The following is a 115,343-nucleotide window of genomic DNA, read 5'->3' as shown; positions in this document are numbered from 1 at the left end:
ACGCGGTTTCATTATGGACGGAAGAAGATTTACAACAAGTTACGGTCTCCTATTGGGGAGTCTCTTATTCGCGTTACGAATGGTTGGTCGAAACGCTCGCTCATTTTTATCATCATCGAGGACAATTGCACGCTATGCTCGTTCATGCACTCGGCAAAGACCCCGGCATTTTATTATTCGAGTGAGTGAACGTTTTGAATACAAAAGTTAAGGCTTCATTTCGCGCCGCAAAATCGACAACATTACATATTGGACAACACGAAACGGTGCCCTTTTTTTCATAGCAATCATCCATGACGCTTTGCGAGGTAATACATAACGAAAACGCCCTCGTCCTTTTTTGCCAAGTGCTAGATCGACAGCAAGTTGAGCAACGTCTTGCGGATTGCCACCGTTTTTCGCACTTTGCCGTGACATATCCAACATTCGATCCAGCATCTTTTCGTTTGGGGATCGAGGAGTGCGGTAAATATTGGCGAAGCCTTTCTCCCAGATTTCAGTCCGGTATGAAGCAGGCTCCACTAAATAGGTACGAATGCCGTAAGCCGCCGTCTCTAATGCCAACGATTCACTGAATCCTTCGACTGCAAATTTTGACGAGACATACGGTCCATAACCGGGTAGTCCCATAACGCCGCTCACACTGCTCATTTGAATAATGCAGCCACTACGGGCTTCACGCATATACGGAACGACGGCACTCGTCATGGAAATCAGCCCGAATACGTTCACTGCAAATTGCTTCTGCCAAGCCTCGATTGGTACTTCATCTACGAAGCCACCTATCGCCATCCCTGCATTGTTGACCAAAATATCGATATGTCCGAAACGCTCGGCGATTTCTTGTACGACTTCTCGTACACGGATATCGTCGCGCACATCAAGTTTAACTGGATAAATATGCTTGGAAATCTGTCCGATGCCTAACGGTTCCCATTCTTCCATGAACTTGGCTGAATCGGCAGCTTCGCTTTGTCCTGATTGGCGATCGGCGTTTATGACTTGTTGGATCAATTGATCCGCATTTTCCGGTTGCCTCATAGCTGCAATGACTTGCACGCCGGCTTGAGCCAACCCTATACAAATATGTAGACCGAAGCCGCTGGAGGTTCCGGTTACGATCGCAACTTTGGATGACATGCTACCCCTCCCTTTATCCCTTATTAAAATGTATTCAATAACAAACAGCCTTCCGGCAAATAGATTCACCGAAAGGCTGCTTCATCATTATGTATACACGCGCATGTTCTAACTTTGATCGTCGGAATATGCTTCAGTATACGCATCTATGGTCGATTCATTATAGGCAGTTGGGATACAATTAGAACCACAGCTCGCTTTGTTCAGCAGCTTTGACTCGGCGCAGTCGATTACGGAAAATAGCACTGCCCCCGGTGCGTCCTGCTCCGCTACGAACTCGTCTTTTGTTAAACATTTCGGTTCCTCCTTTCGTATTTTTCATTTCCGGCGCTTTTGCGTCTCAGTAATGAAAGCTAACGAATTTTTACCCGACTCTGTTTGTTTTTAAACAAATCGGGTTTTGGAAGGAATCTCTGTAGGCTCGAAATGAAAGGTTTAACGGATTTCCGAAGGGCTTTTTCCCGTGTATTGCTTGAATTGACGACTGAAGAAAAAGATGTCCCGATACCCAAGCGCTTCCGCAACTTCGGTCACGTTCATTCCTGCATGACCGAGCAGATGTTGAGCGCGCTCGATCCGCATTCGGATAATGTAAGACTGCACGGAAGCTCCGATTAATTCTTTGAATTTAGCGGAAAAATATCTCGGCGACAATCCGGCACGCGCAGCCAAATCTTCGACGCGATGCGCCAAACTCGGATGCTGACGTACATAGTTCGCCGCTTCTTGGACAACTTCATACAGATGGTTGCTGCCGCGCCGTTCAGTCGGTTCTTCGCGGTCGCTGCGTAGCAATTGAATCATCATCTGCTTGAGCAAAAGCTTCGCTTCTTCTTGCGCCCCGTAAGTTTCACTCAAAAACAACCGCACATAACGAGACAACGAATATTCGAAATCGACCGTTTCTTCAAGAACCCGGTACGCTTGCGGAATCTCGTGCGTATCGCCTTCGATATTAAAATGAACATACGTCAAGACCAGCGGCTTTTGCGGATTATGCGTAGCGCTCGTATGATCGCCCGGGCGGAACAAAAAGCAGCTTCCTTTTTTGATCTCATGCGGTTCATCATTAAGCATCAGACGCCCTTCGCCGCTCCATACATAAAACAAATCGTAATTCTGAAGCGGCTGCTCCCGTTTTTGCCATTTCCAGCTCGGTTCACATGCAATTTTCGCAACATAAGGGGTCAAAACAAAAGAAGATGGCGGTACATTCAACACGGACAACCGCTCCTTTCTATAATTCAAATCAGTCAAAACTAAAAGAGTTAATCTTCATAAGTCCATAACGAAACTTGACGCGGATCATCGGTCTTCGTTTCTTCCACAGGACCGGAATCCAAATCAGAAGAAATCGGCTCATCCTCAGACCGGGATTTCTTGGCTTGTATCGGCTCTGATCCTTGCAGCTGAACCAAGCGATTATAATAATCATGAATATAAGGACGACGACCGCCTTTTTGCACGAAGCGCCAATCTTTTTCTACATTAAGCCGTACCCGATGCAGCATATCAAGCAATTGAGCGATTTCTTCCGGTGATAAGCCGCGTAATGAGGATTCATCGGTATACTCGCCTTCTTGTTGGATAAATAGATACGCCGACTTCCCGTTTTCCGTTGGATAAACTCGTTTGTCTTTACGCAAATTCGAAGCTTCGCGCAACATAATCAATCCTTCGTCTTCCAACTTTTGCAGCGCGCGCGATGCGGCGGCACGTTTTACTTTGAGACGATCCGGCACTGTTCCCGCAGGTTCACCGGGATTTTCGCAGATAAACGTCAAATAGATATGCAGACCCCGAGACAATTTTAAATGTTTAAATTCGATACTGCTGATGTCTTGCGAACAACGCGCAATATTTTCGATCTCACGCAGCACTTCTTTCACCCAGCAGACCTCCTTTATGAACAATCTGCCTTTTTTCGATCAGGCAAACATTCATTCCCATTATAGCAGTTCTACCGGAAAAGAATATGGGAATTTGATGAACGGCGAACAAGCGGTTACAATGCTTTTAATCGATGAAGCTGATCTGGATGTAGGTAAAGGAGGCTTTTTATGCTGGACAAAATGAATGCCGACTCTGTCGTCGTAGGTGTCGATATGGGCGGAACGAATATACGGATCTTGATTGCCGATCTGACGGGAGAAGTTCGCGCTTATATCAAAAAAGAAACCGATGAATTGCCCCGCCAACGTCAGGATATGACGCTGTTAGCCGATCTAATGACTCAGGCGTTGATCGATGCCGAATGTCATGCGGACGATGTGACTTTTCTGTCTGTTGGAATCGCGGGCTTCGATCAAGATTCGGATCGCGCTTGGTCAGAGCGGTTGGCGCAAAGTTTCGGCTTGCATTGTCCTCACTTGGTCGTCAACGACGCGCTGATCGCGCATCGCGGCGCACTGTCAGGAAGCCCCGGTATTTTGATCGCTTCCGGTACGGGGTCGATGTTATTGGCACATACCGAACGGGGCAAATGGCTGCGCAATTACGATTTCGGACACCATGCGGATAGCGGCGCTCGATTCCTCGCCTACCAAGCGGTATACGACGTACTTGCCGGCCGCGAAAGCCCTGGCGATAGCGTACTTGTGCGCGATATGCTGCGCTTTTTCCGTACGCCTGATTTACGTGAATTGACGGAAGCCGCGAGTCGAAGCTTTAGTCTGGATACCGAACGTCGAGATCGGTTATTCGGGCTATTCGCTCCGGTTGTCACTAGAGAAGCGACGGCTGGATCGCCGATCGCGGTGCGCGTGTGCGACGAAGCGATTCGTCAGATCGGCGTCGGAGCCGATCTTTTATCTTCCTTTTTCGCAGGACCGGATATTCGAATCTCGCAGACCGGTAGCGTCGCAAGCAGCGAGTACTTTCTGGATGCCCTGCAAGATTTGATCTGTTCGCAGCCCGGTAGGCGTTTCGTATGGACCGAACCCCAACTAACGCCTGCTGCTGGCGCCGTATTGATCGCTTACGAATCGCTTGGACTTTCGTTTGGCGACAGTATGGCGGAAGCGCTGGCAAGTCATCCTCATGCGCGTATTTGATAGGCATCAAAAAACGCACCTTGACCGCTCTATCGCGACGAGGTACGTTTTTTGGTTTTTCATAGTCCACGCATATAGTCTGTGTACGATTTATTTGTCTAATCCGTTCATAAAATATTGCATCGCTTCAGATAAATCTGTCGGAAGCACCTGATCTTCGGCAATATCCAATTCAAGACGCAAATCGTGCTCGACCGCTTGAGAATCCGAGCCGTGACGAAGGACTTGACGCGCTAATAGTTCATAACGACGTACATCTTCGTAAAACTCTTCGCGAGATACAGGGCGTCCGTGCGATTCAACCAGCACATTCGCACCGTAAGCAAACACGGTATCCAGTAGAGCCAAAAATTTGCCTGTTGTATATTTCATCGGCCCGCCGTACACAGATGGAGCCAGTGCGTCGCCAAGGAATAAGGTGCCTTCTTCTTTTACATACACGACGCACGAATCTTCGGCATGATCGCCGCCTACATAACGAATTTCACAGGTCAGACCGCCCAGATGCACATCGATAAACCGTTCAAACACAATATTCGGTTCTTCAACCCGAATTCGGCTTAGATCGTTATCGTATTCGGTGCGTATATCTTTGCGGGTTCTTTCGCTTAATACACCTTCAGCGATCAGACGCTCGACCGTTTCTTCGCTCCATTCCAGTTGAGCAAAGCCACGCAAAATATCAGCCGTTTGCTTTTGGGCAATTGTCGGCAAACTCCATTCCGCAAGCCCGAAAGAATGATCCCAGTGATGGTGGGTCAATACCATGACGTCGGGAGGTCTTACGCCTTCTTGTTCTAAATACGCACGGAATTCCGCTGCATGCGCAGACGAGTTCCCGCTATCGATTAGCAGCGTCCGGCTATTGCCTACCACAGCGGCTAGAAGCGGACGATCGCTTTTATCTTCGGCGTGCATCACATAAATACGTTCACTTATTTTTTCAAACTCAGACATTACATTCGACCTCCAACCTACTTTTTAAACCAAAATCAGATGACACAAAAAACGCCCCGGACTTATTCCGGGAATACGTGCTGCTTTATTTTACCATTATTCCGGATGAACGACCAACGATACGGGTAAAAACAAGTATATCCCGATCCGTCATGTATGCCGAAATTTTTTACACCGGATCCAAAGGAGGAAACCTTTTGTTTAATCTTTTGCCGACGATACGTAAAAAGAAATTGTGGATGACACCGCTACTGATTTTATCGCTTACCGCTTGTTCAGGTCAAACGGGTGCACCTACTGGCTCGGTTCCCAATGCACAATCTCCTGTACAGACGCCAACTACCGACAGCGAAATCGTAGACGATACGAACGATAACGAAATGACTGAAAACGAAAACTCCGATAGCGCCGGATCTATAGAGGAAACCACGTTCACTTCGTCATTAACAGGAGAAGTCGAGACGGTAACCGACCAATTAAATACACCGTGGGATATTCAGTTTGCAGACGATACCATCTATATGACATTACGCGGCGGTTCTATCGTCAAATTCGAAAATGGTGAACAAACACAGCAGACGCTAACTTTAAGCCCCGAAGTGTTAGAAGAAGGCGAAGGCGGGCTGCTTGGCTTTGCATTAGCTCCTGATTTTGCCGATTCACGCACGGCTTATGTGTATCACACCTATGGAGAAGGCAATCAGATCCACAACCGAGTGATCCAGATCAAAGAAGCAGCAGACGGTGCAAACTGGAACGAAACTGCTGTGTTGCTCGACGATATCCCGGGCGCACGTGTACATGACGGCGGACGGATTGCTTTTGGACCGGATAACATGCTCTATGTCACGACAGGCGATGCGCAAGATGAAAGCTCGGCGCAAGATCCGGCAAGCGTAGCCGGTAAAATATTGCGAATGACGCCGGAAGGTGATATCCCAAGCGATAATCCGATAGCCGGTTCGCTCGTCTATTCTTATGGGCATCGCAATTCGCAAGGAATCGATTGGCTGGAAGACGGTACAATGTACGCTTCCGAACACGGCCCAAGCGGAAATCCCGGCGGGCACGATGAAATGAATAAAATTACGCCTGGCGCGAACTATGGTTGGCCGGATGTGATAGGCGATGCGGAGGGCGAAGGGCTGACTGCGCCTTTGTACCATACAGGCGAAACTGCGATCGCTCCTTCTGGGATTGCGGCAACACCGGACGGCAAACTTTTAGTCGCGAATTTAAGAGGAGAAAGCCTGACTTTATTCGACCCGCAAAATAATAAAATGACTGAACTGTTAACCGGAGTCGGACGAATTCGTGACGTTGCGATTCATGACGGGCAGATTTATATCCTTACAAATAATACAGACGGGCGTGGTTCACCTTCGGAAAAGGATGATCAGTTGTTGATCGTGCGGTAGAAGACCACTCGAATATACATGTTAAAAAAGGACGTCGGCATTTAAGCGGACGTCCTTTTTTAACATGTAAAGCTTTTACCAAAATTAAAATTAACGATTCGCTTGGGCTTGGAAATTGCCTCTACCAGATTCTGTCACGGATAGATTGTGGCGAAAATCAAGATTCTTCTCAAAAAATTCCGTTAACTTGGTTACCGCTTGTGCTACGTATTCCGGTACGTCATACATGGCGATATGTGTTGCTTCATCAACCCAAAATAATTCTTTGGGTTCGTTCGACAAGGCATAAACTTGTTCGCTGAAACCGCGTGTGCTGGCTTCGGTTCCCGCAATCATGACAATAGGTTGAGTGAGATAAGTACTTAATTGGTTTAGTGCCGAAAATGTCATGATTCTGTCAACGCTTCTAAATAGGAGTCGATTAGGAGAATTCGGATGCTGTGCTCTAGAAGTTCTATAGTATTCATAGCCTTCACGCATGAGCACAGGTGTATTTTCATCAAATTCTTCAGGAGAATCAGGCACATAAGTCAGGAACATGGCCTCTGCTCCATTCGCTTCTGCTGTACGTTGCTTCGAAACCGCTTCAAGTGTCTGTAATTGCGTTGAAACGGTACCTCCTGTATCTTCTCCACGGAACATAGCCCCTATATCGATTGCACTGACGCCTCCCACTGCTTTGATGCGACGTTCGGCTTGCGCTGCGGTTATTGCATAGCCGCCACCGGCGCAAATACCTAGGGCTCCAATCTTTTCTTCATCGACAAACGGAAGAGTAGACAGATAATCTACTGCGCAACGTACGTCTTCCACTCGAGCAAATGGATCTTCGAGTAAACGCGGCTCACCTTCGCTCTCTCCTTGATGCGAGGCATCAAAAGATAATGTCACAAATCCTTGAATGGAAAGCTTCTGCGCATATAACCCTGCAGTCTGTTCCTTTACTCCTCCGCCGGGATGGACGATGACAATCGCAGAATAATTTTTATGCTCATCAAATCCCTCTGGCAGATATAGATCGCCTGCCATTGTTAGATTCCCGTTTTTAAACGTAACTGATTTTTTCATGGTTTTTCTCCTTTTTGTTTGGATTGTAAGTGCACACATGTGCGATATCGCTCACTTCGTGTATAATGTAAAATCAAATTCGGATGTCTGCAATAATCAGATGAACACGGTTTGTGCCCTACTGCACAAGTGATTTAAAATTGTGCCATTATTCTTAAGAAAGTTAGGTGACTTTCTCGCTATGTCTATCGTAGATCGAAGAATATTCAAATCATTAGAAGCAATAAAAAAGGCTTTTATTGAATTAATGTCCGAAAAGAATTTCGATCAAATTACCATACAAGAAATCTCCGACAGAGCAAATGTTGGTCGAAGAACTTTTTACCATCATTACTTGGATAAATACGATCTGCTCGATAAACTCACCGAAAAACATTTTGATGAATTACGCGAGCTCTGCGAATCCGCATTTGATTTAGATTTTGTAGAAGCGACTTTAATTTGGACTCGATACTTTGAAAACAATTATTCGTTCTTTTCGTCGATGTTGACAAGTAAAGGAGCGTCCTATTTTCGTGATCGATTTCTTGATTTCCTGATGAAAGAGTTGAAGAAAGAAGCAGACATAACCAGTGGAAAAAATCTGGGGTTAAATCAAGAGGTCATTGTACAGTTTGTTGCATCAGCTCAAGTGGGAGTCGTGGAATGGTGGTTTACGAATGAAAGACCAATCCCGCATCAAGTCTTGGCAGAGCAACTCGGAATACTGTTAGAAAGAAACTTATAATCGGTACCCAACGATTTAGCAGCTTGCCAACCACTCTGTTGCGGAAAGAATTAGAAACCGGATAGCAATCTTATTCCTTCGTATATTTTTGAGTCTATATTGAAAATTATTACATTCCTTTGCAAAAAACGATTGATCTCAAATCAGATGGGTAAAAAAGGAAAAAAGAGAAGGAGAGAGCCTATGCCTATACTGAATTCGAAAGGAAAAGCGTTGGCGGTGGCGTTACTGGTTGCTGTGCCGGTATCCGTCTATGTGTCTGATCAACGGAGTCAAGAGCAAGAAGGATCTTCTTGGGAAAGCGCTAAATTGTTTTCGTCAGGAACGGCAATTGCATCGGCATCTGGCAGCAGTTCAGTTTCTTCGAAATCTTCATCGGCTTCGGTCACTAACTCTCTACAAGGCGGATACGAAATTGCCGCAACACAGTTAAAAGCACCATGGTCCATGCAGTTTTCCGGAGATACGGTCTATATCACGCAACGCGGCGGCGGGATCATCGAAGTGAACGACGGCAACTCAAAACTGCAAGAACTTCGTACCAAAAAGAAGCTGCGTGTCGTGGGTGAAGCGGGTCTGACGGGATTCGTGCTCGATCCGCAGTTTGCGAAAAACAAATATGCGTATGTCTATCATGCCTATGAAGAAAAAAACCAAGCGCTGAACCGAATCGTCAAAGTCAAATTGATCAACGGCGTATGGCGCGAGCAAAAAGAATTGTTAGCCGGCATTCCCGGCGGACGGATTCACGAAGGCGGACGATTGGCAATCGGTCCTGACGGAATGCTGTATAGCACTTCCGGAGACGCAAATCAGCGAGAGTTTTCACAAGATTTGTCTAGCTACGGAGGCAAAATATTGCGGATGACGACAAGCGGAGCCATTCCCAAAGACAATCCGTTCAAAAATTCTTATGTCTACGCGTATGGGCTACGAAATTCGCAAGGGCTGGCATGGACAGCAAGCGGTACTCTCTACGCATCCGATCATGGTCCAAGCGGCGCACCGATCCCTGGGGGCGGCACAGACACGACAGGTTTGGACGAGATTAACGTGATTAGACCTGGCGGTAATTACGGCTGGCCGATCATTCAAGGTACGCAAAGTAAGCCGGGGCTTATTTCTCCTTACTACGTCGCTGGATCGACCGCTATTGCACCTTCTGGAATCGCGGCTACGCCAGATCGCAAAATTTTAGTCGCGACTCTTGCCGGGCAAAGCTTAAAATTATTTGATCCTTTGACGAAAAAAACGACCGATATCTTAACAGGAGAAGGACGAATACGAGATGTCGCCGTCCATAACGGAAAAATTTATGTCATCACCAATAATACGTCAGGCGGTTCGCCCGGACCTGAAGACGATCGGTTGTTGATTTTGCAATAATACGAATTTCATACCACAAAGCGTATGCCCCAATACATTTGAGGCTTGCGCTTTTTTTACACGAATCTATTCATTTATTCTCCGATTTAAGCACATCCTCTTGGTTTTTACCGCCTACGGTCGTACAATAGAACTTGCATGCAATGTTAGCTTTAATCTAAAGGGGAGTTCCACACTCATGTCTTCTATAGCAAAACGTATCGTTTTAACGGGGGGCGGTTCAGCCGGGCATGTCTCGGTCAATCTGGCTTTGATCCCACAGCTTCGCGAGCAAGGTTGGGCAATCGATTATATCGGCTCAGAAACCGGCATCGAAAAAGAACTTGTCGAAGGGTTGCCCGGTGTTTCTTATCATGCGATCGCCACAGGAAAGCTGCGGCGTTATTTTTCTTTGCAAAATTTTTCCGATCCTTTTCGTATTTTAAAAGGAGTCGGGCAATCGAGTAAGCTTATTCGCCGTTTGAAACCTGCTGTCGTGTTCTCCAAAGGCGGCTTTGTCTCTGTTCCCGTTGTACTCGGCGCATGGATGAACCGTGTTCCGGCATTGATTCATGAATCGGATTATTCGCCGGGTCTTGCGAACAAACTAGCATTGCCTTTCGCTTCGGCTTTGTGTACAACATTCCCAGAGACGGCAACCGCGATCAAAACAGATAAAGCGGTGCAGATCGGATCGGTCGTTCGTCCTGAGTTAAAAGAAGGCGATGCAGCTAGAGGGCTTATGCAATTGGGCTTTGATGGAGAAAAACCGATCTTGCTCGCCGCAGGCGGCAGCCTCGGTTCGCGTGCACTCAATGCTCATTTGCGCCGCAACTTAGATGCACTGACAGAAAGATTCGATATCGTACATTTATGCGGCAAAAACGGGCTGGACGACTCACTCCATGATCGCAGCGGCTATCGGCAGTTCGAATATGTGAACGAAGGAATGGCAGACATTTTAGCCGCTACTGACCTCGTATTCAGCCGCGCTGGATCGAATGCGATTTTCGAATATTTGGCATTAGGCAAGCCAATGCTATTATGCCCGCTTGGCAGAAAACAAAGTCGCGGCGACCAGATTTTGAACGCAGAATCATTCGTTCGTGCAGGCTACGCAGAAATGATCGACGAAGATTATTGGGACAATGAACGATTCGTCGCCAAGCTTGAAGAACTGTACAGCAAACGCAATCGATATATTGCACGGATGCGCGCTGCGGAAGAAAGCGATCCTTTGGCATTGTTGCTTCAACAAATCGCAAAAGTCGCGGGTTAATCCAAGTCATCATCGTGAAGAAACTCGATAAATACGCAAAAAGGGCACAAACGATATATCGTTTGTACCCTTTTTATCTTATTCATTTTCTCAGATCAACGCCTATGAAGCACTGGATGATTTGAGTGTTTTTTCAAATTGAGCCGTTAATTCCCGAAGTTCGTCTACCTTTACAATTTGCGACAACCATTCTGTTGGGATCGACGATTCTCCATACAAAATCCCGGTCAATCCTCCAGTTACCGCTGCCGTCGTATCCGTATCTTCGCCTAAATTCACAGCTTTCAATACCGATTCAGCGTAAGTCGAAGTCGTAAGCATACACCATAACGAAGCTTCCAGCGTATCGACCACGTAACCGCTCGAACGAATCTCGTCACGCTTCAGCGAAGCCAATCCACCGTCCCAAATGCGGGTAAAAGCTCCCCACTCCGCATGATCGCGATGACGCGCGCCAATCTTCTCTATACCTAACCGGTAAGCTTGATCGGCAGAATCTCCACGTAGCAGACGAAGCGCGATTTCCACATAAATCTGACACGCCAATATCGACCTCGGATGACGATGGGTAATCGACGAGACTTCGCTCACGATTCGGTCACGTTCTGCCGGTTCTCGATCTTGTACATAAAAAGCAACCGGAAGGATACGCATCAACGAACCGTTTCCGTTAGAAAATTCACTCGTTAGCCCTGCGAATTTCGCCCATACCGCTTCTGTCCGATATCGCTCCAGTGCTTCTCGCGTCGCATTGCCAATATCGAACAGCTCATTATGCGGCGTCATATAGCCTTTGGTCAGCCAACGTACAAAACGACCTGCCATATCTTCGGTATCGCATTGGTGTTGCAGCGCTAGGCTTTCCACCGTACACCATGTCATCGTACTGTCGTCCGACCAAGTGCCGGGCGGTTGATTATACGTCCCGTAACCGAACATTTCCGTAACCGGATTTTGATCCAACACACTTCGTGTGCGAAACTCGACCGGAACGCCTAACGCATCCGCCACGGTCAGACCAAGTAGCCCACCGCGTAGACGCTCCCTATTTTTTTCTTCGTTCAAATGATCCATAAGCCCTCCTGTTGAGATTTATTGATTAAGAAACGTAAAGTAACATCCCTTCGCCTTTTACCGCCGCTTGTTGATAATAAGTCTTCAAAGGTTCGTAGTACGCTAGCAAATAATCCAACTCACCGTCTTCGTTCCAATCCGAAGAAGGATAAACTCCCGCTTCATTCATTTGATCGGGCTCAAAAGCTTGCTTGAGTTCAGCTTGTCCGATCTGCGTCAATGCGTTCGATACTTCGGCTACTTCTTCTACAGTCAAATAACGTACGATAATATCTTCGGTTTCGTGTTCGTTAATCGGTCTACCGCCCATCAAAGCATTAAATAGAGGAAGTTCGCCTTGAAACGCATCGCCGCAAAGCAAATAATGTAGACCATGCCAAGCTTTGTCCAGATCGAGTTCTTCGCCTTTTTCCTGATCAAAAAGGTATTCATGAATATCCCGTTCACCTTGAATCAACGCATTCAAAAGTTCTGGAGAGACTTGTTGCAAATAGCCGATCATGCCCATATGTTAAGCTCCTCTCGATTCGAATATCTACGCGCATCCAATATTTTTTATCACAACGACATCTTCTATAGTCATTCTACACGTTTTGGTATAGCGGAAGCGATCTTGCGTTCAGACAAAAAAGCGCCATATCCGACGGAATTCGTTAAAAAATACAAGCTTGCCCCGTGACGCCATGTAAGGAGAATGCTATAATTGACGCAATTCTGTTTGGAAGGATGAAGTCGCATAATGAATCCAATGGCTGAACAATGGAACGATAAGATCAAAGCAGGAAATGAGCATGTCTACGATATGCTATCGGGACTTGGACGGGAGATTTATTTTCCGAAAGAAGGCATCTTGAGTCAGTCCGCGGAAGCGACGGCACACGCCAAGACATATAACGCAACGATCGGGATCGCAACCGAAAACGGCGGACCGATGCACTTGAACGTGATCCAAGATAAACTTTCAGCGTATAACCCAAAAGATTTGTACGGCTATGCGCCGCCTGCGGGCAAACCGGAACTTCGCGCGGCTTGGCGCGAAAAAATGATTCGTGAGAATCCTTCACTTGAAAACAAAGCATTTGGCAATCCGATCGCGACCAATGCACTTACGCACGGTCTGAGCATCGTAGCCGATCTGTTCGCAGACGCTGGTGATGCGGTGGTGTATCCAGATAAAAACTGGGAAAACTACGAATTGACTTTCGGTATCCGCCGCGGTGCGACTATCGTCAATTACGAACTGTTCACCGCAGACATGAAGTTTAACGCCGATGCTTTCCGTAATGCGCTATTCGCGCAAAAAGAAGCAGGCAAAGCGATTGTACCGCTGAACTTCCCTAATAACCCAACCGGTTATACGCCAAGCGTCGAAGAAGGCAATCAAATTATTAGCGTTTTGTTGGAAGCCGCCGAAGCCGGAATTAATCTGGTTGTCGTGACCGACGATGCTTATTTTGGACTGTTTTTCGAAGATTCGCTGCATGAGTCGTTGTTTGGCAAACTTGCGGATTTGCATCCGCGTATTTTGCCGATCAAAATCGACGGCGCAACCAAAGAAGAATTTGTATGGGGCTTCCGCGTAGGCTTTATCACTTTCGCTTCGGATAACGCAGATATTTTGAGCGGTCTGGAACAAAAAACGATGGGCATCATTCGTGCCACCATCTCTAGCGGTCCTCATCCGTCTCAGACGTTCGTACTCGAAGCGCTCAAAGCTTCCGAGTTCGAAGCACAAAAACATGAAAAGTTCGTCATCATGAAAGGTCGCGCTAACAAAGTCAAAGACTTGCTGAACAGCGGCAAATACGAAGGCGTATGGACATACTATCCGTTTAACTCCGGGTACTTTATGTGCTTGAAGCTGAACGAAGGCATCCCTGCCGAACAGCTGCGTCAGCATTTGCTGCGCGAATACGGAGTCGGTACGATTGCTCTTGGAGAAACGGATCTGCGTATCGCTTTCTCTTGCATCGCAGAAGAAAACTTGGAAGATCTATTCGATCTGGTGTACAAAGGCGCGAAAGAAGTACAAGGATCGTAAAAGAATTTAGCTTTTTAGGCATAAAGAAAAAAGACAAACCTGCTATTCCGGCGGGTTTGTCTTTTTGTTATCCATGTACATAAATCTCACGATCAATCGTCTTCGCCTTCTAGCTTTCTCCATTTCCGACTCGCGGAATTGCGCAGCAGCCATGACAAGACCAAAGCTCCGGCAAGCGCGCCGATTGCAAGCAGCGGATCGGACGGCAACGTGAGCAGGAACGGCAACCACATAAATACCGAAGAAATCAATAGTACGCGAAGCATCAGATGAAGCCCTGCACGTACGCGTGAATCTTCGGGAATCGGATAAAGTGCCAGCCAGAGCGAATCGGCGTGAGTTCGGCGCAATCCGTTAAGCTGCATGCCGATCATGAAGGTAAACAAGAGAAGCAACGCGATACCCAGCCACGATTCTCTCGCCAGCAGCAGCAATACAAATCCCACTACGGCAAGCCTTGCGACCATCCCTAGCAGATCACCGCGAATAAACGAACGCGTGAGCAAAAAGCGATACGCATCTTCGGGTTTCCACGGAATCGATCGACCGACACCGGATAAATACCGACGGCGATATACACGCGGGTCTTGCGTCGGCACATCGACGAACCAGCCGAGCATCCGCATTGCCCGTCCAGCTTGTGCCCGTTCAACGGCAATCAATCGTTCCCACGGCACACGATGTTTAGCAGGGAATTGAACGGCACCTAAGTATATCGCAACCACGACAACCAAAATGATGCCCGCCCATAACAGCGGCAATCCAAACCATGCGAATAGGACAACCGCCGATCCGATCCAGCGAATCCATACCAATAGATCGGAATAACGAGCCGACACCGTGCGATACTCTTGCCAAGCGCCATAAGCAAAGACTAATTTGAGTACCAATAACAAAACCAAGCTTAACCATAGATTTTGATGCTGATCCGGAAGTACTCGAATATAGATTGGCCATCCTACAAGCAAGACCAACCACGTCACCAATTGCTTGCCGACAACGCCTGCTCGCCAAGCCGGCGCAAAATAAGCGTTCATTTGCGTTTCGAGCGGCAATAAAAACACGGTATCTGCCGCTTGCAGATACGTACGGAAACTACTCCAAGCCGCTAGCGGGAATAACAGCAGCGGAAGCACCCATTGAATCGGCAGATCGGCTGGCGTATTTTGCAAGATCGACGTATACCATGCCGAGAACAAAATCAGCAGCAATAATACCGATACCGCAAGCCCGCTTTGGATAATGTAAGGCATATACGGCAAGATCCGACCCAGAAAGATCGAACGCCGCTTATTCCGCATCGCCACCATGCCTTCGGCAGTCATCGGAGCCACAACTCCCGGCGTCCACGGCAAGCCCGAATTTTGGCGCTCTTGCTGCGCTTCGCGGCTCATTGAATGCCTCCTGCACCTTCGGCTCGAACCAATCGGTCGAACATATCTTCCAGCGAAGCACCTGGCATATTAGCGAAAAGGCGAATATCTTCCAAAGTTCCCTGTACGATAATGCGGCCTTTATGCAAAATCACAAAGCGATTGCAGTAGTTTTCGATCGTAGACAAAATATGCGAGCTGAGCAAGATCGAAGCCCCTTCGCGGTTCACTTCCACCATGAATTCCAGCAAATCGCGAATCCCAAGCGGATCAAGACCAAGAAACGGCTCGTCGATCACATATAGCGGCGGTCTGGCGATAAAAGCACTCATGATCATGACCTTTTGCTTCATCCCTTTGGATAAATGCGAAGAAAGGCTATGCTCTTTGTCTTTCATGTAAAAGAGTTTAAGCAGACGCTCTGCTCGCTCATCGAAGACCGCATGATCGACGCCGTAAGCGCGCGCTGTAAATTCCAGATGCTCGCGTACCGTCAGTTCTTCGTATAATACCGGGGCTTCCGGGACAAAAGCGAGCGACGAACGATAGCTGCTTGCATCATCTTTAAGCAGCGCACCATTGATACGCACTTCGCCTTCGCGAGGAGACATCAGCCCTAGAATATGCTTCATCGTTGTACTTTTGCCTGCACCGTTAAGACCGATCAGACCGACCATCTCGCCCGGAGCCACTTCAAAATCGACATTATGCAAAACGGGCTTGTTCACGCTATAGCCGCCCGTTAAGTTTCCTATCTTCAACATTGCTTGTTCACTCATACTGCTTCACCTCTCCTACCCGTTCCTACTGAACATCTGATGATGAATTTATGAAGGGTCTTGCGAAGACCGCTTATCTTTGAGCCATTTCGGTGCGCCTTTATCTTTGTTCGGCTGTTTTTTGCCTTTTTTCGGACCGCGACCCACAGGTGCCGCAGGTTTAGCCGATTGAGCGCGCTTTGGATCAGCTGAACGCGAAGTCGTTCCACTGTCTCCTTCACTCGGTGCAGCAAAACCTGAAGAAACCGAGCGAGTCGCGCTTTTGGAATCGCTGCGTCCTTTTGCCGAATCGGAACTTGGCTTTTTCGGAGTGCGGCGAGATGCGCCTGCGCGGCGCTCGTCTGCTTCTTCCGGCGACAGTACAGCCCCTTCGTACAAGGCGCGTTCTACGATTTCGGTATCCAATTCACGCGAGAATTTGCGCATGATAAAAGCTTGACGATCTGTAACGATCGAGACGGATAAGCCTTTGCGTCCCATACGACCGGTACGCCCTGCACGGTGTACGTAATGCTCCGAATCCGCCGCTGGATCAAGGTGTACCACAAGTTCAAGCCCCGGAATATCGAGACCACGCGCCGCAACGTCTGTTGCGACTAACAAACGGAATTTCCCCGAACGAAATTGCGACAATACCGTCGCGCGCGTTACTTTGTCCGAATCGCCGTACAACGTGCGCGCTTCAAGCCCCAAATGATTTAATTTCGCTTCGACTTCGGCAATCGTATCGGTCTGATTCACGAATACGATCACTCGCTGCGGATTGTAATGGCGTACCACGCGGCGCAGCGTATCGATCCGATCACGCTGTTGGCATACGAAATACAGATGTTGCGTTAATTTCGCCAACTTTTGCTCCGGTTCGATCCCGACATCGACCGCGTCCCTCATTTCGCGTTCAGCCAGACTTCGTACATCGCGTCCAAGCGTCGCGGACAAGAAGATCAACTGACGATCGCGAAGCGCGCCTTTGAGCAAAGAACGTACATCGTCCGCTCCGCCCATTTGGAAAATTTGATCCGCTTCGTCCAGTACGATGGTGCGGACTTCATGGAGTTTCAATTTGCGAGTAGACAGAAGTTCGCGCAGTCGTCCCGGCGTTCCGACAACCAGATGCGGACGCTGACGCAATTTTTCGACTTGGCGAGATGCCGAAGCGCCGCCGATCAAGCCAATCGTACCGATACCGAGCGGAGCCCCGTATTTTTCGCCTTCGCGTACGATCTGCATCGCCAATTCTTGCGTTGGTGCGATAACGAGCACTTGGCTTTCTTTTTTATCCGCGTCGATCTTTTGAAGTAACGGCAGTAGATAGCATAGTGTCTTTCCTGTACCCGTCTGGGATTGCGCCAAAACGTCGCGTCCTTCCAAAATAGGCGGAATCGCTTCGGCTTGAATCGGGCTTGGTTTTTCGATTCCATATTGAAGCAACTCAGCGGTCAGCGCTCCGCCGATCCCTAGCTGTGAAAATTGTTCGATCTCTTTTGTCATTTCGTTATATCCACCTTTAAATGTAATTGCGTATGAATGCAGCTGATCACTCGTTCTTTTTCCTTTTCCTATTATAAAGGGTCTTAAATACAAATTGAAATACAAACCGTACACCATTTCTAAGCATACCAGACCAAAACGCCAAAAAGCACCCTTTCCTTCAATTGAAGGCCAGGATGCTCCGTTTATCATAGATTTAATTGATGTTTAGCGAATACTCATGACCGGGCAAGTTGCGTGTTGAATGACTTTGTGGCTTACGCTGCCAAGTAACAGTTCAGCAGCAAGGCTTTGCCCTTTTGTCCCTACTATGATCAAATCGACCGATTGCGCCTTAGCAAATTCACAAATCTCACGTGCCGGATCGCCTTTTCGAATCACCGTCTTATAATTCAAACCCGAATGTTCCAGCGACTTTTTGACTGAATCCAACAATGCCACTCCTTCCGCTTCGATCTCGGCTTCTGGATCAAAACCAAGCGCGGGTTCATTCATCGGCATGTTGCGGTCAATATGCAGCGCCGTAAGCATAGCAGGCTCGCGAAGCGCATTGCCAAGCTGAATTCCTTCTTCCAAAGCACGCTGTGAACTTTCCGAACCGTCTACTGCAACTAAAATATGCTTCATGATATACCGCTCCTTTTTTAGCGTTTAGTGACTGATTGCTTCATCGATATGGGATAGATGGCGACGTCTAACGAGCAGCGCGATTACGCCAATCACGACCATCGCAGCACCGAAATAAAATGGCATTTCTGCATTAAACCATTCAGCGAGTTTACCTGCCAAGAAAGGCGATACTGCACCACCCATAAAGCGTACAAAGCTGTAAGCTGCCGAAGCTGTAGAACGCTCGACCGGAGCGGACTCCATGACTGCTGTGGTAATCAACGTATTGTTAATCCCCAAGAAAGCACCGGCTACGATTACGCAGATAATGACTGTAGTTGGGCTTCCCATCACTGTACCGATTGCCATAGCAAGTAAATCGACAGCGAACAAAGTCAACATGACTGCCATCGAACGCACTGTACCGAAACGATTTTGGATACGTGGCGCTACAAATACGGAGGTGATCGCAAGCAACAGACCCCAACCGAAGAATACATAACCGAGTCCATGTTCATCAAGTTCCATTACATAAGGCGAATACGCCATCAACGTGAAGAATCCGAAGTTATACAAGAATGCGACAATCCCGAGCGTCATCAGCGATGGATAACTTAACGCTTTGAACGGATCGGACAATTTGCTTGTTGTTTTCGGTTTTGGAATTTTCGGAAGCAATACGGTAACCGCCACAAAAGCCAAAGCCATCAGTACGCTAACCCCGAAGAAAGGCCCTCTCCATGAGATCGAACCTAATTCACCGCCGAGCAGTGGGCCGACCGCAATCCCAAGTCCAAGTGCCGCTTCATACAAAATGATCGCTTTTGCTGTGCCCGACGTCGATAATCCAACGATTGCGGACAATGCCGTTGCGATAAAGAGCGCGTTACCAAGCCCCCAGCCGCCGCGGAATCCGACGATCTGAGCGATCGTATCGGACGAACCGGCAAGCGCCGCGAATACGACCGTGAGGAAGATACCGCTGAGCAATGTTTTTTTGACGCCGATCCGGCTTGATACAAATCCGGTAATCAACATCGCGACCCCGGTTACAAAGTTATAACTGGTGAACAATAGCGAGACTTGGCTTGGCGAAGCATCCAGTTGCGTCGCAATCGCGGGCAAGATCGGATCGACCAAGCCTATCCCCATAAATGAAATAATACAAGCGAACATGACTGCCCATACGGCTTTCGGTTGCGATAAAAATCCACCTTGTTTAATCGTCTTGCCTTCAGGCGGTAATTGGGTTTGTTTGATCGATACATCGCTTTTCATGACTCTTTTTCCTCCGTTTCCAATCTGGTAATCCCTGTTGTCACGCGTTCACGAAACTGCTCTAATTCTTGCTTCATTGCTAAAATTTTCGAAGCTTTTTCATCCAATGTACGAAGCTGAGCTTCTAACGCTTGATCCATTTCACGTAGCTTCGTTAGCTGCTGCTTCGGATCACGAAGTTGCGGATACAATTCGCGATGCCCCGTTAATTCTTGCGCATACAGCATATAGTCTTGAATCTCTTGCAGCGAAAAGCCCAGCACGTCTCTTGCGGAGATGACTCGCTGCAAATGATGAATATGCTCTTGCGTATATAGCCGTGTTCCGCCATCGCTTCGCTCCGGCGTAGGCATCAGCCCGATTTCTTCGTAATAACGAATCGTTCGCTTCGTAAGCCCCGTTTCTTTGGCAACTTCATCGATTTTGAACATCGCTAGCACGCCTCCTGTTAATATAACAACTTTTACATATGTATATTACATCATATTAACGTTGACGTCAACGTTAGATTTAAAGTTCGATTGAATGATAGATATCGAAAAAAGCCGCATCCACGCGTCTTGACGTGGATACGACTTCATAAAGGTATAAAACCTGTAGATTTAAAGTTATACGGATTGGTTAGGCATCGATTTGTATTGTTGGATAAATGGTGTGGGATCTGTATTCACGGTATACGGAAACACGCCGGTATGCGTATGTAGATACAACATTCCGATCTCCCCTCCGATTCGCCGATACGAAATATCGAACACCTGATGCAAAGCAAATTCGCGGCGATGCGTCGTGATTTTGTCTTTGTACAAATGAATATACCGATCAGATCGTTGACATTGCTGCTTGCCTTCACTGACTTCACGTTGTACTCGATAATAGGCTTGCGAAGCGACCCAGCTCATCGTCTCCCCTCCTGACTATAATGCTGCTTCCCAAACATTAACACAAAAAGGATCTGCGAAAACGTCTTTTCAACTAGAAGACAAAAAAGATAGAAGACAAAAAAGATCGACCTCAACGAGGTCGATCTTTCTGCCTTCTAGCCTACTTCAAATTCAAAAACCGCCCCGCAAGCTTATCCAGCGTACGCGGCATCAGCCCATACAACCGAACCACAAACCCCAGATAACGCGGAAGATCGAGTTCTTCTTTACGCTTCTCCATCACCCGTACAATTTCGCGGGCAACTTTTTCCGGCGGTAAAATAAAGCGATCTACACTTTTTACATAAGTGCCGTCTGGATCAGCCGTTTCGAAGAACGGCGTATCGATCGGTCCCGGATTGACCGAAGACACCGTAATCCCGCTGCCGCGAAGTTCTTGCCGCATCGAATTCATAAAACCTAATACGGCATGCTTGGAAGCGGCATAACCCGCGGATTTTGCCGTAGCAAACTTGCCCGCCATCGAAGCAACGGTCAGAATTTGCCCGCTACCTGCTGCGCGCATATGCGGCAACGCCGCTTTCGTGCAACGAACGACGCCGAAATAATTGACATTCATAATGCCTTCGTAGTCGCTCAGCTCCATGTCTTCTACACGTTCGAACAATCCGTATCCCGCATTATTCACCAGCACATCAATGCGGCCGTATTCGTCGACGATTCGCCGCGCTACCGTTTGTACCGATTGTTCGTCCGTGACATCCAGTACCATTATGCCATGCTTCCCGGGCAAGGCAGCCGAGACTTCGCGCAATTTGTTTTCCGATCTTGCGGTTAAGATCGGAATCGCTCCTTGTTCAGCGGCAAAACGAGCAATAAGCGCTCCGATTCCGCTCGAAGCGCCTGTGATCCATATCACTTTATTGGTTAACGTCAAGGCGAATGCTCCTTTGTTAGATCTTAATCGAATAAGTTCGCCTTTTATTTTACGAGATTAAAACTTGAATATCCAGTTCGCCGATTCCATCCATCAGCAGTGGAATAGTGAGTGCTTTTTCTGGCATCACGCCTGTAAAAGCTTGACCATGCAGTACGTTCGGCGGTGTAATGTCTACCGTAACGCCTTGATTGGACAATAAAATCCCCGCATTGCCGCTAATCATATTGCCAAGTTCCGAAATTGCGCTACGACCCATCTCGTCAAGTTCTGTGATCGTGAAGCCGCCCATCATTGCAGATACGATTCGCATCGCGACTTGTTCATGCAATCCGAAAATAATATTGCCGGACAATTGACCTGTCATGCCGATTTGAATCCAAATATGATCATCGATCGGTTTTACGCTTTTGATCGCTAATGCTCCTGTTGATGGAGAAATCTGAATGACTTGCTGAAGAACCAGCTTTGCCGATTCCAAAAACGGGTTAATTACTTCCGCTTTCATAATATACATTCGCCCCTTACTACTTAGGTTTTTGGAATCACGTCTATGGGATGATTGGGACTTCCAACTCAATAACCTTTAGTCCCACTTTCTTGTTACCCCAATTATACGTCAGTGAAAAAAATAAAGCATCCCATTTTTCCAGAATGAGTGCTAACCCGAAACTTTCGACAATTAAGCCTGTATATCAACCTTTTTTACATGGAATGGACACGTAAAAGACTGAACTCTGTACATTTTTTGCACAATGATTCAGCCTTTACGCATAACGTCTTCTAAAAATTCAGCTTCTTCTTTTATCGCCCGCTGGAGATGGTTTTTTTACAGCTAAATACCAATCATTAGAAAAGTTGAGTCTTAGGGAGGGGTTTTTTATATCCTTTTATTAATCAATTAAAAAATGAAGGCTTGGATACACAAATTTGTTTGCATACCCAAACCGTCAAGCCAAACTCACATATTCAAATTAAATCAGACCCGATTCACGCAATAAACGTTCTACAAGGGTTGCGACTTCAGCTCGTGTGACCCATTTTTGTGGCGCCAGTTGTTTACCGCTTTGACCGTTGAACAATCCAGCTGCAATTGTATCGGCTGCTGCGCTGCGCGCCCAGACAGGAAGATTATTTGCATCAACAAAGGATTTTAGTACGGTCTCGCTATCATTATTTTGCGGCTGTAATCTAGTTAATTGCATCGCTCGCGATAACATTACCATCGCTTCAGCGCGTGTGATCTGCTGCTGCGGACGGAATGTTCCATCTGCAAATCCAGTAATTAATTCATACTCGGTTGCTGTTGATAACGCTTCGCTATACCAAGCAGATGACGCTACATCGGCAAACGAGGAACCCGCAGCATTTGGCTTCAATCCAAGTGCTTTGGTCAAAATCGAAGCAAATTCGGCACGCGTGATCGATCGCGCTGGTTCAAATTGACCGTTGCCTGTGCCTTCAATAACCCATCGAGCCGCCATATTGGCTATCGACGATGCTGCCCAGCTACCATTGATATCTTGTAGCTTTGCTTCAGATTTAACCAACGCATACGTGCTGTTGGTCAAATTAGAGATGACCGCATATTTCTGATTGTTTTGTTCCATCACACGTGTCGGTACCGGTACAAGCTCATTTCCGCTTAGCACGACACCTGTAATCGTTGCATTAGTATTAATGCTTGGCAGTAAAGGAATCATACGTTCCACGTATTGATTAAAGCGATTGATAATTGTGCGGTTGCTATTTACTGTTTTTTCGATCTCGAAGCTGACAGACGGTTGCAGCACCGTTAATCGATTCTTTGCAGCAAGATCGTTGATCTTGGTTGAATCTGTAGCTAATGCTTTGGCAATCGAGATATCAATTTGAGCATTCGCAAAATCTGCTCCCGATCCGCTCGCTCCCGCTAGCTGCGAAGCTGGCAATCTGTACTTTCCAAGCGGCGTATCCAGTACAAGGATAACTTTTTGCTTGATCATTTCCCCGATCAGTTCGCTGTTCCATTGACTGACCAGCTTATCGGTATCTCCGATATTCGTAAAAGGCACCGTGACCGTGGCACCTTTACCAGCGGCTGCAAGTACACTGCGCACAAGTTGTGGGTTCACAAGAATCGTCTGTACTTTACGACCTTCTTGAACGCTTTCAGTTAATGTTCCTGCCTTTTGGATCTGTCCATTCACCAGTACATCTACGCTTACCGGCTGTGCATCTGGAGTAGGCGTTACCACTGGCGTTGTACTAGGTTCATTAGTGACAGGAACCGAAGCGTTCTCTCTTACAGTCACGGAAACGGTATTGGAACGAGGGCTCGCTACATCATTCACATATTGAACAACATAATAATTACCTTGAGAAGAAATTCCATTAAACCGATACTTGCCTTCTCCCAAGTTCGTTGGTTCGATCGCACGTGGCTGCGCAGTTCCGCTGCGGAACAACTTCAATGTCGCGCCCGGATACACATTGTCGACATCAAGAAATTCTTGTCCGCCCTTCGCAGTAGGTGTGCGCAGAATCGGATTCACAAACAACGAATTCACGCTTTCGATTCCATTGACGGATTGGGTCACATAATAAGAACCTTGAAGGGGAGCAATATTTTCGAAACGGTATGTGCCGTCATCAAGCATCGTATACGTCTGCGAAACAACGGTATCGCGATCCGCATCGTACAACTTCAACTGACTGCTGGAAGATACATGGCTCACATTAATCGACTCGACACCTGCAATCGCAATCGGTATGCGCAAAGTCGAATTAACAAATAACGAGTTCTCGCTTTCGTCTCCATTTACGACTTGCGTGACATAATAATACTGTTGATCCGGTAATACATTTTCCATCGTATAGACCGAGCCGGTCACGTTCGGGAATGTCTGAATCTCCGTGCCATTAGCCAAATATAGCTTCAAAGTTGCCCCGGAAGTATAACCGCTCACTTGGATCGATTCGTCCATCCCTGCTACAACGGGTGCAAGAGGTAAGACTTTTGCGATCTGTACAATATTAGAAGGCTGACTAGGCACATTATTGATAGACTGCACCACGTAATAAGGCGTTTCTACATCCAGATCGTTAAACCTATAAATGCCGTTACCGAGTGATTGAGGGGTAGAAGATAAAGGTGTAGCACCACTGTATAAGACAATTGTGGCGCCTGCATACGTACTGCTCACTTCCACATAATCAACACCGGCAATAATTACAGGCGTAGGTAACATCGAATTTACAAAAGGCGTATTCGAACTCTCGCGACCTCCAAGAGATTGAGTTACATAATAGTATTTTTCAAGCGGGACTACATTTTCAAAACGATAGACTCCGTTCCCTTGATCTACCGTAGTGCTAGATACGAGCTGACCGTTACCGGCATTGTATAACTTTAAATTAGCTCCATTGGTTACGTTATTTACATCAATATAGCCGACGCCTGCTGTTGCGGTAGGAACATGCAGGGTTGGATTGGCAAAATTCGAATTAACGCTTGTTTTCCCGTTTACAGTTTGTTTCACATAATAACCGATTGTATTCGGCACTAGATTTTCAATCGTAAATGTAGACGAGGATACATTAACGTACTCATCAATAAATGTACCTTGTGTGTTATAGAGTGTTAGCGTAGCGCCGGGAATGATCGAACTTACCTCTATAGACTCATACCCTGCTGTAATCACAGGTGGATTGGGAAGATCGGGAGCCACATTCACCTGATTAGAGCTTTCTTGTACGCCATTCACCGACTGCGTCACGTAATAACCGGAAGCTACCGGGACATTAGAAAAACGATACGTACCGTTTCCTTGATTAATCGATGAATTAGAGGCTAGTGTACCATCGCTGTTATACAATCGAAGCGAAGCACCGATATCCGTATCGACATTCGTTACATCTACATATTCGGCTCCACCAGTTGCGATAGGCGTATTGAGCCTGGACGTCAGAAATGGCGTATTGTTACTTGTTTGGTCGCTGTGTGTCTGCACAATATAATACAAACTACTATCTGGAATTACATTCTGGAAACGGTAGACCCCGCCGCCTTGATTAGACACGGTGGTGGATACTAGCGAACCGTTGGAGACACGATGAAGTTCTAGCGTGGTATTACCCGACACATTCGTGACGTCGATAAATCGAATGCCGGGAGTCGCTAACGGGGTACGTAAGCTTGTATTGAAAAAAGGGGTATTGGTACTTTGCTCGACGCCTACGGTCTGTGTTACATAGTAGGACTTCGAATACGGCAACAAATCTAATGTTTTTGTAGCTGTCGTTACATTAGCTTCTTGCCATACGACTTCATTCGTATCAGCTTTGTATACTTTTAGAGTCGCACCCGATACATAATTACTGATCGTGATGATTTCGGCACCCGTTATCACTGAAGGTGCTGAAGGCGGTGCGGCAAGTACGGGGCGAACAGCTTGAAGACTAAGAAGCAGAATCAACACCATCATCATGCCTGACCTCAAAAGCTTGCTGGTTGATCGTTCTTTTCTCATTATTTTCCTCCTATATTTCAATGTACCGGAGTAAATCTATGAATAGGTTTGAAGTCATATATAATGCCCAATCTAGTCTTGTCAAGTTTACTACAGAGTAAGAAAAAGTAGAATCTTTATTTATAGTAGTAGGTATAGGGAACGATCTCGGTTTCTTTCTGAATTATTATAGACTTCTACATTGCTTTTCTTTTCATGTTGCACCTATAATTTAAGGAATCAATACGCGGTGGGAGGAAAAATTTCATGAATATGAGTCAGTTAGAAACGCTCGTCACCATTTCCAAAACGATGAGCTTCCGCAAAGCCGGGGAACTGCTCAATCTTACACAACCCGCCGTTTCCGCGCAGATCAAAAGCCTTGAAGACGAATTCAAAGCCGTTCTTGTCGATCGCAGTCAACCTGTGACCTTAACCGATCGCGGATTGGTCTTTTTGGAGCATGCTGAACGTATTCTTGCTGTTGTTGAAGAATTGAAGCAGAAGATTACCGATCTCGAAGAAACGCCGCAGGGGCATATTATGTTAGGGACAACGACCTCGATCGCGATTCAGATTTTGCCGCGTGTGTTGTCTTATTTCCAAAATCAGTTTCCGTTGATTCAGACCAGTATTCAATCGATGCCTTCGTCACAAATCTATAGTTTGGTTGAAAATGGTTCGGTCGATATCGGCATCGGCTACTTGATCGAACGCAATCCAGACTTGGAGACTTCCGTGCTGTACTATGATACATTCGAGCTTGTCGTGTCTCCTCATAACGAACTCGCCAAAAAAACGAATGTGAAATTGGAAGATCTGAAAGAAATTCCGATCATTATGTTGTCACCCGATACCGTAGGTCGCCGGTTTGTAGAACAGGTGTTCAAGCAACACGGAATTACCCCTTCGATCGCAATGGAATTATCCAGCAGCGAAGAAGTGAAACGTATGGTCGAACTCAACCTCGGCGCAGCCGTAATCTCCAAACTTTCAACGTCCAGAGAAGTCCGTCAAGGCTCGCTGATCAGACTTCCCGTCAAAGAATTCGAGACCACGCATCCTGTCGGCGTTATTTATCGCTCCGGCAAGTATATCAACTCCGCTATGCGTCAATTTCTTGCCGATCTCAAAGGGATGCCGGAAACGCAATTTATCGGATCTGAATAACCGAAAACTTACTCAAGCAGGAGGTTCTGCACATGAAGTTTGATCTTCATACGCATCATTACCGTTGTGGTCATGCGGACGGCGATATACGCGATTATATCGAGTCCGCGATCACGAACGGTTTGTCCGTCATCGGCATCTCCGATCATATGCCACACTTGTTCAGCCCTTTGGATCATCCGATGCCCAAGATCGCGATGTCGCGCTTGGAGCTGGATAACTATGTCGAAGAAGTACTGCGACTCAAAAAAGAATACGCAGGCAAAATCGATGTATTGCTGGGAATTGAATCGGATTATTTTATCGATCATGAACGCCCTTATCGTGAAGCGATCGAGCGTTATCCTTTCGATTATGTGATCGGTTCGGTACATATTAGCAGCGGCAAAAGTATTTTTGACCGCAATCGGTGGGATAATTTGTCATCCTCCGTCATGATTGAAGCGAAAAAAGAATATTACCGCTTGATCGAAGCTTCCGCGCGCAGCGGCATGTTCCAGATTCTTGGACATATCGATGCGATGAAAGGTTATTATCCGGCTTTCGCCGATATTCCGGCGGAAGATGCGGTGAATTCCGCGCTGCAAACGATCGGTGAATTGGGTCTTGCGATCGAAGTGAATACATCCGGCGGAACGAAGCTATGCGGCGGCTGGTATCCTTCTGACGCGATCTTGGAGCGTGCGCTGCATTACGGCGTCCAGATCTCGTTCGGCTCCGATGCCCATAAGCCAAGCCGCGTAGGCGAAGACTTTGAAGCGGTAGCTCAAAAGTTAAAAGACATAGGCTTTAAACATTGGATTTATGTCAAAGAGCGCAAGCCAGTGTTAGTCTCTCTTTAAAAATACGCAAAAAAGTGACCCGGACTCTTGTCCGGGTCTAAATGTATTCTATTTCAAAAGGGGGTCATGTCTTATTTATACCCCAACTATATTAGCAAACAATGTCGCTTATATTTCATTTGTGTAACAAAATCAAAAATCACGCTTCAACGGCTTTCAGTTGGTCCGGGGTTAACGTAAATACAACGACACCTAATTCATCGTCCCGACGCTTCACGCCAAAACCGAATTCCGGGCGATGTTGGCGCTCCATGCCGATCTTCGCTAACACGCGCAGCGAAGCTGCGTTTTTCACGAAGCAACGCGCTTGAATCCGCTCTAACTCCAAATGCTCAAAGCCAAACTCGGCAAGTGCTGCTGCCGCTTCGGTCGCATATCCTTTTCCCCAATGAACCTGCGCCAACGCAAATCCAAGCTCTGCTTTTCCGCCTCTAGCATCCCAACGTTGGAATGAACATAATCCGATAATCTGGTCGTTTTTTTGCAAAAAGACACCTAAATGCAGCGCACTCAGACTGCGGTATGCTTCTTCGATCTGCCGGTAGACTCGGTCGGGATTCCCCATACCGAAGGTACGACCTGCCGAAGCCAGATAACGGGTCACTTCTTCGTCTTCAGCGCTTTGGCTCCAATTGCGTACATCTTCATGCGTTAAGATTCGAAGCTCTAACCGCTCGGTTACAATCGGAAGCCAATTCGGTAAATTGCCCGAAATTCTTTCTTTGTCCGCCATCTTTTTGTTCTCCCCTCATTATCGCTTCGCGAACTTACCGGTATAGTTCCAACCAACGTACCGCATAATCGACCAAAACACGTTGCGGAATCAAGCGACAATCGGCACGTCCGATTTTTCCGCGTTTGATCTGCCCGTTTTGCTCACTTTCGAAATCGGCTCCCATTCGCTCGAAATCAGCAGAGTCAAAATTGATATCGTCGAACTTGACCCATTCCGCTCCTTGCTCACCCATTACTTTGGCGGACGGACGCAGGTTTTTTTTGCCTCGATAATCGGAGCGATATTCGCTTAGATGAAAAGAGGTATTCGTTCCGTATCCGGTACCAAGCATCAACACCCAAGCATCACGATCATAAAGCTTTGCTAGTGGGGATTGTTCGCCCAGACCGTAACTTAATGAATGATTTTCGATGATCGACTGCGCTTCCGGGCCTCTAGCGGCAAAAGACAAATGAGGATGGCGGCTACGGAGCGTTTCGCGCTGCTTGCGGAACGTCTCAGGGATAGCGCCCATTCCTGTCGTTGAAGTCATATCAGGGTCGTACAGCGGCATCTCCGCCCGCACCAGATCCCACCAACTCGGATCGAGCGGCGGATTCATCCAGATCGCCGGATCGGTCAACTCCGAAGATTGCGTCGGCATGACCAAAGTACCTTGATCGCCGAGTGCATCTTCGAGTCCCAGCACCACAGCTTCCGCTCCGCCTGCAATCCACCCTCCGATCGCTTTAAGTGAAGAATGAACCAGTAGCGTAGTACCCGGTTGAACGCCAAGAGACAAAGCTTCTTGCATGATCGAACTTCTCGTATATGGTTTTTCTGTAATCGGGGGTTTCGTAGTCATTGCTTATAAACTCCTTCGTTAGGCATATCTTATGCGTAAAATGAATATCAATCTTTTTTCCAGTTTAGCACGAAATACACCAAATACCTTGTATAGATTAGATTTCACAGTTATAAAATAAACAAAAGAGCCTGCAAAAGCAGGCTCTTTTTCAAATGCTTTAACTCTAATGATTATTGAGCGAACCAACGTTTGAACATACGTTTCGTTGTTTGTTTGTTCAGTTCTGCGATCGAAGTTGTCAGCGGAATGCCTTTCGGACACGCACGTACGCAGTTTTGCGAGTTACCGCAACCTTCGATTCCGTCCGAACCTTCCATCAGCATATCCAGACGATCGTCTGCGTTCATTTCACCTGTAGGGTGAGCGTTGAACAAACGAACTTGCGACAAGGCTGCCGGACCGATAAAGTCGGTTTTGTCGTTAACGTTCGGGCAAGCTTGCAGACATACGCCGCAAGTCATGCACTTGGACAACTCGTACGCCCATTGACGTTTTTTCTCTGGCATACGTGGACCTGCACCCAGATCGTACGTGCCATCGATTGGAATCCATGCTTTGACTTTTTTCAACGCGTTAAACATCCGGCTTCGGTCAATAACCAAGTCGCGAACGACCGGGAATGTCGACATCGGTGCAATACGTACCGGCTGTTCCAACTGATCAACCAGCGCCGAGCAGGCTTGGCGCGGTTTGCCGTTGATTACCATCGAACAAGCACCGCATACTTCTTCCAGACAGTTGGATTCCCAACATACCGGTGCAGTAGAACCGCCTTCGGCATTGACTGGATTACGTTGAATCTCCATCAAGGCGCTGATGACGTTCATCCCTGGACGATAAGGAAGATCGAATTCTTCCGTATAAGGTTTCGTTTCCGGCGTATCTTGACGAGTAATCACGAATTTAACTCTTCGCGACGTATTTTGACCTGCATTTGGTGCAGCTGTAGTTTCCGCCATGATCTGTTCTCCCCCATTCGTTTTACGGAAAGGTCTTACTTGTACCTAAGACCTTTCCGTTCAATTTCAAAAACGTTAGTCTTTCGAATAGTCGCGAACGCGAGGTGGGATCAACGAGACGTCGACCGGATCATAAGAAATGCTCGGGCCGTCAGGTGTCCATGTCGCTTTCGTTGTTTTCAAGAATTCTTCATCGTTACGTGTCGGGAAGTCCGGCTTATAGTGAGCGCCTCGGCTTTCGTTACGAAGCAGAGCGCCTTTTGTCATCGCTTCGGACAATTCCAGCATGTTCCACAATTGACGCGTAAACGCGACGCTGGAGTTGTTCCATTTTGCAGTATCGATCATATTGATCTTTTGGTAACGTTGCTTGAGTTCTTTGATCTTGCCGATCGTTTGCTCCAGCTTGTCGTTGTAACGAACAACCGTCATATTGTCGGTCATCCATTCGCCGAGTTCGCGGTGCAAGACGTAAGCATTTTCGGTTCCGTCCATGTTCATCAACTCGTTATAGCGGGCGCTGTGCCTAGCTGTTTCGCGCTCGAATACCGTACTGGACATATCGGCTGCCGATTTTTTGAGACCACGGATATATTCAACCGCTTTAGGCCCCGCTACCATACCGCCGTAAATCGCGGAAACGAGCGAGTTTGCACCCAGACGGTTCGCACCGTGGTACTGATACTCGCATTCGCCGGCTGCGAACAGACCTGGAATATTCGTCATTTGATTATAATCGACCCACATTCCGCCCATCGAATAATGGACAGCCGGGAAGATTTTCATCGGGATCTTACGCGGATCGTCGCCCATGAACTTCTCGTAGATCTCGATAATCCCGCCAAGTTTGACGTCGAGTTCTTTCGGGTCTTTGTGCGAGAGATCCAAGTAGACCATGTTCTCGCCGTTGATGCCGAGTTTTTGATCCACGCAGACGTTGAAGATTTCGCGCGTTGCAATATCGCGCGGAACCAAGTTTCCGTAAGACGGATACTTTTCTTCAAGGAAGTACCACGGCTTGCCGTCTTTGTAAGTCCAAATCCGTCCGCCTTCGCCGCGTGCCGATTCCGACATCAAACGAAGTTTGTCGTCGCCCGGAATCGCGGTCGGGTGAATTTGGATAAATTCGCCGTTCGCGTAATGCACGCCTTGTTGGTATACGGCACTTGCCGCTGTACCGGTATTGATAACAGAGTTCGTTGTTTTACCGAAGATGATACCCGGACCGCCTGTTGCCAAGATCACTGCATCGGCAACAAAAGTCTGGATCTCCATCGTCCGCAAGTTTTGCGAACTCACGCCGCGGCATACGCCTTCGTCATCCAATACCGCGCCGAGAAATTCCCAGTTCTCGTATTTCGTTACGAGACCCGCAGCTTCATAGCGACGTACTTGCTCATCCAGTGCGTACAGCAACTGTTGACCTGTCGTCGCGCCGGCAAAAGCCGTACGGTGGAATTTCGTTCCGCCGAAACGACGGAAATCGAGCAAACCTTCCGGTGTACGGTTGAACATAACGCCCATCCGGTCCATCAAGTGGATGATGCCAGGAGCAGCATCACACATTGCTTTTACCGGAGGTTGGTTCGCAAGGAAGTCACCGCCGTAAACGGTATCATCAAAGTGAAGCCACGGCGAATCGCCTTCGCCTTTTGTATTAACGGCTCCGTTAATTCCGCCTTGTGCACACACAGAGTGCGAACGCTTAACGGGAACGAGAGAAAAGAGTTGTACAGGAACGCCAGCTTCAGCTGCTTTGACGGTCGCCATAAGGCCCGCGAGTCCGCCGCCGACGATAATCAGTCCGGATTTTGCCATGTCTGCTTGAGTCCCCCTTAACCAATCATTGTATGAAGTGTCGTAGTGATCACGCTAGCCGTATCCGCGAATTCTGCACTGCGGAAAGCGAACAGCGACATCAAGAACATTGCAGTTACGACTACGAATAAGCCCAGGCAGATATACGAAGAAATACGTTGTGCACGCGGTCCAACCGTAATGCCCCAGCTTACGAAGAATGCCCACACGCCGTTAGCGAAGTGGAACGTCGTTGCAATAACACCAACGAGGAAGAAAACGAAGAACCCGGGTTGAGTGACGATATTGTGCATCCAACCGCCTAGCTCGTCGTGAGTAGTGTTGCCAAGTGTAATCTGGAAGCGCGTCGTGTAGACGTGCCAAATGATGAAGATAAAAGCAATAACGCCAGTGATCCGTTGCATCACGAAACGCCAGTTGCGCTCCGTTTTGAAATGCCCCAGATTAGGTTGTGCCTGGTAAGCGATATAAAGGCCATACACGCCATGGAAGAGCAGCGGAAGCCAAATCGCGAACAGTTCAAGGAAGAAAACAAGTGGTAGATCATTAAGCAGTCGCACCGCGTCGCGGAACCCTTCTGGACCACCTTCATAAGCTGCGAAGTTTGTAATCGCGTGCTCAATAAGGAATAAACTGATCGGAATAAGCCCTAACAACGAGTGCACCTTTCTGGCGTAGTAACCTTTCATCTGCCGAACCGTCCCCTTTCATGATTCGACATTCCGCTGCTCTTCGGAATCAATCCTTCATGCCGCAAAATGTCCGTTTTAGAACGTTTTCATAAATCCCACAAAGGAATTTCCCGCTTTGTCGGCCCGCTTGCCGAAGCTTGCGAAAAGCCGAGGGTGATCACCCTTTACAATTTTGTGAACAAAGCAGCTTCCCTTTTATGTTACTCCAAAATTTCATAGAATGGAACCGATATGGCGACTTTTTGAAAACAAAAAATTCCTACATAGTATATGTAAGCGTAGAGAAAGGTTAACGAAGCAACAACCGATTGAAGGCGCTTGCTGTCTACGAATACAGTAATAGAGCGCACTAAGACCCTTTTTCTTCCTGTTGCCAAAAGGAAACGCTTCCAAACTAACTTGTTCACCAAATCGCCATTTTTTCGAAAAGCAATGAAGATTCCTTGCAGTAGAACCGAATTTCTGCCGCAAAAAAGACGCTCCGCATCGCCGGAACGTCTTCTAAGTTGCCTTTATTCTTCGATGTTGACGACTTCGCGTTCGAACTGTTCAATCCGATCATTCTTGCCGGCAATCACCATAATATCGCCTTCGCGCATTTGATCATTGGCTTTCGGTGCAATCGTAACGCCCGCTTCCGTACGCAGAGCCACGATCGTACAATCAAAGCGCGAGCGTGAATCCAAATCGGCAACCGTACGCGTATTCAAGCAACTCGGCACTCTCATTTCAACAATCGAATAATCGTCTGTTAATTTGATGTAATCCATCAAGTTCGGCGTCACAAGCTGATGGGCAACCCGAATACCGATATCTCGCTCCGGGAAAATGACTTGATCTACACCGATCTTCTCCAATGCGCGTCCATGCAAAATTGTGATCGCTTTAGCAACGACTTTTTTCACACCTAATTCTTTCAACAAGATCGACGCCAAAATACTGGTCTGCATATTTTCGCCGATCGCGACGATGCCGCAATCGAAATTTCGAATTCCAAGCGAACGCAGCATTTCTTCATCTGTCGCATCCGCGACAACGGAATGCGTGAAACGATCGCCTAACTCTTCAACAACTTCTTCGTTTCGATCGACGCCCATCACTTCGTATCCGAGTTCGACAAGCTCCATCCCCAGGCTCATTCCGAACCGTCCTAGTCCGATTACGACAAATTGCTGTGTACTCAAGCCACATGCACCACCTTAACCAATAATAATTTTACCTTCAGGATATCGAAACTTTTCGAACTTTTCTTTTGGTTTGAGTGCGTAAACCAAGGTCAACAGACCGACTCTTCCGGCAAACATCGTCAAAGCGATCAAGACCTTGCCGGCGGTAGATAATTCCGGCGTTAGTCCAAGTGACAGCCCCACCGTACCAAATGCGGATGTGGTCTCGAACAAAATCACCATAAAATCTTTTTTCTCGGTAATCGACATTAACATGGCGATTACGATCACAAAAGCCAATGAGAGCAAAATGATCGTCAACGCTCGAAGGATTTGTTCGCGCGCCAATCTTTTTCGGAAAAACACGACATCGTTACGTCCGCGTAACATCGCAATCATTGCACCGATCGTTACGGCGAATGTGGTCGTTTTGATCCCGCCTCCAGCCGAACCCGGCGAAGCACCGATAAACATCAAGATCAACACTAGAAATTGCGTTGCCTGATGCAGGTCGACCAAGTTAACCGAACTGATCCCGGCTGTACGCGGCGCTACGGATTGAAGCAGCGCTCCCCACATTTTGCCACCGACGCTAAGCTTTCCGATGGTGCCCGCGTTGCTCCACTCGAAAATCAAAAAGATAATAAAACCAACTACAATCAATAAACCTGTCGTTGACAGTACCAATTTCGAATGAAGGGACATTTTATTTTGTTTGCGCCAATCCGCGAAGTCTACCAAATCCGACAATACGATAAAACCGATCCCACCGAGCACAATCAACGCAACCGAAGTCAAATTCATAATCGGATCTTGAACATACGCCGCTAGACTTAAAAAATCTCCAAACAGATCGAACCCTGCATTGTTGAAAAAAGATACCGCATGAAATAACCCGTAATACAAAGCGCGATCAAACGGCATATCCATCGATAGTCGCAGAGCAAACACCAAAGCGCCGACGGCTTCAATCGCAAGCGAATAATACAAAACACGCCGAATCAAGCGCACAATTCCTTGTACCGATCCTTGATTCATCGCTTCTTGGAGCAGTAGACGTTCACGTAACGAAATACGCCGTTGAAAGACTAACGCAAACAAAGTTGCCATGGTCATAAAGCCTAAGCCGCCGACTTGAATCAAAATCAAAATAACCGTCTGACCGAAACCGTTAAAAAAAGTACCGGTGTCTACGATGACAAGCCCGGTAACACATACCGCAGATACCGCTGTAAAAAAGGCATCGATCATCGGCAACGCTTCTCCGGTCTGATTCGCTGCCGGGAGCATTAACAACAACGTACCGATCAGTACCATGACTCCATATCCGATCGCCAAAATCTGCGGCGGCGCAAATCTAAGTTTGAATTTGGGAACCGCTATTGCCATCTCTTCTGCGTCTCCCCTTTCTGCTTCTTATTCACCCTATTGTTTCTCATGATTCTTCCTATTATATCCGCACCTTATCGACCACGACAATAACGATTTGATTCATCAATCGGTCGCTATTCTGGTATCTGACTTGCGGAATATGGTATTTTAGAAGAAGAAATTCCATATTCGGCAAGGAGGACAATCATGAATGACCCGCAACAACCTATTTTACACGTCAATTATAAGAAACTTGGAATAGCCGCCGCAATCGGGCTTGTCATTTATTTCTTATTCAACTTCACCACATTGTTCCAAAGCGATATGACTCAGCAAGAAGCATATTCACTCATTACCAAAGAACAAGCACAGACGACCGCTGCGGAATTTGCGACATCGAAGCTCGGGATCGAGGAACCGCTCGGTGACGCTTCAATTAGTTATCGCAGCGACTCTGACTTATACGGCTATTTATCGCGTGAAAGTCTAGTCTCCAAATATGATACCGAATATGGGGAGGATTTCCCTTACGAAGTGTTCCGTGTCATTTATCATTATGATCAAAACGGAGAGAAACGCACGTTATCGGTTGATGTCGGCGGCAAAACAGGCAAAGTCTTCGCGTTCAACAACTTGCCGACTTCTTACGCCGATCAGCTAAGTGATCTAACATCTGTTCCGCCTTCACTCGAAGACCAGTCTTTACTGCAAGAAGACAAAGAAAAAATCGCACAGCCGCTTTTAAGCGATTTTGGCTTGGATCAAGCTGAGTTGCAACGAACATCGACGCAGCTTGATGACGGATTACGTTATACTTCTTCTACTGACAAGATTGGTGACAGTACGCTGGAAGTCAACGTTTCGTTCGAAGGCAATCAAGTATCTTCGATCCGCTCAAGCTTTAGCGTTCCAGACAGCTACACCAGCTATATTGCCAATCAAACGAAATGGGCAGAACGTATGACTTACGGCGGTTATCTGCTATTGACGCTCGTGCTGGGCATATTGGCAGTTATTTATGCGATTTCGCTCAGAAAGTACACATCGTTCAAACGCGGGATCTTCTTGTCTATTTTCTACTTCGTCGTTTCTATTTTCTCGGTCTGGAATCTTCGTCCTTACTTTTTAGGGAGCAGCTATTCCGAATTGACTTTCTTTATTACGTTTATTATCCAAATCGTCATGAGCTTGTTTATGGCGGCGGCTTTGTACTTCTCCTTTGTTGCCGGCGACGGGCTTTGGCGCAGTCAAGGCAAAAATATGTGGGCAAGACGCGGCGAACCCCATTACGGACGCCATGTATGGGAATCTCTGAAAACCGGCTACTTATGGGCGATCATTTTACTTGCCGTGCAAGCCGTTATCTTCTTCATATTGGAAGGTTCTCTCGACGTATTCTCGACGACCGACGATTCGCAGTCTACGTACAACATGATGTACGCGTGGTTATTCCCGGTCATGGCTTGGATGGCGGGTATTTCGGAAGAAGCGACCTACCGTCTTTTCGGAATTCCGATGCTCAAAAAAGTATTACACAGCACAATAGCCGCGAGTGTTATCACCTCACTGATCTGGGCGTTTGGTCATACGCTGTATCCGATCTATCCCGTGATCACAAGACCGATTGAGTTGTTATTCCTGGGTCTGCTATTCAGCTTTATCTTCTTGCGTTATGGCTACATTACCGCAATGTTCGCACACGTTGTGTTCGACAGTATCTTGATGGGTCTGAGCCTTATCTTTATGGGGACGCCTACGTATATCGCGGTTGGTATCGTCTCCATTGCGCTTCCTGCTATCGTGGCTCTGGTGATTTATCTAGTCACTCGAAAAGACAAGCCAAAGCCGCAAAACGATCCGCCGAATCTACGTAAAAACGAAGACGCTTCTTACACAAATACAGATACGAATTCTGCTACTTTACCGGATCATACCGAAAGACCTCGCTCGATCTAAAGATAAAAAAGGATGAAGCTGCTCAAGTATCAAGCGGCTTCATCCTTTTTTGCGTTAGGTTAAGGTCGTTTAGGAGGTTCCGGCTCATGCACCGTATCAGGTGCAGACTTTCCTCCGTCTTCCAGCACTTTTTTAAAATCGTCTCGTACACTGCCTTTCCACAACTTGACACCTGAACGGTAAGCCGCTCGTCCGTTCAAGTGCCCCGCTACAGGCGAAGTCAAAAATACGAATACAATCGCAAGCAATAACTTCGCATTGACGATTCCGTCGACGACCCAGAAATAGATGAAAGCGCCGATTAATACAAACAATACGCCCAGCGCAGCGCTTTTCGTTGCGGCGTGCGAGCGCAGATACACGTCAGGCAACCGAATCAGCCCAAAAGCACTGATTGCGCAAAATATCGCCCCGGCAAGCGCTAAGACGACGGCTATCCATTCAACGATCGTCGCCATCTTCGATCACACTCCCTCTTTCGATATAACGTGCCATGACGGTCGTTCCGAGAAACGTCAGAATACCGATAACCAAAATAATCTCCATCAAAGCTTGCGTATCCAGCAACATACAGAACACAGCAATCATCGCCAGTAGATTAATCCCGATCGTATCCAGTGCTGCGATACGATCCGATCGGCTAGGACCCGCAATCAACCGATACGCGCACCCGAGTACCGCAATCGCCAAAATGACGAGCGCAATACTTAAAAATACGGTTGTCATGAGCGGGTCACCTCCATAATCGCTTTTTCGAATGTGCTGCGGATTTTGCTCGACATTTCTTCTACATTATCAATATCCAAGGCGTGAATATACAAGGTTTGATTGTCGTCAGAAACTTCAAGCGTTAACGTACCGGGCGTGAGGCAAATCATGCACGACAATACAGTCACTTCCCAATCGGACGACAATTGAGTACGGTACTCGAAGATCCCCGGACGTATATTTAACTTAGGACGCAAAATATGACCGATGACTTCGAAACTCGATACCAACAATTCGCGAATCAACAACCCGGCAAGTTTCAGTACAGAAAACACTTTAGCCAGATAAAAAGGTTCAGGGCGGAATTTGCGTACGACATACAAAACGCCGATCCCTAATACGTAGCCTACAATAAAGCCGGACATCGTCCAATTTCCGTTAAGCAGCATCCAAATCAAGGCGATCATCAAGTTCAGCAAAATTTGAAAAGGCATATACATCTACTCCTTCAGTACAGCTTCGATATAGAGTTGAGGATTATCCAAAGCGGCTCCAGCCTGTGAAACGAAGCCGTATACGCCGTTTGCCGATAGACCGATCCCTATGACGAATATCATCAAAAATACAGCCGAGACGCTCGCTAAGCGATTTTTTCTTTCTGGATATGCTTTCTCAGAAATTTCGGAAGCGTGCTTGGTATCCGAATACATTTCGTTCTCGTCGTCAGGCTCCGGCTGAGTCCCCCAAAACGCTTCGCGGAAAATTTTGATCAGCGAATACAAGGTAAGCAAGCTGGAAGCCAACGCAAGTAGCGATAATGTCAGCATCCCTTCTTCCAGCCCTCCGCGTACGATCAACACTTTGCCCACAAATCCACTGAGCGGAGGTATGCCCGTCAACGCCAGCGCCAAAATAAAGAACATCCACCCGAGACCCGGACGAACTTTCATCAAGCCGCCCATCCGGTCCAATTGATCGCTTCGCGCTGCTGCAATCAACATCCCGCCGAGAATAAACATAAGCCCTTTGGATAAAATATCATGCACCATATAGAATACGACCCCGTCCATGCCGTCTTTGATCCCTGTGGCAAGACCAAAAGCGACGAATCCGACTCCGATCAAAATATTGTAGTTCAAAATACGCGGAATATCGCGATAAGCGACAGCTCCGATACCGCCCAGTACCATCGTTACCGCTGCCATGCCTGCAATCCAACTGCTCGTAAACGAAGGGTCGCCGGGGAAAATCAGCGTGAACGTCCGAACGATCGCGTATAGACCGACTTTGGTCAATAGACCGCCAAATAACGCACGTACCGCAAATGGCGGTGACGCATATGAACTTGGAAGCCAGAAGAACAGAAACAGCCCGGCTTTAAGCGAAAATACGATCAAAAACAACACGGCGATCACGTTCAAAATCCCGCCCTGCCCGACTTCCGCGATGCGTAGCGACAGATGCGCCATATTCAGCGTTCCGACCGAAGCATATAGATACGCAACCGCCGCGACAAACAACGTGGACGATAAAATATTAATAAGCAAATATTTCGGTGCTTCGCGCATCTGCTTTTTCGATCCGCCTAATGTAATCAGCGCATAAGACGAAATCAGCATGACTTCGAAAAAGACGAATAAATTGAAGATGTCGCCCGTCATAAACGAACCGTAGACCCCAACGAGCAAGAAGTGGAAAAACGTATAATAATAATGATTTTCCCGCTCCGAATCGATACTCGCAAATGAATAAAGCAATACCGCAAACGAGGTAATCGAAGCGGCAAGTACCAGTAACGCCGCGAACATATCGGCAACGAATACAATACCGTAAGGCGGTGCCCAGCCCCCGAATTGCAACGTCAATATCCCTTCGTTTTTCACTCTCAGTACGATTGAGATCGCAATCCCAATATTGGCAATTCCTCCGATTACGCCGATTGTACGCTGAAGTGCAATATTTTTACGGAAAAACATCAAAAACACGGCGATCACCATCGGTAAAAGCACAGGCAATACAAGCAAGTTATTCAAGAGTTCGCCTCCTTATCTTCCACGTCGTAACCGTCGATTTCATCGGTGCCGCGCGTTTGGTACGCTCGATAAGCGAGAACGAAATATAAGGCGGTAATCCCGAAACTAATCACGATCGAAGTCAAAATCAACGCTTGCGGCAACGGATCGGCATAAGACTCTACGCCGTCGCTTAACACAGGAGCCGCTCCACGCTTAAGCCCCGCCATCGTCATCAACAACAAATGCACGCCGTGTGTCAGCAGGGAAGTTCCGAGAATGATCCGCAACAGACCTTTGGATAGAATCAGATAGACGCCGATCATAAAAAGCGCGCCTACGGCAATCGCCATAATCCATTCCATATCAGTCTTCCCCCTTTATCGAAAAGATAATATTCATCACAACGCCAACGACCGCCAAATATACGCCTAGATCAAATAATACAGCCGTCGCAAGCTCCGTATCGCCTAGAATCGGCAGATCGAAATGATCGAAAGCTTGACTAAGGAACGGCGCTCCGAATACAAACGACCCTGCCGCGGTCAAAATCGCGATACTTAAGCCGATCGCCGTCATGATCCGATAATTCACCGGAATCACCCGGCGAATCGTATCCGTCCCGAACGAAACGGCTACCAAAATCAATGCCGCTGCCGTCATCAATGCGGCGATAAAGCCGCCGCCCGGATTGTTATGACCGGCGAAGAACAGATACAGCGAGAACGAAATAATGATTAACACGATCACCCGGGACATCGTACGCAAAATGACGTCGTTGGATACCAACGGGAAACTTTTGCGATGCAAAGACTGACTGCCTTCTTTGTTTGCCGGAGTCGTCTGCACGCCCAGTTTGATCAGACCGAAAATACCGAGCGAAGCTACGCCAAGCACCATAATTTCGAACAGCGTATCAAATCCCCGGAAATCGACCAGAATTACGTTGACGACGTTTTTGCCGCCTGCCGATTTGTAACTTTCATTCAAGAAGTAGGTGGAGATCGGTTCAAACGGGCTGCTGCCCATCGACGCCAACGCGATCAAAGTGACCGTCACCCCTACGCCTCCGGCAACGAGCAGATTAGTCCATTTGAAAACCGGACGTTCTTTGGTCGATTTGAGCTTGGGTAAAAATTTGAAGCAAAGCAAGAACAAAACAACCGACACCGTCTCGACAATCATTTGGGTTAACGCCAAATCCGGTGCCCGGAAAATCAAGAACAAAGCCGTGACCATATATCCGACTGCCCCGGTGAACAAGATCGCATTCACTCTTGAACGAGCAAAAGGTACGGCGGCAGCGGTAGCCAGCATCACGACCACAAGTGCCACTTCATAAAAAGTGATCGGTGCGTAATTGTCCATGCCTAATCGAATATCAGGCGAGAACACAAGCGTTCCGCATAATGCCGCGATAAAGAAGATCAAAATATAGATCAGATAATGACGTACCGAACCGGTCATATACAGATCGGTCAAACGGCGACCGCCGTTTTCCAATAACGAAAGCAGCCCGTTATACAATCGATTCAGCGTATCCCGGTTGCTCCATTCGCGATCCAGCAACTTGAAGCGCGTATACGTTCGATAGAGCAGCGTACCGAGCAAGACTACCCCGATGGTCATCCATAATTCAGGTGTCCAGCCATGCCAGAAATGAATCGAAACGTGCACCGACTCAAAGTCTACGCCGCCTCCGCGTATTGCCGCTACCGCTGGATCGATCAGATTGTACGCCAGCAGATTCGGCATAAACGCAAATACAATAGCTAAAGACACAAGCAAGATCGGTGAAGCGAGCAGCCCTGCCGATGCTTCATGCGGCTTTTTGTCCAATGTGTTTTCTTTGAGTTTGCCGCCGAACGTTTTGAATACCAAGATCATGCTGTACACAAACGTAAATACGCTCGCGATCCAAGCCAGAATCGGTAACAGCAACATCCACGAACCTGCATTCAAGACATCGAATTCAAGGATATGGACCATAGCAGTGAAAAACATCTCTTTACTTAAAAAACCGCTGAAAGGAGGAAGCCCCGCCATCGAAAACGAACCGATCAAAGCGATTGCAGAGGTAATCGGCATTAGCTTCATCAAGCCGCCAAGTCTGCGTAAATCGCGAGTTCCGGTCTCGTGATCGACAATACCCACGACCATAAACAGCGACCCTTTAAATACAGCGTGGTTGATCAAATGAAAGACGGCGGCTGTTGTAGCCAGCCCAAACCAAGCGACTTGATCGGCATCGGTATAAAAAGCAGCCGCGGAACCGACTCCGAGCAAACTCATAATCAGACCCAATTGGCTAATCGTTGAGTATGCCAGCAATGCTTTGAGATCCGTCTGACGGATCGCTTTGAACGATCCGTACGTGAGCGTCACCAGACCCGTTAGCGATACAATCCAAAACCATTCGGTGGCTCCCGCAAAAATCGGGCTCATTCGAGCGACTAAATACAATCCTGCTTTTACCATCGTTGCCGAGTGGAGATAAGCACTGACCGGGGTCGGCGCTTCCATCGCATCAGGCAACCAAATATGAAACGGGAATTGAGCGGATTTCGTGAACGCACCGAGCAACACCAAGATCATTGCAGGCAAAAATAACGGTTGATCGACTAGCTCGGAAGCTTGCGCCGCGATTTCGCGAATACTGTAAGTTCCGGTCATCGCATAGAGCAAGTTAAATCCGGCAAACATCGCCAGACCGCCAAATACGGTAATCAACATCGATTTCAAAGCGCCGTAACGCGAACGTTCACGGCGATACCAGAACGCGATAAGCAAGAATGAAGCGATACTTGTCAGTTCCCAGAATCCGTAAAGCACCATCAAATTGTCTGAGAATACGACGCCGAGCATAGCGCCCATAAAGAGCAATAGATACACGTAAAAATTACGGATCGAATCTGTTCTTTTGCCCATGTAGAACATGGAATACCAGACAACCAGAGCACCGATTCCGCTAATTAACAGACCGAACAGCAAGCTCCAACCGTCTAATACAAACGACAGATTAATACCGAGATCCGGCATCCAGGGAATTTCGACTACGATATTTTCGCCCGATCCGATTTGAGACATTTGACTAATCAAATAAGCAAATATTGCGACCGGCACGGGCAAGACTGCCCAACCGGCATGAATGCGGGAAAACCAACGCATCAAAGGAATAAGCGCAGCCCACAGAAATGGAATAAGAATAGCGATATGTAGCACGTGTAAGCGTTCCTCCTTTCACGGAAATCTAGGTCATGACTTGACCCATTCCCCTTGGATGATTTTTAAATATTCAGCTTGTCCGTTTTTGACGACTTTGAACAACCCGCTATCGAAGTCGGTATCCAACTCGCGGAAAAAAGTACCTTCAATGATATCTTCGCCTACGGGAGAATCGCCGACGCCGGTTTCCAGTACATAATGCGATTTGGTACGAATCAATCGAGCCGGCATCCCTTTTTCGTGTGTTTCCTCCAGAAGTTCCGGATAACGCTGTACCGCTACGATATGTAGATCGATCGCGCCGATTCGCTCTAACAAATCGTCTACGAAATCGCCATGCGTTAGCTCGTGCCAGATCGATTGACTCGAACGACCAATAATAATCTGAGTCACACCTAGCTCCAGTGCCGCTTCCGCGATCACATCGGCAGGCTTATGCCCGCTGCTGCATTTTCGCACCATAAATTCTCCGCCGGCTTCTTCGGTCTGCTTTTGCCAACCCGATACATAACGTTCTTTTTCCAAGTTGTATTCTTCTTTTCTGGACGGTGCAACCGTCAATACTCGAAGTGGCGCTTTCAGAAGCTGTGCCAGTCGAGTTCCCCTTTGAATCAAACGTTGTCCGTGAGGGCCGTAGTGTACGCAAACCAGTATGCTTTCGTTGTGTGTATCCATCGTCAAAGTTCAACCTCTCCTTTTGTCCGAAAAATGATTGCTTATTTCTATTTACCTAAAAAAACACAGAAAGAGCCCGCTTTTGGCAGGCTCCTCCGGATGAATCTTATACAATTAAAACTCATTATATCGAGAGAATTTGAGAAAGTAAAGAAGGCTTCATTCTGTTAGGCTTCTTCTTTGAGTGCGTCCAGAATTTGACGCGCCAATTTATCGCCGATCGACAAAGGACGGAAATCTTCGACCGAAGCTTCGCGGATCTTTTTAAGGGAACCAAAATGCTTGAGCAACATTTGGCGGCGTTTGTCACCGATACCCGGAATTGAATCAAGCTTCGACGTCACCATCGATTTCGCGCGTTGTTCGCGGTGGAACGAGATGGCAAAGCGGTGTACTTCGTCTTGAATGCGCTGTAGCAGATAAAACTCTTCGCTGTCTCTGGCAAGCGGAACCACTTCCGGCGGATCGCCGCTCATGAGCTGAGCGGTGCGGTGCTTGGAGTCTTTCACTAGACCCGCTACAGGAACGCTAAGCCCCAGTTCGTTTTCGAGCACGTCGATCGCGACCGAAATTTGACCTTTACCGCCGTCGACCAAAACGAGATCGGGCAGCGGCAAGTTTTCTTTGAGCACGCGCTCGTAGCGGCGGCGAATGACTTCGCGCATCGTCGCGTAATCGTCCGCGCCTTTGACGGTGCGGACTTTGTATTTGCGATACTCTGACTTGGCAGGCTTGCCGTCAAGGAACACGACCATCGCGGATACGGGATTCGTCCCTTGAATATTCGAGTTATCGAAAGCTTCGACGCGGTGCAGACTGTCGAAGCCCAGCGCGACGCCAAGCCGGTCGGCAGCGCCGCTGGTACGTTCTTCGTTCCGCTCGATCAGGCGGAACTTTTCTTCCAGCGAGACGCGGGCGTTCTCGCACGCCATCTCGACCATTTTGCGCTTCGAGCCGCGCTTAGGCACCAACGCCTTCACGTTCAGCCATTGCTGAAGCGCGGCGGCGCCGTTCAAGTCGCCCGAACCGAACGATTCGGGCTTAGAAGCGTCTTCGGCAGCTTCGCTTGCCGTATACGACTCTTGGGACTCCGCGACCAGCGGCAAGTCATTGCCGCCCACTTCCGCTTCGCCGGAAGCTTCGTCGCCTTCGTCGTCGCCGTCCGCATCGGCGGCTTCGTTCGCCGCCATGATCTCGGCGCGCGAAGCCGCTTGCGCCGAAGGAGCTTCGCTTGCTTCAGAAGCGGCTGCGCCGCCTTCTTCGCTCGCCGGCAGCAAAATCTCTTGCGGCAAAGCCGGGTTGTCGCTGTAATACTGCGTCACATAAGACAAAAAGTCCGCATACGCTTCCCCGTAGAACGGGAAGCTCGACGCATGGCGTTCGATCATTTTACCTTGGCGGATATACAAGATCTGCACGCACATCCAGCCTTTATCGACCGAATAGCCGAAGACGTCCCGGTCTTTTTTATCGGTAGCGTTGATTTTTTGTTTTTCCATCACTGCTTCGATGTTCAAGATCTGGTCGCGCAATTCTTTGGCGCGCTCAAAATACAGGTCTTCCGCCGCTTCTTCCATTTTGCGGCGCAATTCTTTTTTAATTTCTTCATGGCTGCCGCCGAGGAACCGCGCGATTTCATCGCGAATGCCGTCGTAATCTTCTTTGCCGATATCTTTGACGCAAGGCGCTAGGCATTGCCCCATATGATAATACAAGCAGACTTCTTTGGGCATCACGCCGCATTTGCGCAGCGGATACATACGATCAAGCAGCTTTTTTGTTTGCTGCGCAGCGTAAGCATTCGGATACGGACCGAAATAACGTGCTTTATCTTTGAGCACCCGCCGCGTCACTTCAAGCTTCGGATGCTTTTCGTTCGTAATTTTGATATACGGGAATGTTTTATCGTCTTTGAGCAAGACATTATAACGCGGCTGATGCAGCTTGATCAGATTACATTCCAAGATCAACGCTTCCATATTGCTTGAAGTCACAATATATTCGAAGTCGCGAATATCGATAACCAACCGCTGCGTCTTGCCTTCATGACTACCTGTAAAATACGACCGTACACGATTTTTCAAAATTTTCGCTTTGCCGACGTATATAATCGTACCTTCTCTATTTTTCATCAGGTAACAACCCGGAAGTTCCGGTAGCAACGCTAATTTGTCGCGAATATGCGTCAGCGCTTTTTCCTGTTCCTGAATCGTTTCCATATGCGTATCCACGATCTGCTTGACCTCCCTGTCTGTGAAACGACGTCTTTCTTGTTGCATTACCCTTTTTTATTATACGCTAAAAGAAGAAGGACTTACACCAAAACCCGAACATGCGCTCCCTACTTCGGATTTGGATCGAATTGTATGAATGACGATATAAAGACGACATAAAAACCCCCGGCAAATTGCCGAGGGCTTGAATGAAAGGTAAATCTTATTCGTGTTTCGAAAGAACGCCTTTCAGCGCTTCTTTGGAGTTTACGCCGATCAATTTGTCAACCGGTTGACCGTCTTTGAAGAAAATCATGGTTGGGATACTCATAACGCCGAAACGGGAAGCCGTTTCTGGGTTTTCATCCACATTGACTTTAGCGATTTTGACATTTGCGCCAACTTCGCCGTCCAATTCGTCAAGAATCGGAGCCAACATTTTACAAGGTCCGCACCATGGTGCCCAAAAATCAACAAGAACGGTTCCTTCGCCTGCTTCTACTTCAGTTCCGAAAGTTTGGTCGGATACATTTACAATAGCCACGAAAATTCCTCCTTAATATATGCTGCAAGATTTATCTATGGCACTCAATAACCATCTACTCAGTGCCGCGAATCGCAGAGTTAAAGATAACTTGCGCTTATCTACTTGTCAATTATAACACGCATTTTGGTTTTACGAAACAATTAATTGTATTCATTTGTAAACTTATTACCTTTTGTAAGTGAAGATTTGATGAAGTCGGAATCATCCTCGCTTGTTTTTGCCCAATACCCGAACGACATCCACAAAAGGCGAAATACGGTTCATCAACCGTTGTCCTTTGTACGCTTCTTCGCCGTCTTTGTTGGTAAAGCTTAGATGCTTCTCCAGATCAGATAGCGAATAATTGGACGTATAGAACGTCGGTTTGCGATTCATCCGATGATTCAAGATCGAACCCAGTACATGGTCGCGTACCCAAGGCCCCATATTTTCCGCACCGATATCATCGAAAATCAATAAATCCGTCTGTTTCATCAGCTCGACGGTATCGCGAAGTTTTTCGCCGTCTTGGATCATCGATTTGACGTCTTCGACAAAGTCGGGCATATAGACGATCACGCCGGATAATCCTTCTTTCGCCAACTCATGCAGCATAAAGCACATCAGATACGTTTTGCCCGTACCGAACGGCCCTTCCAGATACAGCCCTTTGCTCGGCAAGCCGGAACCTTTTGCCGCGTCGATATAATCCAATATTTTGAGTACCGCCGGCGAACGCGCCGGATCTTTACTCATAATCTCCACTTCGTCGTAGCCTTCTTGCAGTGCCCGTTCATCGACGTAAAAACTTTGGATTCGACTGCTGATCTGCTTGTCCCGCTCATGCGCCAGCTGAAGATTACACGGCGCTTTATAATCGCGAATCCGCAATTGACCGTTCACGTCGTCGACGCTGAGCTTGGTGTAATGCCCTTGAAAATCGTTTGGACAATTCTCAAGACCCGGACAGTTGTCGCAATGCTGCTTTTCTTTGACAAACTCGTATAACCGGCTTAAATTTCGCGTCATCTCCTGCTCGGTCAGTGCCGGATATTCCAGGCGCAATTTTTGCACATCCGGCTCGTTCAATATTTTCGTTTTCAAATCTTCGGTTTGTTGACGAATTCTTGAGCCGCCGAACTGCTTCAATACATCGCCGATCGAATCCATTCCCATATCTTAGCCCTCCTTTCTTTACATAAAATCAATATTGATTATTTAAATGAATTACTTCTTTTTATTCGCTTTTCGCTGCTCGGCTAACCGTACATATTCGGCAAATTCTTCGTCGCTGACGGCTGTTTGTACCGGAGCATTTTGCACGATTGGAATTTCCGGCTTCCCTCGCACTGCTTTGCTTTGCGTCCGGGTACGGGTGCCGTTTTGCGGCGTCGTCTGACGTTTCGGGTTATTTTGATCCCTGATATACCGTACCGCTTTTTCGTACGTATCAATCTGGCGCAGCAACATATTCGAAGCGATCGAATCGACAAAGTTACGACTGATTCGTTGATCGGCGTCTTTGCCAAGCATGGTCACTAGATAGTGGATCAATACATTGATGACTTCACCCGGTAATTTGTAACTCAAATCGATCGTACTGAACATATCAAGCCATTGTCCCGGAACGGTTCCGGGGAAAAAGTTACGCAGTAATCCGGTGTACGGTTCGTTGCGGAGCAGCATATTATATTGGTGAATATCGCATTTCGACTGAAACTGCGTCGGAACCTCCAAATAATACTCCATCTCCACCGCATGTTCGACTGGCGTGTCGTTGACCGGTTCTTCTTCCATGCGAACTACGCGGGCGGCACGGACTTGGCGTTCTTCGGTACGTTTCGTCGTCTGACGGAACGTAAGATTGGCACGGTTTTGCAGATTGTCCAACATCAGTTCTCCATCGCTCGAAAAAATTCCTTCTTCGTCCAGCAGCCGCACGATATCTTCCACATTCAAATCGAATTTGCGCGCCACGTGATTGATCATACCCATCTGCTCGCGGTTATGCCTTAACCCTTCGACGAACTGACGATTACGTGCTCCGCGGGGGAAATGCAAAATGACGTCCGAATAATCGAATAGCGGTTCTTCGACCGGCATATTTTTGCTTTGACGACGCGCCGGAGAAGCTTCGGATAACGCCTGTTCCAGCTCGTAATCAATCACATGCGTATTCAATTCGAAAATTTCGTAGAAAGGCTGTGAAATGTTTTCTTTTGCCGCACGACCCAGTTCCCCTAGTTCTTCCGGTTCGCCGCTCCAAAATTTTTCTTGCAATGCCAGTACCGCAAATTTCCCGATCCGGTCGCGCAGCAGCAAAGTCAGATGCTGCGTCGCGAAAAAGTCGGATGGCGGTAACGGCTGCTGAAGTTCATACTCGTAAATATATTGATCTTGCTCCGGTACGTATAACCGATGCGTCTGAAGCAACCCGACAGCTTCGAGTTTCGACGCATTTTCGACCATTAGCGTGCGTCCGCGGTCATTCGGCTCAACTCCCAATGTCAAAAAAAGACCGCGCTGCGGCTCCAATAACGAATAACCCGTTCGTTCGGCAGGCAAATGCTGCACAAGCAAACGGTATAAAGATATCGCGGACGTGCCGACCATCGGTTGATAGACCAAGGTCAGCATACGCTCATCCAGCTGACTGAGACTAAAATCGCGATACGTATAATAACGGTGATGTTCCGTATAGTGCAACAAACTTTTCATGCGCATTGGCGGATGTCCCCCTCTTGTCCTAGCAAATTGCGCGTACAAATAAATGTGCTCCTCGGAACTCGCCCTTAGCTGTGGACAGGTTCGTTGGAGCTTTTTTATTTTAACACAATTTGATGGACAAGAAAGGTCGTCCAATGTCCAAATTTCAGCGAATATAAATGAGGCTCTTGACCGGATGCGTTCGCGCTTCGGAATACGACTGTTTTCAAAAAGAACGGTCATTTACGTAAAAAAGAATCTTTTTTCGGTTACAATTGCCCTTCTCTTCTTCGTTGCGATACAATGGAAAATGGAACTTCTCGAAAAATACGGTTCTTATTGTATACCCCTCGATTTTTGCAATCTTCTTTGTGAAAATTTTGACCATACCATCTGATTTAGGAGTGATCGATTCATGAATGAAGCTACATTAACGTTAGAAGGCTGGTATTGTCTGCATGATTTTCGTTCTATCGATTGGACGATGTGGAAAGCCGCTGACCAAGAACAACGCGCAGGCGCTATCGAAGACCTCGAAGAATTTATGAAAGAATTTTCGGTAACGGCGCAAGAAGGAACCGGCAGTACAGCGGTCTACTCGATCGTCGGCCAAAAAGCAGACTTCGTCTTTATGTATTTGCGCGAAACTTTAGACGATCTTAATCGTTTGGAAACAGCGTTCAACAAAACAGACTTTGCCAAATTTACGAAAAAAGAATATTCCTATGTAAGCGTTGTGGAATTGAGTAACTATCTGAGCAAAGAAGGCGAAGATCCGATGCAAAATCCGCATGTGATCGCTCGCTTGAAGCCGGAACTGCCGAAATCGGCTCATATCTGCTTCTATCCGATGAACAAAAAACGCGACCTCAACGACAACTGGTACATGCTGTCGATGGACGATCGCAAATCGATGATGCGTAGCCACGGTCTGATCGGACGCAGCTATGCGGGCAAAGTGAAGCAAATCATCAGCGGCTCGGTCGGTTTCGACGATTGGGAATGGGGCGTAACGTTGTTCGCGGACGATGCTTTGCAATTTAAAAAGCTGATCTACGAAATGCGTTTTGACGAAGTCAGCGCTCGCTACGGCGAATTCGGCGCTTTTTATGTCGGCAATTTGTTGGACTGGGAAAAAGCGGTTGAGATGTTAAAAGTGTAAGACCGCACAAGGAATAAAAAAAGGCTTCCGCATCCCGTTTGCACGGGGCGGAAGCCTTTTGTGTATCGGTTACCCGATAATTTTAATGTTTCTTACAAGAAACGGCCTTTTTTCAGAACCAGACCTACTCCGCCGATCACGAAGAGGTAACGAGCGTCAACGACTTTTTTCAGTTGAGCTGCTGGCCAGCCTTTGATTTTTTTGCCTGCTACAACGGCTACCGCTTCGCCTTTACCCAAGGAAGCTACAGTACCTTTGTTGCTGAATACGAATTTCTCGGTTTGTTGACCACGAATCGTCGCAACCAAGTTTTTCGCTACGCGCTCGCCTTGTTGCATCGCGATTTGTGCAGTTGGCGGATAAGGACGACCTTCTGGTCCGATCATGAGCGATCCATCACCGATGATGAATACATTTTCGTGACCTGGAGCTTTGAGGTACTCGTCAACTTTGACGCGTCCGCGCATTGCTTCGAATCCAGCGTCTTCAATCAGATGGTTACCGCGGATACCGCCTGTCCATACGACTGTTTTTGCTTCGATACGTTCGCCTTCGCCTACTGTTACTCCGTTTTCGTCACAAGCTTTAACCGGTACGCCGATGCGGAAGTTAACGCCTTTTTTAGTCAGTGTATCCATTGCGTAAGTAACGAGTTCTGGATCGAAACCTGGCAATGCGGAAGGAGCAGCTTCAACATTGAACAGACCGATTTTCGAAGGATCGATTCCATGTTGTTTTGCAAGTTCCGGCAGACGGTTCGCAAGTTCGCCTACGAACTCGATCCCTGTGAAGCCAGCGCCGCCGACTACGAAGTTCAGACGAGTTTCGTCGCCGTCTTTTTTGAATTCTTTAAATTGTGTTTCGATATGCTCACGAATGCCGCGTACCGAGTTGATGCTGCGGATCGAGAATGCGTGTTCTTTCATACCTGGGATACCGAAAGTTTCTGGGTCGCCGCCCAGTGCGATAATCAGGTAGTCGTAAGACAGCGTACCGTCTTCCAATACCACTTGACGTTCTTCTGGCTTGATTGCCGTTACGTTCGATTTCACCAGATCGATTTTGAATTCGTCGATCAGGTTCGAGATTTTTTCGTACGTTTTTTCGTCCGGCTGTGTACCTGCTGCTGGCATGTGCAGTTCAGTCGTGAAGTAGTGGTAATCGTGACGGTTTACGAGTGTTACGTCAGCCTCGTTGTTTTTAAGCTTTTTTTGCAAGTTTTGAGCTGCGAGGATACCTGCATAACCGGCACCTAAAATTACGATTTTGGGAATACTGTTCATTGTTTTCCTTACCCCTTTTCCATTCGATAGTCATTTATGGGATAACCTTTTAACAAGGTTGGAGCCTCTTGTGAAATCTTACACAAAAACGGCGAGAACTCTGCCTTTTATTCGTTTATCCCGTCCGCATCTTGATTGCGACTTTCATCACATACATTGTACGCTTTTCCGGCGAATATTTCAAAACAAAATTTGAAAATCTGACGCAAATCCGACAAAAAAACGTCATTTTTTTCATGGTCACTTGCTTATGCTCGTCCAAACAAACAAAAAAGCCGGGAATTCGCTTTGCAATCCGGTGAAAAACGAGCTTATAATAAGTAGGCTTGTACAAATAAAATCATTACGGTCGCTTTTTTCATACGCTTGATTGATAATGATTCTTATCTTCGGAGGTGCTTATTCAGTGACAGAGATTCAAAACGGCGAACAGATCGCTGATATTTTGATTATTGGTGGCGGTCCAGCCGGATTATTCGCTGCTTTTTACGGGGGTATGCGTCAAGCATCCGTGAAGCTGATCGAAAGTATGCCTCAGCTCGGCGGACAACTGGCTGCTCTTTATCCCGAAAAATACATTTACGACGTTGCCGGTTTTCCAAAAGTAACCGCACAAGAATTGGTTAACCAGCTTGTCGAACAAATGAATCATTTCGAGCAGGATATCTGCCTTGAAGAAAAAGTAATCGGTGTCGACAAAGAAGACGAGCAACGCTTCAAAGTGACTACCGATAAAGGCGTTCATTATGCAAAATCCGTGATCATTACCGCTGGCGTAGGCGCATTCGAACCTCGTCGTCTGACGCTGGAAGGCGCTGAACGTTTTGAAGGTCAAAATCTCCACTACTTTATCAGTGACCTCAGCCAGTTCGCAGGACGCAAAGTACTGCTGAGCGGCGGCGGCGATTCTGCGGTCGATTGGGCACTTATGCTGGAGCCGATTGCTGAACAAGTTACGTTGATCCATCGCCGCGACAAATTCCGTGCCCATGAACATAGCGTCGAGAATTTGCTTGCTTCCAAAGTCAATATCGTAACGCCTACTGAAATTACGGAACTGATCGGCGAAGACAAGATCGAGCGCGTGGTTCTTTCTCACGTCAAAACAGGCGAAACGCAAGAAATTGAAGTCGATGATGTGATCGTTAACTTCGGATTCGTTTCTTCGCTCGGTCCGATCTCGGAATGGGGCATCGAGATTCAAAACCATTCGATCGTCGTCGATACGCGTATGGAAACCAATATTCCGGGCATCTTCGCAGCCGGAGACGTTACGACGTATCCCGGTAAATTGAAACTGATCGCCGTTGGATTCGGTGAAGCGCCAACCGCTGTCAACAACGCTAAAGTCTACTTTGACCCGGATGCAAAACTTTCTCCTGGACATAGCAGCAATATGAAGCGCTAAACGGGAAGAAATATCCACAGAATAGACATAAATGTTCAAAATTAAGCCTGTTATGCACATCGGCGCTGTAATGCCCGGTCTAACAGGCTTTTTGTCTGGCTTGAAAAAGTGCTTTATCCACCGTTCTCTGTGCGCAACTTGTGTACAGTGTGGGTATAATTGTAGAAAAAGTCTATCGTAGCGCTGTGGATTTGGGGATAACTTTATACACAGACTTGTCACTTGCCTCTGGTTAGACCAGTCATGGTATGATGAGAGCAAAATGTGATCGTTCTAATAGCTTTTTGACTATAAACAAGGAGGAACCCCCGTGGAAAAATTCGCAAGCGGTTTATATCTCGTGATTTCAATCGCGGAAATCGTGATTTTGTTAATGATCGCTGCTTTTATGGTGATGCTCGGTATTAAATTCTGGAAAGAAAAACGTTTTGGTCCTGTGATCGCTTTTGCCGTGTTCCTGATCGTTTGTCTGACTTTAACATGGTGGAGTTTGCAAGATAAATTCCTATAAAAGGCGAAAGGGGCTTTTGACGATATGCAGTTGATCGCCATGATTACGATGTTAATCGACCACTTGGGCGCCGTGTTCTTCTATGAAGAACGCTGGATGCGTATTGTAGGACGAATCGCTTTTCCGATTTATTGTTATCTGTTAGTGGTCGGTTATCATCGGACGCGCAGTAAAAAACGTTATGCAGGGCGATTGTTCGGGCTTGCGCTATTGTCGCAGATTCCGTTCTCTTTCGCCTTTTTAACATTGGGTATCAATGTAATCGGTACGTTATTCGTTTCATTGCTGATCGTTATGGCGATCGATTATTTCGAAAAAAACAAAGCGATGCAATGGACTATAGGTATCCTTCTTGTGATTTTGACTTACTTCCCGATGCAAGCTTTGGCATTTGATTACGGAACTTACGGAGTTTTGCTTGTTTTAATTTATCGTTACATACCGAATATGTGGGGAATGGTAGGCGGTCATTTCGCATTAAATATCTGGAACTTAATCTCTTTCGGTGGCGTTACACAAATGTACAGCCTTGTTACGACATTATTTATCGCAGGGATTCGTTCAACCTCGCCGGATGCCAAAACAGAAGTTCGTTTGCCGCGCTGGCTTTGGCGCTTTTTCTATCCTGCCCATTTAGCGATTATCGCATGGATAGAATGGCAACTGTACGATATAAAATGGACCGGTTTTTAACGATTACCTTTTGCTGAAAAAGTCAAATTTGAAATTTCTTGTTTCAAGCTTTACTGGCATGGGTATTGTACGTTGTATTCATTTTTAAACACATATTTCAACACATAAGGAATCTGGGGGAGTATCTTATGGTGCTCGCACGCACATTCAAAGGAATCAGCGGTCTGTTCGAGTTAATGCTCGGCTTGCCTCTGCTCGGTGGAATGGTCGTCATGGGAAGCGGTTGGGGCATTTCCGTGATTATGTTCGTTCTGCATGTGGTTACCCTTGTTTTGTCGTTGCAGCACCGGCAATCGTTTTATGGATCGGTCGCAGGTCTTGTCACTTGCGTCCTCGTATCTGTCCCGGTTGTAGGCATGTTCGGTCATTGGGTAGCCGCCATCTTGCTGCTTGTTAGTATGGTGGATCGGTATGGAGCAGGAATGGCCGGTGGCTTCCGTCGCTTTTGAGCGATTAGCCACAAAAAAACGATTCGTCTTGTCGAAATCAACATCGATTTCGAGGACGAATCGTTTTTTATTTGCCAAAAGATACAATTGTGGATTGACTGACGGTAAATGGGCAACGTAAGATAGGAGAAAACATTCGCCGGTTATTTTTCACCATTACACGCTTTGTCACTTTCTCGCACGAAAGCTACAATGCGGTTTCGCGGTCTTCAATTAAAAGGCTAAGGGATAAGCTTTGCGATTTGTTTCGGATCACGGTAGTCTTCGCCAGATGGACAGATCGCGCTCCGTATGGATTGGATCTAAGAAGAATAGAGAGGGGTTCTACACAATGTCAAAAAAGAAATGGTTACCGCTTGTCCTTACATTATCGATCGCTGCTCTAGCTGGTTGCAACTCCAGCACTTCTTCAAGCAATACAGGAGCTACAGACGGAGACGCTGCGGCAAATACAGATGCCAAAACGTACAAAGTCGCGATCTCGCAAATCGTTGAGCATCCGTCATTGGATGCGACGCGCGAAGGTTTCGTTGCTGCACTCAAAGATGCAGGAATCGTCGAAGGTGAAAATTTGACGCTCGATTACAATAACGCACAAGGTGATTCAACCAACAACCTATCGATCGCACAAAAGCTTGCTGGCGCGAAAAACGATCTCGTATTCGCGATTGCCACACCTTCTGCTCAAGCCGTAGCGGCGCAAGTCAAAGAAACACCGGTCGTATTCGCTGCTGTAACTGATCCAGTCAGTGCAAAAATCGTAGCAAGTATGGACAAACCGGGCGCTAACGTAACTGGAGCTTCCGATACAAATCCAGAAGCAATCAAAGAATTAGCAGACTTTATCGCCGAAGAAATGCCAGATATCAAAACGGTCGGTCTTGTCTTGAACGAAGGCGAACCGAACGCAGTTGTGATGGCAGATCGCGCCGAACAAGAATTCAGCGCACACGGTATCAAGCTTGTCAAAGCGGCTGCAACGAACACCTCCGAAGTGCAGCAAGCAGCTCAATCGCTGGTCGGCAAAGTCGATGCGCTGTATATCACGCTCGATAATACCGTTGTCAGTGCTGTGGATACCATCATCCAAATCGCGAACGACAACAAAATTCCGTTCTTCTCCAGCGATCGGGATACGGTAGAAAAAGGCGCGTTCGCGACGGTCGGATTCAAATACTACGACCACGGCTACCAAGCTGGCGAAATGGCGGTTCAAATTTTGAAAGACGGCAAAAAACCTGCTGACCTTCCGGTTGCGATGCAAGAAAAACTGGATCTGATCATGAATCTTAAAGCAGCTGAAGCTCAAGGAATCACCGTCACCGACGAAATGAAAAGCAAAGTTAAAGATCAAGAAAACAATATCATTCAGTAACCTTTAACTACACGATACAGTAGGCGAAAAGAAACGGGATGAGCATGTGCTTCATCCCGTTTTCTTTTTTACCGGTCACTGAAAATCATTTTTCATCTTCTACAGGAGGCGTCATCTATGTTCGAAAACTTTGTCGGTTCGCTGCCCGGCGCCATTTATCTGGGTCTTCTTTACGCTTTGATGGCGCTCGGCGTTTATATCACGTTTCGTATTCTTGATTTCCCCGATTTGACGGTAGACGGAAGCTTCACTACAGGCGCCGCTACCGCAGCTGTGATGATCTCGCACGGCGTCTCGCCGTGGTTATCTTCTTTGGCAGCTATTGCGGCAGGGATGATTGCAGGCGCTTGTACAGGGCTACTTCATACCAAGGGTAAAATTAACGGTCTGCTCTCCGGTATTTTAATGATGATTGCGCTCTATTCGATCAATCTGCGAATTTTAGGGATGCCTAACGTATCGATCATGGGTGAAAAAACGGTACTCAGCGCGTTCCCTCCGATTCCTTTTATGATCATCGTCGTATTGATTTTCAAATTCGCTTTGGATGCTTTCATGAAAACGGATTTAGGTCTGTCTCTGCGAGCAACGGGCGATAACAAACGTATGATCCGTAGCTTTGGTGCCAATACCGATAACACGACGATTCTCGGAATCAGCCTTTCAAATGGTCTGGTTGCGTTATCGGGTGCTTTTATCGCGCAGCAATCGTCTTTCGCTGACGCAACGTCCGGGATCGGCATGATCGTTATCGGTCTCGCTTCCGTTATTATCGGCGAAGCGCTGTTCGGTGCCAAAACGGTATTCCGTGCAACGCTGGCAGTTATTCTCGGCTCGATCGTATACCGAATCGTGATCTCGCTTGCGCTGCAAATCGACGGCTTCGAGACTTCTGACTTGAAACTGATTACAGCGATCATCGTCATTGTGGCGCTCGTCTTCCCAACTGTACGAGGCGCACTCAAACAACGTAGCGCTGCTAAAAAACGTTCTGCCGAACTACTCAAATCGTTCGAATCGACTCCGGGAGGTGAACGCTGATGCTACATGTCTCTAATGTATCCAAGTTGTTCAACTCCGGTACAATCGACGAAAAGATCGCGCTGATCGGCATTGAACTTCAATTGAATCCCGGCGATTTCGTTACGGTGATCGGCAGCAACGGCGCCGGCAAATCGACTTTGATGAATATGATCTCGGGTGTCATGAAGCCGGATACCGGCGATATCAAGATCGGCGACCGCTCCGTAACCGCGTTACCGGAACATCGCCGCAGCCGCTGGATCGGTCGCGTCTTCCAAGATCCGATGGCAGGCACCGCACCTCGAATGACGATCGAAGAAAATTTGGCGATGGCTTATCTACGAGGTAAACGCCGGGGCTTCTCTTTCGGCGTCAGCAGCGCCCGTCGCAAAATTTTCCAAGCCGAACTGAGCCGCCTCGGGATCGGTCTGGAAAATCGCTTAAACGCCAAAGTCGGCTTGTTATCCGGCGGCGAACGCCAAGCGCTCAGTCTGTTGATGGCAACATTCACTCGCCCTCAAATTCTGCTGCTCGACGAGCACACCGCCGCGCTCGACCCTTCTCGCGCCGAATTGATTACGTCGTTAACCGACGAGATCGTACGCGATATGAACTTAACCACTTTGATGGTTACGCATAATATGGAACAAGCGATCCGACTCGGCAACCGCCTTGTCATGATGGACAAAGGCAGAATCATCCTCGACATCGGCGAAGCCGACAAAAAGACCTTGACCGTCGAACGCCTGATGAGCGAATTCGAACGCATAAGCGGCAAAAAAATGGCAGACGACCGCACCTTGCTAGGCTAGTCTTCAAAAAATCTTGAGAGATCTCTAAAAATAAGTTATAATTTGGATAGAATCATTGGTGTTTCGCCACCATAAAGGGCGAACGAAATAGTTGGGGTCTCGCTCCCATTAAAGGTGAACGAAAACATTGGAGCCCGCTGCCATAAGTGCGAAAAAGAGATAGCTTGAATGCTATCTCTTTTTTTTATAGGAGAATTTCAATGAATTTTTACAGATTGAACAGTGACTACGTAAATTATTTAAAAAATTTCGATTCTAAAGTGCAAGATAATTACAATGGGACAAGAGCTTATATCGGTATTGTTGTTCGTATCGGATTACATAATTATTTTGCACCTTTATCTTCATACAAAACATCTCAAGATAAGTACAAAAAAAATGATACAATCTTCAAACTTCATAGTCGTACCAACGAAAATGATAAATTAGGGCTCATTCACATCAATAATATGGTTCCTGTCTTGCCAACCGAAATGGAAAAAATCATATTTGCGAATGAGGAGAAAAAGTATGCGACGTTACTCCAAAAACAATATCAATTTATTTTATCGAATGAAACAAAAATAACTGAACAAGCTGAACGTTTATATAAAAGAGTAGTTGAGAAAAAAGAAAAGTTTTTTGTGAATTTATCTTGTGATTTTAAACTTCTCGAAGAAAAATATCTTCTTTTTCATCAAAAAGAACTTCCAAAATGAATAATCGCTCATAAGTCTTCCCAACCCAAAAAAAGCTGCTCTATTCGCATCCGCGAAGGCAGCCTTTTTTTATCGTTCTTTATCTTTTAATCTAACCTACCACATTGAAGAGGACGTGCCGCGAGCGGGAGGATTCTGCATGGAAGCGACTTTCGGCTTTCCGTAGGAAAACGAGTCCGAGCGCCCAGGCAGAATCCTCCCGCTCCCGCTCCCCTCCAGCGTCCAGCCCGCCCATTTCAGCTCCAGCCTACTCCGGCATCTCCTCTTCCAGCCTCCCCATAAACTCCTCCGCCGCACTATACCCAAGCTGCTTCAAATACCAATTATTCGCTGCCGCTTCGATCAAGCCCGACGTATCGCGTCCCGGTTGAAGCTGAATTTCGATATGCGGAATCTTCACCCCGAGATATTCGGTAAACTGATCCGCGACTTCCAGATCGTTATTGAGCGCTTTGTCATCCCACGGCGTCAATTCGATATCCAGAACAATACGCGTCTCGTCTTGGAAAGCCGTCCGTCCATACTGCCGCACCACATTAATCAGACCGATACTCCGCAGCGCCAAAAATTCGCGAGTAATCGTATTATGAGTCCCCAATAACGTAGAAGGACCTAGCTTTTTTAGAACAACCACGTCGTCCGCGACAAACCGATGCCCGCGTCCGATCAGCGTATGCGCCGTTTCGCTTTTGCCGATCCCCGAACGCCCGCGCAGTAACACGCCGATCCCCGATACGTTGATACATACGCCGTGAATCGACATTTCCGGAGCCAAAGCTTTTAACAAATAACCGTCCAGCTTCGTCAAAAACTCGGTAGTTTTATCAGCAGTACGCAGCAGCGGAATTCCTTCTTGCTCGCAGTACATTTCAAGAAACGGAATTTCTTGTTGCCCCGTGGTTACGATAAAACAAGGCGGATGGTATTTCACGATATTGCCGATATGTAATCTGCGTTCTTCCACAGTTTGTTGAAGGAGATACGTAATTTCTTTACGCCCTAACACCTGCACCCGATTCATCGGAAAATAATCAAAATAACCGACAAACTCAAGCCCCGGGCGATGCGCTTTGGAACGAGTGATTTCACGGTCAAGCCGATCGGCTCCCGATAAAACTTCTAACTTGAGTGCTTTGACCACATTTTCTACGGAAACCGACTTCATACGTGACTCCTCCTCAGATCATCAACTGAAACCCAGCAAGCTTATCCGATAAAAAAAGCTTTCAGCCCGGAAATGCTATCCAAGCCGAAAGCCTTGTACATTCGATCAGTCGCAAGGTTGCGCTAACACTTCGTCTTCTTCCCGAGTTCGGAACGAAGATCCACAACCACAAGTGGCTACTGCATTCGGATTGAAAATGGTAAAGCCTCCGCTCATACCGGATTCTTCAAAGTCCACTTGCAAACCGTTCAGATACTTCAGATCGTCTTTCGCTACAACAACCTTGATATCTTCTACATTCATATATACGTCGTCCGCATCGGACTCTTCATTATCAAAGCCCATCGCGTATGAAAAACCGCTACAACCGCCGCTAGCTACACCTAGTCGAAGAAACATTCCCGGCGTTTCTTGCTGCTCTAACATGTTTTTAATCCGTGAAGAAGCAGCTTCCGTGATTTCAATCATGGTTTTTCCTCCTTTACGCTTATCTTTCTTCATTATACGCCTCTCTTTCCAACGACTCAAGCATTTAAGCGTACTTCTTACACCTAAACGAGTTTTGAATACGATTTTAACTTTATGGTTATATTTACATATCAAACTGATATTGCTCCGTTCAACGAGTAGGTTTATAATGAAAGAGAATGATGTTTTAAATTTTCGGAATTTCGACAAAAAAAGCGTGCCTAGGTTTTCAACTTCTACGTTTTGACCTTATAAATAGGTACAGCTGTAGTTTGCTTAGGCTACTCGATGTAATTTTTTTCACACCTTGTGCGAAACGTTTAGTCGTTCTCGCTAAGATAGCGCCGCGATATGCGGCTTTGTTTTTTTGCTTGCCCATTTTTCCGGTTTAATCCGGTCTGCCCGTTCGGAGCTTCTCGCTTCATGCTCGGGATCTACAAGGAGGTTCTTATTTATGTCCACAATTATTAATCCAACTATGGATAAACGTATGGCGGAAATCGCAGAAAAGGTTCATAACGGTCAACGTTTGAGCTTGGAAGACGGCGTTTATTTATATCAGAGCGAAGATATTTTGACGATCGGACAATTGGCGAACGAAGCCAACCTGCGTAAAAACGGTAAAAAAGTCTACTTTATCGAAAATATGAGTCTGTACTTTACCAACGTTTGCGAAGCGCATTGTGCGTTCTGCAACTTCCGTAAAGACCAAGGCGAAGAAGGATCGTACACGCTGAGCGGCGAAGAAATGGTTCGTTACGTCGAAGAAAATATTACGCCGGGCGTACGCGAGTTCCATATCGTAGGCGGTCACAATAACCATGTACCGTTCCAATATTATGTAGATTCTCTTGCGGCTTTGAACAAACACTTCCCGGAAGTGACGATCAAAGCTTATACCGCAGCAGAAATCGATTTCTTCACGCGTATCAGCGGTCTGTCAATCGAAGAAGTGCTGAAAGCTTTGCAAGCTGCAGGGCTTCAATCGCTGACAGGCGGCGGCGCGGAAATCTTGTCCGACGAATATCGTCAAAAAATGCGCGTTAACAAAGCCAATGTAGACCGTTATCTGGAAGTACACCGTACCGCTCACAAACTCGGTATGCGCACCCACACCACGATGCTGTACGGTTCGATCGAAAGCCACGAAGACCGCATCAACCATATGATTCAAATCCGCGAGCTTCAAGACGAAACAAACGGATTCATGGTCTTTATCCCGCTTTCCATGCAGCCAAAAAGCCGCAATGCTAGCATTATGCGCCGTAACTCGGCTTACGAAGATTTGAAAACGATCGCGATCAGCCGTTTGATGCTCGACAACATCGATCATATTAAAGCTTACTTTATTAACATCGGTACACAGTTGACGCAAATGGCTTTGACATTCGGAGCATCCGATGCTCACGGTACGATTGTCAAAGAACGGATCAGTCACGCGGCTGGTGCGGTTACGCCGGAAGGATTGACACGCAAAGAGTTGATCTGGCTGATCAAAGGAGCAGGTCGCACTCCGGTAGAACGCGATACGTTCTACAACGAGATCGAAGTTTACGAGTAACGGCTTGTTTCACTCTACCATTCCACTCACAAGGAGAACTGCAAATGAAAAATCTCGTTATTCTCGGAGGAGGCTACGGTGGCCTAACGATCCTAGACGGACTTCTTGAAAAGCTTCCTTCCGACGTGAATGTGACGTTGATCGATCGTCAGCCTTACATGGGACTTAAAACAGAGTATTATGCACTTGCGGCAGGTACGGCAGCCGATCATCATCTACGGATTTCGTTCCCTGACCATCCGCGTATGAACAAGCATTTCGGAACGGTAGAAAAAATCGATGTGGAAAACAAACAAGTATTGCTACAAAACGACGAACCCGTCTCTTACGATCAGCTCGTCATCGCACTCGGTTGTACCGATAATTATCACGGCGTACCCGGAGCGGAAGAATTTACGTATAGTATTCAATCGCTGAATGCTTCGCGCCGTACGAACGATAAACTCAGCAGCTTAAAACCTTCGGCGCATGTGCATATCGTAGGCGGAGGCCTGAGCGGGATCGAGCTTGCAGCAGAACTGCGCGAAAGTCGCCATGATCTTAAAATCACGTTACTGGATCGTGGCGATCGCCTGCTGTCTTCGTACCAACCTCGAATTTCGAGATACGTGCAAGATTGGTTCAAAAAGCACGACGTTGAAGTGTGCCATAAAGTATCGATCAGCCGCGTAGAAGAAGATGCTCTCTATAACGGCGACGAACTGATGCACTCTGACGCTGTAGTCTGGACAGCCGGGATTCAACCGGTTGAAGTCGTGCAGAATCTCAATGTGACGAAAGACCGCTCAGGTCGCGTCGTGATCAACGAATATTCGCAAGTTCCGGATCATCCTGAAATCTTCGTATGCGGCGACTGTGCAAGTCTTGAATTTGCACCAAGCGCCCAAGCTGCCGAATCGCAAGGCGAGCAGATCGCTCATGTCCTTCTTGCTTTTTGGAAAGACGAAACGCCGAAGCTTAAGCCGATTAAGCTCAAAGGGATGCTCGGTTCGCTGGGGCAAAAAGCGGGCTTTGGTCTGAATGTGATCGGGGATACGTCGATTACAGGTCGGGTGCCGCGTTTGTTGAAAAGCGGCGTCTTATGGATGTCGAAGCATAACTTGGGTTAGCTTAGCTAAATTAGCCGAAGTAAAATCCAGTATTAAAAGTTCTGCGGCGTTAACGCTTCGGGGGAGCTTCATTTCGATCGCTTGTTGCTTTCGGGAAATTGGATTGGATTAGGCTAAGGGAATTTCCCGAAAGCAAAGGCGAACGCTGACGCTTCTACATGAAGTTCCCCTACGCTATGCGGATGCTTAACTTTTTCTTTTTACTACGCAAAGAAGCCGTACTTGAACCAAGTACGGCTTCTTTTTTGCTATGGGGTGAACAAAATTACTTCTTGAGGAAAACATCGATTATTTTAATCTAAATTCAAAGCGTCCCAAGGGTCTTCTTCGTTCATTTTAGCGTCGATGGCTTGCTCTAATTGTTCGATCGTTTCGGCTTCAACGACATCGCCGTTTACCATGGCGTAAGGGCCGTAGTCGCATTCGATACAATTGCCGAGGCAGCCGTATTCGATAACGTCGTATTCGGGATTCTTTTCTAGCTTATTAAAAAGTTCTTGGGTGCCGTGGTGCATGTTGCTGGCACAGAACTCGATTATGGGTCTAATCATCTGTTCTCACCTATTCTTGTTTATTCTCATTCGTATGACGATTAACGTGGAATGGTTCTTTAAATTTGATTCCATTTATATTATAATACAATAGAGAGTTTTGCAAAAATTCTCCGAAGTGGTTAAGACGTTTTGACTATACGCTTCAAACATTTGAGAGGAGCTGACTATAATGGCTGAAAATACACAACTCGACATGTATGATGAAGTATTGGATGTATTGGACAAATTGCGTCCTTTCTTGCAACGTGACGGCGGCGACGTGGAACTGGTTGACGTAGAAGACGGTATCGTGAAACTGAAGTTGGTTGGCGCTTGCGGCAGTTGCCCAAGTTCGACAATCACACTGAAAGCCGGTATCGAACGCGCACTGTTCGAAGAAGTTGAAGGCGTAAACGAAGTTATCCAAGTCTTCTAAGTTTGTATGAATAAAACGGTGTCCGCTAATGCGTATGCCGTTTTTTGTTGCCTATAGATGAATTGTATCATTTGAACAATAAAAAGCCCTGTTTCCCAATGATGGGAAGCAGGGCTTTTGGATCTTACATCGACGGCTTAGAATGCCGGAACGATTGCGCCTTCGTATTTCTCTTCGATAAACTTTTTCGTATCGTCAGAGTTCAAAGCCGCTACCAATTTTTTGATTGCATCGGAATCTTTGTTGTCTTGACGAGTTACGAGCAAGTTTGCATACGGTGAATCTGCATCTTCGATAAACAGAGCGTCTTTTGTTGGAACAAGACCTGCTTCGAGTGCATAGTTTGTGTTGATCAGCGCCAAATCCACTTCGCCAAGTTGACGAGGAAGAGCTGCTGCTTCGATTTCGATGAATTCCAAGTTTTTCTTGTTTTCTTCGATATCGCCTACAGTTGCTGTGATTCCTGCGCCTTCTTTAAGCTTGATCAGACCTTCTTTTTCAAGCAGCAGCAGTGCGCGTCCGCCGTTAGTCGGATCGTTAGGAATTGCTACTTTTGCGCCATCTTGCAATTCGTCTACCGATTTTACTTTTTGCGAGTAAGCGCCGAAAGGTTCAACGTGTACTTTCGCTACGCCAACCAAGTCTGTTCCTTGTTTGGAGTTTTGATCATCCAGGTAAGGTTGGTGTTGGAAGAAGTTTGCGTCCAGTTCTTTTTCGTTCAACTGCGTGTTAGGCAAAATGTAGTCTGTGAACTCCACGATTTCCAAGTTCACGCCTTCTTTTTCCAAAGCCGGTTTGATGTGTTCCAAGATTTCAGCGTGCGGAACCGGCGATGCGCCAACTTTCAACGTTACGGGTTCAGTCGATGTTGCAGGTGCCTCTGTATCTGTCGATCCTGTAGTTGCGGTGTTCGTTGTCGTGGTGTTATTGCCGCAAGCTGCCAGCAAAAGTAACAATGCCAAAGTGAGTACTGCGAAAGACCATTTTTTCATGTGTGTTCGCCCCTTTTTTTGTATGGCTCGAAAGCCTTTGTTGTATATAAAGTCGCCCTTTGTTTGAAACAAATAGAAACGACTGCATATCGATCGAACTTGAATCTTACTTGCGGGTAAAATGAGTCACCAGACGATCACCGATCATCTGAATGATCTGCACCATAATCACGATAATGACTAACGCGACTAACATAACGGATGTCTCGTAACGATTATAGCCGTAGCTGACTGCCAGTTGCCCAAGACCGCCGCCGCCAACCAGACCCGACATTGCGGTATACGAGATCAGCGTAATGATCGTGATCGTGAAGCCGGCGATAAGACCTGGCAACGCTTCGGGCAAAATGACCCGGAAAACGATCTGCCGCGTGGAAGCGCCCATCGATTGAGCCGCTTCGATCACGCCGCGATCGACTTCACGCAGCGAAGTTTCGACCAGACGAGCGAAGAACGGTGCTGCACCGATCACAAGCGGCGGAATCATTCCGCGTACTCCGATTTGCGTATCCACGATAAATTTCGTGAACGGCAATAACGCGATAATCAAAATGATAAACGGTACAGAACGTAAAAGATTGACGACAAATGCCAATATGCTATAAACGGTACGCGCGCCTACAGATGACGAACGTGCGGTCAAAAACAAAATGATTCCGATCGGAAGCCCCAAAAGTAACGTAAACAGACTGGAGTAACCCAACATTTGAAGCGTAGCGTTCGTCGCTTTGCCAAACTCCGTCCAATTCACTTGCGAAAAATCGAGTTCTTTATTCATGCGCCCAGTTCCTCCACTTCCAACCGCTGCTCGGTCAATCGTTCTAATGTCCGAACAATATCAGCGGAGTCGCCTTCGAATCGAACAATCAACTGCCCATAAGGCGTTTCTTTGATGCGCGAGATCGTACCTTGCAAGATCGCGAAGTCTACGCCTGTTTCTTTGACCGTTTGCGACAAAATCGATTGATAGGTCAGATCGCCGATAAACGTTACTTTTACCGTGCGCGCCGATACCGCCGTGGTCGAACGAATCGCTTCTTCTAACGCGCTCGCATTTTCGGATTCCCGATTGATAAAATCGCGCGTTACCGGTTGCTGCGGTTTTAAGAAGACTTCGATTACAGGTCCTTCTTCGACAATAACTCCGCCTTGAATGACGGCTACCTTATCACAAATGCTCTGGATCACGTGCATTTCATGCGTAATCAGCACAATCGTCAAGCCCAGTTTGCGATTGATATCGAGCAGCAGACGCAAGATCGAATCTGTCGTCTGCGGATCGAGCGCCGATGTCGCTTCGTCGCACAGCAGGACATCGGGATCAGTAGCAAGCGCTCTAGCGATGCCGACTCTTTGTTTTTGCCCGCCCGACAATTGCGCCGGATGTTTTTTGGCATGTTCGGTCAGACCGACAAGTTCCAGCATTTCTTTTACTTTGCGATCGACTTCCGCTTTGGGAGTTCGAACAAGCCTTAACGGAAACGCAATATTTTCATATACGGTGGCCGACGAAAGCAGATTGAAATGTTGAAAGATCATTCCGATTCGGCGACGTTGTTCTTGAAGTTGGTTTTTGCTGAGCTTGGTCATATCGGTCTTACCGATTACGACTTCGCCGCTTGTCGGCTGCTCCAGCATATTGATGCAACGGATCAGTGTACTTTTACCGGCACCGGAATGACCGATTACACCGAAAATTTCACCTTTTGCAATTTCAAGATTGATGCCTTTTAATGCGGTCATGGCTTTGGTGCCTGTTCCGTATGTTTTGACTAAATTTTTAATCGTGATCACTGCATACTTCCTCCTACTCCGCCGAGCTTTTTTTGAATACATCGCCTTGTTCGTGCTCCGCGTTGATGCTTTAAAGCTATAGGTTGATCGTATTCCTTTCTATCGGAGTTTGTCCGACCGATGTGAATACAATAGGTTAGCTAAATTAAAATGGAAATCAAAAAGAGCCCTTTTTGGTTTGACAAAAAGGGCTCGCATTATTCGCGAAAAGCGCCTTCTCATCTGCCAGAATCCTGAATCTGATCCTGTAGGAATTAGCACCATGACATCCTGATACGCGTCATCTTTACGATGTTCGTATGCAGAATCGGTTGCCGGGCTTCATCGGGCCTATCCCTCCGCCTCTCTCGATAAGAAAAATCTTATATATCTCATTGGAAAGCTTGGTATTTAAAAAAGTAAAAATGGATGTAACCTAAATCCTTAACCCAGTATATTCAGTTTCACACGGTTTGTAAAGGTATGACGCAAAAAAAGAAGCCTTCTCTCGAAGACTTCTTCTGGTCGAGCCTTATTTTACTGAGAATGAAGTTAAGCCTGTGCCGGCTTGTTCACGCGTGCAGATTTGGATTCACCAGCCGGAAGACGGCTTAGCTCCCAAGTTCGGATACTCATAAAGCATAAGAATGCGAACAAGAAATCGGTAATCAACGTATGGAGCATCGGTGCGAACATATAATATTCGCTACCCAATACGACCAAGTTCAATACACCGCTAAGCGGTAAAGCAATCATCAACACGATCACGATAATGCCAAGTTTGCGAATATCCGGGATATGACTGTAGTTGCGAATTGCCATATGCCCAACCATCAATACGAGTAAAAGTAAAAGCGCCGATGCGATATGCAGAGCGACCGAAGCTTTTGCCAATTCGGTATGACTTACGAGTGCCCCGGTGTAGACAACTACATAGGTGAATACTGCCGAGAAAATCGTCAGATTCCGTGTACGCTTGCTGACCCGCTGAGTCTCCGGCGGCGCTTGATACCGCTCCAAATTCCCGGCTCGCCGAACCGACAATGCCAACACCAGCGCACTCGCGAACGCGATCAAAGCAAATCCGAAATGCAGCGCCATAATTGGAGCGGATTGCGAGAATACGACTGCCAATGCGCCCATCACCGCTTGCACGATTACGAAAAATGCCATGATTGCCGCATAAATTTGAAAATCGCGACGTTTACGTGCCCAGATTAAAAAAGCAACCAAAGTAACCAAAGCGATTATGCCTGCAATCCCTGCTGTTAAACGGTGCGTATACTCGATCAATGAACCGATCGTGGTTCCCGGCACGAATTTACCGTGACAAAGCGGGAATTCACGTCCACATTCCAGACCTGAGCCTGTTCGGGTCACGACTACACCGTTGAACGAGACTAATAGCATAATCAAGCAAGACGCATAACTCAGCCATTTCAACACTTTATATTTCAAAAGTTTCACCGCCGATTTCGAAAAGTAGTAGGCAACATCTAAAACTTCGCGATCGCAAAGACTTCTAAACTGCCTGTTTCTTTTATTATAACGGAAATGTATCGCGGTTAAGAATAGGCTTTGTGACAAAAAAGGTTCAAATCTAGCGCAATAAAAAAAGCTTACTTCGCCAAAACGAAGTAAGCTTTAAATCCATTAAGAACGCTGGCTTGCCAATTGAGTATGCACTTCTACTGCGCGATCCAGAAACGTCTCGATTTCAGCACGCGATTTGCGCGCTTTGTTCACGAAGCGAATCAGTTCTTTGCCTTCCGAAAAAGCAACGAAACTTGGAATTCCGAGAATATTCAGCTCTTGGCTGACTTCTTCGACTTCTTCCACATCGACTTGAATGAGCTTCACTTGGTCTTTGCGTTGTTCTTCGACTTCAGGCATGAACGGGTCGATAAAATGGCAATCGCCGCACCAGTCTGCGCGGAATACCGCTACAGTGAGTCCAGAGCCTGAGATCGTTTGATCAAAATCAGCTTTTGTGCGAATTTGTTCCATGTTGGTTCGCTCCTTTTATACGTAAATTTAACTTCAATTAAATCCAATAATCTTCTTATTATTACCCACGTTGCAGACGCATCAACGGACGCAGCACTTTTTGAAGCGGACGTGGATACGTGCCCAGTTCGTCGCGGCGGATAACCCGCAAAATGACCAATAATAGCAGATAAATCAAAGGTACAATGATTCCGACTGCGATACATGCGAGTAAGAAAGCGAGACGATCCGGCATTGCAGCCGTCAGAGCGCTTCCCGCTTCGCTAAGCCCGAAGCTCGTGCCTGCAATAATAACGCAAGTGATAATAAATGCCGGCCAGCGTCTACCCAAGACAGAAAAGGAGACAATTCCACGCAACGTGCGCAGATTCAACATCGTGATGACCAAGAAACATACCCCTGTCATGGCAGTAATTCCATAAATACCGAAGAATGGCGCAAGCGCAACGCTACCTGCTAACTTAACGACGAGACCGATACCGACATGCACCATCGAACGGCGTGCTAAATTCATTCCCAGCAGCATAGAGTTACTGACCATCATGGTAATCTGGAAGATCGTTCCGAGCGTCACTATAGCAATGATTGGCGCGCCTTCCAACGTACTGAACAACAATCCATTAACGGAGTATGCCGCAAACCCTAGTGCCAAAACAATCGGCATACCTGTCAGCGTAGCCACTCTCATTGCAAGCGTGATTTGCTGCTGCAAATGCTGCTCGTCTTTACGCGCAAATGCTGCCGAAATGATCGGAATGAGCGATGTACTTAAGGCAATCGCAAGGATCGGCGGAATGCCTGCTACACTCTGTGCGCGGCTACCGAGAATACCCAGCTGCATCGTCGCTACCGCATCCGTAACATGCCCGACAAGCAAAGGCTTTACAATCGTAGTGTCGATAAAGTTGATTGCCGGAACTGCCAGCGAAGACAATACGATCGGAATCGACAATTTGAAAATATCGCCGTAAATCCGGCTGAGCGGAATCGTCTGATCATGACGATTAATAAGCGTTAACCCTTTTTTGCGTTCGTTTTTGGATAATTTGATCGATGCCATCAACATGATCGCAAATGCACCCAGACTGCCCAGCACGCCGCCAAAAGAAGCACCCGCAGCGATCGTTTCACCCGGTTTACCCATTTGAAGCAAAATATAAGCGAGTAAAATAGCGGTAAACACGCGCGCGACTTGTTCAATGATCTGCGATACGCCGCCGACTGCCATCATATTTCGTCCCTGGAAATAACCCCGCATCATCGCAATGGTTGGGAACAAAATCAACGCGGGAGCAAGCGCACGGATCGCGGGAGCCGCTTCCGGTAACTTCACCATTGCTGCATACCACGGTGCAAAAATATACAGAAGCAAAGTAATCGCAACGCCCATCATGCCCGAGAACAGTAATGCCGCGTAATAAATACGTCCCGCTTCTTGCGGACGCTCCAATGCGTAGCGTTCCGAGATCATTTTGCTCAGCGTACTCGGAATTCCCGCCGTTGCCACGGTAAGCAGCATCAGATAGATATTGTTGGCGGCGCTAAAAGACGCGTTACCAATATCGCCTAACATATGCTCCAGCGGAACACGCTGAACCAGCCCTAATACCCTAGCGACAAGCGCCGCTGCCGCCAAGATCAGCGTTCCTTTAATAAATGACTCCTTTTTCGACAAAACCTGTTCCCTTCTTTCCCCCGTAACAAGCTGCGTTCAGCTTTTCTATACGATCCAGATAATAAAGATCACAATCATCACGACTTGCAAAATCCCTTTGACAAGCGTACTGCTCAGCAGACCGACTAACGCACCCCAGCCTGCTTTTAACGATTGCTTAAAGTTCGAACCATGAATCAACTCACCGATCACCGCACCGATAAAAGGCCCTAAGATCAGACCGAAAGCCGGAATTACAAAAGGACCGAGAATCAATCCGACTGTACTCAGTTGAATCGATAGTTTGGAACCGCCGAACTTTTTGGTGCCCCATGCGCTTACCACATAATCGGCAACGATCAGCGCAACGAAAATAACGGTCTGAATAATCCAGAACCATACGGTAAGATCTTGGAAGGAAAAGAACCAGCCGTATACGAAAAAGGCAAAATAAATCGCGATTGCCCCCGGCAAGATCGGGAATATCAATCCCGCCATACCGACAATAAACAGTGCCACGACCAGCACCCAACCCAAAATGTCCAATGCGATCACTTACGTCCCTCCTCTATTATAGATCTACCGCTATAACTTACGCAGAAGGATCGTCTTCTCGACCTATCGCCGGCGCCGCAACTTTAGATTCTGCTGTAAGGTCTGTATCTTCCGATTCTTCGAATTCTACCCCATCCAGCATGTACTCGCGAATCACTTGCACGATACCGTCTTCGTTATTGCCGGCTACCGTAATATTCGCCGCTTCTTTGATAACGTCTTGGGCATTTCCCATCGCGACGCCAAGACCCGCGGCTTGAATCACCGCAATATCGTTTAGACTATCGCCGACCGCAATAACTTGCTCCATTTTGATATCGAGCAGTTCGCATACTTGCTGAATCCCGCTCGCTTTGGAAATCCCCTCAGGATTAATCTCCAAATTCTCTGTCGACGAATTCGTGATTTGAAGACCGCCCATATCTTGCAATCTCATCAACAGTTGATGCAAAATATCAGGATCTTTCGTATTATAGCCGAATTTCAACCATTCATGATCTTCTAACTTCTCTGCCCAATGATCTCGGTTGTAAAGTCGCTCCGTCGTATATGCCCAGAACCAGACGCCATATTCTTCGGCAAGTGCGTGCATCTTGCGAATCAATTCCACATCCATTAGCGCGCGAAAATGCAGTTCACGTGGCGCTTTCCATACTTCGCTACCGTTCACCGTAACCATAGGCGTTTCCAACCCAAGTTCTACGGCATAAGGCAAAGCATGAATCGCCGCTCTACCGGTCGACAAGCAGACATGGAATCCTTCTTTGATTGCTCTTCGAATCCATTTAGCTGTTTCCTCCGATACTTGATGATCGTCGTTCAGCAAAGTTCCGTCCATATCTAACGCAAGCAGTTTATAATCGTAACGCGACATTTGTCTACCCCTTCCTTCACCTTGTTCACTCTCGCCATTCTATCACATTCGCTAGTTCGCTCCAATGTAGAGCCCTTGAGCTTTCTTACCACTTTTTCGACATCAAAAAACCTTCTTCCAGAAATTCTGAAAGAAGGCATAAGTTTAACTTATAATTTGATGCTGCGTCCAGACAACGCCGATTGCAGAGCCGCAAACGTCACTTCTTGCGTTTTGCACGCATCCGCGTAATCAGACAAAATCCCCGATCTGTCGCCGGTACGTAACGCATGAAGGAACGCTTTCGTTTGACGGAAATACGGATTGCTTTCTTCTGCAAATACGTTTTCCTCGTTAATTTTGGTTACTTTCAGATGCCCGGTCGTCCATTCCCATAACCCTTCTCGCGTGTAAAAGGACAATCCGGCTTTTCCCACGCCCGAAGGCAGCACGCAAGTATTCGAGATCGTCGCCACCGCACCTGTTTTCATTTTCAAAGTGACAGTTCCGATATCATGCACATTCGTATTTTCCCATTCTTCTTCCGGAAAACGACTCGCATATACCGCATGAACTTCATCCACTTCACCCGCGACATGCCTTAATAAATCGACGATATGCGTGGTCTGTTCGATAAACTGTCCACCGGATTGTTCTTGCTTGCGCCACCAAGACACTTCTGGCATATCGCCCATCCACATCCCTGTCGCAATCCCGATTCGCCCTGGATGCAGATCTTCGCGAAGTCGCTCTACATTGTCTTGATACCGGAAATGATAGCCGACAGATGTAATCATATCCGGAGATTTCAAGCGCATGAAACCGAGAATATCTTGTGGCACTTCGGCATCGGTTCCGAGCGGTTTTTCCACCAAAAAAGGAATCCCTCGTTCGATCAATTCACGTTCGATCTCACCGTGCGCCATCGGTGGCACACAAATATACACGGCATCGAGGACTTGTGCGTCTGCCATAGCGGATACGCTCTCATAGCCTAACGAATCATACTGAATCGCGAATACGTCCCCTTTGTTTTTGCTGCTGCCAACGATACCTACGATTTCGACATCATCTGTTGCTGCGAGCAAATCCGCGTGTTTTCTTGCAAAGCCCCCTGTGCCTACAATTCCAATTCGCAGTGTCAACGCGCTCATCCCCTTTTTTATCTGCCGCCTGATCTGGCGTTTGTCTCTATAAGAGTACCATGAGGTTTCTGTAAAAATCTACTGAATAACTTCATCGTACTCCTTGCAAAAAAGCACCCTTCATCGAATGAAGAGTGCTTGTAGATCAGACAACTTGAGCCGCTGAGCGTCTACGTGCCAATCGAGCAATCAGACCGTTTTTCGGAGCCAGAACCAACGCGAAAATAAACAGAATTCCGGCTACGGAAACGATGCAACCTGCGATTGAAGCATCCAGCGCGTAAGAAATCAGATAACCAACTACTGCCGATACAATCCCTACCGCTACGCTAAGACCAATCATAATCCCTAGACGATGCGTAAGTAGATAAGCGGTCGCCGCCGGAATGATCAACATCCCGACAACGAGAATCGCGCCAACACTTTCAAAAGACGACACTGCCGTCATCGATACCATACCCATCAATAAATAATGGAACAGAAGTACCGGAATTCCGCACGCGACTGCCATCGCCGGGTCGAACGCGCAGATTTTGAACTGTTTATAAAACAATCCAAACAGCAGCAAAATAACGGCCAGCGTAATGCCAAGCATCCAGACGGCTCTCGGTCCCATATTGTTCCCGCCTAACGTCCATGTATCCCACGGTACATAAGCAATTTCTCCGAACAAGACGCAATCCAGATCCAGATCGATATGCTGGGCGTTCAAGCTAATAATGAGCACGCCGACTGCAAACAATGCCGTAAATACAATCCCGATCGACGCATCCGATTGCAGCCCGGACGTCTGAAGCGTCTGAATCAGGAACACGGTCAACAGACCAAAAGCCGTCGCGCCAAGCAACATCCACATGGAGTCGCGCGTACCGCTCATCAGAAAAGCAATCGCGATACCGGGCAGCACCGCATGGCTGATTGCATCGCCGACCAAAGCCATCCGTCTTAGAATCAAAAAACAACCCAGAATCGAACAAGCGCTGGCTACCAATATGGCGGTTAAGATGATCCAAAAATCCATCATTTTGGCGTTCCTCCTTCGGCGGCGTTCAGAGCGCTTCGTTCAGCCGATTGCGCATACGTGGATTTGAGATTGCGATGGCGCAATATTTTGGAAAACCATCCTCGTCCAGGCGCGAACAGAAGCGATAGCACGAATAATAAAGTTGCGACGAGCACCGTTACAGGCCCAGTCGGGATCCCTTCACCCAGCGTACTGATTGCAGCTCCCGAAGCTCCGCTTAGTGCACCGAACAATCCGGCAAAAGCCAGCATCACCGGCAATCGATCTGTCCAATACCTTGCTGCCGCCGCTGGAGTAATCAGGAGTGCCGCGACAAGTACCACACCAACCGCTTGAATACCGGCTGCTACGGCAACAGTCGTCAAAATCAGCATCGTGTGTTCCAAAATCCCGACAGGCAAGCCGATTCCGCGTGCAAATCCCGGATCGAAGCTGATCAATTTGAATTCTTTGAACAGCAGTATCGCTGCGACGATCAATAGTACCGATACGCCCATCAAAATATAGACGTCGCTCGTTACCATCGCTGCCGCTTGACCGAACAAATACTTGTCCAGTCCGCTTTGGCTACCGCTTCCGCTATGTTGAATATGGGTCAGCATCACGGTGCCTACGCCAAAAAAGAACGTTAATACAATGCCCATCGAAGCATCGGATTTGATCTTGGTCCAACGTGTGATCGCACTCACGCATAACACCGCAGCAATCCCGGCGAACAATGCACCGAGCAAAAATAACGAAGCTGATTTCACTTCGTTTAACATAAACGCGATACATACACCCGGCAAAGCCGCATGAGCGAGGGTATCGCCAAGCAGACTTTCCCGACGCAAAAAGGTAAAGCTTCCGATCACGCCGCTACCTAGACCAAGAAGCATACAGCCCAGTAAAATCCAACGCGTGTTAGGATCGCTCCATAACGATATGAGCCAATCGAGCATGTAAATGTCCTCCTTGTCTTTATTCGCCGACCAATGCTTTCTTCCCATCGGAACTTACAATCGCAAGCTTGCCGCCGTAAGTCTCATGCAATAACTCTGGCGTAAATGTCGTATTCACTGGACCTGCTGCAATCAACTTTTTATTCAATAACAGAACATGATCGAAATATTCATCGACTGTAGATAGATCATGATGCACGACTAGCACGGTTTTTCCCGCTTGCTTCAGTTCGCTGAGTAGCGCGATAATCGCTTTCTCCGTTGCAGCGTCCACACCCGCAAAAGGCTCATCCATCACATACAGATCGGCTTCTTGCACCAGTGCACGAGCGAGAAAAACACGTTGTTGCTGACCGCCAGACAACTGACTGATTTGTCTTCGTGCAAAATCCGCCATGCCTACTTTATCCAGCGTATTCATCGCTAATTCTTTTTCTTTGCGTCCCGGTCGTTTGATCCAGCCCAAGTGACCGTAACGCCCCATCATGACGACGTCGAGCGCATCCGTCGGAAAATCCCAATCGACCGATTCACGCTGCGGCACGTAACCGACGCGGCTGCGCATCTTTTTGTAGGTATCGCCATAAATCGACACTTCACCGGAAATCGACGGGACAAGTCCAAGTATCGCTTTAAGCAAGGTCGACTTTCCTGCACCGTTCGGTCCAATCAATGCAATCAATTTTCCTTCGGGCAACGTAAAACTCACATCTTCGACAACGGCTTTGCGCTGATATGCGATCGTCATCCCGTTTACGGTAAGTGGAGCGTTTTTAGTTGAAGTCTGATTCATGCCTTGTCCTCCTTGTTCGGTGAAAAATTTATTTTAAAGCTTCCGCGATCGTATCCGCATTATGACGAATCATGCCGATGTAAGTCCCTTCTGTTGTTCCCGGCTCGCCCATCGCATCCGAGAATAGTTCGCCGCCAATCGAGACTTTATGACCTTGCTGCGCTGCTCCCGCGACAATCGCTTGCATCGAACGCGCAGGTAGACTCGATTCCACGAAGACGGCTTTGATATTGCGTTCAACCAAGTAATCACGCAATCGACTCACGTCTTTGGCTCCAAATTCTGCGGCGGTGCTGATCCCTTGTAGCCCAACGACTTCAACCTCATAAGCGTTACCAAAATAACTAAACGCATCGTGGGCGGTCACAAGTACGCGACCTTCTTGCGGGATTTCTTGCATCCGTTGCGCGACATAATCGTCTAATTCTTGCAGTTCGTTCAAGTAACGTTGCCCTTGTTTACGATAATCGTCGGCATGAGCCGGATCTTTTGCGATCAATGTATCTTGCACAGTCTGAGCCGCGATTTTCCATAGATCGACATCGAACCAGACATGCGGGTCAAATTCTTCACTTTGTGGCGTGCCGATCAGTCGATCTCTTGGCATATCTTGCGTCACCGCGACTACCGTTTTTTGCGCAGCCATTTTGACAAGAACACGCTCCATATTACCTTCCAAGTGCAGCCCTCCATAAAAAACGACTGCGGCACGGTCCAGTTTGCGAATATCGCCTTGCGACGCTTTGAATAAATGCGGATCGACGCCGGGTCCCATAAGCGTCGTCACTTGTACATGCTTCCCGCCGATTTCGCTTGCTGCGTTACCGATCATTCCTGTTGTTGCGGTGACGAGCAATTTTCCTTCTTCGCTTACGCCTTGAGCATTACTGTTGCCGGAGCAGCCTGCCAATATCGCTATACTCAGCAGGAGAAATAAGAGCCCTGTACTTTTTCCGATCTTTGCTTTGCTTATCAATCGATACGCCTCCTTCACAATAAATCGATAAAAACATCCATGTTTTGTATTTAAACTTCTCTATGTGCTACATTGTTTTATTCATGACTTTTTATTTCTCTATGCTAAAAATGTTTCCTTAGGGCAAATTTTAAAATAAAAAAAACGAAAATGCAAGTCTATCCGAATACGATTTTTCAAACGCAAAAAAAAGCTAGCTCTCATCGCGAAAGCCAGCTCTTTTTAAAACTTATTTGGATTAGAGACTCTTATCGATTACTGATTACCTTCAGTATTTTCTCCATTGTCATCTGCTTGCCCTTTTGGAACGCCGTCTAATCCATACACTTTATCGTACGAATCGAAGATCGCTCTGGCGATTGGGGCTGCACTTTCGGAACCGAAGCCGCCTTCAGGAACCATTACGGCTACCGCAAGCTTCGGATTTTCACGGGGTGCATACGCAATAAATACGCCGTTATCGAAAAGGTTTGGCTTCGTGCCTTGTGTAGATGTACCCGTTTTACGCGCAAAATCGTAAGCGAATCCGCTGAAAGAAGCATCGACATTGGTATTCATGCCTTTTTTGATCGCATTCCAATAGGATTCAGGCAAGTCTACTTTATTTAGCACTTTGGTCGATGTGATCTCAGGTAAATCAAGCTCTTTGCCGTTCGCATCGGTCACTTTGCTTACGAGCTTCGGCTGTACGCGAGAACCGTGATTCGCCAACATCGCGGTATATTGAGCCAATTGGATCGTCGTATATTTACCTTTTTGACCAAACGACGCATAGACCATACGAGACAATGCACTACTTCCGTCTTTATCGTTAAAATAATCGGCTGCGCCTTCCCATTCGCCCGGAAGATCGATGCCCGTTTTAACGCCGAGACCAAACTCTAGCATATGCTGATCCCAGACTTTAAGCGATTCGGCTCCATCTCGCACGTATAGAGCTTCCCCGATCTTTTTAACCATAAAAGTATTGGAAGAATGTTCAATCGCGGTCACTGGATTCAACAGCCCGTAAGCATGGCTGCCGGAGTTCCGAATCTTATCATCGCCTTTGCCGTAAGCCGCGATACCGACATCGTTGTACTGAGTTCCTAACGAAATTAGCCCTTCTTGCAGACCGATCAACACACTCAGAGGTTTGATTGTCGAACCGAGGTATACGACGGACTCTGCTTTTTTCCCGCTAGCGTCTGTTGGCTTGGAGCGAATCGCGCCGTTCAGATACGAATATTCGACCGCATCGTAGTTGCTTTTACTAATCGAACCTGTACGGTATACGTTAGGATCGAAGTCTGGCATATTTGCCATCGCGACTACATTGCCTGTATCGACCTCCATCGCGACTGCGGAAGCCGAGATCGCTTTCGGCAATTTCGCCAATTGCTTCTGCATCGCGTCTTCGGTATCCATTTGAACTTGCTTGTTGATCGTCGTCCAAATATTATTGCCTTTCACCGGAGGGACGATTTCTTCAACACCTCGCGCTGTATTTTGCGCCGAGACTCCGATTTTGCGATAACCGTTTTTACCGCGCAGTACTTCTTGATATTGTTGTTCTAATCCAAAATAACCGACATTTTCAGTACGGCTATACATTTCGCCTTCGTCTTTTTGGTCTTTTAGACCGGCTGCAATGTCTTTGTAGTATTGAACATTACTATTTTCGCCCATGAGGGAACCGAATTTTTTGATATATCCAACCGTCTGAACGGCTACCGTATCCGAATCGTAACGACGAATGGTTTCTTCTACAACTTCGAACGATAGCAGTCCGTCATACTTATGTTTATTTTCTTTAAAATAAGCAATTTCGTCATTGCTTAGACCCGTTTTGGCAGGTCTGGCGGTATATCCGTAACTGTGTATATTTTTCAAATCGAGCAGCTCTGGACCGATAAACTCTTCCATCGTTGGATTCGGGATATTTGTTTCGCCTTTTTCATTAAAAACATCCAAAATCTCTTGCAAAGCGGCATCAAGCTTCGAACGATTTTTTAGACCGGCGCCTTCTTTGAAGTCTTGCTCGAACGTAATGTATAACGTCTGCGTCGGCTCTGAATAAGCAAGTCTGTCTCCGTCTGCCGAAAAGATTGTGCCTCGCACTGGCTTCAGTGGAATATCTTGAGTTGCCCGTTCCTGAGCTTCGGCTTGCAGTTTGGGAGCTTCGACAAATTGCATTGTCGCAGTGCGCACAACAATGATCGCAAATGCAATAAATACAACAAAAAATAATAAACTCATCCGCATACCAAAACTTTTGCGTTTTTTATGATCGTCTCGTTCTTCTCGCGTTAAAATCTTCATTACATCCTCCTTCATTGAATCCCCCACAGAAAAAAACGCTCTAGCGACAGAGCGTCTTTTCCGGCGATATTGAACTTCTGGCATCTTCGTTGATTTTATTTTAATCGTTATCTACTGAACGTTCAACTTTGCATGTTCGTTACGGATTTTGTACAGATTCTTCTTCATTGATTGGTGTGCCATCTTCATTCGTCTGTTGCAGACTTTTTTTAGGCACGCCGTCCAGCCCATATTCGTAATCATAAGCATCGAAAATTTTGCGTGCGATCGGCGCCGCGCTTTGCGAACCGAATCCACCTTCAGGCACGACTACAGCTACCGCAAGTTTAGGGTTATCGCGCGGAGCATAGGCGATGAATACGCCGTTATCGATATTTTTGCCGCGTATTTGTTGCGTAGAAGTACCTGTTTTACGTGCAAAATCGTACGGGAAGTCGTCAAAAGTTCCTTCCAACTGTGTATTCATACCCTTTGTGATCAAATCCCAATCTGCGCCTGGGAATTCAGCTGTGTTCAAAACTTCTCTTTTCGCTTTATAGACTACTTTGCCTTTGGAATCTGTAATTTTAGAAACGATATGCGGCTTCAAACGTTCTCCGTGATTAGCGAGTGTGACCGTATATTGAGCTAACTGCATCGTCGTATATTTACCTAACTGTCCGAACGAAGAGTTTGCCATTCTTGTCAGCAAACTTTCGTTTTCGTTCGTATAGTCGATCGTACCTGATTGTTCACCAGGCAAATCGACTTCTGTAGGTACGCCTAAACCAAATTCTTTCATATATTTGTCCCATACATCGATAACGCCAGCGCCGTATTTACTGAGCAGCGGCTTGCCGACTTTATCGATCATGAACGTGTTCGACGATTTTTCTATCGCCATCCTAGGACCAATGTTTCCCAAAAAGTGACCGCCGGCATTTTTAATCCCTCTTTTGTCGGACTCATTGAGGTAGGTGATCCCTTTATCAAAATAAGTACTCGAAGGACCGAATAATCCTTCTTTCAAACCTATCAGAACCGAGAGCGGCTTGATCGTCGAACCCATATATACAACCGATTCCGCTTTGTTGCGCTGATCGTCAGGAGCTTTCGCGCGAATCGTGCCGTTAATATATAAGTTTTCGATCTCTTTGTAATGGTCTCCCGAGATACTGCCGGTATTGTAATAGTTAGGATCGAAGTCCGGCATACTTGCCATTGCGACTACATTTCCGGTGTCCACTTCCATTGCGACCGCAAAACCTGTCGACACGTATGGATTTTTGGCACGCAAAGTCTGAATCTGGCTTGAGATTGCTTTTTGCGTTTCGGTTTGGATGTATTTGTTGATACTCATCCATACGTCATTGCCTTTTTGCGGAGGAACGACTTTTTCAACGCCGCCTTCTTTTGCCATGCTTCGCGCAGTCACTTCGATACGCTTATAACCATTCTTCCCGCGTAAATACTTTTGATATTCTTGTTCTAACCCATAGTAACCGACATTCTCTTCTTCTTGATATTGAACCGTAGGATCGTTACTGGTGGATTGAGTTTTATAAATATCTTGATAAAAAGGAAAATTTGGATTTTCTCGAACGCTTTTAAATTTATAAATGTACCCGACTGTTTGCACAGCCACAGAATCCGTATCATACTCGCGCTTTGTTTCTTCCACGACATCCAATGACAAAATACCTTTGAACTCGTTTTTATGTTCTTTGAAGTAAGCAATCTCAGCTTCATTCAGATCGGTTTTGATTTTACGCGGCATATAGCCGTAATGCTTAATATTCTCCAAATCCAACCGATCGCGACCTAACATTTCTTCCAACGTAATCTGTTCGCCGCCGGGATTCAATTCTTGGAATTTAACCAACAATTCGTTTACGACTTTTTTTAATTCCGGACGATTTTTAAGACCGACTTCATCGGTATCCGAATAATTTTTCAGCGGCGTTGCATACAACGTCTGAGTCGGTGTCGAATATGCAATCGGAACGCTATCCGCTGAATAAATCGTACCGCGTACCGGTTGCATGGGAATATCGCGAGTCGTTCGACTTACGGCTTCTTGCTGCAATTGAGGGCCTTCTACAAATTGAAGCATAGCGGTACGGACAATAATGACAGAAAAGATAGCGAATACACTGAAAAAAAACAAATTAAGTCGAAGCCCGAAGCTTCGATGACGACGCACTTCCTTTTCGCGATCTTTATCCTGCACTTTCATGGGCGCCTCCTCTAGATGTTCCTGAGCCTATAAGTATCGTTACCAGACACTTTTCCGGATATGGGTATCCGCAAAGTCTTGACGGTCAAACCAATTTCCCCCGGACGCCCATGTCGGATCAAGTTCGATCCAGCGGTCTTCTCCGGCAATATATACTTCGTTCCATGCGTGAGAGCCGTAGCCTCCTTGCCCATCTGCGCCAAGCCCGGTTACGACGCGAACTTGTAATCCAGCAGAGCGAGCCATTGCCGCATAGAGTCTTGCATAGTCAATACAGACTCCCCTGCGCGTATCATACGTATCGCGCGGAGTTTGCTCGTTCCAAATCCCTTTTTCTTCGTACAAAGTTACTTTGTCATAATCGTACTGTATCCGACTTCCCACCCAATCGTATAACCGCTTTGCTTTTTCTGTATCGCTACCGCTGCCGGCAACTTTCACTCCAGCTTGACCGATATCCGCCGGAATATTCCGGTCGATGACATCGTATTTTTGCTGAAGAATTCCATCCAGTTCTGCGGTAGCCGATGCGGTAAGCACCGGTAATTTCTGCGTAATCCATTGCCCGGCTACAGGTTCGAACACCGTTTGTGACGTATATCGATAAGCCGGCGAGGTCTCCGCATAGCGACTCAATGGACTACCCGGAAATAACGATGTCGCGATAAAAATTACAGCGAGTAGCAACAAACTTCGCCATATGCCCGCGATTAAACCTAATCCTGCTCCGCCGATTTTATCTATAAAAGCGCCCATTTTACGCTGCTTTTTTCTTTTTTTCGGAGAGTCTTCGATAGGCGAACGCCATCTGGCAAGTACCGACAAGATCAATACGCAGATCGGATAGATCAATACGAACAACAAAGCGATACGCAGCAATGTAAAATCGGTTACGAATCCAAGTAACGTATAGCTGAACGATTTCCACTGCGGCAATTCGCCTTGCGGCATCTCAAGCAGCATCCGTCCTGCCCATTCGCTGACATAAGGCGAAGCCCATCCTGCGAGCAGCAAAGCTGCCGCAATTCCGAGTACACGCAGCAACAAACGGCTGAACATCGAGCCTAATCCTGCTGCTGTACGATATGTGCCTAGCCAAGCTCCGCGAAGTACCGATAAGATTACAATCGCAAGCAATACTAGACTGATAACGTCCATGCTCGGCATTTTGCCACCTCCCGAATAAAAGACGTACCTTATATTTGATAGTTGCGCCTATCCTGAAAAAAGTTTAAGCCGTATCTTTTTATTGGCTATTTGCTCTGGCTCTGCGGATTAGTGCATTCACTTGTTCGCCGCGATCCCATTCTCCTAACGATACATTCCGATATGTTACTTCGACTGTCTTCGCGTTCGGCTTTCCTTCAAGTTTCAAGCTTTTGGTCTGTACAACAAACGATCCATCTTTACCTTGCTGAAATTTGGCATCTGCCGCTTCCGATTTGACTAAGTTTAAAGCTTCGCTTTGAAGTTTTGCCACCGCTTCATCTTTTACATTCGTAACCGTATTTTGAATTTGATCCAGCGATACGCCGCTATACACGATTAAAGCGACGACGATCACGATCGCGATTGCCCATTTAATCATCGTCTTGATGATATTAATGACCAAAAAAATCGCAACTAGAGCAATCAGCAGGATCAGCCAGTTTTGTTTGATAAATTCGATCCATACTTCCAGATTAAACAGGGTAGACCCCTCCGTTCTTCACTTTCATTCGATGCAGCTTGCCACCCCTCGTTTCCGGCAGTCTGCATGCGGTTTAATTATACCGTACAAAAAGGGTCGCTGTCAGCTCTGCATGTGCGCCGATCCAATCTTTTGCAATACAAGCTTACCCTCGGTACACTGAATAAAAATCCGTTTTCAATTTAAGGAGGCAACCCCTATGGCGCTTACCGTTATCGTAGAAGGCAAAAATGATCGTAGCAAACTGCGGCGCGTCTTGGACGATAGCGTTCAGATTTTGTGTACATTCGGTACGCCGAATTCGTCAAGACTGGATTCGCTTTATCAAGAAGCCAAGCACGACGACGTTTATCTTTTTCTGGACAATGATTCGTCAGGTCGTAAAATTCGCGCATTATTATCGGATCTTTTCCCGGATGCGGAACATTTGTATACACGCCGCGGATATGCAGGCGTAGAAGGCACGCCGGATGAATATATCGTGCAGCAGTTAGAAAAAACAGACTTAGAAGAATTTATCCATTATCCCGAGGGGATGAAGCCTTTATAAAAAAAGCCGTTGCTCACTTCGCGCAGGAAGAAAGCAACGGCTTATTGTTCAATACTGCCAATCAATGCGCTGTATCGATAATCATCAGTAAGAAGGTAACCAACATATAATAGATCGAATACATAAATACTTTTTTGCCCCAAGCATCAGGATCTTGCCCTTTTGCCAAGCCTTTGACTGCGAAGAACAACCATAGTGCCGTAATCGCAACCGAAGCCACGGTGAAAATCATGCCGACATAGTCGTAAGCGTACATCAGGATCGGCACAGGTAGCAGAAGTACGATATAAGGCAACATTTGCCACTGCGTACGACGAATCCCTTTCACAACGGGAAGAATCGGGAAGCCTGCTGCGCGGTATTCTTCCACGCGGCGAATCCCAAGCGCCCAGAAATGCGGCGGCTGCCACAAGAACATCCACAGGAATAACAAGACTGCTCCCATATCAATACGGTTTGTTACCGCAACATAACCGATAACCGGTGGCATTGCGCCCGAAATCCCGCCAAGCGATGTGCTCCATGTCGATGTGCGTTTGAGCCACATGGTATATAAGACCACATAAGCGAACATTCCGATCGCACCGCAGATTCCGGTTAATACGCCGCAAAATGCGAACAAAATCACAAGACCCAGCACACCTAATATAATGCCGTAAGTCAGCACGACACTTGGAGCAATTTTACCTGTCGGCAACGCCCGGTTTTTTGTGCGTTCCATCTTGGTATCCATCTCGCGGTCGAGATAGTTATTGAATACGCCTGATGCCCCGACAATCAGCATCGTTCCCGCTAAAGTCGCCAGCAAATTCAACCAATCGATATTCCATCTGGAAGCCAGCCAAAAGCCAGCGAGCGTCACAAACAAATTCGAACGTAAAATGCCCGGTTTCGCAAGCGTCAAAAAATCTCTCCAAGTGACCCGGTTCTCTACGGGTTCCGACACGGGAGAGGCGTCCGAAGCTACATAATTTTTACTCACGCGTTTACTTCCTCCTTGTTATAAATAGGATTAACCCTAACTAAAATCGACTTTTGCAAAGCCGAGAGCGCATATGTCTATAAAATCAATCATATCAAAGCCCTTTGCGATTGCCAACGATTCCAACAACAAGTTCGATAAATTGACAATTTCATAAAATTTTCAACCTTTTCAGTAAAAAAGATGTGGAATTTTTTGAGGGAACGGGTACAAATTTTGCCGGTTTTTTCGCATCTGATCAAATAAATACGTTATAATAGAAACAACACGATTAAAAATAAGTTTGATTCCCGCAATTGAAATCCAAATTAAACGGAGGTTATCCGATGAATAAAGGGCTTGCTTTATGGTTTGCGGTTTCTTCGATGGCTTTAGTGACGTTATGTGCGATCTTGATTAATGAAAGCGCTTGGCTAGCACTCGGCGTTGGCGTTCTTGCGATGTTGAATATCGGTTGGGGCTTTGTGACCAAAGTTCGGATTCAGCGCAAAACAGGTACCACTACACCGCCACCTTCTACACCTTAATTAAACGACTCTAATACTTGAAAAATAACGAAAAAGCAGCTTTGCCGATCTTACCGGCGCAGCTGCTTTTTTATGTTTTAAATGAATTTGCGTTTACGATTTTGGCAAAAAGCCCATGCGATCGCGCACGCCTTTCATCGTTTCTTCTGCGACCGCTTCAGCGCGCTCTGCACCTTTTGCCAAAATGCGTGTGATCTCGCCGGATTCACGAATTTGACGGTAACGTTCTTGCATCGGTTCTAGTACAGACACAACCGCTTCGCCCAATTCTTTTTTGAAAGCCCCATACAGTTTGCCGTCAAAATGAGCTTGAACCTGGTCCAGTGTCATCCCTGTACATTCCGCATAAATGCCCATCAGATTGCTGACTTCTGGTTTGTTCGCAGGATCATAACGAACTTCGCCGCCCGAATCTGTAGTCGCACGGTTGAACTTTTTGCGAATCACATCCGGTGGATCAAGCAGCGCGATATAGCTGCCTGCATTGGCGTTACTTTTACTCATTTTTTTCGAAGCATCATCAAGTCCCATTACGCGAGCGCCGACTTTTGGAATATAAGGCTCCGGTACCGTAAAGAAGTCACCGTAACGAGCATTGAAGCGTCCCGCCAAATCACGAGTCAGCTCCAAATGTTGCTTTTGATCTTCGCCTACCGGAACCAGGTCAGCTTGGTATAGCAAAATATCGGCTGCCATCAATGAAGGATAGACGAACAACCCGGCTCCAACCGAACCTTTGCCTTCCGATTTATCTTTGAACTGGGTCATACGCTCCAATTCGCCCATCCCTGTGAGCGTCGTCATCAACCATCCCAGCTCAGCGTGTTGACGAACATGCGACTGCATAAAGATATTGGATTTCTCTGGGTCAATGCCGGCTGCCGCATACAAAGTCGCGACGGATTCCGATTGCTCACGCAGTGCCGCTGGATCTTGAGGAACGGTAATCGCATGCAGATCAACGACTGAGAAGAAACACTCATGATCGTTTTGGAGCGCTACGAAGTTTTTGATCGCTCCAATATAGTTCCCGATCGTCAACTGTCCACTTGGCTGAATACCCGATAATACTTTTTTCATGACTGGTCAGACTCCTCCGCTGTAAAATATGCCGAAAAACGCAAAAAGGCCCCGTCCGTAAGGGACGTGAGCCGTGGTGCCACCCTTTTTATCGAGAAAGCTTACAGGTCGGAATCTACACTTCTCCGACTTTATCTCGATCTTTATCGCTCCGATAACGGGAAGCGAACTCCGGCTTGCCTAGTTTGGAAACAAAATTTCCATTTCAGCGCAGCACTCCGAGGTCCATTCGTTCAGGTCGTCTTCACTGACTTGCATCACCCGTCAGCTTTCTGTAGAACACCGCACCTGCTTACTTGTCCTCATCATCGCGTTTTTCAGCTTATGTGCTTCTCATCATAAAGTCGCAGAAAGCCTTTGTCAATTTTTTCGATGATCGCTTCGTATCCGGCTCCCTTTCCAAGATACGATTCAATCCCGATTCACCTTTTACAAAAAATCGGACCGGATTTCTTTGTAATTGGATTTCGGATAACGAATCATGCTGCTTGCCATATTGTAGTTCGATTCAAATTGCGCATCGATCACAATAGCGGCTTTGCGAATTGCAAATTCGTAATGAATTTCGCCATGCGTCCAATTTTTTTTGTAATTGAGGGATTCGATTGCCATATTGCGAAAAACTCGAATTTGTTGTTCGGTTAAGCCTTGTTCCGGTGCTTCCACATGACCGTCGCGTCCTGCAAGCGGTGTATGACGAATACCGAATTTCCCTACCGCATTATTTCGAATTTGAACAAATACAGTCCCTGCATCAAGCCCCGACAATTCTTCGCTCAACTCTTTGAAAACGATATCCAGTTGTCTAGGCAACGAAAATTCATTAACAACAAACATAAAAGATCCCCCTCTTAGGTAACACTTGAGTACGTGCAATTTCGCCTTGCATACCGGTATGTAGCGCTTAAGCCCTATTATAAGTGCAGGGCTAGCTTGCTTCAATACAAGTTGAGAGAATTGAGTAAATATGACTATTTCACTTCAAATATCCACCATTTTTAAGTCAAAAAGAAACAAAAGGCGAGCAGATTCGACTTCTGCTCGCCTTTTTTCGAGTTTTCGTTTTTAACTAACCTTTTTAAATCCCAGCTTTTTGAAGTTATAAATCGCTAAATCAATCGTTTTCCGAAGCTTACGACCCAACTTTCGATGTGGTCAGATCCATAAATTCCCGAACATCTGCGACACTCATATCGACAGCAGCCTGCCAAAAATCCGGTTTTGTCAAATCGACATTCAAATGCTTATGAGCCAAATCTTCGACATTCATTCTGCCTGTATCTTTTAGCAGCGCATCATACTTGTCTGCGAACCCTTGCCCTTCACGCTGCGCCTGAGCATAAATCCCGGCGCTAAACAAATAACCGAACGTATAAGGGAAATTGTAGAACGGAACGCCTGTATTGTAAAAGTGAAGCTTGGATGCCCAAAAATGCGGATGATAATCGTCGAGTGCTCCGCAGAACGCTTCTTCTTGCGCTTCGACCATCAGATCGCTTAAATCTTGAGGAGTAAGCAGACCGAAGCGGCGTTTTTCATAAAAACGGGTCTCGAACAAGAAGCGAGCATGAATATTCATAAAGAACGCAATGCTGCGCTGAATTTTATCATCCAGAAGCACCATGCGTTCTTCTTCTGTCGATGCCTTTTTCACTAGCGAATCCGATACGATCATTTCAGCGAACGTCGATGCCGTCTCCGCCACATTCATTGCGTAACGTTGGCTGAATGTCGGCAGTTCATCCATCACATGCTGATGATAACCGTGTCCAAGTTCATGTGCCAAAGTCGAGACATTCGAAGCTGTACCGCTGTAAGTCATAAAGATGCGGGTTTGCTTCGTCAGAGGCAGCGCGGTACAAAAACCACCCGGGCGTTTACCGGCACGATCTTCGGCTTCGATCCAATTCTGCTCGAAAGCACCTTGCGCAAAATCTGCCATACGCGGGCTAAAGCTGCGGAACTGCTCTACGATCAGATCGGCAGCATCATCGTAATGAATTTTCGATTCGGATGCGCCCAGCGGCGCATCGACATCGTGCCAACCCAATTTTTGCAATCCTAGCAATTGTGCTTTGCGATTCAAATATTCGACGAATACCGCTTTGTTGTCGGTAATGACTTTCCACATCGTGGAAAGCGTCTTATCCGACATTCGGTTGATCTCCAGCGGTTCGCGCAGCGGATTATCCCACCCGCGTTTTTCATACAAAGCCAGACGGAAACCTGCCAAATGATTCAACGTATCCGCGCAATAATCTTCGACCTCTGTCCAAGCTTCTTCCCAGTTACGCCCCATTTCTTCCCGCTGCTTTGGATCAGAAGAACCGAGTTTATTCGCGGCTTGAGCCGCCGATAATCGTTGAACTTCGCCATTTTCTTCGTACTTCACTCGAACGTGACGCACGATCGTATTATAAAAGCTACTCCAGCCCTGATAACCGTCAACCGATAACGAAAGCGCCAAACTTTCCAGTTCAGGCGTCATTTTATCGCGAGCTTGAGAGCGGCTTTCGCTGAGGTTAAATGTCACAGGGGCCACCGATTCTCTAGCCATCCATTGTTCCCAAATCTGATCTTCTGTATTTTGTAAAAGGCTATCGAAGGTTGCGACGACGCTTTGCCAGCGGGCACGAATCGAACCGACGCGAGCCGATAACTGCCCGGCTTTTTGGTCATTTTGATCTTGCGCGCTCAAACAGGATACAAAAGCTCCACCTTGGCGAAAACGTGCCGAAATACTTTGCACTTTTTCAAAAATCGGATCGAAAGCTTCAGTCTGCTGAACCGTAGTCGGTGAGGATAGACTTTCGATTTTCTGCTGTAAATCGTCCACATCGCTAGATAATTCATTCAAAAAATGATCGAATTCGTTCGAAGACGAACCTCCCGGAAAAATGGTTTCCAAATCCCATGTCTGCTTGAAGCGATTACTCATTGTCGTTATCACCTTTCTTTTTTGAAATATGTAAACGTCAATTCCCCGCTATCTGGTGTTCGATAGACTCATATGGTGTTTGCCAATCCCTCATGGTACAGTATAACTATAGCGAATACGTCTTATTAAGCCAAATCTAACATAGGAGGGAAGACATAATGAGACCTCTACAAATCTCGCCGGACACGGCGATCAAACTTTCCAAACAACTCAATGTTCCGATCGAACATTTGATGCATATGCCGCAGCATATCTTGATGCAAAAGCTCGCTGAACTCGCCAAACAAGAAGCGGCTGAAGCGGCAACTCCATCGTCTGAAGACAACGCTGAAGGGAAGAATTAATTCATGATCCCTTTTGAAAAAGCGTTGCCTTACGATCAGGTCATGGGCGATCTGACTGTACCGAAATGTCCGTTTTGCGGAGCGGAAAATGTGTTGTTGCCGATCCGTCCTGCGGAAATCAAAGATATTCAGACCGGCAAAAAAAGGCTGACCGTGTTCCCTTGTTGTCACGGAAGGCTTACGGTGCTGGATTGCGATGATGATTATCTGATGACGGATACAGTGGTGAAGTGAGTGAGGTAGGTAGGCGGGGCGGGCTTCGGGATCGTTCGTACGGTCGCGTGTTGCAGCCGGGAAGCTGGGATTGGAAGCTGTAGGTCGCTTCCCGTCTGCAAAGGCTTTCTTAACGAACGATTCCTACGCCCTGTGCGCCTGTGGGTGGAAGGCAAAAGGTTAAGAGCAAGGACATAAAGGATAAAAGATAATAAAAATAAAGAAGAGCGACTCAGCGAATTAGGCTGAGCGCTCTTTTTGCATTCAAAATTAGAAAACAAGTTTTTTAAGATTCCAACATCTCTGTCGGCAATTCCATTTTCCGAGCCAGCATATCTTCGCGAAGCGTCGCCCATTGTTCCCGCGAAGCGCGAATCATTCCCGCATCCATGATGCGTTGATCGTGAATTACGCGCGAGAACCAACGTACCGCTTCGTTGAAGTCGCCTACGCGTCGACATAACTCTCCGATCAAGTACATAAGCCGCGCATCGTTTGGACCTGCGGCTTCGGTCTCGTAGACCTTTACATATGAATCTCGCGAAAATCCGATAAAGCGCCGTTCTTGTTCTTCGTTGCCCGCATACCGATACAACCATGCAATATGATGCAAAAAGCTAGCGATAATCCGTTCTTTGTCACCAATGACTTGCGCGCAGATCAATGCTAACTTGTACGTTTCCAGCGCTGCTTCCAAACTGCGTTTGCCTGCATAATCTTTCTTTTTGGCTGTAGCTCCGACTTTTTCTTCAAACGACTTCCGTTGATCCGCGCTTAGCTTACTTGCCGAGTTTTCGGTAAAAGCAAAGCCACAATGCGGGCAGACGCGAACCACGTAAAAGTCTGGATTTTCATTTTTATAATAAGCGCAAAAATCGGCGTCGCGCCGGATCGTCTGTTTGAAACTCGGCCGAACGCGGCTCGTTTGAAAAGTCAGTTCACAGCACACGCAGGAGGTCGTAATTTGAAACAGCGGATCGATTTCCATGATCGTAAGCCCTCTTTCTGAATCATAAATGGCGGAACTTTAAGAATGAGTATTCACAAAATGATAGGCGGGACCTTGCAGACGGGCAATTACAAATTCACGCAGCTCGTCTTCGACATTGTTTTGCTCCAAAGCCGCGTTCATACAAGCTAACCACGCATCGGCACGTTCGTTGGTGACTGGAAAACGCATATGTCTCGCGCGCATCATCGGATGCCCGTGCTTTTCCGAAAATAACGGCGGGCCTCCAAAAAATTGCGTCAAAAATTGATGTTGTTTTTCAATCACGGGTGCCATATTTTCAGGAAATAATGGAGCGAGTAGCGGCTCGTTTCCTACATTCTCGTAAAAGGTTTCTATAATAGTCCGCAACCCGTCCGATTCGCCGAGTTGCTGATAAATCGTTTGTTCAACATCCATTGCCTTTGTCTCCTTTTTCATTCGTGGTCACGACCTTGGCTTCCTGCTCAATCGTTAACCTTTTTCTATTATAGCAAACGCAAGAAGATTGCAGAGGAGTCTTTATACATAGTTTAAAAGGAAAAATGCAAAAAGGCGTCGAGGATTAACCTCCACGCCTTTTTGACCGTGTACCCGTCCCCCGGAACCCACGTTAATCGAATTTACTTCAAACTCAATATCCGCTCCACTCCTCTTCCCCAATATGTTCATGAGAAATACGGATTACGTATACGAAAGCACACACCATAATTGCTGTAACAACACTCATGTGACCACTCCGTCCGTATCAAATTTAAGGACAAATGTCGATATGCGAACCCTGTCATCCGTCAAAAGAACGAGATAAGCAGTTAAAAGTTTGGTTTTTTTATTCTATCACAGTTCATCAAAAAATAAAGCGATTTTGCAACCGCTTTCCAAAAGAATTAAGGATAAAATTTACAAAAAAAAGTTTTCCGCGCTTCCATCTCTTGAACATGTTAAAATGAACGGGAAAAGGCATCGGCGTGCTTGGCAAAGCAAAACTCCGAGAAAAGGAGCGTTCAATCGTTGAAATACTATGTACTGGACCGTGGCGACCAATTATCGATCGACCTCAGCCAACAATTTCATACACTCGCAGCCGAAAAAGGGTTTGAGATGGATTCCGAATCACCGGAAATCGTAATTTCGATCGGCGGAGACGGAACCATGCTTCATGCGTTTCATTCGTTTATCGACCGGATTCCCGAGATTGCATTTGTCGGCGTGCACACAGGGCATCTGGGCTTTTACGCGGATTGGAAAGCCGAAGATTTACCGGAACTGATCGAATTTATGTCAGGTGCCGGCGAAGGCGGATTAGGGCCGAAGATGGTCAAGTACCCGCTGTTAGAGCTTGAAATCGAACGTAAATCGGGTACGTCTACGCATACCGTGCTTAACGAATTTGCGATCAAAGGTGCCGAAGCGACCATGGTCGTGCAGATCGACATCAATGACGAAGTATTCGAAATGTTCCGAGGCGACGGCATCTGCGTTTCTACGCCGTCTGGCAGTACCGCTTACAATCGCGGTCTGGGCGGTGCGATTATGCACCCGACGCTTGAAGCTTTGCAGATTGCAGAGATTGCTTCGATCAACAACCGGGTTTTCCGTACTCTCGGTTCCCCTCTTGTTTTGCCGAAGCATCATCATTGCGATATTTATTCGCGCAAAGACCAACGTCTCATTTTGACTATGGATCACCGTTATCTGACGATCGACGATCTCGTATCGGTACGTTGCCGGGTATCGAGTCAAAAAATCAGTTTCGCTCGTTACCGTCCGTTTCCGTTCTGGAATCGGGTTCGTGAAGCTTTCCTTGGCTAAACGACGTTTAATCAGTTTACAAAAATCCGGTAGATGTAGAAAAAGCAAAAGCGGCTCTTGGGAGAGCCGCTTTTGCTTTTTCTTTTCTATACGTATTCGATCTGGATAGACTATTCCGTACGTGATTGCGCTGCCGGATTTGCAGGTGCAGAAGATGCCGAAGCTTCCCGGCTCGTTCGTTCTGCGTTACCTTGACGCTGTCCCGAACGATTTTCGCCGCTAGGACGTTGATCGTTGCCCGAATTTTTATCCGCGTTGCGATCTTCTCGTTTGCGATTGCGGGAATGTGATTCGCCGTTGGCGTTTTTAGACTTGTCCCGATTAGGACGCTCGCCGCGTTGGACTTGCTTTTTGCCTGAATTCCCTTGCGATTTATCTTTCGATTCCGTCTCGCTTGGCGCATCTGCATGACGCGAATTTTTTGCATCTCGATCATTATTATTGCGACCTCGATGTTCTTTGCGTTCTTTCGCTGCGGGCTGCTCGCCTTTTTCTTTCGCCGCTTCTTTGTCTTTCGATTTTTGCGTTACGCGATATTCGCGCACCGGTTCTTTGATTTCATCCAAGTTTTGATATTGCGCCGCTTCTTCCGGGTCTTTGACATCTTTCATGTCTTTGACTTTGCGAATTACGAAGTAAGCGCATCCGAAATTACAATGTTCGGTAATATAATCGGTTGTAAAAGAAAATTGGGATTCTTTTGCGATCTTGGATTGTCCATCGTGGTACATGCCTTTGAGGCGCAGTTGATTATAGCCCCAGTCTCCAATGATGTAATCATAACGTTCTAAAATTTCACTGTATCTGCCACGAAACGCTTCTGCATTCCAGCCGTTTCTGTAGTCGATCATGATTTCGTATACTTTACCACCGATTTGAAACAACGAATTTCCCTCCCCTACCGCAACGCTCACCGTTCACAGTCTATGTTCTATCTTTCAACCTATATCTTTCTGACGTTATACTTTGCTACTATTCAATAAATCATAAGATTAGACATCCATCTACATTCATTATAACGGTGACTGGTAAAAAAACCAATAAAGACTTGTGGATAAACGCTTTCGTTATCAGCTTTACGCCTTTCTTTTCAAGGACCCACCCGGTTTCGATACTCTCTCGGAGAGACGCCGGTAATCCGTTTAAAAACGCGAGAAAAATAAAACATATCCGAATATCCAAGTCTTTCTCCGATTTCTTTGACACTTAGTTCGGTATTGAGCAAAATATTACGGGCTTCAGCGGTACGTAATCGATGGACAAATTCATTGAACGGATAACCGGTATATTTTTGCACGATTCGGCGCAGCGTAGAGACCGAAATATGATGAATAGCCGCAATCTGTTCCACAGTCGGAGGTAGATGCCGCAAACGCTGGATGTCTTCGATAATCTGCTCGGCTAACCGTTCTCGTTTTGCTTCTTCTACCCCTGCTTCGTCGAATACTAATTCATATAAAAAACTTTCTAATTGCAGCGCAGCTCGGTCTAGATGGTCAGGTGTTCCGCTATCGATCAATCTCAGCATATTTTCCATCCGCTGCAGCATAATTTCGTCGATTCTCCACTCCTGAACGATACCCGATGCTGGCAGCAAGTTTTCTCGCCATTCTGCAACCCGCGCACCTGAACAAGTAAAATAATATTCGTCCCAATACTCACCCGGAAGCGGGCCGTAATCGAAGCTGGCTCCAGGATATAAGCAAAACCACGAACCGGCTTGTACGGTCTGCACTTCTTCTTGGTTCACTCGATAAGTTCCGCTTCCTCCTGTGATCAATACTATCGCCCAGTGATGAAATGTAGCGTTACTTCGAGGCGTTGTCCGTCCCGGCAAATGCCCGGCATTAACGAGAATTGCCGATTGAATCCGAAGTCTTGTCGTATCGACAGAAGGCGTCAGCACGCGAATCGGGCTTCGGCTGATCGTATAGTCCATATATTTTGACATCTATAACATTCTCTCCTTGAATAAAGCTGTGCTAAATTAGACGTATCTATCATCTATTCTGAACAAATATAACATATCGCCTCTCGATATAAAGGAAAGGATGAAGCTTATTATGGAAAAAATTCATATCGGATTAATTGGCTGCGGTTCAATCTCTGACGCGCATTTGCAAGCTTATGCTTCGCATCCTGAGGTCAAATTAGTCGCTGTATGCGATCTCAATCTCAAACGCGCCGAGCAGGTTGCTTCGCAGTACCAGATTGAAGGCATATACGAAGATTATCATCAACTGCTTGCCGATCCTCATATTCATGCGGTCAGTATTTGCACATGGAATAATTCACACGCGGAAATCAGTATTGCTGCTTTGCACGCAGGCAAACATGTATTATGCGAAAAGCCCTTATGTAAAACGGTCGAAGAAGCGCGATCTGTCCAACAAGCGGTTGAGCAAACCGGCAAAGTGTTGCAAGTCGGTTACGTTCGTCGTCATGCCACCAATATCGAAGTTTTAAAACGATTTATCGATGCTGGCGATCTGGGTGACTTATATTATGCAAAAGCGAGTCTCATCCGTCGTCTCGGAAATCCGGGAGGTTGGTTTGCGGATCAAGAACGTTCGGGCGGTGGGCCTTTGATCGATATCGGGGTTCACGTGATTGATCTGTGTTGGTATTTGATGGGCAAACCCAAAGTGATTTCGGTCAGCGGCAACACGTATCGCAAACTCGGCAACCGTTCTCAGATTCAACATTACGATTATTATCAAGCTGCCGATTTTGATCCTTCGATCAATACCGTCGAAGATATGGCGAACGCGATGATCCGTTTTGAAAATGGCGCTTCGCTCATGGTTGATGTGAGCTTCTCCCTACATGCTCGCAAAGACTCTGCGCAAATTGACGTGTTTGGCGAACGTGGCGGCGCCGAGATCGAACCGAAACTCGCGATTGCAACCGAACGCCATAACACGATAGTCAATATCGATCCGCAACTGACAACGCCGGGCTTTGATTTTACAGATAGCTTTAAGCGGGAAATTCATCATTTTGTCCAAGTCTGCCAAGGTAAAGTCGAGAATCTATGCCCGGTTGAAGACGGTGTTGAGATGATCCGAATTTTGAACGCGATTTATCAATCGGCGAAAGAAGGACGCGAAATTTCATTATAAGGAGGGTTTTGGATGAACCATTCATTACGCTTAACGAACAAAATCGGAGTGATCGTCGACAGCTTCGGGATCGGGATTGCTGAAGGGCTCCAAAAAGCCAAAGACGTAGGCGCAGAAGGCGTTCAGATTTACGCGGTATCCGGCGAGATGGACCCTGATAATCTGACAAGTACACAGCGCCGCGAATTACGCAGTCTGATCGATGGGCTAGGTCTGGATATTTCCGCACTTTGCGGAGATTTGGCAGGGCATGGGTTTCAAGATGCTTCGGTCAATGCCGCGAAAATCGAGAAATCCAAACGGATTTTAGATCTTGCACTCGAACTCGGAACGAATATCGTGACGACCCATATCGGCATCGTTCCTGATGATCGAAATAGTGCTATTTACGCCGCGATGCAGCAAGCTTGCGAAGAACTGAGTCGTTATGCCAGCAGCATGAATGCTTATTTTGCAATCGAGACCGGTCCGGAACCTGCCGCTCATTTGAAAAGTTTCCTAGATACTCTCGGCACAAAAGGCGTTTCCGTCAACTTCGATCCTGCGAATATGGTTATGGTAACCGGCGATGATCCGGTGCGCGGCGTACATACCCTTAAAGATTACATCGTGCATACGCATGTAAAAGACGGTCGTCGCCTGCGCGAAGTGAATCCGAAGCAAGTATACGGCTATCTTGGTTATGACAAGATGGATCATACCGCGATCGCAGATATGGCTTCGGGCGGTGCAGACTTTATCGAACTCCCGCCGGGCGAAGGCGATGTCGATTTCGATGCGTATTTTCAAGCACTCCAAGATATCGGCTATACCGGTTATTTGACGATTGAACGCGAAGTTGGCGATGATCCAGCCGCCGATATTGCGGGAGCCGTTCAATTTATCCAAAAATACCGAGCTTAATTTCACAAGATTAAACGTTTGATTTCACTTCGAAAGGAGAACCTTACTCTTATGCAACTCGGGATTAGTTCGTACAGTCTGTATCAAGCTATGCAGCAAAGCAAAATGACGATCGAAGACGTATTTCATTGGGTAGCTGAACTTGGCGCATCGCATATCGAGCTTGTGCCAGGTCTCGGATTTGATTTTAGCGAAGACGCTCATCTGGAAGCCCGCTTGATTGAACTTGCAAACAGCCTTTCGCTGGAACTTTCGAATTATGCGATCGGCGCGAACTTCATTACGAAAGATGAAGCTAGCTATGAAGCCGAAATCGCTCGTGTCATATCCGAAGTAGACCGCGCGGCAAGGCTTGGGATCAAGCGGATGCGTCATGACGTGGCTTCGCGCGAAGACACTTCAATCTTGCTTTTCAATGAAGATTTGGAACGTTTGGCATCGGCATGTCGCCGGATCGCCGATCATGCGGCGCAGTACGGGATCATCACCAGCGTAGAAAATCACGGTTATTATATCCAAGCCAGCGATCGTGTACAGACGTTGGTCCATGCGGTAGACCGTGCTAATTTCCGCACGACGCTCGACGTCGGCAATTTTGTCTGCGTCGATGAAAATCCACAGACAGCTGTAGCAAACAATCTGCCTTATGCTTCAATGGTGCATATCAAAGACTTCTATATTCGCCCTCCTCATCGCAATCCTGGCGAAGGCTGGTTCCGCAGCAGCGGCGGCAACTATCTGCGCGGCGCAATCGCCGGGCAAGGCGATCTGGATCTCGTCGCATTGATCGATCTGATCCGATCTTCCGGCTATGACGGCTTTCTATCGATTGAATACGAAGGCATGGAAGATTGCCTGACGGGTACGCGGATTGCTTTTGATAATGTGAAGCGGATCTGGAATCCATAACAAAACGACCTTTCCTTAATCAATAAGGAAAGGTCGTTTTTCGATCACATTCAGTTAATTCAACCGCTGACGCACCGCTTCAAACAACAAGATCGAAGCCGCCATCGCGACATTCAGCGATTCGGCTTGACCCGGCATCGGAATAATGATCGATTCATCGACGAAAGCTTGCACTTCGGGCGACACACCGCTGCCTTCGCTACCGAATACAAACCACGTCGCGCCTTTATAATCCGCTTCGTAGCAATTATGCTGCGCTTGAAGGCTTGTGCTGACGATCTTCGCCGATGCTTTTTGAGCCTGCGGCAGCAGCTCCGTTAAGTCACATTCGACGATCGGCAGATGAAATAGCGAGCCCATCGTCGAACGTACGGTTTTCGGATTATAAATATCCGCGCAGCCGCGCCCAATCAGTACGCCTGACGCGCCCGCCGCATCTGCCGCCCGAATGATCGTGCCGACATTCCCCGGATCTTGAACCCCGTCGAGCACCGCGACCAGCGAATGCTCCACTCGCAAAATATCCTCGATCTTCGCTGCCGATTTACGCACAATCGCAAAGACCGGCTGCGGCGTCCGCGCTTCGGTACACTTTGCCACAATCGCAGACGAGACCGCAACCCATTCGGTATCGCCAGATGCCGCATCCTTTTTCAATTCAACAGGTACCCCGAGCGTCACATCATAAGCGACACATTCGACATCCGCTCCTGAACGAAGCGCTTCTTGTACCAGATGAATCCCTTCAAGCAAATACTTCCCTTGCCGATCCCGATGCTTCTTCTCGAGTAGCCCTGCCCATTCTTTGACCCGCGCATTCCCCGTCGATTCAATCTGTGTATGTGCCATTTCTTTATCCTCCCATCCTTCAAAAATAACGATCTTCAAAAGTAAAGGCATCGCCGCAGCGATACCTTTATTTGCTCTATATGTTATCTTTTTTACCCCTACACCCTTCAATGGTGCAGAAAGCCTTTTCCGAGAAGCACTAGCGAAGGAAGAAATTCAGTGAAAGACGCCTTTGAGCACGGAAAGCCAGAGGCTTTCCAAGCGAAACAGCGTGTTGAACGAATTTCTTCCGTAGCGCCCCGAGCTTCTCCCAAAAACAAGGATTTCAGTTCATCCATGCTTCTCAAAAGCAAGCTCCAACCGAACCAGATCGTCTCGCTCTCCAACGACCACCATCACGTCGCCTTCCCATAGACGTCCATGCGGATCAGGCGAAATATTCATTTTGCTGCCTCTGCGGATCGCAATGACGTTACAGCCATACTTTTGACGCAAATTCAGCTCGATAAGATTTCGTCCGACCATTCTTGCCGGAACGAGCATTTCGAAAATGCTATAGTCACCCGACAATTCGATATAATCGAGAATATTCGGTGAAGTCAGATTATGCGCGACCCGCGTTCCCATATCCCGCTCCGGGAACACGACTTTATCTGCACCGATTTTGCTTAACACTTTACCGTGCAGTTCCGTTTGTGCTTTGGCAATAATCATTGGCACATTCATTTCTTTCAAAATCAATGTGGTCAAAATACTCGCTTGAATATCTTGTCCGATTGCGACGACTACAACATCGAAATTACGAATCCCGAGCGCTTGCAGCGCTTCATCATCTGTCGTATCTGCCGATACCGCATGTGTAACGAGATTCGAAATTTCTTGAGTCCGTTCTTCGCTTGCATCAATCGCCAATACATCAAAACCCATTTGACTTAACGTTTTGGCGATACTCGAGCCGAAGCGTCCCATCCCGATAATCGCGTACTGCTTTTTGCCTTTACCCATTTCTTGTCAGGCCTCCTTAAAATCAGGGCGCCATTTCCAAGAATTGAGCGTCCGGATTTTTATCAATCGCAGTGCGCATTGCATATTCGTTTTCGAACAATGCAACATAATTCCCTTTTTTATCTTTAACGAGCGTAGAGTTGATACGGAATTTCGAAGGATCGATCTCCGGTGCTACAATCCAACGCGCGAATTGGAACGATTGACGTTGAAGCTGTACATCGACGCCATATTCGTTTTTCATCCGATATTCGAAGACTTCGAATTGCAGTTGTCCAACTACGCCGAGGATCGTATCGTCGAAGCTCACTGTACGGAAGACCTGAATCGTACCTTCTTCCGTCAACTGATCGATGCCTTTTTGATACTGTTTATGTTTCAGTGCATTTTTGGCTGTAACTTTAGCAAAAATTTCCGGGGAGAACGTCGGCAGTTCTTCGAACTCGAAGTTCTGACCTTCAACCAGCGAATCGCCGATACGGAAAATGCCCGGATCGAACAGACCGATAATATCGCCCGCGTAAGCCGTTTCGACAATATCGCGATCTTGCGCCAAAAATTGCTGAGGCTGCGCAAGCTTGATATCTTTGCCGACCCGCACGTGCTTTACGCTCATGCCGCGATCAAACTTACCGGATACGATACGTAAAAACGCGATACGATCTCGGTGCGCCGGATTCATATTGGCTTGAATTTTGAAGACATAACCGCTGAACTTTTCACGTTCTGGCGCAATTTCGCCTTCTGTACTTTTACGTGGCGCCGGCTTAGGTGCAAGCTCCAAGAAGTTCTCAAGGAACGTTTGCAGACCGAAGTTGTTGATCGCACTGCCGAAGAACAATGGCGTCAACTCGCCGCGTTTTACTTTTTCGTAATCGAACTGGTCGCCTGCAACATCCAGCAATTCCAATTCTTCTGCCAATTGATTCGCATGATACTCGCCCGCCATTTCCGAAATGATCGGGTCGTGGTAATCTTCGACTTTTTGAACTTTGATTTGCGAATGATCGTCGCCTTGGAATAACTCGACTTGGTTTTTCATCCGATCATAGATACCGTTGAGTTCGCGTCCCATACCGATTGGCCAGTTCATCGGAACCGCGCGGATTCCAAGTACTTGCTCCAATTCTTCCATCAGATCAAATGGGCTGCGTCCTTCCCGGTCCAATTTGTTAATGAACGTAAAGATCGGAATTCCGCGCTTCGCGCAGACTTGGAACAACTTGATTGTCTGCGCTTCGACACCTTTTGCGACGTCGATCAGCATGACCGCGCTATCGGCAGCTGTCAGTGTACGATACGTGTCTTCACTGAAATCTTGGTGACCCGGTGTATCCAAAATGTTGATCCGGTGCCCATTGTAATCAAACTGCATCACGGACGAAGTTACCGAGATCCCCCGCTGCTTTTCGATTTCCATCCAGTCACTTGTTGCGTGCTTGCTTGCTTTACGAGCTTTGACCGTTCCGGCAAGACGAATAGCGCCGCCGAAAAGAAGCAGCTTCTCTGTCAATGTTGTTTTCCCGGCATCGGGGTGAGATATAATGGCAAAAGTTCTGCGTTTCTCAACTTCTTCGCGCAAAACTTTATCTTGGGTTTGGCTCATGTTCACGTTCCCTTCTGTATCTTGCGTATTCATCCCTACATTGTACCATAATTAGCGCGTAGTTAAGAGATGAATCTGTCTCGAAAATCAGCGGAAATGCAATTTTTTTCAAGCCTTATGATCTTGTCGAAAAGAAAGCATATACTCGTGAACCGCTTTATCATCGTACTGGGTCAGCAGATCTTCCAAATGTTGCTTCACTTCGGCTAGATAACGCTCTTGCTTCTCAATCTCGGTAATTTGTTCACGCACCAGTTCTCTCACATTTTCGACAGATAGTTCAGAGCCGCCGCTAAGCTTACGCAAGGTATCGCCGATTCGAGCAAGCGGATAACCTAATGCTTTCGTATCCAAAATAAATTTAATGATCGTGAGATATTCTTCGCCATAGATTCGATACCCATTTTCGCTACGTTCCGGTTGTGGCAACACTCCTGCATCTTCATAGAAACGAATCGTCGCTGCGGTTAGACCTGTTTTTTTCGCCAACTGTCCGCGGGTCATTTTGCTCATCTTAATCCCTCCTGCGTTGACTGTAAGCCGGCGTGTATCTGACTTCTGGAAATTTTGCATCGTCACGTTCCAAAAGTTCAGAAGATATCCCTTTTAAATGATGATCGAAAAAAGCCGTTGTGTACGACCTTGTAATCTCAATCATTCGTTCAGGCGAAAGACTTTTAGCGAATAATTTAGGGGAAACAAGCGAAATATCGGTAAAGCTTTGATGATAAAAAGGTTCTACGGTCGCAAACCACGTGTCACTATGGCTGTTCGTCATCACCCACTCCGCATCTTCACGCCATTCTGTATAAAAAACAGCTTCTTTCTTCGGATGATCGGGATTCAGACTTTTCGCTGTTTCGCCGGTAAATAAGTACATGAACGGACGTTCCAAAGGCGTATGCGAAACCTTGCCCCAAAATCCACCTTCCAAGCTTAACGCAGCTGAGAATCTTTCATCGTTGACCGTGGCTTCGACAGCTGTAGCTCCTCCATACGAATGACCCATGATTCCGACTTTATTCAGATCTATTTTACCTGACAAAAGATGACCGGATTCCGAAGTGTTCCATTGTTGTAGTGTATCCATCACGAAGCTTGCATCTGCTGCTCGAACCGCGATCTCTTTGACATTATAATCGTACAACAGACGGGACTTAGCAAATTCAGGTTCATGTAGGTACTTCGCGGCGTTTCCGTCTGCCAAAGTTACTTTACCCGATGTGTACGGATGATCCATCCCAACGACAATATAACCTCGGCTCACTAATTCTTCGATCAACGTCAGACTTTGAAACCGCGTCGAACGGATTCCCGGTGAAAATAAAAGCACGGGATAAGAACTCAGGTCGTTTGCCAGCGGAATGTCTCGGAACGTATGCGTCTTCACTTGAGACAAATGTCGAAATAGAAGTTTGGGCAACCGAAAAACTAACGAGATACATTCGCCCAATGAATCGGGATAATATTCAGGCTCAAGCCCTTCTACATCGTTAGCCAAAGTCGGATACCATACCGTAATCGGCACTTCGCGTCGCTTCGGATTTTCAGTAGGTAAAGTTCCTCTTTTTGTTTCGCTGCGTTGTTCATCGATCAGATGATGCTCGAATGTTCCTATTCCGTAGCGACCTGTAGGTTCTGGCATCGTAAAGATCGGAAAGACCTTTCTTAACGGATTTAGGCTATGTCCGTTCGCATAAGCTTTCATCGACTTCACTCCTTTGGTATACGCTCAGTATAAAGAATGAAGTATACTTCAAGGTCAACCTTAAATTTATCGGATTCACCTTATAACAAAAAAGCCGCGATATCTATCGGAAGCTCCGACGATATCGCGGCTAATCTATTGATTTGAACTTAGTTGCTTGAAGCAGCTACCCAAATCACGTTATCTTCTTCTTGACCGTTAACCGGCCACCAGTGGAATCCGTCGCGCGCGAGCAATTCGTGCGCTTCATCCGGTCCCCAGCTTCCAGCCGGATAAGCACTGACATCCGACGGATTTTCTTTCCATGCTGCATCGATCTTGTCGATAAATGCCCAAGCCGAAGCGACTTCGTCCCAACGTGTGAAATACGTGGAATCGCCTTTTGCTGCATCGTGAATCAGACGCTCGTAAGCTTCTGGCGAGTTGATGCCAACCAGACAGCTTTGGCAGAACTCCATCGCCACTTGAGCGATTTCTGATTCCGAACCCGGTTTTTTGGCATTGATTTTGAAGTAAATGCCTTCCATCGGATTCACACGAATGACAAGCAAGTTCGGTTGCAGGTCATGTTTTTGTCCCAAGTAAATGTTACCCGGCATTTTTTTGAACTCGATCACGACTTCGGTCGTTTTTACCGGTAGACGTTTACCCGTACGGATATAGAACGGTACGCCTGCCCAACGGAAGTTATCTACCGCTACGCGAGCCGCGAAAAATGTCTCGGTATTGGAGTTCGGATCGACTTTATCTTCTTCACGGTAACCCGGAAGATCTTTGCCGTTGCTTTGCCCGGCTGTATACTGACCGCGCACTACATTGGCACGAACTTCGTCAGAATCCGCGAAATGGTGCAGAGAACGTAGCACCTTCACTTTTTCGTCGCGAATATCTTCAGCAAGCAGACGGCTAGGCGGTTCCATAGCGATCATCGTGAGCAGTTGCAAAATATGGTTTTGTCCCATATCGCGCAGCGCTCCGGCATGGTCGTAATACCCGCCGCGCTCTTCGACGCCGACGGTTTCACCCAGCGTGATTTGCACGTTCGCAATATATTTATTGTTCCAGAGCGATTCAAAGAACATATTCGAGAAGCGAATCGTCTCGATATTTTGCACCATCTCTTTGCCGAGATAGTGGTCAATCCGATAGATCTCGTCTTCTTCAAATACACGACCCAGTTCTTCGTTCAGCTTTTCAGCCGATTTGAGATCGTAGCCGAACGGCTTCTCGATCACAAGGCGATGCCAACCTTCGCTTTCGAGCATGCCGCCTTCGCGCAGATTGAGCGAAACGCTGCCGAACAGTTCAGGCGCAAGCGCCAGATAGAACATACGGTTACCAGGAATCGAAAACTTCGTTTCGATCGCCTCGGTTTGTGCTTTGAGTTCTTCAAATCCCGCTACATCGTTGATATCGAGGGATTTATATTCGAAGTGATCCGCAAATTGATTCCACTTTTCTTGATCCGAAGATTTGTATCGTCCGAATTCTTGAATCGAGCGGAATACATCGTCACGAAACTCTTCATTTGTACGAGGACGCCGAGCCACTCCGACTACAGCGAAATCCTCCGCCAATTTGCCTTCCCGGTACAAGCTAAAGATAGCCGGGAACAACTTACGACGAGCCAGGTCTCCGGTAGCCCCGAAGATGAAAAAGACCGCGCCCGGTGCTTTCAATGCTTCAAGATTTTGATTGTCCGTCATAGCTCCCCATTCTTCCTGTATTAGTATAGTATCTCTTTTTGTCTTGCCTGTTTTGTCATTCTATCATATCTTTCAAATTGATGCTATCGTATTGATTATCATTTATCCTGATCTAAGATGAAGGTTTCATTAATATTTCTACCCACCCAAAAGGTACACAAAACGGGCACCGAAATCAAGTCGGGCGATATAAAAATAGAGTAGAGCGTTTTCAGCTCTACTCGGCTAATCCGTTTTTGTGCGCATAAATCGCCGCTTGCGTTCGATCGTCTACGCCAAGCTTCGACAAAAGATTGGTAACGTGAAATTTTACCGTTTTGATCCCAATAATAAGCTCGTCCGCAATTTCTTGATTCGACTTCCCTTGCGCTACGCAGCGAAGCACTTCCATTTCTCGCTCCGTTAAATCTTCATGCAAAGCTTTTGCAGGCGCAGGCGTTCGGAATCGATCCATCATTTTGGCTGCGACTTGCGACTCAAGTACAGATTGTCCGCGTACTGCCGCACGAATCGCATCGGCAACTTCATTCGCTCGCGATGTTTTTAACAAGTAGCTAAATGCGCCAGCTTCGATCACCGGATACATTTTCTCGTCGTCCAGATAACTCGTCAGCACGATCACTTTGCACGCCGGACAATTTTTTAATACTTCACGCGTAGCTTCGATCCCGTCCATGCCGTCCATGACCAAATCCATAAGAACCACGTCCGGCTTGTATTGTTGCGCCATCCGTACGCCTTCTTCGCCGCTACTCGCTTCGCCAACGACTTCAATACCGTCTTCCGTATCCAGCACCGCAGCCAGACCGATGCGCACCATTTCATGGTCATCGACAAGCAGTACCGTAATCAATTCTTCCGTTTCCATGTTTATTCTTCGCTCCCTCTCTGTTCTCCACTGACCAAAGGTACATTGAGTTCAATCCGTGTGCCTTTACCAGGAGCGGTAATATAACGAATCGAACCCCCGATTTCACTTACCCGCTCTTGCATCAATGATAATCCGTAAGAAGTTTGCTTTTTTTCATCCAGCTCAAAGCCGATCCCGTTATCTTTCAAAGACATCCTTAGCGCGTCGTTGCGCCGAACAATCATGATCTCCATCTTATCTGCTTTGGCGTGCCTGAGCGTATTGGACATTGCTTCTTGAACAATGCGGAATAGATGATTTTCGATCCCTTTTACAAGTTCCAGCCCAACATCCATATCCAGCGTGATTTCCATCGAAGCTTTCGCTTGAATTTCTCGCACCAATTCGTTTAACCCTTGATACAGCGGTTTGCCTTCCAAATACACAGGACGCAGATGTAGCAGCAAAGCACGCATCTCGGATTGAGCCACCGAAGACATTTCTTCGATGAGTTCAACTTGACGTCTTGCTCTAGCCAAATCTTTTTCAAAAGTCCGCCCCACCGCTGTCGCTGTCATCGAGATTGCAAAAAGTTGCTGCGAGACCGCATCATGAAGTTCACGCGCAAGCCGTTGGCGTTCTTCCACAATCGCCGATACGCGCGCTTGCTCAGCAAGCTGCGCATTATGCGTCGACAATCGCTGAAGCGAGCTGACTTGTTCTTCCCACTTTTTTCCGACGCGATCCAATTGCTCCGCAAGATCATCCAGTTCTCCGCCTGCCGGCCATGCGGTTCTTGCCGGATTTCCTTTTTCCCAAAGGAGTAATGTATCTTGGATACGGTTAAATCGAAGTTTGACCTGCATCGCCCGATAAAATCCGTATAAGGCGCCAATTGCCAGACACAGCGTAAGCACGGTTAACCCTGCGCGAATTCGAAGCGACCAATGATCGGGAACGTCAAGCAGCCCGTAGGAGTAAAAGACATAGATTGCCGAGATCAACACGATCATCGACCATAACATGCCTGAACCGATACTTCGCACAATCGTATTTGATTTTCGTATTCTTCTCGGTTCGTTTCCCATATCTATTTATCGTCTCCCCGATTATTGAAATTACGACTTTTAGTTGAATCGAATATTTACATTGCCTGCCGCATACGCCATCACAATTTTAACTTTCTGATCACTATACGCATAATTTGGCGAACGCCAAACAAATTTGTTTAACATCCCGCTGTGCGTCTCGCCTTCGAAATTCACTTTGCCGTATCCGATAAAGACTTCAATTTCGACTGCGTATTCTTCCGGGAAAGTAAAATCCCCATCGCAGATCACGCCTTGTACGTGAATCGTCGGATCTCCGTCGGTAGGTAAAGCCAATGAAAAATCGCAATGGGTGTCTCCGAATAAATGCCATAGACTGATCGGCTCCGGTACCCACGGCTCACGCGTATGATGAAACTGCGAGACAAATTCTTGACGCCGTATATATTTGCGTTCTTGATGTAACTCTTTGGCTCTCGCATAAAATACACCGATCGAGATCAAAATACCGCCGAGCAATAAAATCATATGGTCGAGTACAAGCAGACCTGCTCCAAGCGCCAAACATTTATATCCAAAAAGCGCCCTGCCTGCTCGCATCGTATAAATGCCGTAACACAGCACGAGGAGTGCGACTATAGAGAGCGGCGTGACCCATCTACCGAACAACATGATGCAGCCAATAACGATGAATACGATTGCCCAAGTCTTTTTTTGCTTAACCATGTCGCTCCTCCTCCTACTGTGTGAATGTGCCCAAGCGTAGCAAAAGCCATAACGGTACGCTTGAGTACCGCATGGCTTTGCTTGCAAGGCTATTTTATTCTAGCATACCTTGAATAGACTGTGTGGCGATTCTTGCCACTTCGATCCTTTTTAGGCTTCGTCGCCTTTAGTCAGCGAAGGCGTGCTTTGACCGCCGTTCAGCTTGTTTTTAAGCGCGTTCAGCTGCTCATCGACTTGAAGCTGCTTTTGCGTATCCGCTGGGCTGATATAAGCGGACGAGCGATTCAGACCGCCACCGCCGTAAGGCGTACGTAGTACATCGGCTTCAGCTTCCATTTGCATAATTTTTTCTTCCATGCGGCGGAAGCCTGACGAAGAAGTCCCTTTGTCAATCGCGTATACCGGATTAACTTGCGCCATTTGTTTTTTCGCTTTCGCCATTTGAGCGCGAGCTACCAATTCATTGCGTTTGTTACGCATTTGGTAGAACTCGTCTTTCATCTCATGCAATTGACGCATCAGATCAGATACTTGACCTTCGGCTTGCGCATGCAGATCTTGATACTCGGTAATGCGTTGATCGAAGTAGATTTTTTCTTCCAGCAATTTGCGCGCAGCTTCTTCTTGATTGTTCGTCAAAGCTGCTGTCGCTTGTGATTCGCGTTGACCCGACATGCGGTACGCTTCTTCAAGGCGCTGCTTCATACGGCGCTCATTCGCCATTTGCTTCGCAACAGTTACCTCGGCTTGATGAATTTCTTCTTCCATATCCCGCAAATATTGATTCAACATCACAACCGGATCTTCAACCTTATCCAACATCTCGTTTACCGACGCCTTCGTCATATCACGCAATCTTTTAAATACTCCCATTTTATAAATCCCCTTTCTCATTCTCGTTCTCATATTTGGCAAGCTTCATTTTCAATTCTTCAACTTCTTTTTTCAGTGCTTTTTTCTCGACATCTTCCATCATCGCATCCAGACCGGAATCCGGAATATCACTCTTTTTCAGATCGGCACGTGGCTGCTGCGGACGATTTGGCGTCTCGGGACGTTGTTGAAATTGGCGTCCCGCTTCGAAAAACTCACGTGAGCGATCAAAGTTTGGACCGTAAGAATCGAGGTCTTGCGGATGTCCTGGTCGATAAGGATCGCGATAGTTTTCCGGCCCATACGGATAATGAGGCGGCGTTTCTTTTTGGATAACTAACGATGCGATAAAGTAAATCGGAAGTATAGCTCCGCTCGTAAGCGGAATCCCCACAAGGAAAAGTACACGGAGCAACGTAGGATTCACACCATATTCTTGTGCAAGTCCGCCGCATAGCCCAGTCAACATCCGATCATGGGTCGAGCGATACAATTTTTGCATCCTCGTTTACTCCTTTCCTTCGCCGCGTTTCAATTTATCTTTCAGTCTAGCCATTTCTTCTTCAAGCAGATTGCCAACTTCACCGATCTGCTGCGAAGCTTCTTGACCCAACTTACGGATATCGCGCAGGCTGTAAGTTTCGTATTCGATGGAAGACATTTGATCGTCTAACCGATCGAACATTTTCGGTACGTCCGAGTTGTAACCGCCGCTTCGGCGATTGAGACGTTGCTGCAAACGAAGCGTCTCCATTCGGGCGTAATAGTATTGACGTTTATTGTATACCGTCTGATATTCGTTTCTGAGTACATTAAGTTGTTCGCCCAGTTCTTTGAGCGTATCTTGACTTTGTTCCCACAGTTCCAAATACTGACGTTCTTTTTCTTCATATAACATCTTTTCTTGCAGAGCCAGTTTGGCAATCGATTCTTCGTCAGCTTTCAACGCCAACATTGCTTGTTCTTCACGCTTTTCGCGCATTGACGTTGCATGGTCGACTTGTTGACGAAGCTGCTTGCTATGGTGAGCGCATTGATCATACAATCGCTGTACTTCACCGATCTCCTGTCTGGTTTCAACGAGAAACTGATCGATGATCCGTACCGGATCCTGACTTTCTTCTAGCTTATCGTTGAGTGTGGCGAGTGTAATATCTCTCATTCTTTTGAACATACTCATTCGGCGTTTCTCCCTCCTTCGCATGATGGTTGGTGCGATTGATGCTGGGAACGATCAACTGCGAGTTTTGCAAATTAACCTCCAAAACCGCGTCGTCTGCTGCTGCCGTTTCGTTTACTTACGATCCAGAAGATACCTCCTGCAATTAAAGCAATTCCGAGCAATGGACCGATAAGCCATGACAGCTTCGCAAGCAACATACATCCTCCGACGATCAACAAGATCCAGCCCAGAAATGTTTTTCCTGTCTTCACGGCGTAATAACCGAGTGCGAAGATAGCGGCTGCGAACAACAATCCAACAAAACTACCAAACTTACCGAACAGAATTAACGCTCCCAATACTAGAAGTACGATAGCAGGGATATTAAGTTTCATGCTTCTCATTAACTTTTCACCGCCTCTCCTGAATCAATTTCCTTATGTCCTTATTGTATCGGTCATCCCTTTTTTTCAACACAGGCTGTAGACGGTTTTTGAACCCAGACCTAAGACGGGGAACCTTCTAGACCTAAAAGCGTATATAAAAAGAAGTCAGATAAAAAGTGAACGATTCAAGTTTCGATGTCGATATGATAAAGAAAGATTGTAGACGGTTTTTATTTTCCAAAAAGGTTACAAAGCTGTTCGGTTCGAAAACCCCATGTTTCGTGTTACTATTTATAGCAGTAAACGCTTGGGAATTAATGTATGAATTCAACTCTTGATAATTGTAGGTGACCTTATGAATCGGATGAAAATGATTTTGGAACGACTGCAAATCTTGCGGCTGTTCGCCTTCTTATATCGAATGAAGATCGTACGACTGCTGATCCCTGTGGTCGTGATTGCTTTCGTATATTTTCAAAGTGAAGGCGAACTGCGCAAACTGAACTTCTCTCGGATCTTCATCGATATTCGATCTATGCCTTCTTGGGATATTGTTCAGATCTTGGCTCTTTCGCTAGTCGCGGTATCGGTAATGAGCACGTACGACTTTTTAATTTCTAGACATTTTAAATTGAACGTAACCAAATGGGCAGCTTTCCGTTACGGTTGGATCTCCAATACGTTCAATAACTTTTTGGGATTCGCTGGTTTTACCGGTGCAGGGGTTCGAGCTTTACTGTACCGCAACAGCGGCATCACATTAGGGCAGATCACACCCGCTATCGTATTTTTGTCTCCGACGATGGTGACTGGATTATCGGTATTGGCTTGGGCAGGTATTGTGGGTTTGTTGCCGATTACTTTGATGCTCAGCGAACATCGGTGGTTGATCTACGCGGTATGGGGAATGGCATTGTATCTTCCGATCTTTTTATTGATGCAACGTTCGAAATTATTTGCGAAGTGGTTTCATAAAGAAGGTCAAGGTACACGCTTGCCATGGAGTATTATCGGCGGTTCCGTTATGGCTTCGGTATTGGAATGGTTTTTTGCCGGTCTGACGTTTTGGCTGATTTGTTCGAAGTTTTTGCAAGGCATGCCTCTCGCAGAAGCTTTGGCAATCTACAGCGTAGCGGCTATTGCCGGAATCGTGAGTTTTGCGCCTGGCGGTATCGGAGCTTTTGATATTACGGCTTTGCTCGGCTTACAGCTTGCTGGAATAAGACCAGAGACAGCGCTCGCTACGATTGTGCTGTTCCGTGTGTTCTACTTCATTATTCCGTGGTTGATCGCGCTGGTCATGACGGCTTTCGAACTCCTTCCGGGACGCCGCAAACCGGTTAGCAAAGAAACGGCATCTGGAGGACCGACACAGGAAAGTCCTACAGCTACCGCTGTCAAACTTCAAGAAGAAGTAGATGTGCCAGGCGATGGGTTTGCTGCTCAATGGCAACGTTTCTGGAATTGGCCGGGACAATTCGGTTTTCTAAGCGATATGGGCATATGGGCGTTAGGCAAGCTGGTATTGGCGTGTGGTCTGATTCTTCTATTATCGGCGGCAACGCCTGGTTTGCTGGATCGTATCCATTTCATGGCACGATTCTTGTCCACACCGCTCATGAAATTATCGCAACAAATCTCGGTCGTAATCGGCTTTATGCTGATTATTTTATCGAGCGGGATTTCGCTTCGTTTGCGCCGTGCGCATCGATTGACGTCACTCCTGCTCGTTGTAGGCGCAATCTTCACTTTCTTCAAAGCTTTTGACTACGAAGAAGCTTTAGTATTGCTGAGTGTCGCATTATTGTTATGGATCTCGCGAGCTCGTTTCTATCGCTCTGGTGCGACTTTATCTCGCAAACGAATCGCGCTTTGGTTCGGCTTCACGTTAGTGCTTGCCGGTGTTTATTATCTGATTGGTACCGCGTCGCATCCGAGATTTTTGAATCGGTTGCCGGCTGGATTCCGACCGGAATGGATCATTCAACCTAGCGAGTATGCAACGATGGCGATCGGCGGTATTATCGGGGCTTGGATTTTATTCTCGCTGCTTGTTCTTCTTCGTCCGAAAAGAAAAGAAGTCGATCTTCCTTGTCACAGCGAATTGCAGCAATTAGATACCTTTTTAGAAAAAGAAAAAGGCAATCTGCTGACGCATATGCTGTACCTTGGGGACAAACAATTTTACTGGGCGCAAGAAGGAAAAGTATTGATCCCGTATGCTCGTTCTCGCGATAAGCTTGTGGTGCTCGGTGATCCGCTAGGTCCGAAAAAGCTGATTGGGGATGCGATCGAAGAGTTCCAAGTGTTCTCCGATCGTTACGCGTTAGCGGTCGTCTTTTATCAAGCTTCGCCGGATTATCTATCGATTTATCATGAAAAAGGCTATCGATTCTTCAAACTCGGAGAAGAAGCTTTGATCAATCTGGAAACTTTTACGTTCTCGGGTAAAAAGATGACGGCGTTCCGTACAGCGAAAAATCGCTTCGAGCGTGACGGATATGTATTCTCGTTAGAATCCGCTCCTTACGATTCATCGTTAATCGAAGAACTTCGCCGCATCTCCGATATTTGGCTAGGAGACCGCAAAGAAAAAGGATATTCGCTCGGCTGGTTCGATGAAGTCTATATTCAACGTTCGCCGCTTGCTTTGCTCCGTGATCCTGAAGGTCGCATCGTAGCTTTTGCAACGCTTGCTCCTGCTTATGACGGAGGCAAAACGATTTCTGTGGATCTAATGCGCCATCTACCGGATACGCCGAACGGTACGATGGACTTGCTGTTCGCAAGACTGATCGAATGGGCACAAGAACAAGGCTATCAGACGTTTAATCTTGGCATGGCGCCATTATCCAGTGTAGGTAAAAGCCGAAGCTCGTTGCGCGAAGAAAAATTCGCCAATCTCGTCTTCCGTTACGGCGGGCATTTCTATGGCTTTGAAGGGCTGCGTCGATACAAAGAAAAGTTTTTCCCGGAATGGCAACCGCGTTATCTCGCCTATCCGGCTTCTGTATCGTTACCTGTACTTCTAGTCGATCTGGTTGTTCTCGTATCTCGTCGTCCCAAAAATCGAGATCATGATCCGGATACGTTAGAGATCGGGGAGACTTTGCCTACGGGTATTCAAAATACTACCGCGAACCGAACGACTGCTGCTGAAGATACTTCGAGCGGCGGTACTCAATCCGATTCAGGCAAATAAGTTTCATTATGCAAAAGCGTTCGTACCCTCAAAAGGGACGAACGCTTTTTTTGTAGTGACTCTTTTTTCGCACCGTTATCGCGGTCTGGTCTGCTAGATGGGTTTATATCCCCTTGCTTTGCTTAGACGAAGCTGCATAAATCCCATGAACGATCTGAAGCGCACGACTTCCTTCTTCTGCATGTAGCCAAAACGGTCGATCTTCTCGTAGATGATTATAAAAGTCTTCAATCAGCAGTCTATGACTCATTCCCCAATACGATTTCTCTCCGATCGCATTGGGTGCTTGGCGACCACGCTCCGTTTCTTCGCCGCCGCTTCGTTCAAACAAACGATCTTGACGTTGAATCAACGTCCCATGCTCAAACACCAGTTCTAGCTCTACAGGAGAATTTTGCATATAACTATTGGTTCCGTAAAAAAGGACGCGAACGCCATTCGAAAACTCAATATTCGCATGAGCCGTATCTTCAACTTCGATATAATCGCTAAGTCGATCTGTCGTGACACTTCCTTTAATCTTTGTAGGATTCCCTCCGGCAAACCATTGCAGTAGATCAATCGTATGAATCGCTTGATTGATCAGTAGACCTCCGCCTTCTGTCTCCCATTTACCGCGCCAATCACTTTCCGTATAGTATTCTGGCGATCGAGACCAAGTGACGATCCCTTTCAGACCTAATAGCGAACCCAATCGACCAGAATCAATCGTTTCCCGAATCAAGCGCGAACTTTCGTTGTATCGGTTTTGGAACACGACACCAAGCTGAGCCTCACTTTGCGCCGCGGCTTTTTGCACAGATGCGTTAGCTTCTGGCGTATGGGCAATCGGCTTTTCGGTTAATACATGTTTCCCTGCGGCAAGGAATTCTTCGATCATTGGCGCATGTAAATGATGCGGCGTACAGATATGTACCACTTGAATATCTGCACGTTGCAAAATAGATCGATAATCGTTCCCTGCTTCACATGTATATTTTTCAGCTTGTTGGCGTGCTTTTTCAAGATCGATATCAATCACAAGCTTCAATGCTACGTCTTCCATATGGATTAAGGCGTTTGCATGCTGAACAAAAATTGCTCCGCAGCCTATAATCGCTGCACCTAGTTCTGTCTTGGTCTTCATTCGTTAACACCTTCCGGTCTTTGACTTGACATGGGTGAGCTTGCTTATCCTTCGTTAGAGACGATAAATTTCGATGTTTGCTCTATTTTACTAACGTATGCGGCGTTAGGTTGAATGCTTGTTCTTGCGCTTCTAGACATAGCCTTGCTGCTAGAAAAGCATGTTTTTGCGTCATCGCATGTTCCGTACGATGAATACAATCCAAAATCAATTGTCCGAAGAAAGGACAACCGACTTTGCCGGATACTTGCTCGTAATGCTCGCCTTCTTCATCTACCCAAAAGACATGATCGCCCGAATCGGATCTTGCCACATCCGTATACTTACGCAGTTCGATATACCCTTTTGTGCCCAAGATCGTCATTCTGCCGTCGCCCCAAGTGCCAAGCCCTTTAGGCGTTAACCAATCGACGCGAAAATATTGCGTCGCTCCGTTATCTCCGACGAGTGTCGCGTCGCCGAAATCTTCCAGTTCGGGATACTCCGGGCTATGATAGTTGCCCACCTTGCTATGCAGCACCTTGGCGCTCTCACAGCCTGCATAATGCAGGAACTGTTCGATCTGGTGACTGCCTATATCGCACAATATCCCGCCGTAATCTTCTCGGCGGAAAAACCAATCCGGTCTCGACGCCGCATTCAACCGATGCGGCCCCGTGCCCATCACTTGCACGACTTGTCCGATCGCGCCCTCGCGGATCAACTGATCCGCATACACCGCGCTCTCGACATGTAGCCGCTCGCTGTAATACACCATGTATTTGCGGCTTGTTCTAGCCGCGCACGCTTCCGCTTCCTCCAGCTGCGCAATAGTCGTAAACGGCGCTTTATCCGTAAAATAATCTTTTCCGCTCTCCATCACTTGGATGCCGAGCGGCCCTCGCTTCGAAGGAATTGCCGCCGAAGCCACCAATTTGATCTCTGGGTCATTCAAAACTTCTTCTAACGACGTTGCAATTTGTACCCCTGGATAAGTCGTTAGAAAAGCTTGAACTTTTGCCTGATCGGGATCATACACCCATTTCAGTGTCCCGCCTGCTTCTTTTAACCCGTTGCACATCCCATAGATATGCCCATGATCCAGCGCGACCGCTGCAAACATAAACTCGCCTTCTTCCACTACAGGTTTGGCTTCATGCTTCGGTGCGTAATTCATCCCGTCTTTTCGCTGCATCGACTTCTTCATCCTTTCGCAATCGTTTTCAGATAATCCAGACTCATCTTCGCACTTTCAAAAGGATCTCGGCGGCATACGTCTTGCTCCACGACATACCATTCTACATTCGTCGCTCGGCATGCTTCGATAATCGCGGGCATATTCATATTCCCATGTCCGACTTCGGCAAAATGTGCTTGTCCGTCGATTATCTCCATATCTTTCAAATGAACGACTTGCATTCGCCCGGCAACTTTGTGTGCCCACTGCGCAGGATCACCGCCGCCTGCTTGCACCCAGTACATATCCAGCTCAAAGCCAAAAGTCTCAGGGTCGCTTTCTTCCAGCAAAATATCCATCGCAATGCGTCCTTCATACTTTTCAAATTCGATATGGTGATTGTGATAGATAAACTGAAGACCGTATTTCCGCTTAAGCTTCCGC

At 47.0% G+C, this 115,343-nt stretch carries 112 protein-coding genes, 1 riboswitch and 1 other annotated feature (1 of these 114 running past the window's edge); of the genes, 32 read left to right on the top strand and 80 right to left on the bottom strand.

What is annotated here, in order from left to right:
- Nucleotides 1–185: the final stretch of a DinB family protein gene (locus NOM90_RS17295; protein WP_255943760.1), read on the top strand. It extends 289 nt beyond the left edge of the window; the window shows 185 of its 474 coding nt (coding positions 290–474); its start codon lies off the left edge, out of view; its stop codon occupies nt 183–185.
- Nucleotides 186–207: 22 nt separating this feature from the next.
- On the opposite strand, the gene NOM90_RS17290 is transcribed toward NOM90_RS17295, so the two are convergent.
- The 3 genes from NOM90_RS17290 to NOM90_RS17280 form a co-directional block, all read right to left on the bottom strand.
- Nucleotides 208–1,140: an SDR family NAD(P)-dependent oxidoreductase gene (locus NOM90_RS17290; RefSeq protein WP_255943759.1), complete on the bottom strand. Its 933-nt coding sequence runs from the start codon at nt 1,138–1,140 to the stop codon at nt 208–210.
- A gap of 435 nt (nt 1,141–1,575) precedes the next feature.
- Nucleotides 1,576–2,361: a helix-turn-helix domain-containing protein gene (locus NOM90_RS17285; RefSeq protein WP_255943757.1), complete on the bottom strand. Its 786-nt coding sequence runs from the start codon at nt 2,359–2,361 to the stop codon at nt 1,576–1,578.
- Nucleotides 2,362–2,408: 47 nt separating this feature from the next.
- Nucleotides 2,409–3,029 carry a MarR family winged helix-turn-helix transcriptional regulator gene (locus tag NOM90_RS17280; protein WP_255943755.1) on the bottom strand — a complete coding sequence of 207 codons (621 nt, stop codon included), beginning with the start codon at nt 3,027–3,029 and terminating at the stop codon, nt 2,409–2,411.
- Nucleotides 3,030–3,045: 16 nt separating this feature from the next.
- Between NOM90_RS17280 and NOM90_RS17275 the strand changes: the two genes are divergently transcribed.
- The gene (locus NOM90_RS17275; protein WP_255943753.1) at nt 3,046–3,216 is read left to right on the top strand and encodes a hypothetical protein; all 171 of its coding nucleotides are present in this window, start codon (nt 3,046–3,048) and stop codon (nt 3,214–3,216) included.
- Complete coding sequence (locus NOM90_RS17270; protein ID WP_255943752.1) at nt 3,201–4,193, top strand: N-acetylglucosamine kinase; 993 nt, start codon at nt 3,201–3,203, stop codon at nt 4,191–4,193. The genes NOM90_RS17275 and NOM90_RS17270 overlap by 16 nt, the downstream gene beginning before the upstream one ends.
- Nucleotides 4,194–4,283: 90 nt before the next feature.
- Here NOM90_RS17270 and NOM90_RS17265 read toward each other — a convergent pair whose 3' ends face one another.
- A complete protein-coding gene (locus NOM90_RS17265) occupies nt 4,284–5,150 on the bottom strand; it encodes an MBL fold metallo-hydrolase (RefSeq protein ID WP_255943750.1) in 867 nt (288 codons plus the stop codon).
- Nucleotides 5,151–5,347: 197 nt separating this feature from the next.
- On the opposite strand from NOM90_RS17265, the gene NOM90_RS17260 reads away from it, so the two are divergent.
- Nucleotides 5,348–6,568, top strand: coding sequence for a PQQ-dependent sugar dehydrogenase (locus NOM90_RS17260; RefSeq protein WP_255943748.1), 1,221 nt, complete (start codon nt 5,348–5,350; stop codon nt 6,566–6,568).
- A gap of 90 nt (nt 6,569–6,658) precedes the next feature.
- Here NOM90_RS17260 and NOM90_RS17255 read toward each other — a convergent pair whose 3' ends face one another.
- Complete coding sequence (locus tag NOM90_RS17255; protein WP_255943746.1) at nt 6,659–7,636, bottom strand: alpha/beta hydrolase; 978 nt, start codon at nt 7,634–7,636, stop codon at nt 6,659–6,661.
- A gap of 181 nt (nt 7,637–7,817) precedes the next feature.
- Here NOM90_RS17255 and NOM90_RS17250 point away from each other — a divergent pair, with 181 nt between their 5' ends.
- The 3 genes from NOM90_RS17250 (at nt 7,818) to NOM90_RS17240 (ending at nt 11,007) form a co-directional block, all read left to right on the top strand.
- Entirely contained in the window at nt 7,818–8,363 is a 546-nt protein-coding gene (locus NOM90_RS17250) for a TetR/AcrR family transcriptional regulator (RefSeq protein ID WP_255943744.1), read from the top strand.
- A gap of 183 nt (nt 8,364–8,546) precedes the next feature.
- On the top strand, nt 8,547–9,749 hold the full coding sequence (locus tag NOM90_RS17245) for a PQQ-dependent sugar dehydrogenase (RefSeq protein WP_255943742.1): 1,203 nt from the start codon (nt 8,547–8,549) through the stop codon (nt 9,747–9,749).
- Between the two features lie 187 nt (nt 9,750–9,936).
- Nucleotides 9,937–11,007 carry an undecaprenyldiphospho-muramoylpentapeptide beta-N-acetylglucosaminyltransferase gene (locus tag NOM90_RS17240; protein ID WP_255943826.1) on the top strand — a complete coding sequence of 357 codons (1,071 nt, stop codon included), beginning with the start codon at nt 9,937–9,939 and terminating at the stop codon, nt 11,005–11,007.
- 102 nt (nt 11,008–11,109) lie between these two features.
- Here NOM90_RS17240 and NOM90_RS17235 read toward each other — a convergent pair whose 3' ends face one another.
- Nucleotides 11,110–12,081: an ADP-ribosylglycohydrolase family protein gene (locus tag NOM90_RS17235; protein ID WP_255943741.1), complete on the bottom strand. Its 972-nt coding sequence runs from the start codon at nt 12,079–12,081 to the stop codon at nt 11,110–11,112.
- A 25-nt stretch (nt 12,082–12,106) separates the two neighbouring features.
- A complete protein-coding gene (locus NOM90_RS17230) occupies nt 12,107–12,589 on the bottom strand; it encodes a YfbM family protein (protein WP_255943740.1) in 483 nt (160 codons plus the stop codon).
- A gap of 231 nt (nt 12,590–12,820) precedes the next feature.
- Between NOM90_RS17230 and NOM90_RS17225 the strand changes: the two genes are divergently transcribed.
- Complete coding sequence (locus tag NOM90_RS17225) at nt 12,821–14,122, top strand: aminotransferase class I/II-fold pyridoxal phosphate-dependent enzyme (protein WP_255943739.1); 1,302 nt, start codon at nt 12,821–12,823, stop codon at nt 14,120–14,122.
- Nucleotides 14,123–14,214: 92 nt separating this feature from the next.
- Here the strand turns inward: NOM90_RS17225 and NOM90_RS17220 are convergent, their stop codons facing one another.
- From NOM90_RS17220 to NOM90_RS17175, 10 genes are all read right to left on the bottom strand, one after another.
- Entirely contained in the window at nt 14,215–15,516 is a 1,302-nt protein-coding gene (locus tag NOM90_RS17220; RefSeq protein WP_255943738.1) for an ABC transporter permease, read from the bottom strand.
- A complete protein-coding gene (locus NOM90_RS17215) occupies nt 15,513–16,274 on the bottom strand; it encodes an ABC transporter ATP-binding protein (protein WP_255943737.1) in 762 nt (253 codons plus the stop codon). The genes NOM90_RS17220 and NOM90_RS17215 overlap by 4 nt, the downstream gene beginning before the upstream one ends.
- A 48-nt stretch (nt 16,275–16,322) precedes the next feature.
- Complete coding sequence (locus tag NOM90_RS17210; RefSeq protein WP_255943736.1) at nt 16,323–17,765, bottom strand: DEAD/DEAH box helicase; 1,443 nt, start codon at nt 17,763–17,765, stop codon at nt 16,323–16,325.
- Between the two features lie 207 nt (nt 17,766–17,972).
- Complete coding sequence (locus NOM90_RS17205; RefSeq protein WP_255943735.1) at nt 17,973–18,392, bottom strand: universal stress protein; 420 nt, start codon at nt 18,390–18,392, stop codon at nt 17,973–17,975.
- 24 nt (nt 18,393–18,416) lie between these two features.
- Nucleotides 18,417–19,652, bottom strand: coding sequence for an MFS transporter (locus NOM90_RS17200; protein ID WP_255943734.1), 1,236 nt, complete (start codon nt 19,650–19,652; stop codon nt 18,417–18,419).
- Entirely contained in the window at nt 19,649–20,083 is a 435-nt protein-coding gene (locus tag NOM90_RS17195; protein ID WP_255943733.1) for a MerR family transcriptional regulator, read from the bottom strand. Before NOM90_RS17195 ends, NOM90_RS17200 begins: the two co-directional genes overlap by 4 nt.
- Before the next feature lie 177 nt (nt 20,084–20,260).
- Nucleotides 20,261–20,551, bottom strand: coding sequence for a hypothetical protein (locus tag NOM90_RS17190; protein WP_255943732.1), 291 nt, complete (start codon nt 20,549–20,551; stop codon nt 20,261–20,263).
- 142 nt (nt 20,552–20,693) lie between these two features.
- Complete coding sequence (locus NOM90_RS17185) at nt 20,694–21,470, bottom strand: SDR family NAD(P)-dependent oxidoreductase (protein ID WP_255943731.1); 777 nt, start codon at nt 21,468–21,470, stop codon at nt 20,694–20,696.
- Nucleotides 21,471–21,519: 49 nt separating this feature from the next.
- Nucleotides 21,520–21,978 (bottom strand): chemotaxis protein CheX, encoded by a 459-nt coding sequence (locus tag NOM90_RS17180; RefSeq protein ID WP_255943730.1) that lies wholly within the window; start codon nt 21,976–21,978, stop codon nt 21,520–21,522.
- Between the two features lie 466 nt (nt 21,979–22,444).
- Nucleotides 22,445–25,981 (bottom strand): S-layer homology domain-containing protein, encoded by a 3,537-nt coding sequence (locus NOM90_RS17175; protein ID WP_255943729.1) that lies wholly within the window; start codon nt 25,979–25,981, stop codon nt 22,445–22,447.
- Nucleotides 25,982–26,227: 246 nt separating this feature from the next.
- Between NOM90_RS17175 and NOM90_RS17170 the strand changes: the two genes are divergently transcribed.
- Both NOM90_RS17170 and NOM90_RS17165 read left to right on the top strand, forming a co-directional pair.
- Complete coding sequence (locus NOM90_RS17170; RefSeq protein WP_255943728.1) at nt 26,228–27,130, top strand: LysR family transcriptional regulator; 903 nt, start codon at nt 26,228–26,230, stop codon at nt 27,128–27,130.
- Nucleotides 27,131–27,162: 32 nt separating this feature from the next.
- Nucleotides 27,163–27,972 (top strand): histidinol-phosphatase, encoded by an 810-nt coding sequence (locus tag NOM90_RS17165; RefSeq protein ID WP_255943726.1) that lies wholly within the window; start codon nt 27,163–27,165, stop codon nt 27,970–27,972.
- 139 nt (nt 27,973–28,111) lie between these two features.
- On the opposite strand, the gene NOM90_RS17160 is transcribed toward NOM90_RS17165, so the two are convergent.
- The 7 genes from NOM90_RS17160 to NOM90_RS17130 form a co-directional block, all read right to left on the bottom strand.
- Nucleotides 28,112–28,705: a GNAT family N-acetyltransferase gene (locus NOM90_RS17160; protein ID WP_255943725.1), complete on the bottom strand. Its 594-nt coding sequence runs from the start codon at nt 28,703–28,705 to the stop codon at nt 28,112–28,114.
- A gap of 34 nt (nt 28,706–28,739) precedes the next feature.
- Nucleotides 28,740–29,552, bottom strand: a complete 813-nt coding sequence (locus NOM90_RS17155) for an AAC(3) family N-acetyltransferase (protein ID WP_255943723.1) — start codon at nt 29,550–29,552, stop codon at nt 28,740–28,742.
- 173 nt (nt 29,553–29,725) lie between these two features.
- A complete protein-coding gene (sdhB, locus tag NOM90_RS17150; RefSeq protein WP_255943722.1) occupies nt 29,726–30,514 on the bottom strand; it encodes a succinate dehydrogenase iron-sulfur subunit in 789 nt (262 codons plus the stop codon).
- Nucleotides 30,515–30,589: 75 nt separating this feature from the next.
- On the bottom strand, nt 30,590–32,332 hold the full coding sequence (gene sdhA, locus NOM90_RS17145) for a succinate dehydrogenase flavoprotein subunit (protein ID WP_255943720.1): 1,743 nt from the start codon (nt 32,330–32,332) through the stop codon (nt 30,590–30,592).
- A 17-nt stretch (nt 32,333–32,349) separates the two neighbouring features.
- The gene (locus NOM90_RS17140; RefSeq protein ID WP_255943719.1) at nt 32,350–33,021 is read right to left on the bottom strand and encodes a succinate dehydrogenase cytochrome b558 subunit; all 672 of its coding nucleotides are present in this window, start codon (nt 33,019–33,021) and stop codon (nt 32,350–32,352) included.
- Between the two features lie 515 nt (nt 33,022–33,536).
- The gene (locus NOM90_RS17135) at nt 33,537–34,208 is read right to left on the bottom strand and encodes a potassium channel family protein (protein WP_255943717.1); all 672 of its coding nucleotides are present in this window, start codon (nt 34,206–34,208) and stop codon (nt 33,537–33,539) included.
- 15 nt (nt 34,209–34,223) lie between these two features.
- Nucleotides 34,224–35,579: a TrkH family potassium uptake protein gene (locus tag NOM90_RS17130; protein ID WP_255943715.1), complete on the bottom strand. Its 1,356-nt coding sequence runs from the start codon at nt 35,577–35,579 to the stop codon at nt 34,224–34,226.
- Between the two features lie 189 nt (nt 35,580–35,768).
- On the opposite strand from NOM90_RS17130, the gene NOM90_RS17125 reads away from it, so the two are divergent.
- Nucleotides 35,769–37,517, top strand: coding sequence for a CPBP family glutamic-type intramembrane protease (locus NOM90_RS17125; RefSeq protein WP_255943714.1), 1,749 nt, complete (start codon nt 35,769–35,771; stop codon nt 37,515–37,517).
- 59 nt (nt 37,518–37,576) lie between these two features.
- Here NOM90_RS17125 and mnhG read toward each other — a convergent pair whose 3' ends face one another.
- The 11 genes from mnhG to NOM90_RS17070 form a co-directional block, all read right to left on the bottom strand.
- A complete protein-coding gene (mnhG, locus tag NOM90_RS17120; protein ID WP_255943712.1) occupies nt 37,577–37,975 on the bottom strand; it encodes a monovalent cation/H(+) antiporter subunit G in 399 nt (132 codons plus the stop codon).
- Nucleotides 37,959–38,243 (bottom strand): Na(+)/H(+) antiporter subunit F1, encoded by a 285-nt coding sequence (locus NOM90_RS17115; RefSeq protein ID WP_255943710.1) that lies wholly within the window; start codon nt 38,241–38,243, stop codon nt 37,959–37,961. Before NOM90_RS17115 ends, mnhG begins: the two co-directional genes overlap by 17 nt.
- Nucleotides 38,240–38,719 (bottom strand): Na+/H+ antiporter subunit E, encoded by a 480-nt coding sequence (locus tag NOM90_RS17110; RefSeq protein WP_255943709.1) that lies wholly within the window; start codon nt 38,717–38,719, stop codon nt 38,240–38,242. The genes NOM90_RS17115 and NOM90_RS17110 overlap by 4 nt, the downstream gene beginning before the upstream one ends.
- A 6-nt stretch (nt 38,720–38,725) precedes the next feature.
- A complete protein-coding gene (locus NOM90_RS17105) occupies nt 38,726–40,258 on the bottom strand; it encodes a Na+/H+ antiporter subunit D (RefSeq protein ID WP_255943708.1) in 1,533 nt (510 codons plus the stop codon).
- The gene (locus NOM90_RS17100; RefSeq protein WP_255943706.1) at nt 40,255–40,602 is read right to left on the bottom strand and encodes a Na(+)/H(+) antiporter subunit C; all 348 of its coding nucleotides are present in this window, start codon (nt 40,600–40,602) and stop codon (nt 40,255–40,257) included. Before NOM90_RS17100 ends, NOM90_RS17105 begins: the two co-directional genes overlap by 4 nt.
- Nucleotide 40,603: 1 nt before the next feature.
- A complete protein-coding gene (locus tag NOM90_RS17095; protein WP_255943705.1) occupies nt 40,604–43,459 on the bottom strand; it encodes a Na+/H+ antiporter subunit A in 2,856 nt (951 codons plus the stop codon).
- Nucleotides 43,460–43,492: 33 nt separating this feature from the next.
- Nucleotides 43,493–44,137 (bottom strand): universal stress protein, encoded by a 645-nt coding sequence (locus tag NOM90_RS17090; protein WP_255943825.1) that lies wholly within the window; start codon nt 44,135–44,137, stop codon nt 43,493–43,495.
- Between the two features lie 167 nt (nt 44,138–44,304).
- Entirely contained in the window at nt 44,305–46,356 is a 2,052-nt protein-coding gene (gene uvrC, locus NOM90_RS17085) for an excinuclease ABC subunit UvrC (RefSeq protein WP_255943824.1), read from the bottom strand.
- A 217-nt stretch (nt 46,357–46,573) separates the two neighbouring features.
- Nucleotides 46,574–46,894: a thioredoxin gene (gene trxA / locus NOM90_RS17080; RefSeq protein ID WP_037291158.1), complete on the bottom strand. Its 321-nt coding sequence runs from the start codon at nt 46,892–46,894 to the stop codon at nt 46,574–46,576.
- Between the two features lie 204 nt (nt 46,895–47,098).
- Nucleotides 47,099–48,046, bottom strand: a complete 948-nt coding sequence (gene dnaI / locus NOM90_RS17075) for a primosomal protein DnaI (protein WP_255943823.1) — start codon at nt 48,044–48,046, stop codon at nt 47,099–47,101.
- Nucleotides 48,047–48,103: 57 nt separating this feature from the next.
- Nucleotides 48,104–49,600, bottom strand: a complete 1,497-nt coding sequence (locus tag NOM90_RS17070; RefSeq protein WP_255943702.1) for a replication initiation and membrane attachment family protein — start codon at nt 49,598–49,600, stop codon at nt 48,104–48,106.
- A gap of 397 nt (nt 49,601–49,997) precedes the next feature.
- On the opposite strand from NOM90_RS17070, the gene hemQ reads away from it, so the two are divergent.
- Nucleotides 49,998–50,744 carry a hydrogen peroxide-dependent heme synthase gene (gene hemQ, locus NOM90_RS17065; RefSeq protein WP_255943700.1) on the top strand — a complete coding sequence of 249 codons (747 nt, stop codon included), beginning with the start codon at nt 49,998–50,000 and terminating at the stop codon, nt 50,742–50,744.
- A 92-nt stretch (nt 50,745–50,836) separates the two neighbouring features.
- Here the strand turns inward: hemQ and NOM90_RS17060 are convergent, their stop codons facing one another.
- Nucleotides 50,837–52,027, bottom strand: a complete 1,191-nt coding sequence (locus NOM90_RS17060; protein ID WP_255943698.1) for an NAD(P)/FAD-dependent oxidoreductase — start codon at nt 52,025–52,027, stop codon at nt 50,837–50,839.
- A gap of 406 nt (nt 52,028–52,433) precedes the next feature.
- On the opposite strand from NOM90_RS17060, the gene NOM90_RS17055 reads away from it, so the two are divergent.
- The 8 genes from NOM90_RS17055 (at nt 52,434) to NOM90_RS17020 (ending at nt 58,996) form a co-directional block, all read left to right on the top strand.
- A complete protein-coding gene (locus NOM90_RS17055; protein ID WP_370866642.1) occupies nt 52,434–53,435 on the top strand; it encodes an NAD(P)/FAD-dependent oxidoreductase in 1,002 nt (333 codons plus the stop codon).
- 310 nt (nt 53,436–53,745) lie between these two features.
- A complete protein-coding gene (locus NOM90_RS17050; RefSeq protein ID WP_255943696.1) occupies nt 53,746–53,946 on the top strand; it encodes a hypothetical protein in 201 nt (66 codons plus the stop codon).
- A gap of 24 nt (nt 53,947–53,970) precedes the next feature.
- A complete protein-coding gene (locus NOM90_RS17045) occupies nt 53,971–54,639 on the top strand; it encodes a TraX family protein (protein WP_255943694.1) in 669 nt (222 codons plus the stop codon).
- A 128-nt stretch (nt 54,640–54,767) separates the two neighbouring features.
- A complete protein-coding gene (locus tag NOM90_RS17040; RefSeq protein ID WP_255943693.1) occupies nt 54,768–55,088 on the top strand; it encodes a hypothetical protein in 321 nt (106 codons plus the stop codon).
- Nucleotides 55,089–55,419: 331 nt separating this feature from the next.
- Nucleotides 55,420–56,463, top strand: coding sequence for an ABC transporter substrate-binding protein (locus tag NOM90_RS17035; RefSeq protein ID WP_255943691.1), 1,044 nt, complete (start codon nt 55,420–55,422; stop codon nt 56,461–56,463).
- A gap of 117 nt (nt 56,464–56,580) precedes the next feature.
- Complete coding sequence (locus NOM90_RS17030) at nt 56,581–57,504, top strand: ABC transporter permease (protein ID WP_255943690.1); 924 nt, start codon at nt 56,581–56,583, stop codon at nt 57,502–57,504.
- Complete coding sequence (locus NOM90_RS17025; RefSeq protein WP_255943689.1) at nt 57,504–58,298, top strand: ABC transporter ATP-binding protein; 795 nt, start codon at nt 57,504–57,506, stop codon at nt 58,296–58,298. Before NOM90_RS17030 ends, NOM90_RS17025 begins: the two co-directional genes overlap by 1 nt.
- A 200-nt stretch (nt 58,299–58,498) precedes the next feature.
- Nucleotides 58,499–58,996, top strand: a complete 498-nt coding sequence (locus NOM90_RS17020) for a type III toxin-antitoxin system ToxN/AbiQ family toxin (protein WP_255943688.1) — start codon at nt 58,499–58,501, stop codon at nt 58,994–58,996.
- Between the two features lie 247 nt (nt 58,997–59,243).
- Here NOM90_RS17020 and hprK read toward each other — a convergent pair whose 3' ends face one another.
- Nucleotides 59,244–60,161, bottom strand: a complete 918-nt coding sequence (gene hprK, locus NOM90_RS17015; protein ID WP_255943687.1) for an HPr(Ser) kinase/phosphatase — start codon at nt 60,159–60,161, stop codon at nt 59,244–59,246.
- 105 nt (nt 60,162–60,266) lie between these two features.
- Nucleotides 60,267–60,629, bottom strand: a complete 363-nt coding sequence (locus NOM90_RS17010) for a HesB/IscA family protein (RefSeq protein ID WP_255943686.1) — start codon at nt 60,627–60,629, stop codon at nt 60,267–60,269.
- A 454-nt stretch (nt 60,630–61,083) separates the two neighbouring features.
- Here NOM90_RS17010 and mqnE point away from each other — a divergent pair, with 454 nt between their 5' ends.
- Nucleotides 61,084–62,190 (top strand): aminofutalosine synthase MqnE, encoded by a 1,107-nt coding sequence (gene mqnE / locus NOM90_RS17005; protein ID WP_255943685.1) that lies wholly within the window; start codon nt 61,084–61,086, stop codon nt 62,188–62,190.
- 44 nt (nt 62,191–62,234) lie between these two features.
- A complete protein-coding gene (locus tag NOM90_RS17000; protein ID WP_255943684.1) occupies nt 62,235–63,299 on the top strand; it encodes an NAD(P)/FAD-dependent oxidoreductase in 1,065 nt (354 codons plus the stop codon).
- A 293-nt stretch (nt 63,300–63,592) separates the two neighbouring features.
- On the opposite strand, the gene NOM90_RS16995 is transcribed toward NOM90_RS17000, so the two are convergent.
- Entirely contained in the window at nt 63,593–63,850 is a 258-nt protein-coding gene (locus tag NOM90_RS16995; protein WP_255943681.1) for a YuzB family protein, read from the bottom strand.
- A gap of 172 nt (nt 63,851–64,022) precedes the next feature.
- Here NOM90_RS16995 and NOM90_RS16990 point away from each other — a divergent pair, with 172 nt between their 5' ends.
- Nucleotides 64,023–64,268: a NifU family protein gene (locus tag NOM90_RS16990; RefSeq protein WP_255943680.1), complete on the top strand. Its 246-nt coding sequence runs from the start codon at nt 64,023–64,025 to the stop codon at nt 64,266–64,268.
- A 137-nt stretch (nt 64,269–64,405) separates the two neighbouring features.
- Here the strand turns inward: NOM90_RS16990 and NOM90_RS16985 are convergent, their stop codons facing one another.
- The 17 genes from NOM90_RS16985 to NOM90_RS16905 form a co-directional block, all read right to left on the bottom strand.
- On the bottom strand, nt 64,406–65,260 hold the full coding sequence (locus NOM90_RS16985) for a MetQ/NlpA family ABC transporter substrate-binding protein (RefSeq protein ID WP_255943679.1): 855 nt from the start codon (nt 65,258–65,260) through the stop codon (nt 64,406–64,408).
- A gap of 106 nt (nt 65,261–65,366) precedes the next feature.
- Nucleotides 65,367–66,038, bottom strand: a complete 672-nt coding sequence (locus NOM90_RS16980; protein ID WP_255943678.1) for a methionine ABC transporter permease — start codon at nt 66,036–66,038, stop codon at nt 65,367–65,369.
- Complete coding sequence (locus tag NOM90_RS16975; RefSeq protein ID WP_255943677.1) at nt 66,035–67,054, bottom strand: methionine ABC transporter ATP-binding protein; 1,020 nt, start codon at nt 67,052–67,054, stop codon at nt 66,035–66,037. Before NOM90_RS16975 ends, NOM90_RS16980 begins: the two co-directional genes overlap by 4 nt.
- Nucleotides 67,055–67,269: 215 nt before the next feature.
- Nucleotides 67,270–67,411, bottom strand: a riboswitch (SAM riboswitch).
- A 174-nt stretch (nt 67,412–67,585) separates the two neighbouring features.
- A complete protein-coding gene (locus NOM90_RS16970) occupies nt 67,586–68,491 on the bottom strand; it encodes a COX15/CtaA family protein (protein WP_255943676.1) in 906 nt (301 codons plus the stop codon).
- A 195-nt stretch (nt 68,492–68,686) separates the two neighbouring features.
- A complete protein-coding gene (locus NOM90_RS16965; RefSeq protein ID WP_255943675.1) occupies nt 68,687–69,040 on the bottom strand; it encodes a thioredoxin family protein in 354 nt (117 codons plus the stop codon).
- Between the two features lie 61 nt (nt 69,041–69,101).
- Nucleotides 69,102–70,715 (bottom strand): putative polysaccharide biosynthesis protein, encoded by a 1,614-nt coding sequence (locus NOM90_RS16960; protein WP_255943674.1) that lies wholly within the window; start codon nt 70,713–70,715, stop codon nt 69,102–69,104.
- Nucleotides 70,716–70,760: 45 nt separating this feature from the next.
- Entirely contained in the window at nt 70,761–71,240 is a 480-nt protein-coding gene (locus NOM90_RS16955) for a DUF456 domain-containing protein (protein ID WP_255943821.1), read from the bottom strand.
- A gap of 46 nt (nt 71,241–71,286) precedes the next feature.
- Nucleotides 71,287–72,123 (bottom strand): Cof-type HAD-IIB family hydrolase, encoded by an 837-nt coding sequence (locus NOM90_RS16950; protein ID WP_255943673.1) that lies wholly within the window; start codon nt 72,121–72,123, stop codon nt 71,287–71,289.
- A gap of 149 nt (nt 72,124–72,272) precedes the next feature.
- Nucleotides 72,273–73,256 (bottom strand): Gfo/Idh/MocA family protein, encoded by a 984-nt coding sequence (locus NOM90_RS16945; RefSeq protein ID WP_370866640.1) that lies wholly within the window; start codon nt 73,254–73,256, stop codon nt 72,273–72,275.
- 136 nt (nt 73,257–73,392) lie between these two features.
- Nucleotides 73,393–74,271: a metal ABC transporter permease gene (locus NOM90_RS16940; protein ID WP_305121068.1), complete on the bottom strand. Its 879-nt coding sequence runs from the start codon at nt 74,269–74,271 to the stop codon at nt 73,393–73,395.
- Nucleotides 74,268–75,212, bottom strand: coding sequence for a metal ABC transporter permease (locus NOM90_RS16935; protein ID WP_255943670.1), 945 nt, complete (start codon nt 75,210–75,212; stop codon nt 74,268–74,270). The genes NOM90_RS16940 and NOM90_RS16935 overlap by 4 nt, the downstream gene beginning before the upstream one ends.
- 19 nt (nt 75,213–75,231) lie before the next feature.
- Nucleotides 75,232–76,005, bottom strand: coding sequence for a metal ABC transporter ATP-binding protein (locus tag NOM90_RS16930; protein WP_255943668.1), 774 nt, complete (start codon nt 76,003–76,005; stop codon nt 75,232–75,234).
- 28 nt (nt 76,006–76,033) lie between these two features.
- The gene (locus NOM90_RS16925; protein WP_305121067.1) at nt 76,034–76,981 is read right to left on the bottom strand and encodes a metal ABC transporter solute-binding protein, Zn/Mn family; all 948 of its coding nucleotides are present in this window, start codon (nt 76,979–76,981) and stop codon (nt 76,034–76,036) included.
- 255 nt (nt 76,982–77,236) lie between these two features.
- Nucleotides 77,237–79,282, bottom strand: a complete 2,046-nt coding sequence (locus NOM90_RS16920; RefSeq protein WP_255943666.1) for a peptidoglycan D,D-transpeptidase FtsI family protein — start codon at nt 79,280–79,282, stop codon at nt 77,237–77,239.
- A 139-nt stretch (nt 79,283–79,421) separates the two neighbouring features.
- Entirely contained in the window at nt 79,422–81,497 is a 2,076-nt protein-coding gene (locus NOM90_RS16915) for a peptidoglycan D,D-transpeptidase FtsI family protein (protein WP_255943664.1), read from the bottom strand.
- A gap of 39 nt (nt 81,498–81,536) precedes the next feature.
- Nucleotides 81,537–82,664, bottom strand: a complete 1,128-nt coding sequence (locus tag NOM90_RS16910; protein WP_255943662.1) for a transglutaminase domain-containing protein — start codon at nt 82,662–82,664, stop codon at nt 81,537–81,539.
- Between the two features lie 79 nt (nt 82,665–82,743).
- The gene (locus tag NOM90_RS16905; RefSeq protein WP_255943660.1) at nt 82,744–83,085 is read right to left on the bottom strand and encodes an ATPase; all 342 of its coding nucleotides are present in this window, start codon (nt 83,083–83,085) and stop codon (nt 82,744–82,746) included.
- 301 nt (nt 83,086–83,386) lie between these two features.
- Between NOM90_RS16905 and NOM90_RS16900 the strand changes: the two genes are divergently transcribed.
- Entirely contained in the window at nt 83,387–83,737 is a 351-nt protein-coding gene (locus NOM90_RS16900; RefSeq protein ID WP_255943657.1) for a toprim domain-containing protein, read from the top strand.
- 61 nt (nt 83,738–83,798) lie between these two features.
- On the opposite strand, the gene cyoE is transcribed toward NOM90_RS16900, so the two are convergent.
- Nucleotides 83,799–84,719 carry a heme o synthase gene (gene cyoE, locus NOM90_RS16895; protein ID WP_370866639.1) on the bottom strand — a complete coding sequence of 307 codons (921 nt, stop codon included), beginning with the start codon at nt 84,717–84,719 and terminating at the stop codon, nt 83,799–83,801.
- Nucleotides 84,720–85,045: 326 nt separating this feature from the next.
- Between cyoE and NOM90_RS16890 the strand changes: the two genes are divergently transcribed.
- Complete coding sequence (locus NOM90_RS16890) at nt 85,046–85,246, top strand: hypothetical protein (protein ID WP_255943655.1); 201 nt, start codon at nt 85,046–85,048, stop codon at nt 85,244–85,246.
- Between the two features lie 93 nt (nt 85,247–85,339).
- Here NOM90_RS16890 and trpS read toward each other — a convergent pair whose 3' ends face one another.
- The 3 genes from trpS to NOM90_RS16875 form a co-directional block, all read right to left on the bottom strand.
- On the bottom strand, nt 85,340–86,326 hold the full coding sequence (gene trpS / locus NOM90_RS16885) for a tryptophan--tRNA ligase (RefSeq protein ID WP_255943653.1): 987 nt from the start codon (nt 86,324–86,326) through the stop codon (nt 85,340–85,342).
- Between the two features lie 57 nt (nt 86,327–86,383).
- Nucleotides 86,384–86,644: a binding site (T-box leader), on the bottom strand.
- A 111-nt stretch (nt 86,645–86,755) separates the two neighbouring features.
- Nucleotides 86,756–87,163: an O-methyltransferase gene (locus NOM90_RS16880; RefSeq protein ID WP_255943651.1), complete on the bottom strand. Its 408-nt coding sequence runs from the start codon at nt 87,161–87,163 to the stop codon at nt 86,756–86,758.
- Nucleotides 87,164–87,458: 295 nt separating this feature from the next.
- Entirely contained in the window at nt 87,459–89,264 is a 1,806-nt protein-coding gene (locus NOM90_RS16875; RefSeq protein ID WP_255943649.1) for a M3 family oligoendopeptidase, read from the bottom strand.
- Between the two features lie 158 nt (nt 89,265–89,422).
- Here NOM90_RS16875 and NOM90_RS16870 point away from each other — a divergent pair, with 158 nt between their 5' ends.
- Both NOM90_RS16870 and NOM90_RS16865 read left to right on the top strand, forming a co-directional pair.
- The gene (locus NOM90_RS16870; protein ID WP_255943647.1) at nt 89,423–89,608 is read left to right on the top strand and encodes a YycC family protein; all 186 of its coding nucleotides are present in this window, start codon (nt 89,423–89,425) and stop codon (nt 89,606–89,608) included.
- A gap of 3 nt (nt 89,609–89,611) precedes the next feature.
- Nucleotides 89,612–89,842, top strand: coding sequence for a hypothetical protein (locus NOM90_RS16865; protein WP_255943645.1), 231 nt, complete (start codon nt 89,612–89,614; stop codon nt 89,840–89,842).
- Between the two features lie 265 nt (nt 89,843–90,107).
- Here the strand turns inward: NOM90_RS16865 and NOM90_RS16860 are convergent, their stop codons facing one another.
- Together NOM90_RS16860 and NOM90_RS16855 are read right to left on the bottom strand one after the other, a co-directional pair.
- On the bottom strand, nt 90,108–90,809 hold the full coding sequence (locus tag NOM90_RS16860) for a DUF2225 domain-containing protein (protein WP_255943643.1): 702 nt from the start codon (nt 90,807–90,809) through the stop codon (nt 90,108–90,110).
- A 39-nt stretch (nt 90,810–90,848) separates the two neighbouring features.
- Nucleotides 90,849–91,229: a globin domain-containing protein gene (locus NOM90_RS16855; protein ID WP_255943641.1), complete on the bottom strand. Its 381-nt coding sequence runs from the start codon at nt 91,227–91,229 to the stop codon at nt 90,849–90,851.
- Between the two features lie 591 nt (nt 91,230–91,820).
- Here NOM90_RS16855 and NOM90_RS16850 point away from each other — a divergent pair.
- A complete protein-coding gene (locus NOM90_RS16850) occupies nt 91,821–92,621 on the top strand; it encodes an NAD kinase (protein WP_255943640.1) in 801 nt (266 codons plus the stop codon).
- 110 nt (nt 92,622–92,731) lie between these two features.
- On the opposite strand, the gene NOM90_RS16845 is transcribed toward NOM90_RS16850, so the two are convergent.
- A complete protein-coding gene (locus tag NOM90_RS16845; RefSeq protein ID WP_255943638.1) occupies nt 92,732–93,505 on the bottom strand; it encodes a YutD family protein in 774 nt (257 codons plus the stop codon).
- A 206-nt stretch (nt 93,506–93,711) separates the two neighbouring features.
- Nucleotides 93,712–94,572 carry a helix-turn-helix transcriptional regulator gene (locus tag NOM90_RS16840; RefSeq protein ID WP_255943636.1) on the bottom strand — a complete coding sequence of 287 codons (861 nt, stop codon included), beginning with the start codon at nt 94,570–94,572 and terminating at the stop codon, nt 93,712–93,714.
- A gap of 112 nt (nt 94,573–94,684) precedes the next feature.
- Between NOM90_RS16840 and NOM90_RS16835 the strand changes: the two genes are divergently transcribed.
- Genes NOM90_RS16835 through NOM90_RS16825 form a run of 3 tightly spaced genes read left to right on the top strand, consistent with a single transcriptional unit; the run spans nt 94,685 to nt 97,555 of the window.
- Nucleotides 94,685–95,743 (top strand): Gfo/Idh/MocA family protein, encoded by a 1,059-nt coding sequence (locus NOM90_RS16835; protein ID WP_255943634.1) that lies wholly within the window; start codon nt 94,685–94,687, stop codon nt 95,741–95,743.
- Nucleotides 95,744–95,755: 12 nt separating this feature from the next.
- A complete protein-coding gene (locus NOM90_RS16830; RefSeq protein ID WP_255943632.1) occupies nt 95,756–96,646 on the top strand; it encodes a sugar phosphate isomerase/epimerase family protein in 891 nt (296 codons plus the stop codon).
- Nucleotides 96,647–96,697: 51 nt separating this feature from the next.
- Nucleotides 96,698–97,555: a sugar phosphate isomerase/epimerase family protein gene (locus NOM90_RS16825; RefSeq protein ID WP_255943630.1), complete on the top strand. Its 858-nt coding sequence runs from the start codon at nt 96,698–96,700 to the stop codon at nt 97,553–97,555.
- A 54-nt stretch (nt 97,556–97,609) separates the two neighbouring features.
- Here the strand turns inward: NOM90_RS16825 and NOM90_RS16820 are convergent, their stop codons facing one another.
- From NOM90_RS16820 to NOM90_RS16760, 13 genes are all read right to left on the bottom strand, one after another.
- Complete coding sequence (locus tag NOM90_RS16820) at nt 97,610–98,404, bottom strand: TrmH family RNA methyltransferase (RefSeq protein WP_255943628.1); 795 nt, start codon at nt 98,402–98,404, stop codon at nt 97,610–97,612.
- Nucleotides 98,405–98,674: 270 nt separating this feature from the next.
- Nucleotides 98,675–99,349: a potassium channel family protein gene (locus NOM90_RS16815; RefSeq protein WP_255943627.1), complete on the bottom strand. Its 675-nt coding sequence runs from the start codon at nt 99,347–99,349 to the stop codon at nt 98,675–98,677.
- A gap of 22 nt (nt 99,350–99,371) precedes the next feature.
- Complete coding sequence (locus NOM90_RS16810) at nt 99,372–100,955, bottom strand: peptide chain release factor 3 (protein ID WP_255943625.1); 1,584 nt, start codon at nt 100,953–100,955, stop codon at nt 99,372–99,374.
- A gap of 108 nt (nt 100,956–101,063) precedes the next feature.
- Nucleotides 101,064–101,468 carry a MerR family transcriptional regulator gene (locus NOM90_RS16805; RefSeq protein ID WP_255943624.1) on the bottom strand — a complete coding sequence of 135 codons (405 nt, stop codon included), beginning with the start codon at nt 101,466–101,468 and terminating at the stop codon, nt 101,064–101,066.
- 1 nt (nt 101,469) lies between these two features.
- Nucleotides 101,470–102,663 (bottom strand): alpha/beta hydrolase family protein, encoded by a 1,194-nt coding sequence (locus NOM90_RS16800; protein WP_255943623.1) that lies wholly within the window; start codon nt 102,661–102,663, stop codon nt 101,470–101,472.
- Between the two features lie 149 nt (nt 102,664–102,812).
- On the bottom strand, nt 102,813–104,369 hold the full coding sequence (zwf, locus tag NOM90_RS16795; RefSeq protein WP_255943621.1) for a glucose-6-phosphate dehydrogenase: 1,557 nt from the start codon (nt 104,367–104,369) through the stop codon (nt 102,813–102,815).
- Between the two features lie 217 nt (nt 104,370–104,586).
- Complete coding sequence (locus tag NOM90_RS16790; RefSeq protein ID WP_255943619.1) at nt 104,587–105,237, bottom strand: response regulator; 651 nt, start codon at nt 105,235–105,237, stop codon at nt 104,587–104,589.
- A gap of 2 nt (nt 105,238–105,239) precedes the next feature.
- Nucleotides 105,240–106,307, bottom strand: coding sequence for a sensor histidine kinase (locus NOM90_RS16785; RefSeq protein WP_255943617.1), 1,068 nt, complete (start codon nt 106,305–106,307; stop codon nt 105,240–105,242).
- A gap of 39 nt (nt 106,308–106,346) precedes the next feature.
- Entirely contained in the window at nt 106,347–106,994 is a 648-nt protein-coding gene (gene liaF, locus NOM90_RS16780) for a cell wall-active antibiotics response protein LiaF (protein WP_255943615.1), read from the bottom strand.
- 150 nt (nt 106,995–107,144) lie between these two features.
- Complete coding sequence (locus tag NOM90_RS16775) at nt 107,145–107,867, bottom strand: PspA/IM30 family protein (protein ID WP_255943613.1); 723 nt, start codon at nt 107,865–107,867, stop codon at nt 107,145–107,147.
- 1 nt (nt 107,868) lies between these two features.
- The gene (locus NOM90_RS16770) at nt 107,869–108,369 is read right to left on the bottom strand and encodes a PspC domain-containing protein (RefSeq protein ID WP_255943611.1); all 501 of its coding nucleotides are present in this window, start codon (nt 108,367–108,369) and stop codon (nt 107,869–107,871) included.
- A gap of 6 nt (nt 108,370–108,375) precedes the next feature.
- Nucleotides 108,376–109,047 (bottom strand): PspA/IM30 family protein, encoded by a 672-nt coding sequence (locus NOM90_RS16765; protein WP_255943609.1) that lies wholly within the window; start codon nt 109,045–109,047, stop codon nt 108,376–108,378.
- Between the two features lie 74 nt (nt 109,048–109,121).
- Nucleotides 109,122–109,433 (bottom strand): hypothetical protein, encoded by a 312-nt coding sequence (locus tag NOM90_RS16760; RefSeq protein ID WP_255943607.1) that lies wholly within the window; start codon nt 109,431–109,433, stop codon nt 109,122–109,124.
- 337 nt (nt 109,434–109,770) lie between these two features.
- On the opposite strand from NOM90_RS16760, the gene mprF reads away from it, so the two are divergent.
- Nucleotides 109,771–112,617 carry a bifunctional lysylphosphatidylglycerol flippase/synthetase MprF gene (gene mprF, locus NOM90_RS16755; protein WP_255943605.1) on the top strand — a complete coding sequence of 949 codons (2,847 nt, stop codon included), beginning with the start codon at nt 109,771–109,773 and terminating at the stop codon, nt 112,615–112,617.
- A 103-nt stretch (nt 112,618–112,720) separates the two neighbouring features.
- Here mprF and NOM90_RS16750 read toward each other — a convergent pair whose 3' ends face one another.
- The 3 genes from NOM90_RS16750 to NOM90_RS16740 form a co-directional block, all read right to left on the bottom strand.
- Nucleotides 112,721–113,743 carry a Gfo/Idh/MocA family protein gene (locus NOM90_RS16750; protein WP_255943603.1) on the bottom strand — a complete coding sequence of 341 codons (1,023 nt, stop codon included), beginning with the start codon at nt 113,741–113,743 and terminating at the stop codon, nt 112,721–112,723.
- A gap of 82 nt (nt 113,744–113,825) precedes the next feature.
- Entirely contained in the window at nt 113,826–114,917 is a 1,092-nt protein-coding gene (locus tag NOM90_RS16745; protein ID WP_255943602.1) for a Gfo/Idh/MocA family protein, read from the bottom strand.
- A gap of 8 nt (nt 114,918–114,925) precedes the next feature.
- Nucleotides 114,926–115,343 (bottom strand): sugar phosphate isomerase/epimerase family protein (locus NOM90_RS16740; RefSeq protein WP_255943601.1); only part of this gene is annotated, 418 nt, incomplete at its 5' end.

This window comes from Saccharibacillus sp. JS10 (genome assembly GCF_024436065.1).
GTDB lineage: Bacteria > Bacillota > Bacilli > Paenibacillales > Paenibacillaceae > Saccharibacillus.
Note: the sequence above shows the minus strand (reverse complement) of the source record. Positions and strands in the feature narration are given on the sequence as shown.

Bases quoted from the DNA above. Each gene is read 5' to 3' on its own strand.
- NOM90_RS17290 (WP_255943759.1), bottom strand. From the start codon at position 1,140: ATGTCATCCAAAGTTGCGATCGTAACCGGAACCTCCAGCGGCTTCGGT.
- NOM90_RS17275 (WP_255943753.1), top strand. From the start codon at position 3,046: ATGAACAATCTGCCTTTTTTCGATCAGGCAAACATTCATTCCCATTAT.
- NOM90_RS17270 (WP_255943752.1), top strand. From the start codon at position 3,201: ATGCTGGACAAAATGAATGCCGACTCTGTCGTCGTAGGTGTCGATATG.
- NOM90_RS17265 (WP_255943750.1), bottom strand. From the start codon at position 5,150: ATGTCTGAGTTTGAAAAAATAAGTGAACGTATTTATGTGATGCACGCC.
- NOM90_RS17255 (WP_255943746.1), bottom strand. From the start codon at position 7,636: ATGAAAAAATCAGTTACGTTTAAAAACGGGAATCTAACAATGGCAGGC.
- NOM90_RS17250 (WP_255943744.1), top strand. From the start codon at position 7,818: ATGTCTATCGTAGATCGAAGAATATTCAAATCATTAGAAGCAATAAAA.
- NOM90_RS17245 (WP_255943742.1), top strand. From the start codon at position 8,547: ATGCCTATACTGAATTCGAAAGGAAAAGCGTTGGCGGTGGCGTTACTG.
- NOM90_RS17235 (WP_255943741.1), bottom strand. From the start codon at position 12,081: ATGGATCATTTGAACGAAGAAAAAAATAGGGAGCGTCTACGCGGTGGG.
- NOM90_RS17230 (WP_255943740.1), bottom strand. From the start codon at position 12,589: ATGGGCATGATCGGCTATTTGCAACAAGTCTCTCCAGAACTTTTGAAT.
- NOM90_RS17225 (WP_255943739.1), top strand. From the start codon at position 12,821: ATGAATCCAATGGCTGAACAATGGAACGATAAGATCAAAGCAGGAAAT.
- NOM90_RS17220 (WP_255943738.1), bottom strand. From the start codon at position 15,516: ATGAGCCGCGAAGCGCAGCAAGAGCGCCAAAATTCGGGCTTGCCGTGG.
- NOM90_RS17215 (WP_255943737.1), bottom strand. From the start codon at position 16,274: ATGAGTGAACAAGCAATGTTGAAGATAGGAAACTTAACGGGCGGCTAT.
- NOM90_RS17210 (WP_255943736.1), bottom strand. From the start codon at position 17,765: ATGACAAAAGAGATCGAACAATTTTCACAGCTAGGGATCGGCGGAGCG.
- NOM90_RS17205 (WP_255943735.1), bottom strand. From the start codon at position 18,392: ATGAAGCATATTTTAGTTGCAGTAGACGGTTCGGAAAGTTCACAGCGT.
- NOM90_RS17200 (WP_255943734.1), bottom strand. From the start codon at position 19,652: ATGAAAAGCGATGTATCGATCAAACAAACCCAATTACCGCCTGAAGGC.
- NOM90_RS17195 (WP_255943733.1), bottom strand. From the start codon at position 20,083: ATGTTCAAAATCGATGAAGTTGCCAAAGAAACGGGGCTTACGAAGCGA.
- NOM90_RS17190 (WP_255943732.1), bottom strand. From the start codon at position 20,551: ATGAGCTGGGTCGCTTCGCAAGCCTATTATCGAGTACAACGTGAAGTC.
- NOM90_RS17180 (WP_255943730.1), bottom strand. From the start codon at position 21,978: ATGAAAGCGGAAGTAATTAACCCGTTTTTGGAATCGGCAAAGCTGGTT.
- NOM90_RS17175 (WP_255943729.1), bottom strand. From the start codon at position 25,981: ATGAGAAAAGAACGATCAACCAGCAAGCTTTTGAGGTCAGGCATGATG.
- NOM90_RS17170 (WP_255943728.1), top strand. From the start codon at position 26,228: ATGAATATGAGTCAGTTAGAAACGCTCGTCACCATTTCCAAAACGATG.
- NOM90_RS17165 (WP_255943726.1), top strand. From the start codon at position 27,163: ATGAAGTTTGATCTTCATACGCATCATTACCGTTGTGGTCATGCGGAC.
- NOM90_RS17160 (WP_255943725.1), bottom strand. From the start codon at position 28,705: ATGGCGGACAAAGAAAGAATTTCGGGCAATTTACCGAATTGGCTTCCG.
- NOM90_RS17155 (WP_255943723.1), bottom strand. From the start codon at position 29,552: ATGACTACGAAACCCCCGATTACAGAAAAACCATATACGAGAAGTTCG.
- sdhB (WP_255943722.1), bottom strand. From the start codon at position 30,514: ATGGCGGAAACTACAGCTGCACCAAATGCAGGTCAAAATACGTCGCGA.
- sdhA (WP_255943720.1), bottom strand. From the start codon at position 32,332: ATGGCAAAATCCGGACTGATTATCGTCGGCGGCGGACTCGCGGGCCTT.
- NOM90_RS17140 (WP_255943719.1), bottom strand. From the start codon at position 33,021: ATGAAAGGTTACTACGCCAGAAAGGTGCACTCGTTGTTAGGGCTTATT.
- NOM90_RS17130 (WP_255943715.1), bottom strand. From the start codon at position 35,579: ATGGCAATAGCGGTTCCCAAATTCAAACTTAGATTTGCGCCGCCGCAG.
- NOM90_RS17125 (WP_255943714.1), top strand. From the start codon at position 35,769: ATGAATGACCCGCAACAACCTATTTTACACGTCAATTATAAGAAACTT.
- mnhG (WP_255943712.1), bottom strand. From the start codon at position 37,975: ATGGCGACGATCGTTGAATGGATAGCCGTCGTCTTAGCGCTTGCCGGG.
- NOM90_RS17115 (WP_255943710.1), bottom strand. From the start codon at position 38,243: ATGACAACCGTATTTTTAAGTATTGCGCTCGTCATTTTGGCGATTGCG.
- NOM90_RS17110 (WP_255943709.1), bottom strand. From the start codon at position 38,719: ATGCCTTTTCAAATTTTGCTGAACTTGATGATCGCCTTGATTTGGATG.
- NOM90_RS17100 (WP_255943706.1), bottom strand. From the start codon at position 40,602: ATGGAATGGATTATGGCGATTGCCGTAGGCGCGCTTTTTATGATCGGC.
- NOM90_RS17090 (WP_255943825.1), bottom strand. From the start codon at position 44,137: ATGGATACACACAACGAAAGCATACTGGTTTGCGTACACTACGGCCCT.
- uvrC (WP_255943824.1), bottom strand. From the start codon at position 46,356: ATGGAAACGATTCAGGAACAGGAAAAAGCGCTGACGCATATTCGCGAC.
- dnaI (WP_255943823.1), bottom strand. From the start codon at position 48,046: ATGGATTCGATCGGCGATGTATTGAAGCAGTTCGGCGGCTCAAGAATT.
- NOM90_RS17070 (WP_255943702.1), bottom strand. From the start codon at position 49,600: ATGCGCATGAAAAGTTTGTTGCACTATACGGAACATCACCGTTATTAT.
- hemQ (WP_255943700.1), top strand. From the start codon at position 49,998: ATGAATGAAGCTACATTAACGTTAGAAGGCTGGTATTGTCTGCATGAT.
- NOM90_RS17060 (WP_255943698.1), bottom strand. From the start codon at position 52,027: ATGAACAGTATTCCCAAAATCGTAATTTTAGGTGCCGGTTATGCAGGT.
- NOM90_RS17045 (WP_255943694.1), top strand. From the start codon at position 53,971: ATGCAGTTGATCGCCATGATTACGATGTTAATCGACCACTTGGGCGCC.
- NOM90_RS17040 (WP_255943693.1), top strand. From the start codon at position 54,768: ATGGTGCTCGCACGCACATTCAAAGGAATCAGCGGTCTGTTCGAGTTA.
- NOM90_RS17035 (WP_255943691.1), top strand. From the start codon at position 55,420: ATGTCAAAAAAGAAATGGTTACCGCTTGTCCTTACATTATCGATCGCT.
- NOM90_RS17030 (WP_255943690.1), top strand. From the start codon at position 56,581: ATGTTCGAAAACTTTGTCGGTTCGCTGCCCGGCGCCATTTATCTGGGT.
- NOM90_RS17025 (WP_255943689.1), top strand. From the start codon at position 57,504: ATGCTACATGTCTCTAATGTATCCAAGTTGTTCAACTCCGGTACAATC.
- NOM90_RS17020 (WP_255943688.1), top strand. From the start codon at position 58,499: ATGAATTTTTACAGATTGAACAGTGACTACGTAAATTATTTAAAAAAT.
- hprK (WP_255943687.1), bottom strand. From the start codon at position 60,161: ATGAAGTCGGTTTCCGTAGAAAATGTGGTCAAAGCACTCAAGTTAGAA.
- NOM90_RS17010 (WP_255943686.1), bottom strand. From the start codon at position 60,629: ATGATTGAAATCACGGAAGCTGCTTCTTCACGGATTAAAAACATGTTA.
- mqnE (WP_255943685.1), top strand. From the start codon at position 61,084: ATGTCCACAATTATTAATCCAACTATGGATAAACGTATGGCGGAAATC.
- NOM90_RS17000 (WP_255943684.1), top strand. From the start codon at position 62,235: ATGAAAAATCTCGTTATTCTCGGAGGAGGCTACGGTGGCCTAACGATC.
- NOM90_RS16995 (WP_255943681.1), bottom strand. From the start codon at position 63,850: ATGATTAGACCCATAATCGAGTTCTGTGCCAGCAACATGCACCACGGC.
- NOM90_RS16990 (WP_255943680.1), top strand. From the start codon at position 64,023: ATGGCTGAAAATACACAACTCGACATGTATGATGAAGTATTGGATGTA.
- NOM90_RS16985 (WP_255943679.1), bottom strand. From the start codon at position 65,260: ATGAAAAAATGGTCTTTCGCAGTACTCACTTTGGCATTGTTACTTTTG.
- NOM90_RS16980 (WP_255943678.1), bottom strand. From the start codon at position 66,038: ATGAATAAAGAACTCGATTTTTCGCAAGTGAATTGGACGGAGTTTGGC.
- NOM90_RS16965 (WP_255943675.1), bottom strand. From the start codon at position 69,040: ATGGAACAAATTCGCACAAAAGCTGATTTTGATCAAACGATCTCAGGC.
- NOM90_RS16950 (WP_255943673.1), bottom strand. From the start codon at position 72,123: ATGTCGCGTTACGATTATAAACTGCTTGCGTTAGATATGGACGGAACT.
- NOM90_RS16945 (WP_370866640.1), bottom strand. From the start codon at position 73,256: ATGAGCGCGTTGACACTGCGAATTGGAATTGTAGGCACAGGGGGCTTT.
- NOM90_RS16940 (WP_305121068.1), bottom strand. From the start codon at position 74,271: ATGATGGATTTTTGGATCATCTTAACCGCCATATTGGTAGCCAGCGCT.
- NOM90_RS16935 (WP_255943670.1), bottom strand. From the start codon at position 75,212: ATGCTCGATTGGCTCATATCGTTATGGAGCGATCCTAACACGCGTTGG.
- NOM90_RS16930 (WP_255943668.1), bottom strand. From the start codon at position 76,005: ATGAATCAGACTTCAACTAAAAACGCTCCACTTACCGTAAACGGGATG.
- NOM90_RS16920 (WP_255943666.1), bottom strand. From the start codon at position 79,282: ATGAAGATTTTAACGCGAGAAGAACGAGACGATCATAAAAAACGCAAA.
- NOM90_RS16915 (WP_255943664.1), bottom strand. From the start codon at position 81,497: ATGAAAGTGCAGGATAAAGATCGCGAAAAGGAAGTGCGTCGTCATCGA.
- NOM90_RS16910 (WP_255943662.1), bottom strand. From the start codon at position 82,664: ATGCCGAGCATGGACGTTATCAGTCTAGTATTGCTTGCGATTGTAATC.
- NOM90_RS16905 (WP_255943660.1), bottom strand. From the start codon at position 83,085: ATGATTAAATGGGCAATCGCGATCGTGATCGTCGTCGCTTTAATCGTG.
- NOM90_RS16900 (WP_255943657.1), top strand. From the start codon at position 83,387: ATGGCGCTTACCGTTATCGTAGAAGGCAAAAATGATCGTAGCAAACTG.
- NOM90_RS16890 (WP_255943655.1), top strand. From the start codon at position 85,046: ATGAATAAAGGGCTTGCTTTATGGTTTGCGGTTTCTTCGATGGCTTTA.
- trpS (WP_255943653.1), bottom strand. From the start codon at position 86,326: ATGAAAAAAGTATTATCGGGTATTCAGCCAAGTGGACAGTTGACGATC.
- NOM90_RS16880 (WP_255943651.1), bottom strand. From the start codon at position 87,163: ATGTTTGTTGTTAATGAATTTTCGTTGCCTAGACAACTGGATATCGTT.
- NOM90_RS16875 (WP_255943649.1), bottom strand. From the start codon at position 89,264: ATGAGTAATCGCTTCAAGCAGACATGGGATTTGGAAACCATTTTTCCG.
- NOM90_RS16870 (WP_255943647.1), top strand. From the start codon at position 89,423: ATGAGACCTCTACAAATCTCGCCGGACACGGCGATCAAACTTTCCAAA.
- NOM90_RS16865 (WP_255943645.1), top strand. From the start codon at position 89,612: ATGATCCCTTTTGAAAAAGCGTTGCCTTACGATCAGGTCATGGGCGAT.
- NOM90_RS16860 (WP_255943643.1), bottom strand. From the start codon at position 90,809: ATGGAAATCGATCCGCTGTTTCAAATTACGACCTCCTGCGTGTGCTGT.
- NOM90_RS16855 (WP_255943641.1), bottom strand. From the start codon at position 91,229: ATGGATGTTGAACAAACGATTTATCAGCAACTCGGCGAATCGGACGGG.
- NOM90_RS16840 (WP_255943636.1), bottom strand. From the start codon at position 94,572: ATGTCAAAATATATGGACTATACGATCAGCCGAAGCCCGATTCGCGTG.
- NOM90_RS16835 (WP_255943634.1), top strand. From the start codon at position 94,685: ATGGAAAAAATTCATATCGGATTAATTGGCTGCGGTTCAATCTCTGAC.
- NOM90_RS16830 (WP_255943632.1), top strand. From the start codon at position 95,756: ATGAACCATTCATTACGCTTAACGAACAAAATCGGAGTGATCGTCGAC.
- NOM90_RS16825 (WP_255943630.1), top strand. From the start codon at position 96,698: ATGCAACTCGGGATTAGTTCGTACAGTCTGTATCAAGCTATGCAGCAA.
- NOM90_RS16820 (WP_255943628.1), bottom strand. From the start codon at position 98,404: ATGGCACATACACAGATTGAATCGACGGGGAATGCGCGGGTCAAAGAA.
- NOM90_RS16815 (WP_255943627.1), bottom strand. From the start codon at position 99,349: ATGGGTAAAGGCAAAAAGCAGTACGCGATTATCGGGATGGGACGCTTC.
- NOM90_RS16810 (WP_255943625.1), bottom strand. From the start codon at position 100,955: ATGAGCCAAACCCAAGATAAAGTTTTGCGCGAAGAAGTTGAGAAACGC.
- NOM90_RS16805 (WP_255943624.1), bottom strand. From the start codon at position 101,468: ATGAGCAAAATGACCCGCGGACAGTTGGCGAAAAAAACAGGTCTAACC.
- NOM90_RS16800 (WP_255943623.1), bottom strand. From the start codon at position 102,663: ATGAAAGCTTATGCGAACGGACATAGCCTAAATCCGTTAAGAAAGGTC.
- zwf (WP_255943621.1), bottom strand. From the start codon at position 104,369: ATGACGGACAATCAAAATCTTGAAGCATTGAAAGCACCGGGCGCGGTC.
- NOM90_RS16790 (WP_255943619.1), bottom strand. From the start codon at position 105,237: ATGGAAACGGAAGAATTGATTACGGTACTGCTTGTCGATGACCATGAA.
- NOM90_RS16785 (WP_255943617.1), bottom strand. From the start codon at position 106,307: ATGGGAAACGAACCGAGAAGAATACGAAAATCAAATACGATTGTGCGA.
- liaF (WP_255943615.1), bottom strand. From the start codon at position 106,994: ATGGTTAAGCAAAAAAAGACTTGGGCAATCGTATTCATCGTTATTGGC.
- NOM90_RS16775 (WP_255943613.1), bottom strand. From the start codon at position 107,867: ATGGGAGTATTTAAAAGATTGCGTGATATGACGAAGGCGTCGGTAAAC.
- NOM90_RS16770 (WP_255943611.1), bottom strand. From the start codon at position 108,369: ATGCAAAAATTGTATCGCTCGACCCATGATCGGATGTTGACTGGGCTA.
- NOM90_RS16765 (WP_255943609.1), bottom strand. From the start codon at position 109,047: ATGAGTATGTTCAAAAGAATGAGAGATATTACACTCGCCACACTCAAC.
- NOM90_RS16760 (WP_255943607.1), bottom strand. From the start codon at position 109,433: ATGAGAAGCATGAAACTTAATATCCCTGCTATCGTACTTCTAGTATTG.
- mprF (WP_255943605.1), top strand. From the start codon at position 109,771: ATGAATCGGATGAAAATGATTTTGGAACGACTGCAAATCTTGCGGCTG.
- NOM90_RS16750 (WP_255943603.1), bottom strand. From the start codon at position 113,743: ATGAAGACCAAGACAGAACTAGGTGCAGCGATTATAGGCTGCGGAGCA.
- NOM90_RS16745 (WP_255943602.1), bottom strand. From the start codon at position 114,917: ATGCAGCGAAAAGACGGGATGAATTACGCACCGAAGCATGAAGCCAAA.